This window comes from Bacillus sp. 2205SS5-2 (assembly GCF_037024155.1).
Classification (GTDB): Bacteria; Bacillota; Bacilli; order Bacillales; family Bacillaceae_K; genus Bacillus_CI.
In genome coordinates, this window is record NZ_JAYKTS010000003.1 from 1 (window position 1) to 115343 (window position 115343).

Consider the following 115343-nt stretch of genomic DNA (forward strand, 5'->3'; position numbering starts at 1 on the left):
GCATTAGCGAAGAGGTCACACCCGTTCCCATACCGAACACGGAAGTTAAGCTCTTCTGCGCCGATGGTAGTTGGGGGTTTCCCCCTGTGAGAGTAGGACGTCGCCATGCATTATTAAAAAACAGCCTGAGGGCTGTTTTTTTGTGTTGAACTTGAATTTGAATTTGAACTAAATGAAACCAGATTCTATTCATGAACGGGAGTGAGAGTGGGGAGAAGCAAGGAGATCAAGGAAGTGAGTGAGAGAAGTCCGGATCGTACAACGTACGTGAGGATCTGAACGAGCGAAGCTGACGAAGAGATCCGCCGCTTATCGCCGCTCGAACCAGCGCCGATGGAAGTTGGGGTGACCCTGTGAGAGTAGGACGTCGCCATGCATTATTAAAAAACAGCCTGAGGGCTGTTTTTTTGTTTTGAATTTGAACTAAATGAAACTAGATTCTATTCATGAACGGGAGTGAGAGTGGGGAGAAGCAAGGAGATCAAGGAAGTGAGGGAGTGAAGCCCGGAGCGTACAACGTACGTGAGGATCTGAACAAGTAAAGCTGACGAAGAGATCCGCCGCTTATCGCCGCTCGAACCAGTGCAGATGGAAGAAGAGTAACATACGGTTCCCCATTATGCTGTGAAAATAAAGCTGCAAAGCTGTACTATTCCATAAAATCATAGACCATCTCTTCATTATCGATTTTGAAATATTTAGGAATGTACATAATTAATCCTCCGCTACAAAATTAGCTTTCCTGATGATATCATTCGTTTTAGTAGATAATCTTAGTTTTCACAAAAAATTGCTGTTCAAACAATCCGCAATAAAACTGCTAATAATCCTATATATTTCTGCTAATATAGTAAGCTGCAAAGCCGATGGTGAGAGGATATTATCTACGGACTATAATGGTGAGAATTATTTTTCAATGAATGACCGGGTAGATATCATAGAAATAAATGGCTCAATTAATATTTATATTAATCATAGAAGCAATGAAAAACATGAATGGAATCTGGAAAATGTAGTGGGAGAAATAAAAAACAGGCAAACGAGAATACTGAATTTGAAGAGTGGACATCTACAAATTTACCGATTGGAATGGAAATTCAAGATATATAGGAAAATGCGTTTGAAACGAATGGGATAATCTGCGTGGAAGTTGTCAATAACGAACTCATTTCATACAGGTATCTGATGGAAGATTGAAATACTATTCTTTTCCTAACACTCTAGTGGTTGTTTTTGAAAAAGCAGATATTAATCAAGCGGATAGGATTCAGGGGTAACCCTAGTTAAAAACCAAAAAATGCATTAAAGTAAGTGTATGTATTCCTTGAGATTGTTCGTGTTGTCGGATTGATATAGGGATTTTTTCAATATGTTTTAGCACAAGTCCATTCAACAGGATGTGGATGGTCTTCGGATTATCTATACGTATCATTCTATAGTAATGATAATATTAAGAGCTTTTCGAATTCCATTTTTCACTCGGAAGCAACAAATTATGAGAAAAAAGCTTTGGTACACAGTATAAAAGGCTCAGAATTAATCTGAGCCTTCCCGTTATTTTCCAGCTAGAGCCCTTAAGCCTTTATAAATGAGATAAAGGGAAAAAATTAATATAGCAAAAATCCCGATTATAGTAGTAACTGGCTCGATACTTTCTAGAAATGTCCCTTCAAGCGGAATTTCTAATAAGGCAAAACCGGCTAAAATACAAGCTAATAATAAAAAATAAGGTCGATCCATTCTGTTCCTCCTCCTCTCCGTAAAGTATATGTGCAAATGTAGAGGAAGATGATTCCGAGAATGCAATAGAGAATAATTGTTCTATGAAAAAAAAGCTTATTTTGTGTTCACCACCATGAAATCAAGAATTTTAATATTTCAAGCTTTGAAATATTTGTTAGTAAAGTGTTAAAAGAAACCTTAAATATTTCTTGGATATTCATTACATTCTAACTAGAAAAGTAGGGATCTATATGATTATACCGAAACAGATTTTTAGTACGTGGAAAAAGTTTGATGGATTCCCCATGGAGACATTGACAAAGGCGTGGTTTTATCAAAAAGGAACCGTGAAGAAGCAAAAAGATGTTAGGTTGATGAGAGAGCACCGAGAGCGATACGGAATTTCAGGTAATTGCTTTGACCTTACGCTATGGTTGCTGGATGAGTTTAAACGAGATGGTATCAAAGCGTATCCGATTGGTCAGCATTTGGGTACGGAGCATGCTCATGTCGCGGTGGTAGCTTTAGATGAAGATGGCAAACGGTATCTATGTGATCTAGGAGATCAGTGGTTACAACCAATTTTAGTGGATGAAGACCGCCAAGAACTCTATAGTGGCTTTTTCCCAGCAGCAAATGTTCAGGTGCAACTAGAAGGCAAAGGGAATCTGAACATTTTTTATCATCGACCGAACGGGAAAATGTCCTCACAACAATTTCAATTAGAGCCTATTGAAATGACGGAATTTATGAAGGCAGCTGAGTTTTCACAAAATTTGATTAAGTCTAAACCTTTATTGGAGTGTAGGGTAGCTTATCAATTGGAGATAGCTCATTGGGAATTTTATAACTGGGAGAGCTTTCTTAGTACTACTGAGGGGATTGTAAAAGAGCCAAATTTAGCAAGTGTTGAGGAGTGGGTAGAGAAAATCCATCAACAGACAGGGTACGACAAGTACTTTTTATTGGTTGCTCTAGAACAATACATTGGAGAAAACCATCCTAGCCCTTTCAGATGAAGAAAGGGTTGCATTCACGAGAGAAAAGGTCCATCAGAATTGGGGATTTTTTCTCTCGATACATAAGAAAATCAGCTTTTAGCTAATTGACCTCGGTTGTTTCTGGCTGATATCCTAATAAATCTCCAGGCTAGCAGTCTAGAGCTGTGCAGATGACCTCTAGAGTAAATAGACGTACGGATTTGACCTTGCTGTTTTTTTAAAATGGCTGTTTTCGCACCAGTATATAAACGGTGATATAGCCTTGCTTCGGGCATCATTTCGTCTATTTTTGATGGAAATCAACAGTGAAATGGGCGATTTAATCAACAATCAGATGATTTAGCCACAATGTATACGAAAAGAGCCTTTAAAAAAGGCAGATTGGCTAAAGTAATCCCGACCCGATTTGATAGTTCTGTGACGCTCATTTTTCTTTTGGCTAGCATAACATCTACATTGATGATTATGGGCATGATCTCACCTCAAACTGTCAAATCGTTTTCAGATTTTATTTCGTTCGCTGTCTTTAAGAGTTCTTGGAGTATGGCTGAAAAAACGGCTATGACTAAAGAAGCAAAAATAATAGAAAATCCAATAATGGCAATACCAGGATGTAATGCGTCTTGGAATCCTAGGAATAAAAGTCCAAAAATATATAAACCCATGATAACATAGGTGTAATTTTGGAATATTTCCAAAGAACTTCCAGCGACTTCTGGAAAAGCAGTTCTTCTTTCAATAGTACGTAAAAGCGTAAAGGCTTCAACTAGGGAAAGGAAAAAGGGGAGAGATGTCACATAAATCCCGACCAACACAGGGTATTTTAAATAACGATATTCCGGATTGACCTTAGTAGCGCTATGTGCAAGCTGAGGCAGCCAAAAAATGCAGGAAAGTAGAATGAATAATCCAATTAAAAGGATGGAGAATTTTAAAAACAAGGTAGTTCTTTGTTTCATATTGCACCTCCCATCACTATGATAACAATAGTGTATAAGAAAATTTATTGTTTAGCAATAAAAAAATATTGTTTTTAAATAAAAGTAAGTCTGTGAATAAATCTCGAATCTATAGAAAAATAGTGATACTGCGGTTATAGAAAGGAGTAAAATCATTTAGTAGTATGACTTCGTGCTCATTTCCCAATAAGAAATTTTTCAATTCTAGATAAAATGAAAAAAAGAGCAAGAAAAAAACCTCCCTGTATTTTTTCTTTATGTGTTAGGAGTAACAAGGCTTACAAAAAAAGCGATAGACAAAGGAGTTGGCAGAATTCATGATAGAAAAATTACGAGTGGGTTTATTTTCGGACGAAGATGTGTTGCGAAAGGTAACTCTAATGATGTTAGACAATGTGTTAAATGTACCAAATTCGCTGGTGATTGAGTTACTGAAGGAAGCAGTCAACTATTCTCATAAGCGACCGGAAATATTAATATCCCTTTCTTCAAGAAGCATTCCTTGTGAAGGTTTAATGCCATTAGTAGAAATCCTTCAACATGAATCAAGTGAGGATGTAAGGGAGATTGCCTTGAATTTACTTCGAAATGTGGAGCCTGAGTTGTTGGTGAAAAATGAAAAACTTGTAGCACCATTTTTGACGGATGGGGAGCAATCTTTTTATCGTTTGCTTGCGAATGGGCATAAAAAAGACGTATGGAGCGAGTTTGAACAGACCCTCGTTGGACTAATGCAGCAAGAAGTGGGTTATGAACGGGCAGAGAGGTTAGCAAAGGTGCTCGCGACTAAGGGATGGATTGATGATTTTGTGATTGATTCCGTTATGAATGATGATTTAAATGAAGGATCAATTTCGTACGAAGGACTCATCATGATTTTTCTCATTGGTATATTGAAAAAAAATAAGTATTTACCAATCTTAGCGAACCTTCTATATACAGAGGATGATCTTATTTTAGGCTTTGTGGAGGAGGCTTTAAAAAGATTTCAGAGCGAGGAAATGGTGGAGGTCGTGACCCCGTATTTACTTGATAGGGACACGTCTCTTTTTGCGGCGGGGATTGTTGGTTCAGTGAAGAGTTCATACGCAAGAGAACAATTACAGATGGCGTATCACAAGGTGGATGACGGGGATGAGAAGGCGATCTTAATTGATGCCCTTTGTTGTCAATTAGATGTGGAGGCTCTACCGGAAATTCAAGATTATCTACAGAGAGGTTTTGTCTCGGGATTGATAGATACGACGGAGGCAACCTATGGCTATTTTCGATTGCTTGGGTTGAATCATGCGCATCTCCAGGATTGGAAGGCATCCTTACAATCCTAAAACTAAAGCTAATACCTTATTTATTGTTGCTAGCTCAAATTATTTTTGGTTAAATTATTCATTTTTGTAACTATCCACCGGCATCGAATCTGTATTCCAAAAGGGCTTTCGTTTTTCGAAGTGTTTGTGGCTATTGAAACAAAAAATAGATGGTTTCAATTATTTTTATCAGTCGTACCATTTTATGATGCGAAAAGATGCCCGAAGTATTTCTTCCTCATGAAATAAGGACTAATTCGAAAGCCAATAATCTTTAAAAAATAGCCTTTTGCAAGAAGGCATGAAATTTTAAATAGTTTCTTTGTCGGGGTGATTCCAATCTTATTGAGGAGGTTCATTGGTCGTTACCTTTTCACCCTATTGAAACAAAAAATAGAGGAATCAATTGGAGGGGAGGAGAAAAAATAAATATAAGTAAATTCCTTTAACAATTAAGGGGAACTCTAGTAGAATAGAGGCTTTACAGCATATAAGATTTAAGGGGGACTTTTTTTGTTGGATAATAGCTTGTTGATGATGGCGATTATTTTTACTATTAATATTGTGTATGTGTCTTTTTTCACGATTAGAATGATTCTAACATTAAAAGGATATCGCTACATTGCGGCTTTTGTAAGCATGATTGAAGTGGTTATTTATGTCGTTGGATTAGGGCTTGTATTAGATAACTTAAATCAAATACAAAATTTAGTGGCGTATGCATTAGGCTATGGCTTAGGAGTTATTGTTGGAATGAAGATTGAAGAGAAGTTAGCTTTAGGGTATATTACCGTTAACGTTATTACAACAGAGCATGAACTAGATTTGCCAAAGAAACTCAGAGATCTTGGGTATGGTGTGACGAATTGGTCAGCGAATGGTCTCGATGGAAATCGAATGGCGATGCAAATCTTAACACCGAGAAAGTATGAATTAAAGCTAAATCAAACGATTAAAGAGCTAGATTCGAAGGCATTCATCATCTCCTATGAACCGAAAACGATTCACGGGGGATTTTTAGTTAAATCTGTTCGAAAAGGGAAGTTGTTACAATGAGTAAAAAACGATTTGAAGTACAGGAAAAGGAAAGTATTGAAGAGTGCTTAGCACGAATGAAGCAGGAAGGATATTCTCCGGTAAAACGTATTGAAAAGCCTCTTTTTAAAGAAGTAGTGAGAGAAGGTCGGAAAGACTATGAGCCGGTTGCTGCGCAAATAGTCTTTGAAGGTAAACGATTAGAAGATTAAAACCGAACAATAGGAATATTTATTAATAAAACGTTCGAATATTAGTTGACTTTGATTTCGCCCTCTTGTTATGATAATGAAGGAAAACAAACAATTACATCCCCTCGTATATCCACGGGAATATGGCCCGTAAGTCTCTACCCAGTCACCGTAAATGATTGGCCTATGAGGGAAAGTAGTCATTCTGGTTGAACATTAAAGGGCGAGTTCTGCCTGCTTTTTCTCACCCCAGATGAACCTGCTTTCTCTCTACAGAGACAGGTTCATTTGGGGTATTTTATGTTCATAAAAGAATAAGAGGTTCCTAGCCTTAAGCAAAGCGGTAGGAGGAGAAGAGACATGGCAGTGGTTGGAATTATTATGGGAAGTACATCCGATTGGGAGACGATGAAACATAGTTGTGATCTTTTAGATGAGCTGGAAGTTTCGTATGAAAAAAAAGTTGTCTCCGCTCATCGAACACCAGATGAAATGTTTCAATATGCTGAAAAAGCGAGAGCTAGGGGAATCAAAGTGATTATTGCAGGGGCAGGAGGAGCCGCACATTTACCGGGTATGGTTGCTGCCAAGACGACACTCCCTGTAATTGGTGTTCCTGTTCAGTCGAAGGCACTCAACGGACTGGATTCACTTCTTTCGATTGTACAAATGCCTGGTGGAGTCCCTGTGGCGACGGTGGCCATTGGAAAAGCCGGGGCAGTAAATGCAGGTCTGCTTGCTGGCCAAATATTATCGATTGAAGATAAAGAGGTTGAAAAACGACTTCAAATGCGACGAGATGACATGGCTGAAAACGTCAGAGAAAGTAGTGATGAGCTTGTCTAGATCATGGATTGCGCCAGGGAGTACGATTGGTATTATAGGCGGTGGGCAATTGGGGCGAATGATGGCGTTGGCGGCGAAGGAAGCGGGATTTAACGTGATTGTTCTGGATCCAACGAAAAATTCATCATGTGGCCAAGTAGCTGATAATGAGATTGTGGCAGCCTTTGATGATCGTGATGCACTAGCTCAACTAGCAGCTCGTTGTGACGTGGTTACATATGAATTTGAGAATATTGATTATGATGCGTTGTGTTGGTTAGAGTCAGTTGCCCATGTACCTCAAGGTGCAGAGCTAATTCAAATCACGCAAGATCGTATATTAGAAAAACAAGCGCTTATGAGGGCAGGAGTAAGCGTGGCATCATTTGCGAAGATAAGGAAAGAGCATGACCTTTATGAACAGATTGAAAGGATCGGTTACCCTGCCGTTTTAAAAACAACACGAGGTGGATATGACGGAAAAGGTCAAATCATCCTTCGTGAAGAAAAAGATTTACAATCAGCGATGAAAGTATTAAGAAGCGGAGACTGTGTGTTGGAAGAGTGGATTTCTTTTGAAAAAGAGATTTCTGTCGTATTAACGAGGAATTCGGATGGAGAACTTACTATGTTTCCCGTCGCCGAAAACATTCACCGACAAAATATTCTCCATGAAAGCATAGTACCGGCAAGAATTTCACATGCTACAACGTCAGAGGCTTATAAGTTAGCTCGAAAAATAGCAGAGCATCTCGGGCTCATTGGTACATTGGCGGTGGAGATGTTTGTGAATGAGGATGGCTCCATCTACGTGAACGAGTTAGCTCCAAGACCTCATAACTCCGGCCATTACACGATTGAAGCGTGTGAAACTTCACAATTTGCACAACATATAAGAGCGATCTGTAACTGGCCCTTAAAATCGACCGCCTTAGTAAAGCCGGCGATTATGGTAAATATTTTAGGAGAGCATGTCTCAGCTTTAATGAAAGAAATTCCTTTAAGATCAGATTGGTCAATTCATTTATATGGAAAAGATGAGGCAAAAGAAAAGCGCAAAATGGGGCATGTGACGATTTTGACAAACGAACTAGAACATACATTAGACGAGATAAACAAGAGTAGGGTGTTTACATCCTTCCAAGAATCGGAGGCATAAGAAATGATTGATCGTTATACACGCCCGGAGATGGGGAATATTTGGACTGAAGAAAATCGGTTTCAAGCGTGGTTGGAAGTGGAAATTTTAGCGTGTGAAGCATGGGCTGAGTTAGGTGATATTCCTCGTGAGGATGTGGAGAAGCTTAGACAAAATGCAGGATTCGATGTTGCGCGTATTAAAGAAATTGAAGAAGAAACACGTCATGACGTCGTTGCGTTTACCCGTGCCGTGTCGGAAACATTAGGTGAGGAGAAGAAATGGGTCCACTACGGGTTAACGTCAACCGATGTAGTGGATACAGCACTTTCATATATTTTAAAGCAAGCAAATGAAATTTTGCTTTCCGATCTAGAACGTTTTGTTGAGATATTAAAAGAAAAAGCCATGGAGCATAAGCAAACGGTGATGATGGGCCGTACTCATGGAGTTCATGCTGAGCCAACGACGTTTGGATTAAAAATGGCCCTGTGGTATGAAGAGATGAAACGGAATTTAGAGCGCTTTAAGTTAGCGGCTGCAGACGTGGAATTCGGGAAACTTTCTGGTGCAGTTGGGACCTATGCAAATATTGATCCATTTGTTGAGAAGTATGTGTGTGAAAAATTAGGGTTAACCCCTGCGCCAGTCTCGACTCAAACGCTTCAGCGGGATCGACATGCCCACTATATGAGCAGTATCGCCCTCATAGGCACGTCAATTGAAAAGATGGCAGTAGAAATTCGTGGCTTACAAAAAAGCGAGACGAGAGAAGTGGAAGAATTTTTTGCGAAAGGGCAAAAGGGCTCGTCTGCAATGCCTCATAAACGCAATCCGATTGGGTCAGAAAATATGACCGGATTGGCACGCTTGCTGCGTGGGTATATGCAAACGGCTTTTGAAAATGTACCCCTTTGGCATGAACGTGATATCTCGCATTCTTCTGCTGAGCGTGTCATCCTGCCAGATGCCACGATTACCTTAAATTATATGTTGAATCGTTTCGGCAATATCGTGAAGAACTTAACAGTGTTCCCAGAAAACATGAAACGAAATATGAACGCAACGCTCGGTCTTATTTATTCTCAGCGCGTTTTGCTTACGCTGATTGATAAAGGAATGACAAGAGAAGATGCCTACGATCGAGTGCAACCATGCGCAATGGAAGCATGGGAGACACAGGTTCCCTTCCGAACGCTGATCGAGCGTGATGAACTTATTGCAGCAAAACTTTCATCTGATGAAATTGAAGCTTGCTTTGATTATCGCCACCACCTTAAGCATGTAGATACCATTTTTGCCCGCATTGGTTTAGAGAGATAATCGTTCTTCGACAGTGTGAAAAAGGTAAAGGAGTGAAGACCCTTTACCTTTTTTTGAAAGCACTTTTCGTAAAACTGTTTTCGCACCAGTCTATAAACGGTGATATACCTTTGTTTCGAGCATCATTTCTTCTATTTTCGGTGGAAATCAACAGTGAAATGGGCGAATTAATCAAAAATCAGTTGAAATAGCCACAATGTAAACAAAAAGAGCCAAAGAATGGAGATCATGTATTTCCATTCATTCAGTCAAGGAAAAGACGAAAAGGTGAGCCGAAGCCCATTTAGGTCAAGGTATATGTTCAAATGAGAAAAGTAACTATTCTTGAAAAAATATAGAATAAAAATTGCTACTATTCACATATTGGAGGGTTTTATTTGGGGAAACGCGAGTTATTATATGAAGGAAAAGCGAAAAAAATCTACGCAACAGCAGAGAAAAACACTGTTTGGATTCAATATAAGGACAGTGCGACCGCTTTTAATGGAGAAAAGAAAGCGGAAATTGAAGGGAAGGCTGCTCTGAATAATAAGATTACAAGCTTGATTTTTGCTAAACTCGCTTCTGAAGGCATATCATCACATTTTCTTCAGACCCTGTCTGAAACAGAGCAGTTAGTTAAAAAAGTAGACATTATTCCACTAGAAGTCGTGATTAGAAATATCGTTGCCGGAAGTTTGTCTAAACGAATTGGGGTAGCTGAAGGAACACGTTTAAAACGGCCGATAGTGGAATTTTATTATAAAGATGACGAGTTAGGCGATCCGCTGTTGACTGATGAGCATATTGAGGTATTGGAGCTTGCGACCGTGGAGGAAAGAAGAGGATTAAGAGAGAAAGCCCTACAAATTAATAGTGTTCTTCAGCCATTTTTCCTTACTATTGGCATCGAACTAGTAGACTTTAAGCTTGAATTTGGAAAAGACGAGAACCATCAAATTTTATTAGCGGATGAGATCTCTCCTGATACGTGCAGGCTATGGGATCTTCATACGAAAGAAAAGCTAGATAAAGATGTTTTTCGTAGAAATATAGGTGATATAACCGACGCGTATTCAACGATTTTAACGAGATTAGGAGGAGAATAGATATGGTGAATGTGAAAATTTACGTGACATTAAAGCAAAGTGTTTTAGACCCTCAAGGTGAAGCCGTGAAAAATGCCCTTCATAGCATGAACTACGCTGAGGTAGAGGATGTACGAATCGGAAAGTACATGGAATTGGTCTTAGCGGATACGGATGATGTTGAACAAAAAATCATGGAAATGTGTGAGCGTTTACTATCGAATCCGGTTATTGAAGATTACTCGTTTGAAATTGAGGAGCGTGTCGCCCAATGAAGTTCGCTGTGATTGTCTTTCCAGGGTCCAATTGCGATGTCGATATGTTTCATGCGATTCAAGATGCATTAGGCGAAGAGGTAGAATATGTATGGCATCATACAGAGAACTTGCAAGATTATGACGGAATCTTGCTACCCGGTGGATTCTCATATGGTGATTATTTACGGTCGGGTGCGATTGCTCGTTTTTCCAATGTGATGAAGGAAGTGGTAGCTGCAGCAGAAGCTGGAAAACCTGTGCTCGGTATTTGCAATGGATTTCAAATTTTGCTAGAAGCTGGTTTGTTACCTGGAGCGATGAGACGCAATGAAAAGTTGAAATTCATTTGTAAAACGGTGCCACTTAGAGTCGAAAACTGCGACACGATGTTTACCGCTGCTTACGAGGCGAATGAAGTGATCCATATCCCAATCGCACATGGTGAGGGAAATTATTATTGTGATCGGGAGACATTACACTCGTTAAAGAAAAACAAGCAAATTCTATTCACTTATGACGACAATAATCCAAATGGATCAGTGGACAATATTGCAGGCATTACGAATGAAAAGGGTAATGTATTAGGGATGATGCCTCATCCCGAGCGAGCGGTCGAGGCTGTACTTGGAAGTCAGGACGGGTTAAAAATATTCCAATCAATTGTACGACACTGGAGGGAATCACATGTCATTAATGCTTGAACCAACGACGGATATGATCAAAGAGAAGCAGTTGTATAAAGAAATGGGATTGACGGAAGAAGAGTTTGTTAAAGTCGAGACGATTCTCGGTCGAACACCGAATTATACAGAAACTGGTTTATTTTCAGTGATGTGGTCGGAGCATTGCTCATATAAGAACTCAAAGCCTGTCCTCAGCAAGTTTCCAACCACTGGGGAGAACGTCCTACAAGGACCAGGAGAGGGAGCGGGCATCGTTGACATTGGAGATCAGCAAGCAGTTGTATTTAAAATTGAAAGCCATAATCACCCTTCTGCGATTGAACCTTATCAAGGAGCGGCAACAGGTGTCGGTGGAATTATACGTGATGTATTTTCAATGGGAGCAAGACCAGTCGCGCTCCTCAACTCTTTACGCTTTGGAGAATTGGCTTCTCCTCGTGTTCGGTATCTTTTTGAAGAAGTAGTAGCTGGCATTGCTGGTTACGGGAACTGTATCGGTATTCCAACGGTTGGGGGTGAAGTTCAATTTGATGCATGCTACGATGGTAATCCTTTAGTGAATGCAATGTGCGTCGGACTGATTCATCATGAGGACATCAAAAAAGGTCAAGCCCATGGAGTAGGTAATACAGTCATGTATGTTGGAGCAAAAACAGGACGGGACGGAATTCACGGGGCAACTTTTGCGTCCGAGGAGCTAAGTGAAGCATCAGAAGAAAAGCGTCCAGCCGTTCAAGTAGGGGATCCGTTCATGGAGAAACTGCTGCTAGAAGCATGCCTTGAACTTGTGAAAATGGAGGCCTTAATTGGAATCCAAGATATGGGAGCGGCGGGCTTAACCTCTTCATCCGCAGAGATGGCTAGTAAAGCAGGATCAGGAATTGAAATGAATTTAGATTCAGTGCCACAGCGAGAACGGGACATGTCGGCGTATGAAATGATGCTAAGTGAATCCCAAGAGCGGATGCTTATTGTAGTGAAAAAAGGAAGAGAACAGGAAATCATCGACTTATTTTCAAAATATGAGTTAGAGGCGGTTTCGATTGGAAAGGTAACTAATGATCGAACACTACGACTGCTTCATCGTGGCGAACTAGTTGCCGAAGTACCTGTGGATGCATTAGCTGAAGATGCGCCAGTTTATCACAAACCATCGAAAGTGCCGGCTTATTTCGCAGAATTTCAACAAATGGATAACGAAATTCCGAGAGTAGCAGATTACAAGGAAACGTTGCTGTCTTTATTGAAACAACCAACGATTGCTAGCAAAGAATGGGTGTACTCGCAATACGATCATCAAGTCCGTACAAATACGGTTGTGAGTCCCGGAAGTGATGCGGCGGTAGTGCGAATACGTGGGACAAAGAAAGCTCTTGCAATGACGACAGATTGTAATTCTCGCTATCTTTATCTAGATCCAGAAATGGGTGGTAAAATTGCTGTTGCTGAGGCAGCTCGAAATATTGTCTGTTCGGGGGGAGCTCCTCTTGCAATCACTGATTGCCTGAATTTCGGAAATCCAGAAAAACCAGAAATTTTCTGGCAACTAGAAAAATCTGTAGACGGAATGAGCGAAGCCTGCCGTGTTTTGGGTGCTCCAGTTATTGGAGGGAATGTATCACTCTATAATGAAACGAATGGGACAGCGGTTTATCCAACTCCTGTTGTTGGCATGGTTGGGCTGATTGAGGATGTTGACCATATAACTACACAAAGTTTTAAAGAAAGCGGAAATAAAATCTATGTGCTTGGTGAAGCAAAAGCAGAGTTTGGCGGAAGCGAACTCCAAAAATTAGTTACAGGAAAGATATCAGGCAAAGCGCCTGCCTTGGATTTAACGATCGAGAAAAAAAGACAGAATATGATCTTAACAGCCATTCAGGCTGGAGTTGTGGCTTCCGCTCATGATGTTGCAGAAGGCGGTTTGGCCGTAGCGATAGCGGAAAGCTGTTTTAACACGAAAGGACTAGGTGCCAAGGTTGAACTCGAAGACTCTGTCACGGAATTATTTAGTGAAACACAGTCTCGCTATCTCTTATCGGTAAAAGAAGCTGATGTGCACAAGTTTGAGCAAATCATCCCAGAAGCCATTAACATCGGCGAAGTCTCGAGTGATGGCGAGCTTTGCATGATGAATCAGAAACACGTTCTGTTATCAGCATCCATCTGTGAACTAGAAGAAGCTTGGAAAGGAGCGATTCCATGCTTGCTGAACTCAAAGGATTAAATGAAGAATGTGGGATTTTTGGTATTTGGGGAAGGGAGGATGCTGCCCAAATTACGTACTACGGCTTACATAGCCTTCAGCATCGAGGGCAAGAAGGGACAGGAATTGTCGTAAGTGATGGAAATTCTCTAAAGGGGATGAAAGGTGAAGGGCTTGTAACAGAAGTCTTTAGTGCAGATAAACTTGTTGAGTTAAAGGGAAAGGCTGCCATCGGTCATGTTCGGTATGCTACAGCGGGGGGGGGCGGCTATGAAAATGTTCAACCACTTTTATTCCACTCGCAGGAAGGAAGTTTAGCGCTTGCTCATAATGGCAACCTTGTGAACGCCAATGCTCTTAAGCATCAATTAGAGAGACAGGGAAGTATCTTTCAAACAAGCTCAGACACAGAAGTCTTGGCTCATTTAATTAAACGAAGTGGGTATGTAGATTTAAAAGATCGTGTCAAAAATGCGCTGTCCATGTTAAAGGGAGCATATGCCTTTTTACTGATGACAGAAACCGAATTAATGGTCGCACTTGATCCAAATGGTCTTCGTCCACTCTCGATTGCCAAATTAGGAGATTCGTATGTAGTGGCATCTGAAACCTGTGCATTTGATATTATAGGGGCTGAATTTATAAGAGATATTGAACCTGGAGAGTTAGTCACCTTAAGCGATGAAGGGATCACTACGGATACATTTTCTTACTCTGGAAATAAAGCGATTTGTACGATGGAGTATATTTATTTCTCAAGACCGGACAGCAATATCGGTGGAATCAACGTTCACAGTGCGAGAAAAACGCTTGGAAAAGAATTGGCCAAGGAGGCTCCTATTGAAGCGGATGTGGTGACAGGTGTTCCGGATTCGAGTATTTCTGCGGCAATCGGATATGCGGAGGACACGGGAATCCCTTATGAGATGGGGTTAATCAAAAATCGCTATGTCGGTCGCACATTTATTCAACCTTCACAATCACTTAGAGAGCAAGGAGTAAAAATGAAACTATCCCCTGTTCGAGGTGTGGTAGAAGGAAAACGTGTCGTTATGGTGGATGACTCTATCGTACGTGGGACGACGAGCAGACGTATTGTAAGCATGTTAAAGGAAGCTGGAGCAAGGGAAGTGCATGTAGTTATCAGCTCTCCTCCGATAAAAAACCCTTGTTACTATGGAATCGACACGTCTAGTCATGAGGAACTCATCGCCTCAAAGCATTCGGTGGAGGAAATTCGAAAATTGATTGGGGCAGACTCATTAACCTTTTTAAGCGTAGAAGGAACTGTGAGAGCGATTGGGCGAAAAGAAGAAGGTCCGAATTGTGGGCAATGTATGGCTTGTTTTACTGGTCAATATCCAACAGAAATTTATCCTTCAACGGTTCTGCCTCATGAAAAGGAATTAGCAAAATAATGTGAGCAACATGGCTAATGCTTTATTAGGTTTTAGATTTGGAAAGAGGAGCTAAGGCCATTTGCTGAAGTCTCTTTTCGTATTGCCAGTGATGTCGTTCCAAAAAACAAGAAAAGGTGTCCTTGAAACCTATCAGATAACCGGTATTTATGCTAGTGTGAAAACAGCCAAACCGAATATACGAATACTAGATGGGTTGAGTCAAGTTGAATATGGAGAGAAAACAAGAGGAGGCAAAAAGGTGACTAATTCCTATCAGAAAGCTGGAGTCAATATTGAAGCAGGCTATGAGTCTGTCAAGCGGATGAGTCAACATGTAAAACGCACAGAAAGACAGGGAGTTATGGGAGCTTTAGGCGGTTTTGGAGGATTATTTGATCTTTCTTCTCTAGGGTTGAGCGAGCCAGTCCTCGTTTCTGGAACAGATGGTGTGGGAACAAAACTAAAACTCGCATTTATGTTGGACCGTCACGATACAATTGGTATTGATTGTGTTGCGATGTGTGTGAATGACATCGTCGTACAAGGAGCTGAACCGCTTTTTTTTCTAGATTATATTGCTTGTGGAAAAGCAGTTCCAGAGAAAATTGAGAACCTTGTGAAAGGCGTGGCTGACGGGTGTCAACAAGCTGGTTGTGCACTGATTGGAGGAGAGACTGCGGAAATGCCGGGTCTTTATGAAGAGAATGAGTATGATATTGCGGGCTTCAGTGTAGGTGCTTGTGAGAAAAAAGAACTCATCACAGGTAAAGCCATCCAAAGAGGGGATGTATTGATCGGGCTGTCTTCTAGTGGTCTACATAGTAATGGGTACTCACTAGTTCGTAAAATTCTCTTCGAAGATCACTCCTATTCACCGAAAGAGAATATTGCAGAGTTAGGAAACGAGTTAGGAGATGTGCTTTTAACGCCGACTAAAATCTATGCAACCTCCGTGTTGGCAGCAAAAAAAATCTTCTCCATTCATGGAATGGCTCATATTACAGGTGGAGGGTTTATCGAAAACCTACCTCGTATGCTCCCGAAAGGACTGGGGGTTGAGATAGTGGATGGATCGTGGGAAGTTCCAGCTATTTTTCCTTTTCTCCAAAAACTTGGAAACTTGACCAAGGAAGAGATGTATAACGTGTTTAATATGGGGATTGGTTTTGTATTAGCTGTACCAGCTGAAGAGGCGGAACATTTAGTTGAATTCTTTGCTGGACGAGGAGAAAATGCCACGATTATTGGAAAAGTCAACGAATCTGAAGGGGTAATCTTTTGCGGTCAATAGAAGCAAACGGTATTATGAAAAGAAAAGAGCGGAGGCTAATGATGAAAAAAATTGCCGTATTCGCCTCAGGAAACGGAAGTAATTTTCAAGCTTTAATAGATGCTGAACAAGCGGGTAATCTTCATGCAAGTGTGGAATTATTAGTCTGCGATAATCCTAATGCTTTTGTGATTAGACGTGCCCAAGCTGCTGGAATACCGATCTACAGCTTTGTACCTAAGAGTTTTTCATCGAAAGAAACGTTTGAAAAAGAGATATTAAGAGAATTAGAGAAAAGAGAAATAGAATTTATCGTTTTGGCAGGGTATATGCGTATGGTGGGAAAAACACTTCTTCAACATTTTGAAGATAAAATTGTGAATATTCATCCGTCGCTTTTGCCTGCCTTCCCTGGAAAGGATGCAGTAGGTCAAGCGTTGAAGGTAGGAGTGAAAATCATCGGTGTGACCATTCATTTTGTAGATGAAGGAATGGATACAGGCAAGATTGTCGCACAAGAAGGAATCCCTGTGTCACCGATGGATACGAGAGAAAGTCTTGAAGAGAAAATTCATGAGGTCGAACACTGGCTTTATCCGAGAACGTTAAATCAATTATTTCATCAATTCACTGAAATGAAGTAAATAGCTGCTGTGAGAAAGGGGAAATCAATTTTGAAAAGACGTGCATTAATAAGTGTTTCAGACAAAAGTGGCATCGTGGAGTTTGCTCGTTCCCTAAAAGAGCTTGGGTTTGAAATCATTTCGACCGGAGGGACAAAGACCGTTTTAATGGATAGTGGGATCGAGGTGATGGGGGTCGACGAGGTGACCGACTTCCCTGAAATTTTAGAAGGACGAGTGAAAACTCTTCATCCTCATATACATGGAGGGCTGTTAGCGAAGCGAGAGGATGAATCCCACCTCCAACAACTAAAGGAGCATGGTATTTCCCCTATTGATATTGTATGTGTCAATTTATATCCGTTTCAACAAACGATTGCGAAGCCTTTTGTAACAGAAGAAGAAGCGATTGAGAATATTGATATTGGTGGTCCGACCATGCTTCGTTCAGCGGCAAAGAATTTCAAAAATGTCACTGTTTTAGTAGATTCCTTGGATTATAATGTAGTCATTGAGGAGATGAGGGATCAGGGGGAAGTAAGCCGCGCGACACGTTGTAAGCTTGCTGCAAAAGTGTTCCGCCATACAGCAGCCTATGATACATATATTGCCGAGTATATGACCAAATATTCAAATGAAGAACAGCCAGAGCAGATGACGTTTACGTTTGAACGAAAGCAGTCACTAAGGTATGGAGAAAACCCACATCAACAAGCCACCTTCTATCGTTCTCCGCTTGGATCTGAGTTTTCAATTGCAAGCGCGCGACAGCATCACGGAAAAGAGCTCTCGTACAACAATATTCATGATGCAGATGCGGCTTTACAAATTGTGAAAGAATTTTCAGAGCCTGCAGCAGTTGCTGTGAAACATATGAATCCTTGTGGAGTGGGTGTAGGAGAAAATATTTCAGAAGCGTTTGAGAGAGCGTTTGAAGCAGATTCAACGTCTATTTTTGGTGGAATTGTTGCTTTGAATCGAGCAGTTGATCTAGAAACAGCGAAAAAGCTCCACGAAATCTTCTTAGAAATTGTCATTGCACCAGCTTTTACCGATGAGGCGCAAGAAATCTTAACCGGGAAGAAAAACATTCGACTTCTTACCGTTTCCTTTGATCGTAAATCTAATAATGAGAAAATGCTAACATCGGTTGAAGGAGGTCTTCTCGTTCAAAATCTTGATTTATTTTCTCTAGAAGATGGCGATGTAAAAGTAGCGACTGAACGTGAACCAACTGAGGAAGAATGGAATGCCCTTAAACTAGGGTGGAAAGTCGTTAAGCATGTAAAGTCAAATGCCATTGTGCTCTGTCAGGACAATATGACTGTTGGGGTGGGAGCTGGCCAAATGAACCGAGTGGGAGCAGCGAACATTGCCGTTGCCCAAGCAGGAGAAAAAGCCAAAGGATCCATCATGGCTTCAGATGCATTCTTCCCAATGGACGACACAGTAGAAGCAGCAGCAAAAGCAGGCATAACAGCCATCATCCAACCCGGAGGATCCATCCGGGACGAAGATTCCATCAAAAAAGCAAACGAACACGGAATCACGATGGTCATGACAGGAATAAGACACTTTAAACACTAAAAGAAAAGCGGAAGTGGCTGATCAGGGACGGCAGGCATCTGGCAGAACACGAAGTGAAGCCTGCTTCACGTAGTGGGCTGACAAATGCCCGAGTCCCTAGCCACTGCAGCTGGACAAAGAAAAGCGGAAGTGGCTGATCAGGGACGGCATTAGCCTGGTTCCTCAAGCTATAACGACTAACTGCGCGAATTCATGTAGAAAGGCTGTTTTCGCAAAGTTTGTTGCTTTTCGCACTAGTCTATAAACGGTGATTTAGCTTTGTTTCGGGCATCATTTCGTCTATTATTGATGGAAATAACAATGAAATGGGCGATTTAATCAAAAATCAGGTGATTTAGCCACAATGTATACGAAAAGAGCCTTTAGAAAAGAGCCACAAACATAAAGCTGCTTTAGATACAAAAAATAAGATAAATCCGGGTTAACTTCAGCCCATAAGAAAGGTGGGGAAAGGATGAATATACTAGTTATTGGCCGAGGTGGCAGGGAGCATGCCGTCTGCCAGAAACTTTCCGAAAGTGAAAGTGTCAACCGTGTATTTTGTGCCCCAGGTAGTGAGGCGATGAGGCAAGCTGCACAACCAGTTCCGATTGATGAAATGAATTTTTCTGAACTAGTGAAATTTGTGAGAAGAGAGAACGTGGACCTGACCATTGTCGGACCGGAGAATCCCTTACTTGCTGGGATTGTAGATTATTTTCAAGAGCAAAATTTAGCGATTTTTGGTCCTACTCAAGCAGCCGCAGAAATAGAAGGAAGCAAGGCATTTGCTAAGAATTTAATGAAGAAATATGATATCCCAACTGCTCAATACGAAACGTTTACAGATTTAGACAAAGCGAAACGATATATTGAGAAGCAAGGTTTACCCATCGTGATAAAAGCAGATGGCTTAGCAGCAGGAAAAGGCGTTGTGATTCCGACAACATTGGCCGAAGCATTCTCGACTCTTGAAGAAATGCTGGTGAATCAACGGTTTGGCGAAGCATCAAGCAAGGTTGTTATCGAGGAATTTCTAAAAGGAGAAGAATTCTCTTTTATGTCACTCGTTAACGGTGAAAAAGTATACCCGATGGCGATTGCCCAAGATCATAAACGCGCATTTGATGGTGATCAAGGTCCAAATACAGGTGGAATGGGGGCATATTCGCCTGTTCCCCATATAACGGATGAGGTATTAAAAACAGCATTAGATCGCATAGTGAAGCCTGTTGCTGAGGCGTTGGTAAAAGAAAAACGTTTATTTAGCGGCGTTTTATACGCAGGTCTTATATTGACAGAACAAGGTCCGAAGGTGATTGAGTTCAATGCTCGATTTGGTGACCCGGAAACACAAGTCGTTCTGCCACGCCTGAAAAATGATCTAGGTTCTGTTTTTTGCTCTGTACTAACAGAAGAGGATGTTACCCTAGAATGGGAGCCACAAGCTGTGCTAGGTGTAGTTCTCGCTTCAAAAGGGTATCCAAATGAGTATGCAACAGGCATAGAAGTGGAAGGTCTTCGTGAGTTGTCGAAAGAAACGCTAGTGTTTCATGCAGGAACAAAAATAGAAAAAGATAAAATCCTCTCAAATGGAGGGAGGGTTTTGTTAGTAGGGGTAAAAGCGGATAGCATTCAGCTAGCTTATACGAAGGTATATAAAGAATTAATGAAGCTATCAATAGATCCATTTTTTTATCGTAGTGATATTGGAAAACGAGCCATTACGGGCGACGTTTCTTCGTTTTTCGAACATACACAAATAAAATAGCGACAATACCACCTATCAAGGCTGCCAAAACAAATGTCATATCGGTTATGTACTCTAAGAACATTTTGTTCCCTCCATTCAGATTAGGGAGTCCGTTTCATTGGACTCCCTTGTTTAGATTACGCTGTTTTCGCAAAAATCATTTGGTTAAGAAGGATTGTAAGGAAGATCTGGAAAATCCTCTTTATCTGATTCTTCCTTATCCCCCTCGGACATCTTACTACTAAAAGCATGAATCATCTCCCCGATATCAACATCTTTCTGCTCCATCGTGGAGGCACTTTTCTCAAACAGCGCTGTCAGAGGACAATATCGTAATATACCTTCTCCGATTTTCATCCCAGCGACCATAGCAACGAGGAGATACGACTCTCTCCATGGCTTTTTAGACAATTTTGCGGTCGACCAGGCAAGAATGGTAAAACCAGTCGTGATTCGAATTAATGCGTTAATGATCCCGATATTAGGAGAAACTTTCATAAAATAAACACTTCCTTATGCAGAATTTTTATACAATTTACATATTTACCTATTCTTAAAACTTGAAAATATGGTACGATAATAAAAATCAGAGTTAAAATTTAGAGGAGTGTTTGAGTTGGAACGACACTATCGTTGGAAAAGCAAACAAATACGTGAACATATAGAGATTTTACAAGGGAAGCTATCGCCTACGACGATCCTGAAAAATGCTTGTTATCTCCATGGTAGCTTGAAAAAATGGGTTCAAGGGAATATTTGGATTTATCAAGATCGTATAGTTTATTGTGGTGAAGCGATGCCTCTCATGTCAGAGAAAAGTGAAGTTATCGAATGCAAGGACTACTTTCTTGTCCCAGGTTACATTGAACCGCATGTACACCCATTTCAGTTATATAATCCCCATTCTTTTGCGAACTATGCATCCTTATCCGGAACAACAACCATTATTAATGACAATTTAATGCTCTCTTTATTATTAGGTAAAAAGAAAGCGTTTTCTTTATTAGAAGAGTTGAAACAATCTCCGGTTTCAATGTACTGGTGGAGTCGTTTTGATTCACAAACGGAATTGTTAGAAGAAGAAAAAGTATTTTCAAATGAGGAAGTGAAAGGGTGGCTTGAGCATCCAGATGTATTACAAGGAGGAGAACTCACAGCTTGGCCGAAGCTAATGGCTGGCGATGATATGTTACTTCATTGGATGCAGGAAACGAAAAAGCTGGGGAAAAAGATGGAGAGCCATCTTCCAGGGGCGTCAGATGCAACATTAGCCAAAATGAAACTATTTGGAGCAGATGGCGATCATGAAGCTATGACTGGAGAAGACGTGTATAAACGATTATTGCATGGTTATCAAGTGACGCTACGCCATTCGTCGATTCGGCCAGACTTACCCAAGCTATTGAAAGAGATATTGGAATTGGATATTACTTCTTATGATAGCTTTATGCTCACAAGTGACGGATCTACACCGTCTTTTTACGAACAAGGGGTTTTAGATTGGCTTCTCAAAATGACGATTGATGCTGGGATTCCAGAAATAGAAGCTTATCAGATGGTAACATATAATGTGGCGAAATATTACGGAATCGACCATCTTCACGGAATGATTAGTACAGGTAAAATTGCGAATATCAACTTCTTAGAATCTCCTTCTAATCCTACTCCCATTGCCGTTATGGGAAAAGGGAAGTGGATAAAACACTTGAATGGTGAAACGTATAAGGTGCCTGTTCCAAAATGGAAGGAATATTTACCGCCATTAACTCTTCCATGGGATTTGACTGATGAAGAACTTCAATTTTCGATGCCTTTTGGAATTGAAATGGTGAATGATGTTATAACAAAACCGTATACGGTGTCGATTGACTGCGCGTTCGAGTCGCTATCGACTGATCATGATGAGAGCTTTTTATTGCTGTTAGATCGTCATGGAAAATGGCGAATTAGCACCTTAATAAAAGGATTTTCTCATTCTGTTAGCGGATTTGCCTCTTCATTTTCCAATACAGGAGATATAATCGTGATTGGGAAAAGTAAAAACGATATGAAAAAAGCATTTGCTAGAATGAAGGCGATCGGTGGAGGGATGGTTCTTGTTGAGAACGGCGAATTAGTTCATGAAATTCCCCTGATTTTGAGTGGTATAATGTATGATGGCGAAATGAGTGAGTTGATAGAGCTTGAAAGCACGTTGAAAGAGGAATTAAGCCGACGGGGTTATGCTTTTGCTGATCCGGTGTATACATTGTTGTTTTTGTCATCGACACATTTGCCCTATATTCGGGTAACCCAAAAGGGGCTTTACGATGTGATGAAAAAAAGTGTACTTTTTCCCTCAATCATGAGATAGACTATAAAAACAGCTTTGAAAAGTAGGTGTGACCAATATGCGGAAAAAAGCAGCGGTGTTTATAGGTGTGATCATGTTCCTAACTGCTTGTGGAGACAACGAGACAACCATGCCGCAAGAAGTAGGGAAAGTAGAAGAAATATCGGAACAAAACACCAGCATCACGAAGAATGATGTAGAAGAAAAGGAAACGGTAAGTTATACCTATCCTTTAACGGGAGTAAAAACAGAAACTCCATCATCAAATAGAGCCATAACAGTTACGGTTAATAATCATCCGAAAGCAAGGCCGCAATCTGGATTGTCTCAAGCAGATGTAATTTATGAATTGTTAGCAGAAGGGGAAATTACTAGATTATTAGCAGTATACCAAAGCAACTACCCTACTGTAGTTGGACCTGTACGGAGTGCACGCGGTTATTTTATTGATATTGCTAATAGTTATCAGAGCATCTATATTGCTCATGGATATTCGCCAGAAGCGCAAGAAATGTTATTCGGAGGCGAAATTGATCACCTTAACGGAATCCAGTATGATGGGTCTTTGTTTCATCGTGCAGAATCTCGTGTAGCCCCTCATAACTCATATATTACTTTTAAAAATATTATGCAGGGCGCAAATAAACTAGGCTACAATATGGAAGGTGCACCAGCAAGTTATGCGTTTTTTTCAAACGATGAGGAGACAAAAACGGGAAATGTTTCTTCTTTTACGGTAAACTATTATCACAATCCATCATATACTGCTACCTATCAATATGAATCTGGGAAGTATGAACGATCGGTTAAAGGAGAGAAGACCTTTGACCTTGAAAGCAATTCCGAGGTGAAATTAAGCAATGTATTAGTTGTTGAAGTGCCTCACAAGATCATAGATTCTGTAGGTAGACGCGAGTTAAACCTTACAGGAGGAGGAAAAGCCTTACTTTTTCAAAATAGCCAAAAACTAGAAGTTACATGGAAGTATGAAAATGGACAAATTGTACCGTATAATGGAGAAGAGCAAGCAAAACTAGTTCCAGGAAAAACATGGATATCCATTATTCCGACCAATCCGGGCATATCAGAAATGGTTTCTTATTAAGGAACTGTTCTTAGCTGTAAATTTGTTTCATCTAATCGCAAAAGGAGTCTAAACAATGCAAATTGATAAACTAAGAGGGAAAGAACTCGATCAATTATTTCTATCGATCTTATCTCTCAAAAACCTAGAGGAAAGCTATCTTTTCTTCGATGACCTATGTACTGTGAATGAAATACAATCATTAGCACAAAGGCTTGAAGTGGCACGTATGCTTCGAGAAGGCAAAACGTATCATAAAATAGAAACAGAGACAGGGGCAAGCACAGCCACTATTTCTCGTGTAAAGCGCTGTTTAAATTACGGTAATGATGCCTATGAAATGGCATTAGACCGCATTAAGAAAGAAGATTAAACAAAAAATCCATCTTTTATCAGGTGGATTTTTTTTGTTGATTAATCAAATAAGGACCTTTTCGTTTACCATGAAATATCGATGGAATCCTCCACTTTAGCAGTGCTTTTTATCACAAATTGATGAAAAAATGCCCCGAAACGAAGCTATATCAACGTGTATAGACTGATTCGAAAAGCAATAAACTTTGTGAAAACAGCTTTTTAAAAGGAGATAGGCTTAAGTGGACCAGAATCAGGGAGCTAACGAATAGACCACTAATAAAAGGATGAAGCTGTGCACAAATTCCATCTATAAATACAAGGAGGAGAATGGAAAGGGGAATCCTAAAGTTAGATAAGGTAGTGCAGATGATATGGTTTTTGGTGCTTTGTTTTTTCATTTTTCACCCTCCTTCGAATAATAAAGTTTTGAATCTATGCCGAGAAGAGGCCGTTTAATATCAAAAAAATATTCTTGTTGAAAAGTCCTGCTTTTTCCAAATTACGATAACAAACAATGGGTAAATATTGGGGGGTGAACTTCAATGCTTTTCTTTTAGCTCACTTTGTCACATGCTATAATGGAGAAATGGACAAGTGAATGGAGGGTACAAGATGTATGATGTACGTATGTGGCGTCATGTATATAAATTAGATCCAAATAAACCGATTTCTGATAAGAACTTAGAAAAAATTTGTGAATCGGGAACAGATGCGATATTAGTGGGAGGAACAGACGGAGTTACTCTCGATCTTGTGCTAGATTTAATGGCAAGAATTCGTCGGTTCACCGTACCTTGTATATTAGAAGTATCTAACTTAGAATCACTAACACCAGGATTTGATTTGTATTTTATTCCGACTGTGCTAAATAGTAACAGTTCCCAATGGCTAACCGGCTTACATCATGAAGCGGTAAAAGAGTACGGTGATATCATGAACTGGGATGAAATCCTCATCGAGGGCTACTGTATCTTAAATTCCGAATGTAAAGCAGCTTTGTTAACAGATGCAAATGCCGATATTGAGACCGAAGATGTGGTCGCATATGCAAGAATGGCAGAAAAAATGTTTCATTTGCCCATTTTTTACTTAGAATATAGTGGTCAATACGGTGATTCTAGTCTAGTAAAGAAAGTAAGTAGTGTATTAGAAGAAACAACGTTATTCTACGGTGGCGGCATTCAGTCTGCAGAGCAAGCCGCAGAGATGGCAGGCGTATCGGATGTCGTTGTCGTGGGAAATGTGATATATGATAATTTAAAGGAAGCTTTAAAAACGGTAGAAGCCGTCAAACAAACAACAAGATAAGTTTTTTAAAAAGGAAAAAACGTGTGAATTTTAACAATGGTTTTGGTGTTTAGCTTCAGCTGGTTGTGCTTATGCGTGTCGCCGACAGTCGGGCGCTTTTCGCTTTTATTCGTGAAATACGATATAATAAGAACAAACGTTCTAAAGATGGTGGTGGAAACGAGATGCAATATTTATCTGAGAAATTATTAACCGGGATGAATCCTCCGCAAAAAGAAGCTGTACAAGCAACAGATGGTCCACTTCTTATCATGGCAGGAGCTGGATCGGGAAAAACACGTGTGTTAACTCATCGCATTGCGTATTTAATGGTGGAAAAGCGAGTTAGTCCTTACAATATATTAGCGATTACATTTACGAATAAGGCCGCTCGTGAAATGAAAGAACGTGTGAACAGAATACTAGGTGGAGCTGGAGAAGACGTGTGGATTTCGACCTTTCACTCCATGTGTGTGCGTATCTTACGTCGCGACATTGATCGAATAGGTTTTAGTAGAAATTTTACGATTTTAGATTCGTCTGATCAGCAGTCCGTGGTGAAATCGATTTTAAAAGAGAAGAACATTGACCCGAAGAAATTTGATCCGCGCGCCCTACTGGGGATGATTTCATCTGCTAAAAATGAACTAATGAAAGCAGAAGAATATAGCAAACAAGCTGGTAGCTATTTTGATCAAGTAGCGAGCGATGTGTATACAGAGTACGAGAAGCGCCTAAAGAAAAATCAGGCATTGGATTTTGATGACCTAATTATGACGACGATTAACTTATTTCAACGAGTTCCAGAGGTGCTGGAATTTTACCAACGTAAATTTCAATACATTCATGTTGATGAGTATCAAGATACAAACCGGGCACAATATATGCTCGTAAAATTATTGGCGTCTCGTTTTCAGAATCTCTGTGTGGTTGGGGACTCAGATCAATCAATTTATCGGTGGCGCGGTGCGGATATTGCCAATATTTTATCCTTTGAAAAAGATTACCCGAGAGCGCGTTCGATTTTCCTTGAACAAAACTATCGGTCGACAAAACGGATTTTGCTTGCCGCAAATAATGTAATTGAGAAAAACCTAAACCGTAAGCCGAAAAACTTATGGACTGAAAATACAGAAGGTGAAAAAATTGCCTATTTCCGTGCGGATAATCAGCAAAGTGAAGCTCAGTTTGTTGCAGGGAAAATTAAAGAATTGGTTGATGGAGGTAAACGGAAGTATTCTCAATTTGCGATTTTGTACCGGACCAATGCTCAGTCAAGGGTAATGGAGGAAGTACTATTAAAGTCAAATATTGAGTATACAATTGTCGGTGGAACCAAGTTCTACGATCGTAAAGAAATTAAAGATATTTTAGCTTATTTACGATTAGTTTCGAATCCAGATGATGATATTAGCTTACAACGAATCATTAATGTCCCTAAAAGGGGGATTGGATCGGGCTCCATAGACAAAATTGCTCGGTATGCACAAACAAATGACTTATCCATGTTTCAAGCATTGGCTGAGGCTGACTTCATTGGATTAAGTCCAAAAATTACGAGTGGTGTTCTTCAATTTAGAGAGTTGATTCATAAGTACACGCAAATGCAGGAATACTTGTCGGTAACGGAGCTTGTTGAAGAAGTGCTCGAAAAAGCTGGTTATCGAGAAATGTTAAAAGCAGAAAAATCAATTGAATCACAAAGTCGTTTAGAAAATATCGACGAGTTTTTATCTGTTACCAAAAGCTTTGAAGAGAGTAGTGAGGATAAGAGTCTGGTAGCCTTTTTAACGGATTTAGCTTTAGTTGCCGATATTGATTCGCTAGATAAAGAAGAGAAAGTCCAAGATGCAGTTGTCTTGATGACTCTCCACTCTGCAAAGGGTCTAGAGTTTCCAGTTGTCTTCTTAATGGGAATGGAAGAAGGAGTATTCCCTCACAGCCGGTCCCTGATGGAAGAAGATGAGATGGAAGAAGAGAGACGTTTAGCTTATGTAGGAATTACACGGGCAGAAGAAGAGCTTTTTATTACGAATGCTCAGATGCGAACTCTATACGGCCGAACGAATATGAATCCTGTTTCACGATTTATAAGTGAAATCCCAAGCGATTTACTTGAAGAGGTAGGCAAAGAGAAGCCTATCTCAGGTGGTTCTCTTTTCCAAGGAAGAGCGAATCAGCCTCGCAGGCAGCCGGTGAGCCGCCCGGTACAAAACACAACAGGTGGAGAAAAAGTCGGTTGGCAAGTGGGCGATAAAGCTGAGCATAAAAAATGGGGAACGGGAACGGTCGTTAGTGTGAAAGGCCAGGGTGATTCTATGGAATTAGATATCGCTTTTCCAAGTCCTGTAGGCATCAAGCGATTGCTGGCGAAATTCGCTCCGGTTCAAAAAGTATAAGAAGGAGCTGTTTTAAGTGGACCATCAAACAGCAGAATTACGTGCAAAAAAGTTACAAGAGTTATTAAATCACTATAATTATGAATATCATGTAAAAGATACTCCTTCAGTGGACGACCAAGAATATGATCAATTATTGAAAGAACTAGTGTCAATTGAAGAAACATATCCAGATTTACTTACTTCAGATTCCCCAACACAGCGTGTAGGGGGAGCTGTTTTAGAAGGATTTCAAAAAGTGGAACACCGCACGCCGATGCTTAGTCTTGGCAATGCATTTAATGAAGAAGATTTACGGGATTTTGATCGCAAGGTGCGAGAGAATGTTGGGGAAGATTTTCGCTACGTCTGTGAGCTGAAAATCGACGGCCTCGCCGTCTCCCTCCGGTATGAAAATGGTTATTTTGTACAAGGAGCTACACGTGGAGACGGCTCGGTCGGTGAAGACATTACCGCTAACTTGAGAACAATTCGCTCTATTCCTTTACGAATAGAAGAACCGCTCACAATGGAAGTGCGCGGAGAAGCGTTTATGCCAAAGAAATCCTTTGATAATGTGAATAAACTTAAGAATGAGAATGGAGAAGAGCCATTTGCTAACCCGCGTAATGCTGCAGCTGGATCTCTTCGTCAATTAGATCCTAAGATTGCAGCTTCTCGTAACTTAGATGTCTTTCTTTATAGTATCGCAGATTCAGGAGAAACCGGAATAACAAGTCATAGTGAAGCCTTGAATCTACTAGATGAATTCTCCTTTAAAACCAATAAAGAGCGTCAAATAAGTGAAGATATAGACGAAGTCATTCAATATGTGTCACAGTGGGAAGAAAAAAGACCACATTTAGCGTATGATATTGACGGAATCGTCATCAAAGTGGATTCTCTCGCTCAGCAAGAAGAGTTGGGCTTTACGGCGAAAAGTCCGCGCTGGGCCGTTGCGTTTAAATTTCCGGCGGAAGAGGTTATCACGGTATTACGGGATATCGAGCTAAGTGTCGGAAGGACAGGTGCGATAACCCCAACAGCAATTTTGGATCCTGTAAAGGTAGCGGGAACTACTGTTTCACGTGCTTCCCTTCATAATGAGGATTTAATTCGAGAGAAGGATATTCGCATTGGTGACCATGTTGTGGTAAAAAAAGCAGGCGATATCATTCCTGAAGTTGTCAATGTCCTCTTGGATCGACGCTCAGGAGAGGAACAAGAGTACCATATGCCTACTCATTGCCCTGAGTGCGAAAGTGAGCTCGTGCGAATAGAAGAAGAGGTCGCACTTCGGTGCATTAATCCAAAATGTCCAGCGCAAATTCGTGAGGGACTCATTCATTTTGTTTCACGTAATGCTATGAATATCGATGGGCTTGGAGAAAAAGTGATTAGTCAGCTTTTTCATGAAAACTTAATCGTCGATGTCGCAGATTTGTATTCAATAACGAAAGAACAACTAGTTGCACTTGAGCGAATAGGTGAGAAATCAGCTGAAAATTTAATTCAAGCCATTCAGACAACGAAAGAAAATTCGTTAGAGAAACTACTATTTGGCTTGGGAATACGCCATGTAGGTGCTAAAGCAGCAAAAACACTCGCTCAGCATTTTGAAACTATGGAAAAATTACAAGGTTCTACCCTTGAAGAACTAATCACTATCAATGAGATTGGAAATAAAATGGCGGATAGCATAGTCACGTATTTTGAGAAAGAGGAAGCACAAGAACTTATTAGAGAACTAGAGGAAGCGGGCGTGAATTTGACCTATAAAGGTCCAAAGCTTGTATCGGTAGAGGATATTGATTCCTTGTTCGCTGGTAAAGTCATCGTGCTAACGGGAAAACTTGAAAAACTATCACGAAGTGAAGCAAAAGAAAAAATCGAGAGCTTAGGTGGAAAAGTAACGGGAAGCGTCAGCAAAAAAACAGATCTTCTCATCGCAGGTGCAGACGCTGGCTCTAAGTTATCTAAAGCAAGAGAGCTCGGTCTAGAGGTTTGGGATGAAGAGAAGCTTGTCGAAGAACTTAGCAAGTAAGAGGTGTACACAGATGAAAAAATGGTTATTCGTGTCCTTAACAATGGTGCTCATCATGAGCGGTTGTGCTCCAGCATTTCAAAAGGAAGAAAAAGTTGTGGAAGAAAATGAAAACAAACAAGGTCAAACGGGGATCATCCCTTCTTTTCAAGTGTCAGAAGACTATTACAAAGTTCTTCTCCCATTTGAAGAAAGTGCCGCAAGGGGAAATGTCGTCACAAATATTAACACCCGCTATGATGTGGTTGAATTCGAAACGGGGTTGATGCGCCTAGCTCAATCCAAATTCTCCCCTGAAAAATATGTGTTTCGTGAGGGGCAAAAGCTAGATGGAGAAACAATCAAAGCATGGCTTAGTCGAGAGTATACAGAAGAGCAGATGGAAGAGTATAAGATGGATAAAGAAGACAATCTTGGCTTGAATCCGGTGCTTTCGGAAGCTGAGATAAAGGAAAAAGGGTTTGTCCAAGCACATGAGGATAATCCTTTGTATATCGCTCATGTTCTAGAGCATGATTATTTCGTGAAATCAGAAGAAAATGCAGTGAAGCTCGCTGGAATGACCATCGGAATAGCCTTGAACTCCGTTTATTATTACAGAGAAACGAAAGCAGACGGTACATTTTATGTCAAAGAGCATAAGGTAGATAAAGCTGATCGCGTCAAATACGGGGAAAAAGTCGCACAAGAAATTGTCAATAGACTAAGGGCAGATGAAGAAATAAGCGACATTCCTATTATGGTTACACTATTTGACCAACAAAAGAAATCAGCGGTCATTCCAGGTAATTTTATTTCGTCCACTTTTATAGACAAAGGTAAAACGAATATTTCTAGTTGGCAAGATATTAATGAGAAATATTATCTTTTCCCATCAAACGATGCCGAGGAAGACCATCGTGACGATTGGCAGTATTTCCAAAACTTTAAAGACGACGTGGAAGCCTATTTTCCAAACTTTAATGGTGTGATTGGAACGGGTTTTTATCGAGGGGATCAATTATCGGACTTGAAGATAGAAATTCCGATTCAGTTTTACGGAAAAGCTGAAACCATTGGTTTCGCTCAATATTTAAAGGGATTAATTATTGATCATTTCCCTTCCTATTTGTCGCTACAAATATCCGTTACGTCAGTTGATGGTCCTGAAATTTTATTTGTTCGTGATGCAGGCAAAGAAGAACCTTTTGTTCATATATATGAGTAGTAAAATCAAGTCCTTTTATAGGGCTTTTTTTGTTTTGCAGGAATTCTAGATTCGGGGGATCCTAGTTATAAGGTCGATACAGGCTAGGGGGTTGCGTCATTCGACTTTCGCCTCAGAATGGGCACCTTCCACTATAAATATGTTATTATTTACATAAAATGGAAATAGGTTGGTAAATTTATTAAATTCTGTGTTCGAGCTCTTCTTAGTACTATTGGGATTATTTTGATTAGTGGACTGCCGTCATTATTTGATGGAATGAAGTTAAAATATTATCGGTTATTTGCATCAGATTTTTCACATAAGTAAGCAGCTATTTCATCTTTCGGAGCTGCAGTATGAAGTTGATAGGAATATTACTTTTCAAATAATGATTTTATGGATTTATAAAAAAACGAATCTCATGATTTTTGCCTTTGTGTCTACTGGGTCCGATCGAGCAGCTTTTTGAGAGTTTTTCTGTAATTCCGATAACCATCTTCACCTACTTTTTACATTTCTAACAGCATAAGAACAAAAAGCGACAGTATCAGGGGGTAATTCAATGGATACAGTATAAATTAGAAGGTATCCCCACTTAGGTATCAACTGAGGAATTTTAGTCGGTTCTAAAAGGCTTGAAAGCTTAAAACTGAATTTAAAAGTCAATAGACCCAAAAGATGAAAGGAAACAATATTTTATGAATTCTCTTTAAAATTGTAGTTTTGATAAATTTAATTTTATGAATTTTTGTGTATAGATATTATCTAGATGTTTCCATAAACAGTTTATATTCAAAAATAACGAATTTTTATTCATTTTAAAAAATAAAAACGAAAATTCAATCTGTTCAGATAATTTATATGTGTTACGGTTATTAGGTGCTAATAAGCTGTTTCGAAACATGCAAAGTGTGTATATATTTTTCACTAGATATGAATATGAATTTTTTTTCAATATGCATGCATAGGTTCGCTACCTTTTATCCTTTACAAGAATCATAGAAAGTCTGCTTTGATTCATTCTAAACAACATACTACTAAAAAAGGAGAATGCCACATTTCATGGATACTGCTACTTTAATAACATTTATTGTGTATTTAATTGCTATGCTTGCAATCGGGGTTATTTCGTACCGGTTAACAAGTAATTTATCAGATTATGTATTAGGAGGAAGGAGTCTTGGACCAGGGGTTGCTGCTTTAAGTGCAGGAGCGTCGGATATGAGTTCTTGGCTACTATTAGGGTTACCAGGCCTTGCGTATGCAACTGGATTAGATGCTATCTGGTTATGTGCTGGTCTAATTGTCGGTGCTTACCTCAATTGGAAGTTTGTTGCCTCAAGGTTACGTTCGTATACAGAAGTTGCGAATGATTCCATTACGGTTCCTGATTTTCTTGAGAATCGCTTCAAAGATTCTTCTAGAGTGCTACGTATTGTGTCTGCACTAGTTATTCTTATTTTCTTCACATTTTATGTTTCTTCTGGTTTAGTTGGAGGGGCATTATTATTCCAAGAAACTTTCAATATGACGTATAATATGGCTCTTTTTATTGGTGCGGTCGTGATTATATCTTATACGTTTTTAGGTGGGTTCTTAGCTGTAAGTTGGACCGATTTCTTTCAAGGGTTATTAATGTTTGGTGCTCTTGTGATCATTCCAATTGTAGCGATTTATGAACTAGGTGGGATTGGAAGTACGCTTGATCAAGTACGTTCAATTGATCCTTCTCTCTTAGATCCGGTTGACTCGGTAACCACATTAGGAGTAATTTCACTTTTAGCGTGGGGATTAGGATATTTTGGACAGCCTCATATCATCACCCGATTTATGGCAATTCGTTCAACCCAAGAAGTGCCAAAAGCCCGTTTTTACGGGATGACTTGGATGATTATTTCAGTAATTGGAGCCATTGTTGTCGGAATCACAGGTGTTCCTTACTTTGCTGATGACCCGTTGATTGTTGGAGAAATCAATCAGTCAGAAAAAGTATTTATTTATTTTGCCGATGTCCTTTTTAATCCGTGGGTATCAGGCATCTTATTAGCTGCCATCCTCTCAGCTATTATGAGTACGATTGATTCACAATTACTTGTATCTTCTAGTGCTCTTGCTGAAGATTTTTATAAAGCATTATTTAGAAAAAATGCTTCTGATAAAGAATTAGTGTGGGTAGGACGTGCGGGTGTTATTGTCATATCTGTGATTGCGATCACACTTGCGTATATTGGAAACAAATCTAGCGGCGGGTCAATTCTAAACTTAGTTAGTTATGCTTGGGGTGGCTTTGGTGCTGCCTTTGGCCCGGTTATACTATTCGCTCTCTATTGGAAGAGAATGAATGGACTAGGAGCATTAGCTGGTATTATTACAGGGGCTGTAACCGTTGTGGTTTGGAAGCAATTAACGGAGATTGAGTTCATTAAGTTCGATTTATATGAAATCGTACCTGGATTTATATTAGCATCGATTGCAATTGTGGTGTTCAGCTATATCGGAAACCATCCGCGCAAAGCAATTATAGCAGAATTTGATGAAGCTATTGAAAATGACAATGAAACATCAATCACATAAAGACCCGCTTTAGACTATAAATATACGGTCTGGGCAATTTAACTGGGTAACCCCTATGGCGATTTCGCCATAGGGGGTTTTTATTTTAAGCGGGTTTGAAAAACATGTCGAATAAAAATTCTGAAAAATTAGGCATAAGGTGTTTCCTTTTCGGAATCACTGTTATATAATACAAATATAAAAATAAAACTGTATTATAACAAAGTAGAGCAGAGTAATAATAGAAATGAAAAAGCTAAAAAGGATGTGGGAACTGCGAATGACAACACAAACGGCAGGTATTAAAGTGAACGGAAGGATGGAAGAAGGTTTTCAAGAGATTTTAACGCCGGAAGCTCTACAGTTTATTGAGCAACTTGAAAGGAGATTCGGTGTTCATCGATTAGATCTTTTACAAGCAAGACGGGAAAAACAGGAAAAGTTGAATCAAGGAGAGCAATTTACGTTTCTTTCTGAATCGGAACATATAAGAAGATGCGACTGGACGATTGCTCCTCTCCCTGAAGCATTACAAGATCGAAGAGTTGAAATTACTGGCCCTGTCGATAGGAAAATGGTGATTAATGCACTAAATTCGGGTGCGAAAAGTTTTATGGCCTGTTTTGAAGACGCGACTTCTCCCACTTGGGAAAATGTGATAGAAGGTCAAATAAATATGAGAGACGCAGTTTGTGGTTCGATCTCATTTGGGGGGCAAAATGGGAAAAACTATGTGTTAAACAAAGAAACGGCCATTATAAACGTTAGACCAAGGGGCTTGCATTTAGAAGAGAAACAAATTACTTTAGACGGTCACTCGATTTCTGCTAGTTTCGTAGACTTTGGTTTATTTTTCTTCCATAATGCTGCCCGTTTAGTTCAGGAAGACCGAGGTCCTTATTTTTACTTACCTAAACTAGAAAGTCACTTAGAGGCTCGCTTATGGAATGATGTATTCGTATATGCTCAGAAATATATTGGGATTCCGAGAGGGACCATTAAAGCAACGGTCTTAATTGAAACTCTGCCTGCTGTATTTGAAATGGATGAAATTTTATTTGAGCTTCGAGAGCATTCGGCAGGATTAAACTGTGGACGTTGGGATTATATTTTTAGTTATATAAAAAAGCTGCGTGAAAAAGAGGATGTTATCTTGCCAGATCGTTCACAAGTGACAATGACTGTTCCTTTTATGAGAAAGTATTCGCTATTGACGATTCAAACATGTCATAAACGGTTAGCACCAGCAATGGGTGGAATGGCCGCGCAAATTCCAGTGAAGAACGATGAAAAAAAGAATGAAGAAGCGTATAACAAGGTACGGGCAGATAAAGAGCGCGAAGCAAAAGATGGTCATGACGGTACATGGGTGGCTCACCCAGGATTAGTTCCCGTCGCTTATGAGGCTTTTAATCGTGAAATGAGTGAACCAAATCAGATTCGAACTAAAAAACAAGAACAAGTGAAGGTGACAGCAGAAGAGCTTGTGGATGTACCACAAGGAACAATCACGGAAGAAGGCGTTCGCTTAAATATTAATGTAGGAATTCAGTATATTGCTTCATGGTTAAGCGGAAGAGGCGCTGCGCCTATCAATAATTTAATGGAAGATGCTGCAACAGCCGAGATTTCTCGTGCACAGTTATGGCAGTGGTTACGCCATCCAAAAGGTGTGTTAGAGGATGGTCGCAAGGTTTCATTGGAGCTGTACGATGAATTGCAACAGGAAGAACTAGAAAATATCCAGAAGGAAGTTGGTCAAGAGATTTATAAAAATGGTAGGTATGAGCAAGCGGTTGAATTATTTGACTCGCTCATCAAGGAAGATAAATTTGTCGATTTCTTAACTATTCCAGGTTATAAACTTCTGCAGTAAACAGACAGATTTCACCCAATAAGGTAAGAGGTGATGCTAACTTCGAAGAGAAAGCGAAAACCTGAAAAAAAGCATTCCAATTCTGGGATTTGTAGAGTGGGAGTAACAACATCAGTATTTAATTGAGTCTAAAAAATATAGAAAACTAATTGGAGGAATGAAAATGAGTAAACAAAATCGAGTCGACATGTTGAGAGAGAACTGGGAAATGGATCAACGCTGGGATGGTATTACACGCACATATGAAGCGGAAGAAGTGATTAAACTTCGCGGTTCAATTGATATTGAGTACACGCTAGCTCGTCGTGGAGCTGAGAAATTATGGAATCTACTTCGTGAAGAAAATTACATTAATGCGCTTGGAGCTTTAACAGGAAATCAAGCCGTTCAGCAAGTAAAAGCAGGATTAAAAGCCATCTATTTAAGTGGTTGGCAAGTAGCGGCAGATGCGAATCTTTCAGGACATATGTATCCCGATCAAAGTTTATATCCAGCCAACTCAGTTCCACATGTAGTTAAGCGTATCAACCAAGCTCTTCAGCGGGCGGATCAAGTTCAATTCGTGGAAGGTGATGATGAACTGGATTACTTTGTACCGATTGTTGCCGATGCAGAGGCAGGATTTGGAGGACAATTAAATGTGTTTGAATTAATGAAAGGCATGATTGAATCAGGAGCAGCAGCTGTACATTTTGAGGACCAACTATCTTCTGAAAAAAAATGTGGTCATTTGGGAGGAAAAGTATTATTACCGACCCAAACGGCAGTTCGTAATTTAATTTCGGCTCGTTTAGCGGCAGACGTGATGGGCGTACCGACCTTAATTGTTGCCCGGACTGATGCCAATGCAGCTGATTTAATTACTAGTGATGTTGATCCAGTCGATGCGGAGTTTATTACTGGTGAGCGTACGCCTGAAGGATTTTTCAGAACGAGAGCAGGCCTTAATCAAGCAATTGCGCGAGGATTAGCGTATGCTCCGTATGCTGATTTAGTTTGGTGTGAAACGTCTGAACCGAGTCTTGAGGAAGCCCGTCGCTTTGCCGAAGCGATTCATGAAAAGTTCCCAGGTAAATTATTAGCCTATAATTGCTCTCCATCCTTTAACTGGAAGAGAAAATTAGATGATGAAACCATCGCTAAATTCCAAGTGGAGCTTGGAGAAATGGGGTATAAGTTCCAATTCGTTACACTAGCAGGCTTCCATGCTTTAAATCACTCTATGTTTGAGCTGGCAAGAGGCTATAAAGAGCGAGGGATGGCTGCCTACTCTGAGTTACAAGAAGCTGAATTTGGCATTGAAAAATACGGTTACACAGCGACTCGTCATCAGCGTGAAGTAGGGACAGGATATTTTGATCAAGTGTCACTCGCCATCACAGGTGGAAATTCTTCTACTACAGCATTAAAAGGATCTACTGAAGAAGAACAATTTACAAGCACAAAATAATCGTAAATTGGTAAGTAGTTATATAAATTAAACCCACTGGCTTTTGCCAGTGGGTTTAATTTATATGACTAGCAAATAGTAAACCGTAGGCTCCTTTCGTATACATTGTTGTATATGAAATTTTGTATTGATCTCGATCGAAAGTAGGCTGAAAGATACACCAAAACCTATCTTTTCCGGATTATATACTGCAGTTTTAGCAATATTCATTGCTAAAACTCCGTAATCAAACGATTGAATAAAGCGACTAAAGCAAGTGATATCAAGGGATACAGAAGTTCAATCAAACGTTTGATTGAAAAAAAGGGGATCGTGAGCTGGGAAAAGGAGAAAAAGCAGAGAAAAAAACCAATCAAACGATTGAATAAAGGGTGTGAAGCAAGTGATACCAAGGGATACAGAAGTTCAATCAAACGTTTGATTGAAAAAAGGAGATCGTGAACTGGGAATAGGAGAAAAAGCAGAGAAAAAAACCAATCAAACGATTGAACAAAGGGACTAAAGCAAGTCATATCAATGGATACAGAAGTTCAATCAAACGTTTGATTGAAAAAAGGGGATCGTGAGCTGAGAAAAGGGAAAAAGCAGAAAAAAACCAATCAAACGATTGAATAAAGGGTGTGAAGCAAGTGATACCAAAAGATACAGAAGTTCAATCAAACGTTTGATTGAAAAAAAGGGGATCGTGAACTGGGAATAGGAGAAAAAGCAGAGAAAAAAAACAATCAAACGATTGAACAAAGGGACTAAAGCAAGTGATATCAAGGGATACAGAAGTTCAATCAAACGTTTGATTGAAGAAAAGGAGATCGTGAGCTGAGAAAAGAAAAAAAGTAGTGAGAAAAACCAATCAAACGATTGAATAAAGGGTGTGAAGCAAGTGATACCAAAGGATACCGAAGTTCAATCAAACGTTTGATTGAAAAAAAGAGATCGTGAGCTGGGAAAAGAAAAAAAGTAGTGAGAAAAACCAATCAAACGATTGAATAAAGGGTGTGAATCAAGTGATACCAAAAGATACAGAAGTTCAATCAAACGTTTGATTGAAAAAAGGGGATCGTGAGCTGAGAAAAGGGAAAAAGCAGAAAAAAACCAATCAAACGATTGAATAAAGGGTGTGAAGCAAGTGATACCAAAATATACAGAAGTTCAATCAAACGTTTGATTGAAAAAAGGGGATCGTGAACTGGGAATAGGAGAAAAAGCAGAGAAAAAAACCAATCAAACGATTGAACAAAGGGACTAAAGCAAGTGATATCAAGGGATACAGAAGTTCAATCAAACGTTTGATTGACATTTGATAGTACTCTTTCTTGTTGCCAACTATCTGAATAGATCCGAAGCAAGGTTATGCTACCTTTTTATGAATGTAAGCATTTGTGCTCCGTCACTCACAAGCAATGAAGGTGCTTGATTGAGATCGAAATTTTAAAGTAGGAAAGCCAAGTATTTTCGTATAAAAGATAAAAAGTAATAGATGAGAGGTATTTTCCATTGGAAAACCCTAGGTCCCATTAAATTCAATTTACATTTTTGATTCTTTTTCATACAGTAGTAGAGAAGAAGTACCAAGGTTAGAATAGGGTAAAAGGAGGTTTTCTGATGTCGAAGAAAACGGTCGACGATTATTTACAGGACGGGATTTATGGAGCAAAAGAAATCAACCCAGATGAACGGAGAAGGTATTTGGGAACGTTGCGTGAAAGAGTGGTTATTGCGCTCACTCAAAGTCAGGTGCGTAGAAGTGGAGTATATCCAGAGGTGGAAGACCTTATGAAGCAGAATGCAGGAGCTCATCTCTATCTCAATGGAAATATGAACTACTCGTATTTGTCGGATTATATTAAGAAATCGAATAAGCACAGCATTCAATACACAATGGTGACAAATAAGGAATATAACAGTGAGTATGGACTTGTATTTGCGCATGATTTCGCCATTGATAAGGAGGACATTTTTTTATCAGATACACCAAAATCAGTATCTGCTCCTAAAAATCAAAAAAAAATGTCCTTATTTAAAAAGCTTTTTAAAAAATCAAACGAGTAACCCTTTAACTTAGAATTTAATATGATTGTACAAATGTTCGTCCAGAAGGGTGAAGTGCGTAATGCTTTAAAAACAATATTTCCCGCGTTATGTAGAAGGTATCTCGGGTGAACTGAAAGAAGGGGACTGTATCCTTATAGGTACAGTTTTTTCTAATAGGTATTTTCGCAAAGTTTGTGGCTTTTTTACCGGGCAGCATTTCGTCTATTTTTGATGGGAATTAGTAGTGAAATGAAGGACTTAACCAAAAATCATATGAAATAGACACAATGCATACGAAATGAGCCTTCCTAAAACAATTGAAGGGAAAGTAATTCCTTAATATGATTCCATCGTGAGTTCTATTAGAACGGGATATTACGAAGCAACATGAAGCATTTGAAGAAGTGCGGGAATAGAGTGGATATTTTTATGTTTTTTGAAAGCTCAAGTAAGATTCAGGGAAAAAGGTAGATGTGAATGTCCTCATTTTTATAGAATTTATGGTAAGGGTTGCTCACTGGCGGTAGTCCTTTTTGTATTCACCCACCCTTCTTATATCTTTAAAAAAATATCCCATTTTTTTAAAAGGTGAATATAATCATGGATCGATTAGCCCAGAAAGGACAGGGGCATAGTTATTAAGATTATTATATTTGTCCGAAAGATCAAATTTCTGAGAACTCACCTTTTATGATGAATGAAACGTCATATTAAGATAGATAAAAGTAAGTCAGAGCCCATAAAAACTGGCTCATACCGTTATTGATAAGGAGGTTCTATAGTAAGTAAGCGTACTTCCAAGCGATTTTTCGTAAAATGTTGTCAGTTTCTATCGAGGTTTGATAAGATGTGTTTAACATTGAGAGAGTTCCAACCATTTGGAGGTGAAGGAAATGACGAGAATATCAAAAGATGAAGTAAGACATGTAGCTAACTTAGCTCGACTAGCTGTGTCTGAAGAAGAAGTAGAGAAATTCACACAACAATTAGATTCAATTATTAGCTTTGCCGAACAATTAAATGAACTTGATACGAGTAATGTGGAGCCAACATCTCATGTGATTCCTTTGAAAAATGTCTTCCGTAAAGATCAGTCTGTGAAAGGACTTGCTCGTGAAGAAGTGTTAAAGAATGCGCCGAAGCATAAGGACGGCCATATTGTTGTACCATCGATTATGGATTAAGGGGGAAGTATTGTGTCATTATTTGATCATAAATTGTCTGAGCTTCAGCAATTATTACATAAAAAAGAACTTACAGTGACCGATTTAGTTGATCATTCATTCAAACGCATCAGTGCAGTCGATGACAAAGTGAAGGCATTTGTCACTTTAAACGAAGAAAAAGCACGTGATCTCGCCAAAAAGCAAGATGAAAAACTGGGAACAGAGGAAGGGAAAGGGTTACTGTTTGGAATGCCGATTGGCCTAAAGGATAATATCGTGACCAAAGGTCTTCGCACAACCTGCTCCAGTAAAATGCTTGAAAATTTTGACCCAATTTATGATGCAACCGTAGTGAAGAAGCTTCAATATGCTGAATCTATTACTATTGGGAAGCTCAATATGGATGAATTTGCAATGGGATCATCAACTGAAAACTCAGCTCTCCAAAAAACTCGTAACCCATGGAACTTAGAGACTGTATCAGGTGGTTCTTCTGGTGGATCGGCTGCAGCTGTAGCGGCGGGTGAAGTCCCGTTCGCCTTGGGATCAGATACAGGTGGATCAATTCGGCAACCTGCTGCCTTCACTGGGACGGTCGGTTTGAAGCCAACCTATGGTCGAGTATCTCGCTTCGGTTTGGTTGCTTTCGCTTCCTCGTTAGATCAAATCGGTCCAATCACTCAAAATGTGGAGGATAATGCCTATTTAATGCAAGCTATCGCGGGCTATGATGAGCAAGACTCTACATCAGCCAATCTGGAGACGCCAAACTTTTTAGAGGCATTAACAGGCGATATTAAAGGGATGAAAATTGCCGTGCCAAAGGAGTATTTGGGCGAAGGTGTTGGAGAAGAAGCTCGCCAATCAGTGTTAGCGTCATTAGAGGTGCTTGAAAGGTTAGGAGCGACTTGGGAAGAAGTTTCGCTTCCGCATAGTAAATATGGTGTAGCCGCGTACTATTTATTGTCTTCGTCTGAAGCATCAGCAAATCTTGCCCGCTTTGACGGTGTTCGTTACGGGTATCGCACCGAAAATCCGGAAAGCTTAATTGATCTTTATAAAAAATCACGTGCGGAAGGATTTGGTGATGAAGTCAAACGTCGAATTATGCTTGGAACGTTTGCTTTAAGCTCAGGTTATTATGAGGCTTACTACAAAAAAGCTCAACAAGTTCGCACGCTAATTATGAAGGATTTTGAAGATGTATTTGCGAAATACGATGTCATTATCGGACCTACTACACCAACACCAGCTTTTAAAATCGGCGAAAAGATAGCAGATCCACTTACGATGTATGCGAATGACATCTTGACAATTCCGGTGAATTTAGCAGGCGTTCCAGCCATTTCTGTTCCATGTGGCTTTTCTTCAATAGGCCTACCACTGGGTTTACAAGTGATTGGCAAGCATTTTGATGAAAGCTCGCTTTATAGAGTGGCTCATGTGTTTGAGCAAGCAACCGATTTCCATAAAAAAAGACCAGCGCTATAAGGGGGGAACAGAATGAAATTTGAAACGGTTATTGGACTCGAAGTTCATGTAGAGTTAAAGACAAATAGCAAAATTTTCTCATCTGCACCTAATCACTTTGGTGCGGAACCTAATACGAATACCAATGTTATCGATTTAGGGTATCCAGGAGTTCTTCCTGTGATAAATAAAACTGCTGTTGAATTTGGGATGAAAGCTGCGATGGCGCTTAATTGTGAAATCGCTGATGTGACTAAATTCGATCGGAAAAACTATTTTTATCCGGATAACCCGAAAGCCTATCAAATCTCTCAATTCGATAAACCTATCGGCGAAAACGGGTGGATCGATATCGAAGTGAATGGTGAGAAAAAACGCATAGGGATTACTCGTCTTCATTTAGAGGAAGATGCAGGTAAACTAACTCATACAGCAGACGGCTCGCTTTGTGACTACAATCGTCAAGGAACACCACTCGTAGAAATTGTGTCAGAACCTGATATTCGTACTCCAGAGGAAGCTTATGCTTACTTAGAGAAACTAAAAGCCATTGTGCAATATACTGGCGTATCCGATTGCAAAATGGAAGAGGGATCCCTTCGATGTGATGCGAATATTTCACTTCGACCTGTAGGACAAGCGGAATTGGGAACGAAAACAGAATTGAAAAATTTAAACTCATTTAACTTTGTAAAAAAGGGATTGGAATACGAAGAGAAGCGGCAAGAAGAAGTCCTCATAGCTGGTGGAGAAATTGAACAAGAAACCCGTCGCTTTGACGAGGCGAATGGCAAGACACTTTTAATGCGTGTAAAAGAAGGATCAGATGATTACCGTTATTTCCCTGAGCCTGATTTAGTGGATATTTATATTGATGCAGAATGGAAAGAGCGGATTCGTGCGGAAATTCCTGAACTTCCAGATCAACGACAAAAACGATATGCAGAGAAGCTGGGATTACCTCAACATGATGCTAAAGTTTTGACTATGACCATTGAAATGGCGGATTTCTTTGAAGCAACGGTTGATGCAGGAGCAGAAGCAAAACTTGCATCAAACTGGTTAATGGGAGAGGTGTCTGCTTACTTAAATGCTGAACAAAAAGAGTTATCGGCTGTTGCACTAACTCCTGAGAGTCTTGCTGGTATGATTTCATTAATCGAATCTGGCGTAATTTCTTCTAAAATTGCGAAAACCGTTTTCAAAGAACTAGTTGAAAAAGGCGGTGACGCAGAAGTCATTGTTAAGGAGAAGGGACTTGTTCAAATCTCTGACGAGGGCGAATTACTGAAAATCATTACAGAAATACTTAATCAAAATGAACAATCAATTGAAGATTATAAAAATGGAAAGAAAAAAGCAGTCGGTTTTCTTGTCGGTCAAATGATGAAAGCTACAAAAGGACAAGGAAACCCACAAATAATTAATACGTTATTGCTGCAAGAACTAAATAAACGATAGAGAATACCACATTCAAACAAAAGGAACTTCCCCATGGGGAAGTTCCTTTTGTTTGAATGGAGGCTCTCTTTTCGCCATTCATAGTGATTAGTCAAATGAGGTTTGTATAGGAAGGGTAAAGGTCTAGTTTCCTACTTCAATAGTCTTGATAAAATATTCAGCTTCATGCAGAGGAATGGGTAGTTCATCCTGTTTTTAATAAAAGAGTGAATGAAAACTAGCAATATACTAAAAACTGTATTATATTATGTATTGTTAATGTTCTGAATATTAACAAAATTAAGAAAAGGAAGTGTTTCTATTTGAAAAAGCAGTTACTAGTATTAGGGTTAGCAGCTGGATTAGCCGCAAGTCCGATGGTCTCATCAACGGCATTTGGGGCAGCGAATGTTAAAGAGAAGATTAATTGGAGCCAAAAGAACGGGACGCCTGAATTTATCGCAGGTAAATTAACAAAGGCTTCTAGCAAAAAAGCTGAAGATGTCGTGTTTGGTTATTTTAATGAGAATAGTAGTAAGTTCAAATTTGCAGGAGATGCGAAAACCTCTTTTGTAGTGAAAGAAAAGAAAGAGGATAACTTAGGATATACATACCTCCGCCTTCAACAGGTGCATAAAGGTACGCCTGTATACGGAGCCGTTGTGACAGCCCATGTGGATTCAAAAGGTGTGTTGACCGCCATTTCAGGTGCTGCACAACCGAACTTAGCAAGTAAATCCAGCTTAAAAGAAGGAAATAAACTAAAAAAACAAGAGGCCGTTTTTTTAGCTGAACAAGATCTTGCTCAATCATTGGAAGAAAAACCAGAATATGAGTACACCCCGAATTCAGATTTAGTTGTGTTTGTCGATGGAGATCAAGCACACTATGCCTATAAAGTTAATCTTAATTTCTTATACCCTGAACCTGGGAATTGGAACTACTTTATCGATGCATCCACAGGAAAGGTATTGAATAAGATAAATGAAATCGCAGATGGAAAAGGAAATGGAGGAAAGCCTGGGGGAGGTTCTACTAGTGGAACGAATGCAGTTGGAACTGGTCTGGGTGTGTTAGGAGATCAAAAATCTCTCAACACCTACTTATCTTCATCAACCTATTATCTACAAGATAATACCAGAGGAGGTGGAGTGTTCACATACGACGCTAAAAACCGCAATCGACTTCCTGGCAGCTTATGGGGAGATGCAGACAATCTATTAAATGCCTCCTATGACGGAGCGGCAGTAGATGCTCATCACTATGCTGGTGTAACGTATGATTATTATTTAGATGTGTTTAACCGAAATAGTTATGATGGATTGGGAGCTCCACTGAAATCAACGGTACATTACAGTCGAAGCTATAACAATGCTTTCTGGAACGGTCAGCAAATGGTATATGGTGATGGTGATGGGACCACTTTTGTAGAACTTTCTGGGTCACTAGATGTAGTTGCACACGAATTAACACACGCGGTAACAGATACAACTGCAGATCTAGTGTACCAAAATGAGTCGGGTGCAATCAACGAAGCAATGTCTGATATTTTTGGAACATTAGTTGAATTTCATGCTAATAATAATCCAGATTGGGAATTGGGTGAGGACATCTATACACCAGGAGTGGCAAATGATGCTCTTCGATCCTTAAGTAATCCAAGCAAATATAATGACCCAGATCATTATTCGGTTCGTTACACGGGAACAGGGGATAACGGGGGCGTCCATATTAATAGTGGCATAGTGAATAAAGCAGCCTACCTTTTAAGTGAAGGTGGTAAGCATTACGGTGTGACAGTAAATGGGATTGGAAGGGACAAGATTGGTGACACATTCTACCGAGCTTTGACTCAATACTTAACACCTAATTCCACGTTTAGTCAATTACGGTCAGCTACGATTCAAAGCGCAACAGACTTATACGGTGCAAGTAGTGCAGAAGTGAACAGTGTCAATCAAGCATTTGATGCAGTGGGAATCTACTAATCTAGTAAAGATCATGGTCAGCTGACCATGGTCTTTTTTTTGATGTAAGCACATAGAAATAATAAATGTTTTAGCAAGGCTGTTTTCGTAAAGATTGTGGTTTTTCGAATTAGTCCTTATTTAGTGATAAAGAATGACTTCGGGCATCTTTTCTCATTATTTTTTTACTCGAACTGAGGAAAGAAAGGTGTGTTTCCATCCATTTTTATATGCTAAATCAACAAAATATTCAAAAAAATCCTTTAGCTAAGCTCTTTTCGCAACTTTGTTATTCCTACCACAAAGAAAAAAAGGCAGATAGTTTTTTCTTAATTCTTATTTTTAATTTAGAAATGAAAAAGTTATTCGATAAGGAAGGACCTTTCTATGAAAAAAGGAATATGTAAGTATATCTAAATTATTTAGCATTTCCCAAATAAATCAGTCTAAAACCATTACTGGGATTAAAACGACTTTTATTCATGGTCGTCGTCATAGAGTTTTCGTATACATTATTACTATTTCATCTAAAACAGGCGAAGAGATGTCCCGAAATAAAGCTATATCAACGTTTATTGACGGGTACAAATAGCAACAAACCTTGCGGAAATTGCCCTAGGAAAAGAGCATGAAGTTAGACAATGAAAGAATGATGCTCCTATTCGAAAAGTAACATTTGTTGGGAAAACAGCCTTTAAAAATCCTGAAGAATCGTACATCTTAAATGTTTTTCTAAAAGAAAAAGGATTTTACTCTTAAATCGTTAATTACTTTAATAGGAGAGAATGTGAGAGGTGAGTGTATGACAAAGGAAGAGTATCTACAAAGATTGGAGTTAGCTTTATTTGATCTACCAACAGAGCGTCAAAAAGAAATAATGGACCACTACAACCGAAGGATCGAACTGGGGTTTTCTTATGAAAAGGAAGTAGAGGAAATGATGGAATACTTAGGTACTCCTGAAGAAGTGGCGGCGAAGATTTGGGTAGAAGAAAAAGAAAAGAAAGCACCCAAAGAAACTCCGTCAAAACCACTACCACCACCTTCTTCGGGTTCTAAGGGTACAAAAATCATGTTGATTCTATTGCTAATCCTATTTAATTTAATTTTTGTTTTAGGTCCTGCCATTGGAATCGGAGCGACAATTCTAGGGTTTTGTGTATCAGCGATTGCTTTAATCGTTTCTGGTGTTCTCGTATTGATAGTAGATCCTTTAAGTATTCTGTTCGGCTTTGATGTAGAATTTCAAGGCTTAACCGGCTGGCCACGGGGGTTAGGCCTTCTATTTACGAGTATGACGACTGTTGGGTTTGGACTGGTTTTAGGTGCTGTCAGTACTGTTTTTGCTAAAGGATATGTTTGGCTATTTAAAAAATATGGATATTGGATGGGAAAGGTCGTAAGGGGTGATTAATATGATAAAAAAAATGGCACTAACAGGAGTAATATTGCTCTTAATCGGCATCACAGGTGGAGCTGTTTTATTTTTTAGTACAGGTGGTTTCAAGGTTGGGAGAACAACAGTATCTATTAATGAATCATTTTCTATAGGAGATGTAGAGGAACTCTCAGTTCGTTCCACCACAATCGATATTCAGTACAAAATGAATGAGAAAAATGAGATTGTCGTTAGTCTAGAAGGAGATGCGACTGAAAATGTTGAAGTAGAAATTAAAGATAAGAAGTATGGGCAAAGTTTAGAGATTGAAATAGTTGAAAAGCAAAAATCTCTCGTTAGCTTTTTCCGTTCAGCAAACGTGCAAGCAACTGTTTATATCCCTGAAGACGGGATAAAAAAATTGATGCTTCAATCCACGACAGGAAATCTTGTAATAGAAGATTTTGACGGGGAATCATTTCGTTATCACACGACCACAGGGAATGTCAGAATGAATCAGTTTAATGGGAAAGTCGTAGAAGGTAAAACCACTACGGGGAATATGACAGGAAAAGAGCTCGATGCCAATCTTGAACTAACCTCAACAACAGGAGATATTGAAATCCAAGGAAAACTGAAGGAAGATATTGAATTGAAAACAACAACTGGCAATATTCTTATAGATGTGGAAACTGTACCAAAGGAATATGCCATTTCCTTCGACACTTCCACAGGAGACTTTATTGTCGATTGGCCAGAATTACAAGTGAAAAACGATGGGGATTATTCTCATACAACTGGCAATGGACCTAAAGTGAAAGTCAAAACGACAACAGGAGATGTTAACCTTATTTCAAGCCCAGACTAACAGAATAATTAGCCGGTTTATGAAAAGTCCTCACTTGTACTCGGGAATTCTTTTTAAGAGAAGGCTGTTTTCGCAAAGATTGCGGCTTTTCGAATAAAAAGGAATCCCTTGACTTGTATGATTTCGTGCTCTTTTCCTAATGAAAAATATTTCATTTCTAGATAAAAAAGAAGAAATCAATCGAAAAAAACCTACTGCCTGTTTTTTTCTTTGTGTCAAGAGTAGCAATGTATACGAAAAGAGCCTTAAAGAAATTACTTGAACAGGCAATTTAGGGAGAGAAGTAAAGTGGATAAAAGATAGACTGTTGAGTGTGAAGGAATAGGCTGCCTATTCTTTTTTTTAATAAATCTATCTTGATGAATACTTGGATAAATAGCATTCGAAAACAGTTAAAGTAAAAAACAATTTGAATTAAATTAGTCAAAATGGTCTTTACAATAGACTGTTTTCGAAAGGGAGGTCGGCATCTTGGATAAAGTATATTTTTTTCATCATTGGTCTGATTGTTAACGAACTAATTTTTTTCATACTCAGACGAAACAATACATTATGGTTTGAAACCTTAAATCAAGTCAGGAAATGCTACTTTGTCCGCCGATTTCACTTTAAACATTAGGATACTTGCTGGTTAGCGCTCCTTCGAACAGAAGATAACTTATTGTTTGATTTTTTGGTGGGCTTACCGAAATAATTAGTTCCAACAACGCCAATAATGATCACAATAGATCCTATGATATGATAGAAATGAAGTTCTTCCTGCAAAAAAATGACTCCAGCAATAATTGTAATGAGTGTGGCAAGATTGCTAAATACACTCATTTTTGATGCTTCTATTTTAGATAAGACATAATTTGAGAGATAGGAAGTAACGAGTGAAGATAAAATACCTAAGTACGCTATGGAGAGAATAAACTCCAGGTGCATAAAAGGGTGGAAAAATTGTTTAGTTGTACCGTTGAGCATATGATTACTAACAGCCATTCCATTGAACATTAGAAACCCAATTAAAGTCATAATATAAGTTAATTTTAATAGTGAAAAGCGTTGGGTTAACTTTCTAGCAAATACCTGATACATTGAGGATGCTATAGCTGATAGTAAAATGAATCCACTTCCAATTAAATTTGTTATTTCTGCTTCCACTCCCTTCATAAACAACAAGTAGATTACTCCAGATACCGATAAACTAATGAAGATGAGCTGAATGGGGGTGGATCTCTCCTTCAGAAATACTCCCGCAAGCACTAAAGTAAAGATAGGCACAGTTGCTTGAATAACTCCTGCTTCTGAAGAGGAGGTATGAACCAGTCCAAACACCTGCAATGAAAAAAATAACAATGGATAAAATATGGCAAGTGGTAGGATTTGAAAGAGATCTCGGAGATTGAAAGTTAAATTAACATTATGAAATTTCATTAAAAGGGTTGCACCAATTAATGCAATCGTAAATCGATGTGCGAGCGTATCCAATGGACTGGCAACGGTTAAGGTTATTTTGACAAACATGAACGAAAGTCCAATAATGAATGCATACATACATGCTGCGATATATGTTTTGGGTTTATTAGTCATAAAACCTATCCTCTCTAATTTGTATCCGGCCGGTAAAACTATTGTATTAAAAGATTACTATTATATAGTTAGAAAAAATAAGTATCTGTACCGATACAGATATGTTAGGGGGTACTTATGCTCAAATATGAATCGATAGGCGAGGATCTTCGTTATCAAATTACAATAGGAGACCTAAAATCGGGTGCAAAGTTGCCCTCTATCCGCAATCTTGCACAATCCTATTCTTGTAGTAAAAGTACCATACTAACCGCACTAAAGAATTTAGAAGACCAGCATTTGATCTATTCCATGCCTAAAAGTGGGTATTATGTTGTAGACAATCAAGCTCCACATAAACCATCCACCCCTGATTCCATCGACTTTGCAACGTCGTCACCAACGTGGCACGCTTTTCCTTATAATGATTTTTTACACTGCGTCAATAAAGCAATCGATACCTATCAAGAAGATTTGTTTCGATATGGTACGCCCAGAGGGCTGTCCTCATTATTGACAGAGTCAAAAAAATTGCTAGAGAAGTATCAAGTATTTACAAACATAGACAATATTTTTATTACTGCCGGTGTTCAACGTGCCCTTTCGTTACTAAGCGTTATGCCGTTTCCAAATAACCGAACAACCATCCTTGTAGAACAACCAAGCTATCACCTATATATGGACTTTTTAAAAACGTACCAACTACAAGCTGTTGGGATTAAACGCACGACAAAAGGCATCGATTTAGAAGAGTTAGAACGGATTTTTCGTCAGGGGATAATTAAGTTTTTTTATACAATGCCTCGATTTCATAATCCTTTAGGAACGTCTTATAGTAAGAAAGAAAAGGAATCTATTCTCCAACTTGCCCATAAATATGATGTGTACATTGTAGAGGATGATTATTTAGCGGATTTTGAACAAAATCCAAAAATCGATCCACTATTTACGAAGGATGTAAATGCACGGGTTATTTATGTGAAAAGTTTCTCTAAGATAATGTTTCCTGGTTTGCGGATTGGGCTCGCGGTCCTGCCAAATGCATTGAAAAGAAGTTTTCAACAATTTATTAACACTACCGATATTGATAGTTCGATGATTTCACAGGCAGCATTAGAGATTTATTTGAAAAGCGGTATGTTTGAACGATACCGAGCACAAGTCAGTCAAATCTATACTGCTAGAGCAAAAATCCTTCAACGCTCTCTCGAAACGCATTTACCAATGTATGAAAAGCCCACAGAAGTTACCATGAACAGCCATATTCTTTTGCCTAAACAGGTCGATATGAAAAAGCTCATTCATTATTTAACACAAAAGCGTATTTTATTAGAATCTATTGATGGAAATTATTTAGAGGGATTTTATCGAGAACGACTCTTAAAGCTACATATTTCAAATGTAAAAGTGGATAAAATTGAAGTTGGTATAAAAGAGATTTCCAGGGGTTTGGAAAATGTTAATAACTACTTTAGATAGGTCTCCTATCGTAATTTATGTTGCTATTGAATTCATAAGGAGCACATGCTTAATCAGAGCAAAGAATTGAGGGGTTCAATCAAACGTTTGATTATATGCAATACTGTATGAAAAGCATTGAAATAATAGATATTAAAATGATTAGATTAGATTTCTGAGGCTCCCCTCTTGGTAATTTCCCGTTGAATTAGGTATTCTTGAGTTAGATAACTAGGAGGAATGTAGATGAATTTAATACGGTGGTTCGAAAAAGGAATGAGTTTTGCTGATTATAAATCTTCTATGAATGTGCATCACGAAAACCTTCAAAATATTTACGAGAGCTTTCGACTTCCTCACATGGATATTCCATTTTTAAAGAAACTAAAAAATAAGAACCTAAAAGTAATTGTATTGACGGAGGATTGGTGTGGGGATGCAATGCTTAATATTCCAATATTAATGAAGGTTGCGGAAGAAGCAGGAATCGAATCCTCTTTTTTACAACGAGATTCGCACTTGGAATTGATGGATCAATATTTAACAAACGGTGTTTCACGAGCAATTCCAATTTTTATTTTTTTCAATGAGGCAGGAAAAGAAAAATTGGTATGGGGACCACGTGCACCTAAAGTGCAAAAACTGGTCGAGGATGAACGTGCCAAGCTTCCACCAAAAGAAGAGGAATCTTTCATGGGAAAACAGAAAGAGATGATTACGAATCTCACGAGTGCCTATATCCATGATCTTGACTTACGAGAAGAAGTTTATAACAGTTTAAAAACATCCTTGTACCATCAATTTTTAGTCTAAAATGAATTTCCAGTCACTTCCTATTCACGGAATACCGTTATTGTTGTTAAAATGGTATAGAAGTGAGGAGGAAGAATATGATACACCTTAAGACAAACGACATTGTGAAAGAAACTCTTGATAAATTTCCTCATAAAGTAAATGTTAAGCTAGGAAGTATTTTAAAAGAGCGAGGCATGACTCAAGGAGATCTCCACCGATTAACCGGACTCCGAGTGGCAACAATCAATGAACTAGTTCATTTTAAGAAAAACTCTTTAACGGTTGCTCATATTGTTTCGATTATGGTTGCTCTTCGTTTATATGATCTACGTGAATTAGTGGAGATTGAATTTGATGAAGAGATTGTAGATTATTTCCAAAAAGAAAAAAACATTATGGTCGACGGGTATACACCGGACTTACAAAATGTTTCGACCAGTAATGTAGCAAGAATAAATGAGAAGAAAGTTTCAGCTCATTCTTAATTAAAGGCTCTTTTCGTATACATTGTGGCTATATCATTTGATTTTTGACTAAACCCTCCATTTCATTGTTGATTTCTATTAAAAACAGACGAATCCAGCTCCAGCTGCAGTGGCTAGGGACTCGGGCATTTGTCAGCCCACTGCGTGAATCGGGATTCACTACGTGTACTGTCAGATGCCTGCCGTCCCTGGGCAGCCACTTCCGCTTTTCGTGATCCAGCTGCAGTGGCTAGGGACTCGGGCATTTGTCAGCCCACTACGTGAAGCAGGCTTCACTGCGTGTCCTGCCAGATGCCTGCCGTCCCTGGGCAGCCACTTCCGCTTTTCGTAATTGATGCCCGAAACAAAGTTATATCACAGATGATTAACTGATACGAAAAGCCACAATCTTTGCGAAAACAGCCTAATTAAAACAGCTTAGTTGCTGTTTTTTTGTTTTTTGAAGGAAGTGTAGTTAAAATCATCATCTTTCTAATATAGTTGGCAGGAGTTGAGATAGAGATATCGAAATAGTTAATGAATAGGTTTTCATTTTTGTGAAATAGGGTAAATTCATTAGGAATTTTCAAATAAATAATTGGAGGAAAGGGTGACTAATACATGAAAATAGATTTCGGGAAAGTAGCCCAACCGTATTTAAAGTCACGCGATGATATTCCGAATAATTTTTTTGAGAGTTTAGCTCTCAGAGGAATACAGTTTAAAGGTAAGCGGATAGCGGATATAGGCGCAGGAACAGGAGTACTTACGCGAAAGATCCATAAAAGAGGAGGCGAAGTAGTCGGTATTGAGCCTTCGACCTTAATTGATGTCGCACAGCAACTGAATGAGAAATATTTGACATCGGTTCCCTATCGCAAGGAATATGCTGAACAAACATCCCTTCAAGATCAAGAGTGTGATCTTGTCACCGTCTTTCGAGCATGGCACTGGTTTGATCGTGAAAAAACGATTAAAGAAGTGGATCGAATCTTGAAAAATCATGGTGTGATGATAGTAGGAGACTCAGGATTTTCACTGACTCATCCACTCGTTCAAGAAACTTTATCGTTTTTGCAAAAAAGAAGTACTGTTAAAGCGCCAGGTTCTAAGGCCGAAAGTAAACAAAGAATTAATGGTTTTCCTGTAGAGTGGTTTACTGAGTGGGAAGACGGGGGCTTTGATATCATCGAAATGTACAAGAAACAGTATGAGGTTTCATTTACCATTGACCAATGGTGTGACCGAATTGAGTCGATTTCTTGGCTTGCAGAGGAGAAGGCGGATCGCCGTCAAGAAGTAATGAATGAATTGAAAGAGCATCTTATTCATACATATGCGATGCAGGAGCTCGTCACTATTCCACATACCTACCAATTAGTCATCTTGAAGAAGTTGAAAAAATAGGTTGTGGAGGAGCTAGTGGATAGATATGTGAACCATTTGTATTTGCAGAAAGAACCGCCTGGCGGTAATTATTTACAGCGTTTAATTCAACATCATCTTCTTCGTATTCCTTATGAAACTATTAGCAAGTTTCATTATTTTGTACATGGTCCACAACCTATCCCGGCGTTTAGTGAGTTCATGGATAACTTGGAACATCAACATTGGGGAGGAACATGCTTTACACTCAATATTAACTTTGCAAGATTACTCAATGAGCTTGGTTTTCAGACGAATTATGTGCGTGTCAATCCAGGACATCTGGGGCTGATGGTGACTCTTGAAGGAAGACGGTACTACGTAGATGTTGGTTATGGCTCGCCAATAATGAAGCCGGTTGTTTTAGATCAAAAAAAATTCCAAGTTTTACATGGCTTTGGAGAAGAAATCACCTTCACTCAAAAGGATTATGATGTTTTTGAAATTGATCGTCGGAGTAACGGCAAGTCTTTTGTGAAGAAAAGAATTGAATGGAAGCCGTTAACTGAAGCCGAAATTTCAACTGATATCGATCAATCATATGAAGATTCAGCTGACAATCAGAATATGCGACGAATTACGGCTGTCAAATTTCAAGGTAACACCTGTTACTATTTAAAGAATGAATCGTTAAAGGTGATGACTTACCGCAACATAAGAGAATACCAAATGCGAAGCTATCCTAAGTGGCGAGATGCAGTTCAAAAGGTTTATGGTTTTCAGGATGAAGCTTTAGAAGCAGCTGTAAAGTTTCTGCAAGATCGAGACGTTACTATCTTCAAGTAATGCTAATATATGTAAGCCCTGCATCTGCAGGGTTTTTGTTGTGTGATCCCTCAAAAAATTTAACTCGAGAAAGTTTAGCGGCAGCACAATGCACTCTGCTTTTCGTAGCCCAGCGGCAGCACTACCTGCTACCGATTTTGTGCATTGAATAGGTTTTGGCGGGTAGAGAGAAGATAGAGAAATTGTGCTAGAAATTCAGAGTGAAAAGGTGTATGATACTTTTTTGAGAAACTAAAGTAAGACAAATATTGCGAAGCTTCTTGTTGTTACGTTATGATGTTAAAAGATGGAATTATGGTTTGGAATTCTGATGAGTAGGATGATGAGGTTATGAAAAGAGCAAGAATAATATACAATCCGACCTCTGGACGAGAGCTTTTTAAAAAGCATCTTCCAGAGGTGTTAATGAAATTAGAACAAGCTGGTTATGAAACAAGCTGTCATGCGACCACATCTGAAGGAGATGCGACGAAGGCAGCTCAAGTTGCGGTGGAGCGGAAGTATGATTTAGTCGTTGCAGCCGGAGGAGATGGCACGTTAAATGAGGTCGTGAATGGTCTTGCGGATCAAGACTATCGGCCGAAGCTTGGAATTATCCCAATGGGCACGACCAATGACTTTGCCCGTGCAGTTCATTTACCTAAAGATATTGAAAAAGCGGTGGATATTATCATAAAGGGTGATACGATCCCGGTTGATATTGGCCGAATGAATGAAAAATATTTTATTAATATCGCAGGTGGAGGACGTTTAACTGAATTAACCTATGAAGTGCCAAGTAAGCTGAAAACGATGCTGGGTCAACTGGCATATTATTTAAAAGGAATTGAAATGCTCCCTTCTTTACGTCCTTCCAAAGTGTCGATAGAGTATGATGGCAAGCTGTTTGAAGGAGAAGTTCAGCTCTTTTTAATCGGCTTAACCAATTCAGTCGGTGGATTTGAACGCTTAGCACCAGATGCCTCTATTAATGATGGCCTATTTACACTGTTAATTTTAAAAAAATGTAATCTTGCTGAGTTTATTCGTATTGCCTCACTCGCCATACGGGGGGAGCATCTGAGTGATCCTAATGTGATTTATTGTAAAGCGAACCGAGTGAAGGTTTATGCGGAAGAAAAAGTACAACTGAATTTGGACGGTGAATTTGGCGGCTTATTGCCAGCTGAATTTGAGAACCTCTATCGTCATTTAGAAGTGTTTGTTCCACTTGATAATATTCGGAAAGAAGACCGTGTAGATGATCAACGACTTGAAGTAGCAAAGAATACTGACTGTTAACAGTAATCTCCTAGACATCTTTTGTTTGGGAGTTTTTTCTAGGTTTTTTTTTCAACAATATCTATACCCTTTAAAGTATCGATTTGGATGCATCTTTTCGCTTTTTTTGAACCAAATTACTGAAAAAGTAAAAGTTTCATCGAATAGTAAATAAAAAGGCTGTTTTCGCAAAGTTTGTTGCTTTTCAAACCAGTCAATAAAAGGCGATATAGCTTTGTTTCGGTGCATCTATGGGTCTATTTTGAATGGGAATCATCCCGAAAATGGAGAATTCCATCTTTAGTTAGACTAAAGAGCCACAATGTATATGAAAAGTCTCGTACCTAAAAAGGAGGAGAGGTTATGCTGGTATTTTCTACGATCAATCTCGAAATGCATAAGAAAGAGGTTCTTTCATTTCCAAGAGAAACGTTTTGGGTGAGCATTGGACCGCAGAGGAATGACTGGAATGAAGCAGACTATTTTACATGTTGTTTTATCCTCTACTCCGAAGGCAAGAGATCATAAGACAAGCCGTCCAAAAGAAGCTTTCAATCGGCTTGTCTACCGTTGTGACCGATTATGGACTCCTTTTGCTATTCTCGTTCTCGTGCCGATCTTACATTCCAGTTCTTTTCAATTTCTACCGCCATCTCCCAGACGAAATTTTCGTTTTGAAGTTCAATTTCTCCAATAATAATAGAGCCTAATCTCCCGTTAATTGTAGTAAAATTTAAGGGTATTTTAGTGGTCTCAACAGAAATTAACTTCACCTCAATTTGAGTATAGGTACGCTCTTGCTGGTTGTGGTCAAAGATGGCATCATGCTGCTCCTGCATAAATGAATCATACGCTTGCCGGTCTTCCCAAAGTCCTAATATATACGCTTCTTCACGAGTAAAACTCCAACCTCCACACTGAAAAATAAAGCCTGAAACCTGGGCAAGAGACTTCCACTGTTGTTGAGCAGTAGAAAAAGTCGATTGGTTGGCAGTTGGCACCACGCAGCGAATGAATTTGATTAACACCTTTATCACCTTCTCGTTCTTGAATATAGCCAGAATGGATAAATGCAATATGCCTTACCCTATCTAGAACCTTGTTTCCCATAGTATAAGCGGTTGTGATACAATCAGGAAAGCAAAAAATGAACGTAAAGGAAGTAGATTTATGAGCAAACAACTCCCTGTAAAGAAAAATGATTATATTGACGCAACGTTTGTAGATTTAACTCATGATGGAAATGGTGTGACAAAAGTAGACGGCTACCCTATATTTGTCCCGAATGCGCTACCTGGAGAAAAAGGGAAAGTGAAAATTATCAAAACTAGCAAAAATTTCGGTCTTGGACGCTTGCTGGAGATCAATCAAGAAAGCCCTTTTCGCCAAGAACCGCCCTGCCCCATCTACCGAGAATGTGGCGGTTGTCAAATTCAGCATATGAATTATGAAGGTCAGCTATTAGCAAAAGAAAAGCATGTGCGTGATGTGATGCAGCGAATTGGTAAACTAAAAGAGGTTACGATCCATCCGACGCTAGGCATGGACGAACCGTGGCGATATCGCAATAAATCACAAGTACCAGTTGGATTACAAAATGGTGAGGTTGTTGCTGGTTTTTACGCGAAACGTAGTCATGAGATTGTTGATATGCCTTATTGCATCATTCAGGATAAGCGAAATGATGAGGTCGTTTCACTCGTGAAGGACCTTTGCGAAAAATATGGTATTCTTCCATATGATGAGGAAAAACATCGTGGTTCTCTCCGTCATGTGATGGTTCGGTCAGGCTTTCGAACTGATGAAGTCATGATTGTGTTTATCACAAGAACAGCAAAATTAGCCAACAAACAACAATTAATTGAGGAAATTCAAGCCCAAATTCCGGGAGTAAAGTCGATAGTTCAAAATATTAACAGCAAACGTACGAATGTGATTTTCGGAAGTGAAACAAATGTTCTGTGGGGAGAAGAAGTCATTTATGATTCCATTGGTGATGTGAAGTTTGCGATTTCAGCTCGTTCGTTTTATCAAGTAAATCCTGAACAAACGAAGGTTTTATATGATAAAGCATTAGAATACGCCGCCCTCAAGGGGGATGAGACGGTTATTGATGCATACTGTGGAATCGGAACGATCTCCTTATTCCTCGCTCAAAAAGCGAAGAAAGTGTATGGAGTTGAAATTGTACCAGAGGCGATTGAAGATGCCAAACGAAATGCTGCTATAAATAAAATGGATAATGTTGAATTTAACGTAGGTGCCTCTGAAGAAGTGATTCCGAAATGGTACGAAGCGGGCATTGAAGCAGATGTGTTAGTCGTTGATCCGCCGCGAAAAGGCTGTGATGAACACTTGCTAGAGACGATTTTAACGATGAAGCCAAAGAAGGTTGTGTATGTGTCGTGCAATCCTGCGACGTTAGCAAGAGACCTTCGTGTATTAGAGGATGGCGGCTATCGAACAATTGAAATACAGCCGGTCGACATGTTCCCGCAAACGATGCATTGTGAAGCGGTCGCGATGATTGAGTATCAAAATGAATAGAAAAAAGAGCCTCTACTAATCTTAAAGTAGAGGCTTTTTTTAGAAGGCTCTTTTCGTATACATTGTTGCTCTTGACACAAAGAAAAAACAGGCAGTAGGGTTTTTCGATTGATTTCTTCCTTTTTATCTAGAAATGAAGAATTTTTCATTAGGAAAGGCTGTTTTCGCAAAGATTGTTGCTTTTCGAAAACAGCCTTTTAGAAGAAATAGGACGAAAGGGAGGTGAGTTGAATTTACTTAGATGGTTTTAAAATCGTCCGCTGTAGGGGAACTCCACTCATACTAACATTTCTTTCGTAAAACAAAAACTGACGACCGTCAATAAGGAATCGTCCATTTCCTTCATAGTGTACTTTTTTTCCTTGGGCTTTAAGTTTTTCTTGTATAGCGTTTATATAGTTGTTTTGATCAAAAAAACGCTCGTCAAAATCAAAAAAAAGATAATCCTTTCGGTAACCCATTAACCAATTGAATAAAAATAGGATACCTACCATAGTCGCAACTAGTGTAAGTGCAGTAACAGTGATTTCCAAAGTAATCCCTCTTTTCAATGGATATATTTGCTTGTATTACTATACGAATGACCTGAGTGAATTGTTTCAAATTGTTTGGAATTTATGGCTGATTTTTTTGGGGGGGATTACCTGTATGACATTTGTCATGTTTTGTCCATGACACCTATGCCTACACAAAAAATTATCCTTAAGATAATATTGAAATTACTAAGGGTTCTTTCATATGCATTGTTGCTGTTGAATCTATAATTTTGAGGAAACACCCATTTTTGCAGAGATTGCATTTAAATGAATATGAAAAGATGATCCGAAGCCAAGCTATATTCTATTTTATAGACTGGTACAAAAAGCAACAAACTTTGTGAAAACAACCTTACTAAAAGAAGAAGGGAAAAAATCCGATGACCAAACCTAATTTCAAAGCATTACGGAAACAGATTGCCCCTTATGAAGCACCAAATTTGAAAAAGAGCATTTGGCAAATGGTGAATACATTTATCCCATTTTTCGCCTTGTGGTTTCTTGCCTATCAAAGTCTATCGATCTCCTTTGCGCTTACGTTAGTGATTAGCGTAGTTGCAGCTGGATTTTTAGTTAGAATTTTTATCATTTTTCATGATTGCTGTCATTACTCATTCTTTAAAAATCGAAAAGCTAATAAGATTCTTGGTACCATTACCGGCGTGATGACGATGTTTCCATTTAGTCAGTGGCAACATGATCATTCTGTCCATCATGCGACAAGCTCAAATTTAGACAAGCGTGGAATCGGCGACATTTGGATGTTGACGGTCGATGAATATCTAGCATTATCTAAGATGCAGAAAATCGGATATCGCTTGTATCGAAATCCGATTGTGATGTTCGGTTTAGGTCCGATATATGTGTTCCTGATTAAAAATCGATTTAATCGTAAAGAGGCTAGATCGGATGAACGCTTGAATACCTACCTTGCAAATATTCTCATTATTGGTCTTGTTGCAGTTTTAGGTTGGACACTTGGCTGGGCGCCATTCTTAATCGTACAAGGAACAATATTCTTTCTTTCGGGTGTAGGTGGAATTTGGTTGTTTTACGTACAACACACATTCGAAGATTCGTATTTTGAAGAAAATGAACATTGGGAGTATGTATTAGCAGCCGTTGAAGGAAGTTCATTCTACAAGCTTCCTAAAGTCCTGCAATTTTTAACAGGGAATATTGGCTATCACCATGTCCATCATTTAAGTCCAAGAGTTCCGAATTACATGCTGGAAGAGGCTCATAATAATATTGATATTTTACAAAAAGTACCAACTATAACGTTGGCGACAAGTTTAAAGTCACTTAAATTCCGTTTATGGGATGAAGATAGTAAAAACTTTATTGGATATAGAGGAATTAAGACAGTAGTAAAAGAAAAAGAAAAGAAAGAGGCTTTGTCCCAAGTGAAGCTCATACAAAGAAAGAAACCTGTGATAAGATAGCAGATAGGTCACTGATTAGGATAAAAGGAGTGCTATTATGCTCAAAAGTTTAATGATACTTCAGAAGTTCCAGAAAGCCTCTGGAACTTCTCCCTACATTTGGAGCATTGTCAGCATTCTGCCATTTTATTATATCTTTCAATCATCATCCAAAATTGAAATTATCGTAGGGCTACTGCTTACAACGATCTTTTTTATTTCGTTACGATTCGCGTTTGTTTCAACAGAATGGCCAATTTATATGTGGACGTCGATTATGATAGGTGTTTCAATTGCGCTAACGATACTGTTTCAATTTGTGTATTTTTCCTTTTTTATTGCCTACTTTAATGGTCATATCAAAAATCGCGCCGGATTTTTGACCATTTATATTATCCATTTAGTAGCTTCGACGGTCTCCATAAATTACAATATTGTTGTTCTTCAGGATGCGTTATTTTTTAAACAATTACCGATTATTATCATTATTTATATTGGAGTTATTCTTTTGCCGTTCAATATTTATAATCGTAAAAAACAAGATCAATTAGAAGAACAGCTTGAAGATGCGAATAAACGAATTTCAGAACTAGTTAAACAAGAAGAACGACAACGAATTGCACGAGATCTTCATGATACGTTGGGACAAAAGCTCTCACTTATTGGATTAAAAAGCGATTTAGCTAGGAAGTTAATATACAAAGATCCCGAACAAGCGAAGGATGAGTTAAAGGACGTTCAACAAACGGCTAGAACGGCCTTAAATGAAGTGAGAAAAATGGTTTCACAGATGAGAGGAATCAGAATTAAAGAAGAAATCGCTCATATAGAACAATTCTTAAAAGCAGCTCAAATTGAATTCAAATATAAGCGGGACTCCCTCTATAATGTCTCTTTATTTGTTGAAAATATTTTAAGTTTATGCATGAAGGAAACGGTGACAAATGTTGTGAAGCACAGTCAGGCGACAACATGCGAAATTACCATCGAGCAATCATGGAATGAAATATGCATTGTTGTTAAAGACAATGGTATCGGTATTAATGAGGATGAAGATGTTGGAAAAGGCAGTGGCCTTTTAGGGATTAAAGAGAGATTGGAATTTGTTAACGGGAGCCTTAACATCAACGCAATTGAAGGAACAACGATCATCATGAGGGTGCCAACCGTAGTCAAAGGGACGGATAAGGAGGGTCAAATATGATTTCAATCGTCATTGCGGAAGATCAGGGGATGTTGTTGGGCGCCTTAGGGTCACTACTTAACTTAGAAGAGGATATGGAGGTAGTGGGAAAAGCTAGGGATGGTAAAGAAGCCATCTCACTGGTCCATCGACTAAATCCTGATGTTTGTATAATGGACATCGAAATGCCCGAAAAAAGCGGACTAGAGGCAGCAGAAGAATTAAAAAGTTTAGACAGCAAAGTTATTATTTTAACAACTTTTGCTCGAACGGGCTATTTTCAACGGGCTCTAAAGGCAGGAGTGAGTGGTTATTTATTAAAGGATAGTCCAAGTGAGGAGCTAGCTAGCTCAATTCGCAGTGTGATGGCCGGTAAACGGATTTATGCACCTGAACTGATGGATGATGTGTACAGTGATGAAAACCCGTTAACGGATCGCGAAAAAGAAGTGTTAGAACTCGTTGCCGATGGGAAAAACACAAAGGAAATCGCTGAAGAGTTGCGCATAAAAACAGGGACGGTTCGCAATTATATTTCAACTATTTTAGATAAACTAGAAGTAACTAATCGTATAGAAGCCATTAAGCAATTTAAAGAAAAAGGCTGGTTTCGCTAAGAGATAGGTGAGGATGTATACCTATCTCTTTTTAATGTTCGGATAAATGGAATCTGATTTTAAGCGGTGACTTTTTTAAGGAACTATTTGAAAAATCAGATGTCATTCCAATTATATTTGTCCCTTTTAGTGTGGTAAATCAATTTCATAATACCTTCATGTAGCCTTATCTCATCAACCAATGGTTTGAAGTGATAGGGTTGTTTAATGTAATGATGAAATGGACTAAGGTAAAGCCATTTCACAGAAAAGGTATTCATTTTTTGTTCTTTGCTTGATTTATGGGTTTTTCAACAAGCTTGGAAAAAAGCAATTCTATTCTTTTTCTAGTGGGTAGGAATCAGTAGATTACCCCCCTTTTTCTGAAAAACTGGTGGATAAGGCAAGCGACTGTAAAAGACTGTTCTTCAAGAATGAAATGTCCACCGCAAAGCAGGTTGATTTCTACATTGCACAGCTCCTTCTGAAAGGCATATGCGCCAGCTAAAGTGAAAATAAAATCATTTATTCCCCAAACGATGAGCGTATGTGGTTGGTACTGCCGAAGATACTGCTGCCAATGAGGATATTGTTCGATATTTTTTCGGTAATCATAGGCGTATTCTAATTGAACTTGGTCATTTCCAGGTCGATTTAGAAAAAATTGATCCATTGAATAGGAATCAGGACTGATGTGGTTAGGGTAACGGGCTCCTTCTAAGTATTGCCTTATGGTGAAATTAAATGTTAAGAAATACCCGAGTGCTTCTTCTGTTTGTGGGTTACGGTCCTTCCATAAGGATTTAAACACGTCGAAGGGAGGTCCTAAGCCTACTTCATGAGCCACCGCGTTTTGAATGACGAGCCCGAGGATTTTTTGAGGGCTTCTGACCGCAATCCGAAAACCAATCGGACCTCCATAATCTTGAACATAGAGGAAAAATTGTGTGATGCCAAGCTCGCTGACTAATTGTTCGATAATAAGGGATGTAGCGTGAAAAGAATAGGTATAGGTTTTAGGTGAGGGCATAGCACTATTGCCATATCCGGGATAATCAGGTGCAATAACATGGAATTGTTTAGAAAGAAGGGGAATTAAGTTTCTGAACATATGGGATGAGCTTGGAAATCCATGCAGAAGAACAATAGTAGGATTATTTCTACAGCCAGCCTCTCGGTAAAAGATGGACAAACCTGCAATCTGCTTTTTTTGATAACGGATGATGTTAAACACCACGCTTCCCTTTTAAGTTAAGAGCTTTTCAACTACAAAGTGACAGCAGAATATTAAATGGCTGAATACATTTGTCATTCCTCTTTCAATAAGGTTGTTTTCGCAAAGATGTTGGTTTTTGTATCAGCAAAAATTCCTTGATATGACTACACTACGGGTCATCTTTTCGTATCAATAGGTAGCTGAGATTAGAAAAAGTACGATTTTTTATACAGAATTTCATCATAGAGCAACAATCAATACGAAAAGAGTCTTCATTAAGAAAGCGAGATCAATTGATAAGTATGAAAAGTGATTAATCAACACAAGCTTTTCCTTGGTACATCTACCTATATATTTATATGAGGATTCAAGGATCAATAGTATACATTAAGTAGGAAAGGGCGTGATCAAGTGGAATGGACTGTGAGGGGAGGGGCAAAATAAACATGGCCCTCTAAATAGAAGGCCATTCGAAATGCAATATTCTAATGTACTTCCTTTTCCAATTCTTCTTGATAGGCAATAAATTTGGCTTCGATCTCGTTCCATTCTTCATCAGATTCAATTTCATCGAAAACAAGAGTGCCGTCTTCTTCTTCAGTATAGCGGAAGGCTGTAATCGAAATATCTTCACGTTCTTCTTCTAATTCTTCCGATAAACCAACCACTAAATAATTGAGATTGTTCATTGTAAATGTGTAGAGAACATCAAAGGATTCTTCTCCTAATAAAAGCTGTTCACCAATTTCTACGGCCATTTGTCATCTCTCCAATCTGAGTATTTTTCCAGTCTAGCGTAAGTGCAAAAGCTTCTCTAATAGTGTGTCCATTTATGGTAATCTTATCATCAGGCTGTTTTCGCAAGGTTTGTGGCTTTTCGAATCAGTTGATCATCTATGATATAGCTTTGTTTCGGGCATCATTTCGTCTATTTTTGATGGAATTCAACAGTGAAATGGAAGATTTAATCAAAAATATAATGAAATAGCCACAATGTATACGAAAAGAGCCTATAATAAAGATAGGATTGAACGTTGATTATAACATACTGAAGTTGAAATGAAACAATGCTGGACTTTTAATAGTAGAGTCTTGCGTTTTTAAAGAAGGCTGTTTTCGCAAAGATTGTGGCTTTTCGTATCCATTAACAATCTGTGATATAGCTTGTTTCGGGCATCATTTCGTCTGTTTTTGATCGAAATCAACAGGGAAATGGAGGATTTATTAAAAAATCAGAAGAAATAGCCACAATATATACGAAAAGAGCCTTAAAGAAAGAGAGATCCAAATTATGTGGTTTCGATTTTTCTTATTCCGTAATCGGGCTAGATTGTTGGGCAACCAATATGTCGAAGTAAACACAGAGAGCGATACAGTGAGTTTGATGACCTTGGAAAGTAGAGCGTGGCCATCAAGAGAGCGAAGAATCACCGTTAATGTCCTTGGAATGAGAAGCGCGGTACATCAATACTGTTCAGCAGGAAAATTCAAACGGAGGATAGACATAAATTGTTTAGTGTCATTCTTCAACTATAAAGGTATTTATACTTCAAAAAACACTTCGTGAAGTTGGATTAGGATTAAATGTTATTATAAGTGCCAATGTGGCTAGAAGAAGTAAAAGCTAGGGGAATCCTTCGTTAATTACATCGTTCTAATTATGAGTCAATATATTTTGGAAGGGAGCTCTATGACAACCTATATTTCTTTACTCCGTGGAATCAATGTAAGTGGCAAAAATAAAATCAAAATGGTGGATTTGAAAAAATGTTACGAATCATTAGGTTTAAGAGATGTTCGCACATATATCCAAAGTGGTAATGTCTTATTTACATCCGATCATAAAAAGCAAACTGAAGTAGCTACTTTGATTGAAAGAGGGATCGAGGAAACCTTTGATCTAGCCGTTTCCGTTCTGACTCGTAGCAAAAAAGAATGGACGAGTATGGTGGAGGAAAGACCTTTTTCCATTGAGGATCCTGCTAAAATGCACGTCACCTTTTTGGCGGAGCCAGCGAATAGGTATATTGAAGAGCCTATTAGGAATAAAAAAAGCGAGTCTGAGGATTTCTCTATTTCGCAAAAGGAAGTTTATTTACTTTGTCCCGACGGCTACGGGAAAACAAAGCTGACAAATACATTCATTGAAAAGTCAGCCGGTGTAAAAGCCACTACAAGAAATTGGAAGACGGTCATGAAATTGGCGGAGATGATGACAGATTTGTAAAGGTTCCTGACTGGGAGAGTCTCCTCCGGCTAACGAGAAAATAAAAAGAATGAAACAAATGATATTTCTAAGCAATTCATTGGTTTATATAACTGAGAGGAAGAAACTTGGTAAAAGCTGGAGTTTCCTCTAAAAGAGTTCAGTTCAGATTCGTCTACATATGAATCCCAATTCCCCAATTTCATTTGCTGAATTGGGTTTTTTTAGTTGAGTAAAAACATCAGTTGGATATTTATTTTATTTGGAATGTGTATCAGAAAAAGAAATTTTTTTCGGTCTATTATTCATGTTAAACAACACTTAATAGGAAAGATCTTCTCAAATAAATGAAAAAAAGGAAGAGAAGGCTAATTTTACAATGGGTTCGACTATCCGTATGGGCAGTTGAGACACATCCTTAAGAGAGATTTTAGAAATTGATTACTCAGTGGACTTTCCATTTTAGATTTCTTCAAGAATTCAGAACTTCCCACTCATTTCCCCAGTCTGTCATCGCATTGAAAATGGGACGAAGTGACTCCCCTTTTTCAGTAAGAGAATACTCAACATGAGGGGGGATTTCAGAATAAGAGATTCGATTAATAATACCCTCTTTCTCTAACTCTTTTAAGCGTAAAGATAGAGTTCTTGGGCTGATACCATTTAAAGAGCGAAGTAATTCTCCAAATCGCCTAGGTCCGATGATTAAGTCCCTTAAAATGAGGAACGTCCACTTCGGTCCAATGATATTCATGATTTTTTCGATAGGACATTTGACTAAAAAATGATCCTGTTTACCGTCCATTTCTTAACCCCCACTATTATTTTTGATAGTAACTATAAAAAATATCCGTACTATTATTGATATTGTACATCATTTATTATAGTTATAGATTTAACTTTAGTAAAAAATGGGAGAGTGAAAAAATGAGAGCGATTGTCTTTGGTGGTACTGGATTTATTGGTAGTCATGTAGTGGAGCAATTACATTTAGCTGGTCATCAGGTCACAGTGGCTGTTCGTGGAACAAGTGATATCAGCTTTTTGAAAAGTTTAGGAATCAATGCTAAAACGGTGGATTTCACAAATTTCACAGCTATTCGAAAAGTGTTAAGTGAAAATGAGATTGTTTATAATTGCTTAGCGTCAGGTTCTCAGGATATCTCACAAAGAAACTCAGAAGCTTTAGTTGAAATCACATTAACAAAAAGACTTATTGAAGCGGCGATTTTAGAAGGAATATCACGTTTTATTCAATTAAGTACAATTGTCATTTATGACTTTAAATCGAATGATTCCATAGATGAAAAGTACATTTCCCATCCTGAATATGATATTCAAAAAATCAATTTAGAAAGGGAAAAGATAGTAAGAGAAGCAGGTGAAAGGAACCAAATAGAGACCATTATTCTTCGTCCAGCAAGTACAATAGGTAGTAGAGATGCTAAATCTTTTTTTTCTATATTATTTATGGCACATTTAAGCGACCAATTTCCAATTGTCGGAAACGGGGAAAAAAAAGTCTCAATCATCGATACAAGAGATATTGGAAGAGCTATGGAATGGTTAGGGACATACGAAAAGCCAAAGGAAGATAATGGAGTTTATTTATTAAAAGGATTCGATACTACTTGGTATGGATTAAAAACAGAAATAGACTGGGCATTAGAAAGAGAGGCAAAAACCATCCAGTTACCGACAATTGAAAAGTCTCTTATGATTGATAATTTTATGGTCAATAGAATCTGGAATGATGAAAAAATAAAAAGCTTAGGGTTCAATACAAAATATTCATTATCGGAAGCTGTGGAAACAGCTGTGAATGATTTACGTACAAGAAAGTAAAGCATTTATAGATTTTCGATTGAGGAAGTGCTGATAAAAAGAGTTCCTTTTGGTCAGTCTGCTTGTTAATGCAAGTGTTACTTTCCGGATAAAAGATAATGGATTGTTTTAGGAATCATCGTGAACCTTTGGCAAGGGAGGTGGACAGTACCTTCCTGCAAAAGGAGAAGATGAACATTCCGAAAAAAATCAATTTACCACAATAACTCCTTTTCAATCTGGCGTCACATAATCTGTACTGAGAGGAATGACTGTTATTCGCATCTTTAAAATAAACAATTACTACTACTGCTCATGCCTAACGCATACTAGTGATTGAGGAGTATTCATAAGGTCCTCGACCAAGACAGAACGAGGGAGTGAATGACTTGAACAAGACAACCTCACAGTACACTCAAAACCATCACTTACGCAAAAAGAAACCCAATTTTCTCATTCTTATGGTCGATCAAGAGCGATACCCAGCTATATATGAAGATAATGAGCTTCAAATCTGGCGAAAAGAAAACTTGGTGACACAAGAGTTGCTAAAAAAAAATGGATTTGAGTTTAAAAGCCATTATGCAGGAAGTACCGCCTGCTCGCCTAGTCGTGCTACATTGTATACTGGACAATACCCCTTGCTACATGGCGTCACGCAAACAAGTGGTGTCGCCAAATCGGCGTTTGATCCCGATCTTTTTTGGTTGGATCCGAATACGGTTCCGACGATGGGGGATTATTTTAGGACGGAAGGGTATCGGACCTTTTGGAAGGGAAAATGGCATGCTTCAGATGAAGACATTTTGATTCCAGGAACAAAGGACGCCTTCCCGAGTTATACTTCTACAGGTGTTCCAGATCATGACAAGGTCGATCTATATCTTCGTGCCAATCGGTTAGACCCGTTTGGATTCTCAGGCTGGGTTGGCCCTGAGCCACATGGCTCTGCTGCCCGAAATTCAGGCTCGTCCGCTGCAATCGGCTTAAGTGGACGAGATGAAATTTATGCAGAGGAAACCGTAGAATTACTTCATTCTCTTGAAAAAGAAGCAAAAGAGGGGGAAAACACGCCTTGGTTTGTAATGTGCTCCTTCGTCAATCCTCATGATATTGCTTTGTTTGGAACCTTTACAGAACTAAGTCCACTTTACGATTTTAAAATTGACCCTACACTCCCATTCATACAGCGACCTCCAACGGCGAATGAGTCATTAAAAACGAAACCAACAGCCCAAGAAAACTATCGAATTGCGTATCAACATGCACTGCAGCCATTACGAGACACTTTATTTTATCGGCAGTTGTATTATTCGTTGCAAAAGCAAGCGGATCAAGAGATGCACAAGGTTTTCCAGGCGCTACAAAAATCCAGTTTCTACGAGGAAACCATAGTTGTGTTTTTATCTGATCATGGGGAGTTGTTAGGTGCACACGGAGGATTATTTCAGAAATGGTATAACACATACGAGGAATCAATTCATGTCCCTTTGATTATTCATAACCCAAAACTATTTTCCGAAGATCAGTGTACAGAAATGATAACAAGTCATGTCGATGTATTACCGACATTATTAGGGCTTGCCCAGATAAAACCACAAGAGGCTAGGTTAAAGCTCCAGAAGAACCATACCGAGGTACATCCATTAGTGGGGCGAAATCTTACCCCCTTATTAGCAGGAGAAACCACCTTCTTCAGAGCGGATGAACCCATTTATTTCATGAGTGATGATGATATCACTAGAGGACCAAATCAAGTCAGTGCGACAGGAAAGCCGTATAAATCAGTTGTCGAACCCAATCATATCGAAGCCATAATCACGAAGCTTTCAACTGGAAAAGAAGGTGAGCAGGAGATTTGGAAGCTTTCACGCTACTTTGACAATCCGCAGTTTTGGAGTAACCCAGGCTGTGAGGATGTGACCACTAATCAAGTCTCACAAACGAACACTTCAGTCAATACAGATTGCTCTCTTTGTGTTACAACCACAAAAAATTGTCCTGTACCAGATGAGTATGAGCTCTATAACTTGACTCTAGATCCTTTAGAAGAAAAGAATTTAGCCTTTTCTACCTATGAAACACCAGAGTCCATCGCTGTTAAAAACCTATTGCTTTCCGCGCTTGAAGAACAATGTCGCCAAAAGCGATTAGCACCAACGAGTGGGGAAGTTCCCGGCATGCCATCATGTAATTGTAAATCTTAGATTCCAGAATAAAGGGATTTTTTAAGTTTATTCTTGTGGGAATGGCACATGAAAATAGGAAAGTAAAAAAAGGATTATGCCTATCGAGAGTATATACGCTCGTAGGGGATGCTTTTGGTGCAACGCAATAATGGAGAACATGGTAAGATCAAATAAAAACGAATCCCAAAAATTCCAGCCGTTTTTATATGAAATTCTACCAAATAGATGTAAAATCCATTCAAACACAATATACAAGAATGACCAACCGAATATATACAAGAACTGATGAACCTTCTTCGTAGGGAAATGAGAGAGAAAGAGGTATACAGTTAAGGGCATTGTTATCAGTGCATAGACTATAACCGTGATGTCATGCCCATATAGAAAATCAGGATGAAATTTCCATAAAGAAAAATCCTTTACCATAAACTCATATAGAAGACCACCTGTCGTAATAAAAAACATACTTGCGTGATATTCTCTCCAATTATTCCAGTTGCCCCATCTATAGCAAGAAAGGACAACGATTATCGCAATAGCTAAATGCATATTCTCTCCGCCTTTAATCATGAAGTCATGGGGAATTTCTTAAGCTTACTTCTTATTATGACGATAAATCGTTGAAATATTATTTTTTCATAAGCACCATCCCCTCAAGTGTGTTCTTGGGGGGATGGTGCTTATTTTACAGAATAAGAAAGCATGGACTTTGGCAGTTAGATAAGTTCTTAGCTCCAGGTGCAATCGGTTCGAGGTCATAAGTCGGTTGGTGGGGGCGTAAGAATTCCTTACTCACTGAGCGTCCTTCCGTCTCCTATTTCATAAATAGCACCTTGTATCTCATAGATGAAATTTTTGTTTGTAAGGTTGAGTGATTGAGCAATTTCATTTGGAAAGTGGATAGAAATCACTATATGGCAAACCATATAACTTGAGAAATGAAAGCACATCATTGATGATAGTAGAGGTTAAATCTTAACATTGGGGTTGTTTTCACAGAGGTTTTTTCAATTTCCGTTAATGATTGATGAAGTACTTCATTGTGGTATCGATATCGTTCAAAAGAAGATTAAAGATGCTCTAAGTCGATCTTTTAGTGGAATATTTACTGTTGCGAAAATTGCCAGGGTTAAAAAAGTTGGAGGAATATCATGGAATCAAAAATTAAAACAAAACCTATAATTATTACATTTATGATTGGGGCGTTTTTTGCGATATTAAATGAAACCTTACTAAATATTGCGCTAACCGAATTGATGAATGTGTTCAACATTGATGCGCCGACCGTCCAATGGCTGGCCACCGGATTTATGCTTGTGATGGGTGTGCTAATGCCGATATCAGCATTATTGATTCAATGGTTTACAACGAGACAGATGTTCATCGGTGTCATGTCGATTTTCTTACTGGGGACCATTATTGCTGCGACCGCGATCAGTTTTCCGATGTTGCTAACCGGGAGGATGATTCAAGCGGTGGGGACGGGATTATTGATCCCTGTTATCTTTAATGCAATCCTTTTGCTTTATCGACCTGAGGTTCGGGGTAAAATCATGGGGACATTCGGACTTGTAATCATGTTTGCTCCCGCCATCGGACCGACGTTATCAGGAATCATCGTTGATTTCTTAGGCTGGCGTTGGTTATTCATCACTGTTATTCCTTTTGCTGTTTTTTCGATTTTATTTGCGGCGAAATATTTGCAAAATGTTGGAGAAGTGACACGTCCAAAGGTAGACCTTTTTTCGATATTGTTATCGACGATTGCCATAGGTGGAATCGTGTATGGGTTTAGTAGTATTGGCGAGCAAACAGAAGGATTATCGCTGACTATTATCGCCATTCTTGTCATTAGTTTTATTAGCTTAATCGTTTTCGTTTTACGACAACTAAAATTGGAAGAACCACTATTAGATGTACGGGTGTTTAAATATAAAAGTTATACGCGCGGGATTAGTGTGTTCGTCATTGTCATTATGGCAATGTTCGCTTCTGAAATCGTGATGCCGATGTATTTACAAGGCCCACTTGGCTATTCCGCAAAAATAGCAGGATTATTGCTATTACCAGGTGCACTATTAAATGGTCTTATGTCTCCTATCATGGGGAATTTATTTGATAAGTACGGGCCGAGAAAACTGATTATCCCAGGCACGATTGTACTCGTTGTTGTGATGATCTTTTTTAGCAATATTACCCCCAAAATCCCGATTTGGTCGTTTGTGCTGGCCTATGTGGCTCTGATGTTGTCGATCTCAGCCATTATGATGCCTGCTCAAACGAATGCGCTCAATGAATTGCCTAAGCATTTATACCCGCATGGAACTGCCATCGCAAATACTTTACAACCAGTAGGTGGGGCACTTGGTGTATCCATTTTTGTAAGTATTTTAACCCGAAGTCAGACCAGTTACCTCGACGCTCAAAGTGGACCGATGACCGAACAAATCATGAATGACTCGATGACAAGAGGCGTTCACCATGCCTATTGGTTTGCTTTGGCTTTGTGTGTGTTAGCATTTGGGATTGCGTTGTTTATCAGAAAGGCAATTGCTCCTGATTTTGATGAAGGAGAAAATAGTGCATAAACAGGAAGATGTGCATAAAAAGAAAAAGTCGTGCGTAAACCATTAAAAGTCGTGCACAAACTCCAAAAAGTTGTGCGCAAAGGATTGAAAGTGGTGCATAAACAGGAGGATGTGCATAAAAAGAAAAAGTTGTGCATAACGAAGCTATCTCACCGTTTATAGACTGATTCGAAAAAGAAACAAACTTTGCGTAAAAAGTCTAAACAAAAAAATGGTGTATCAAGAGTGCTTGATACACCATTTTTTGAGGGTTTACGGGAGTGAAAGGGCTGAGGGAAAACTTCCTCTGACCTTGTTATTTTACGAGCAGGTATTCATCCATTATATTTGTGATAATTTTCTTAACGGGCATTATTTCTTTGATTTCATCTACTTTTGCACCTGCAAAGACTAAGCCGCTCTCTACATCTCCTCCAACTGATCTTAGTAAGGAATCGAGTGTACAAAAGCGATAAGAACAATTTCTTAAACAGTTATAGCATTTATCAATTTTAACTTTTTTATCATCACTGATTAAATCGGTAAATTTATTTTTAATTGCTCTGCCGTGTAAGCCCACACTTGTTTTGACCATGGTGATGTCTTCTTTATTGGCCGCGATGTATTTCTGTTTAAAAGACATTGGTGCGTCACATTCTTCACTTGCCACAAAACGAGTTCCCATTTGCACACCGGCAGCTCCCATACTAAGAGCTTTCGCCACATCTTCTCCTGTCGAAATTCCGCCTGCTGCAATGACTGGGATCTTCACAGCTTCAACTACCTCAGGGAGAATATCAAATAATGGTCGCTCTGTACCAAGATGTCCACCTGCTTCATTTCCTTCCACTACAACCGCTGATGCACCTAATCTTTCTGAAAGTTTGGCTAGTTTAGCGGATGAAACAATTGAAAGGACCGGAATCCCATATTCTTTTCCCCAATTGTACATATCTCTAGAAATGCCAGCTCCGGAAATAATGAAATCTACTTTTTCTTCCATAGCAGCTTTCATTTTTTCGGAAAAGTCATTCATAGCAAATAACACGTTTACACCTATGAAGCCCATACCATTCGTAAGCTCTCTAGCTTTTCGAATGTGATTTCGTAATTCTTCTATTGAAATTCCGGTTCCAGAAATAATTCCAACCCCACCAGCATTGGCAACCGCCGATGCAAGCTTACTTAAAGAGATACCAACGCCCATTCCGCCCTGCATGATGGGAAACTTCGGTTTAACATGTGCAAATTGTAATTTTGGTAATTTCAAAGGAATACCTCATCTCATCTAATATTTGGAGTGCTAATCAAAATTTATCACAAAGTAATAGGACTAGATATAACATTTCTCACAGAAATACAGGTAGGTGTTAGTACTAGGTATAAACTAAAGGCGAGGAGTGCTTTGTTGCGGGATTTCCCTTAGAAAATCCATGATTTTTACTTTGCGAAATCATTTGTGACAATCTAGACAAATTTTGGGAAACAAACACAGATGGAAACGGACAGGCATCTTTAGACTTTATAAGGTATGATTATAAAGAGAGAAACTGACTTATACATATTCACTCACAAAACAATAAATATGGAGGCTTGTCATGATAAATGATGCAATGGTTGACGTCCGAGGACTCGTGAAACGCTATGACTCCTTTGTAGCAGTTAACGGCGTTAATTTTCAAGTGAAAAAAGGAGAAATATTCGGGTTGCTTGGACCTAATGGTGCGGGGAAAACGACCACAATTGAAATGCTGGTCGGACTACGTAAGCCAGATGAAGGAACGGCCATACTAGCAGGCTATGATGTTCGTAAAGAAGTCAATCAAGTCAAAGAGGTTATTGGTGTACAGCTGCAGTCAACGTCACTATTCGAATTATTAAAGGTTGAGGAGATTCTCTATTTATATGCGAGCTTTTATCCAAGCCATGTGGATATTGATGAATTAATTGAGGATATGCTGTTAACAGAAAAGAGAAAGGACCGGGTGAAAGGACTTTCTGGCGGACAAAAGCAGCGACTAGCGATTGCCCTTGCTTTGATTCATGACCCAAATATTGTATTTCTAGATGAACCAACGACAGGGCTTGATCCACAGGCGAGGAGAACATTATGGGATATTGTTCTTCGGTTAAAGGAACGGGGAAAAACGGTTCTCCTCTCCACACACTATATGGATGAAGCTCATGTGCTTTGTGACCGCATTGGCATTATGGATCAGGGAGAATTGATTGCCCTCGACACACCTTCAAACTTAGTGAAAAAACTACAATCAACTAGCACAGTGGAATTTCACTTAAACAATCCTCCTGAACAAAAGTGGTTCATGAAGATGGACGGGGTCAAAGAAGTGTCTATTAAGCATACCTTTGTGCAACTGTATACGGATGACCTGCAGCTTGCCTTAACCTCACTTATTCAAGGCTGTACAGAGCATAGCTTGAAAATTGAAGACTTACAAACTCGTTTAGCGACACTAGAAGATGTGTTTATCCATATGACAGGAAGGAGTATTAGAGAATCATGAGAGCATATTGGCAGTTAACTATTGCACAATTACGGATTTTTGGCAGAAATAAACAAGTATTATTTTTCACCTTACTCTTTCCCATCATTTTGATGCTCGCTCTAGGCTCTTTTGCCGGAGGAGGAAATTCACTCTCTTTAAATGTGGGATTGGTTGACTTTGATCAATCTGATGCTTCTAAGGATTTAGAAGAGTTGTTTGTCACAAACGAAGGAATTGAGATGAACGATTATGAAACGGTAGAAGACGGCAAAGCTGCTGTTAAAAATGGAGATATTCAGCTTCTTGTTGAAATTCCAATTGGGTATGAAGCTAACTTTGAGAATGAAGAGCAAGCCTTCTCACTTCCTGTTTACTATAATGAGAAGAACTTGGCGACTGCTGAACTCGGCTTGACCGTCTTAAATGGAATCATTGATCAATATAGTAAAGATCTTGTCGATTACAAACCGTTAGTTACGATTGAAAAGTTTGGAATCGAAGCGCTCAATATTCGCTATGTTGATTTCCTTGTTCCAGGGATCGTGGCGATGATGATTATGAGTAATAATATGAACGGCGTAGCTGGTCAAATTTCTGCCTGGCGCGAACGAGGCATTCTAAGGAGAATGCAAGGAACGAGATTAAAAGCTTCGACCTTTATCGCAGCGCAAATAACTGCGCGATTATTACTAAATGGAACCCAAGCGTTGCTAGTCGTCTTAATTGCGAATTTCGTCTTTAATATTGAAGTAGTTGGTTCGTGGTTTGCATTGATTTTCTTTATTATTCTTGGAACTCTTGCGTTTATGTCGCTTGGTTTTATCATTGCCGGGATAGCAAAGAACCCAGAAAGTGCCGGTCCGATTGCTGGATTTGTCACATTTCCGATGTTGTTTCTTGGTGGGGTATTCTTCCCAATTAGTAATATGCCAGATATCATTCAACCAATTGTCAAGATTCTCCCGATTGCACATCTGAGTTCTGCTTTAAGAGAAACGATGAATTTAGGAACATCATTCTTTGAATTGGGGGCAGAAACGTTGATTTTAGGTGCATGGTTAATTGGAGGATTTGCGCTTGCTAGTTATGTATTTAAGTGGGAGTAGGGACAGGGGAAACCTTGTCTCTTTTTCTATTGAAAAATTATCCAGTTCTAGATGGAAAGTAAGAACTCAATCGAGAAAACCTTATTGCGTGTTTTTACTTAGTACCAATAGCTACGAAAAAAACGAAGAGAGGGCGATGTTTATTTTTTTATTTTCAGGAAGGCGACATCATGGAATGATGGACATGGGTGGTTAGTGATATATCCTAAAAGTCAGTGATAAATCTTGAAAATTCACTACGCTGTCAAAATCAATAAAAGGAAAAATCTACGGAATACAAAGCCACTACGAGGACAGGTTTTATGTCCTAATTTGCCTCTGTCCTACAAAATTATCCAGACGATGATAGCTTATCAAACCACTAAACGTATTACATAGCAGATACTGAAAAAGGGGGGACAAATTTGAAAGTGACAGAAGATAATATTGTCCAACAAATCAAACATAAAAACGAAGAAAGTATCACATTTATTCTTCAAACCTATGGAGGCTTGCTCAATGGGATTATTCGAAAGTATATTTCTTGCAAGCAGGATAGAGAAGAATGCTTAGAGGATGTTTTGATCTCGATCTGGTTCCATATTGATTCGTTTGATCCAGATAAAAATAGCTTCAAACAATGGGGGGCAGCTATCGCCAAGTATCGAGCCATAGATTACTTGCGAAAAGCGGAGAAAGCAAGGAAGCATATGAGTTCATTTGGACTGGGGGGGGAATTTTCCACACATCGAAACGAGATGCCATATGATCTAGATCGTGCCTTACAAGAGCTTTCAAATATGGAAAGACAAATTTTTCGGAAATATTACATGGAAGGGGTACCTTCAAAAGAAATTGCAACGGAATTTCAAGCGAAAGAGTCGTGGGTTCACAATAAGTTGTCACGAGGAAGGAAGAAATTAAAAAAATTATTACTGAAAAATGAGGTGTAGAAAATGACTATCTATAGAGATCTTAATGATGTAAAGATAGATCTAAATGATTTTGAAGAACTACCTCTAACAGACTTGGAACAAATAAGGATTATTTATCGAACGAAAAAAAACATTTCATCTAACAAACGAAAGAAAAAATGGCCTGGCATAGCTATGGCAGCTGTGGGAATTTGTATATTAACTATTACACTAGTCTTAAATGATTCCATAACGGCAAATATGCCATTTGTTGGGGAGAAGATTGAAAAATATATCAATCAAATTGAAGAATTGGATTTTGCCCCGTACAAAACGAGTGTTGGTGAAACGGAAGAGAATGAACTGGGGGTGTTAACATTAAATGAAGTCATGATGGATGATCAACAATTATTCTTAAGCGCAACATTTGAGCCAGCGAAAGGCGTCGAATTTGACTATCAAACAACTCTAAAGCCTCAGGTAAAAATTAATGGCGAGGTAAATACCGTTACAACAGGTAGCCAGTCAATAGAGTTAAATGATTCAATGTATACGATTTACAATGATATCCAGTTAAGCCAGCCGGTGGTTGAAGAGTTGCTTCACATTGAAATTATCTATGACACTATTAATTTCGATACGATAATTGAATCCCCCTGGACTTTTGAGGTAGAAGCTTCACAAAGTCTATTATTAGCGGAGAAAAAAGTTTATGAGCTCAATCAATTGATTTTATTGGGTGACGATGAGAGTGTACGAGTTGAAAGGATAATATCAACCCCTATTTCTACAACGATTTATTTTGATTTAACCCAATCGAGTAGGGAAGACATCCGATTTACGATTCAAACAGTGGATGGAGAGACTGCAGCAACCTATCATTCGAGTTACACCTCAACTGAAAAGGGAGAGACCTCTGAAATTCGTTTCAACGGATTTACGTTAGAAAACATACCGTATTATGTCGTACCAGTTGATTCTGAAGGAAAGTCCTTGAGTGAGGAAAGTATTTTCATTGAGTAAAAGAGACATAGGGAAATCGAGACCCCTGAAAAGGAAGTGATTACTGAAAGCACAATCAAACCTCTATACTAGAAGAAGTTATCCACTTATTGGATAACTTTTTTTCTTTTCAGTGCTCTCGGTAAGGACGCGATCCCTCATTTTCCCTACTGACGTATGATCTCCTTTTTAGTAAACTTAAAGTAGAAAAATGTCCGTTATTTAGGAGGGCTATTTAATGAGGGGCTTTGTTAGTCAGGAGCTACTAAAATTCAGTAAAAAAACAATCGCAATTGAAGAACTAGAGAAGCTGCTTGCAAATCGAGGACTGTCTTATCAAGATTTTGCTAATCTTATTCTTTCTTTTGAAGAGGAAGGGATTTTAGAGATGGTAAAAGCGAAAGGTAGGAATATTCGTACGCCATCTCTAGCTTATTCGTATAGAATTCAAAAACAGCGGTTAAAAAGAGAGTATCATGAAGAATTGATAAAATGTCGTCTCACGCTACATCCGTCCATCCATTTAGATGTATATTTTGGGTTAGATCCGTTGCAATGGAAAAATGATTTGCCTTATTTACTAAGGATTCATCAATTTCTGGAGTCATTTGGTTTTCCTGAATATGAAGTACCGGCACCAGAGCGCAGTGTGGAACTGGTTGGTGATGAAAAATGGATAACAGAGGAAAAGGGAAAAGAGCTACTTGAACGAGTGGAGTTATGGTCAGCGATGAAGATTATCCCTGTTTCCGACCCGCTCATGATGGCGGTCAATCCGGCTGTTTTAGCAAACGAGAAGCAAAATCATTTAATCGTGGAAAACAAAACGACGTTTCAAGCATTGGTCGATGCCTTACCCGAAACGGAATTTTCATCGTTGATCTATGGAAGTGGCAATAAAATTATTAAAAGCATTGAGCAATTCCCTCGACAGCTTCCAGTCCTGCATGCTGACCATCGCTATTATTATTTTGGAGATATTGATCGTTCAGGTATCTTTATTTGGCATCGATTAAATGAAAAGGTGCGTGTTCAGTTAGCAATGCCTTTTTATCAAGCTTGCATGGACAAGTCACCCTTAGAAGGGAAAACTTATCAGCGTATCGATTACACCTCAATTGAAGCGTTCTTAGGTCATTTTTCAACGGATGAAAAAGACAGACTTCAGTCCGTGTTGGATCGTGGTCAATATTATCCGCAGGAGGTTTTGCGGACGAGAGAGTTACAGGATATTTGGAGGCAGTCAGTATGGAATTGAATGAGATTTCAGATATTACAGCTGGATATAGAGAACGAATGCGGCGCCTAGCATTATTTGATCCGCTTTATGAGCTCGACCGGAAAAAGGTGAAGGATCAACAGAATCAACCGATAGATATGAAAGGACTTGGCTTACTATCCCTTTTGTTTTTCTTTGAGCAAAAAGTAATGAGAAATCATAAGACCGGAAAGAAGCAGCTAGCTCAGTTTTTGCAAAGTGTCACGCATCGCCAATATACATTAGACGGAAGGGAGTGTGAAGAGCTTGCTTCGATGATTATTCTGACGTTTAGACCGGCCACTGGGAAAAAAAGAGCCTACACTTATCATGACTGGGAAACGTTGCAGGAAGACCAGCTTGAGTATTCGTTGCTGAAAGCGAAGAGCTTTGATTCGAAGACGAACACGCAATTCTACACCTTGGATGAAGATGGACTTGAACTGGTGTTTGCAACGAAGGAATTTTATAGTGAGTTTCAGTTATCAATCAATCAGCTAATGCTGAGAAAACAATTAGAAAAGGGAGAGTTTCGCGGAGCGTTGCGTCAAATAAATGAAATGCGCATAGACGTAGAATCATTGAATGAACGCATCATCAAACTTCGTCATGAGATTCAACGTAGTATCGTGTCCGAAGAAACCTTTGAGCGGTATAAGCAGTTATTGGGGGATATTCATGCTCGTCTTGAACGAGAAAATGACGAATTTTCGGAGTTAAGGCAATTTGTGAAAGAAACAAAGGATCGCCTCTACGAAAAGGATTATCATCAAAAAGAGACCAAAACCTACGGCTACATACTGGAAATTACAAATCAATTAGAGGAGGTTCATTATGAGCATTCGCGGCTCTTAGATCAAAGCATTGAGTTGAAGAATCATACGTTAAAGGCTGCTCAGGAGTCGCTATACTATACAGGGATTGATGCGTTTAACTTTGATCAAGATATCAATTCAAGGGTTATCGGCACCCCTCTTCCACTAGAGGCAATGAAAGGGCTACTCCATCCTTTTTTAGCCATTCATCAAGAGCAGAGCTGGTCGCCACTTACCGTTTTTGGGGAGCAAAATATTCGTGAAGACCGAGAAGATCGTGTGGATTATGGTTTTATGGAGATCGGCGAACAAAAAGAAAATGATTATCAGGAACGATTACGGAGGAATTATGGCTACGTAATGAATATTTCCTTACAGGCTTTACAGAATGGACATGCAGAGCTCAAGGGAGTCATTGAGTATATTCGAGAAAATGGCCAAGAAGAGCTTCTTAACCAACGCTTTTTCTACGATTTTTGGATGATACTTCATCAACGTTCGCCCATTATCTCGGGTCAAATGGAAACCGTGAACGAAGAGCAAAGTACTAGTCTAGATGACGCTCTCGCACAGTTAGAAAATTCAACCCTCATCATTCACGAACGTAAAGAACTGATACATGTATCGAAGCGTTTTTCCATTCAAAACATGGATTTGCGCATCGAGGAGGAGTACAAAGATGAATTATAGTGAAAGCAAAGTCATGCAAGCATTTGAATTATATACAATCTTAGCTCGCGAAGGGCAGGCAGGTGTGGAATCTGTATCATTATATATTGCGGATGATTCCGTGCGCGGCTTAGTGGACGGATTTGCTCATCACGTCGATTGTGTCATTATTTTGGCTGGTGAAAGGGTGTATATGATTCCCAAAACAAAGCTATCCCCTTTTCATGTGAACAATGAATATATTAAGCGAACCTATTTAAAGTCGGGAGCGACAAATGCGGATATTTATTTGCTGTATTTTACAACCATTATCCTATTTGGTGCATTTTATGATAGCTATCAAACGCTCGAACCGACGAGAGAATTCCTTTCATTAGATGACTGGGCGTTACTAGTCAATGAACGAATGAGTGTACTGATGGAGCATGATGAGGAGCAGCTTCGAGCGAAGGAGCAGGAGTTTTCTTACAATTGGACGCAAATCATTGAAAAATGGGAAGACATGAATGACATAAAGGAAAGTGCTAAAAAACAAAGCGGAAATACGATTAGTCGTCTCAGCTTTATGGATACTGCAAAACGTTTTTTACTCGATCAGGAATTGATAGAAGAAATCGGAAATAATGAAGTGACTTTAACGGAAAAAGCGAAAACAATTGTGCAGCGCTTTTTTATGGAAGTTGAATACAACAAAGGAATTCTTGAATTTATTTACCAATGGGAGGAGGAAGAGCATGCCATCAATTAGTAAAATTCGTTTTACCAATGTTGTGTATGAAGAGGGAATGAAGCGCTATAATGATGAGATTTTTAACTTTGATGGCTATAACGGAGCCATTTTATTAGAAAATGGCGGAGGAAAGACCGTGTTCATCCAGACCGCTCTCCAAGCCATTATTCCTCATACGAATCTATCTGACCGGAAAATAAAGCAGACTCTTCAGCTTGATAATTATCCGGCGCATATCGCAATCGAGTGGATTTTATCAGAACAGCCCCGCCGTTATGTCGTCACATGCGTTAGCTTGTTTTTAACCAAGGATGGATTAGGATCATATCGCTATGTATACTCTTATCAGCATGGTGACCGTCATGGAATCGATGATATTCCCTTTGTGCGAAAAGATTCGAATCGCCCAGCAGATCGCGGTGAAATCTCAGATTATTATCAACAAATGGCTCAGCAGCAGATGAATGCGCAAACCTTCTCCACCATTAAAGCATTCCAACGTCATATTGAAGAGCAGTATCATATTATTGCGAATGAATGGGAAAATATCGTCAAAATTAATAGCGCTGAAGGTGGAGTAGAGGCCTTCTTTGACGATTGTAAGCAAACGAATCAGTTGCTTGATCGTTTATTGATTCCGACGGTAGAAGGTGCGATTACGGGCCACGAAGAGAATTCCTTCGCGGACACATTCGAAAAGCATCGCTCTAGCTTTAAACTTTATAAAGAACTGAAAGAGCAGATTGAAGAAAACAGAGCTATCGAGGCAGAATTAAACGGCTATGTTGGAACCTTTGCACGTTTATATGAGATGCAACAAGAGTATGAGCAAAAGAAACAATATGCCAAAGCAGTACTCAATCTTATCCATAACCAGGAGCAGGAAAATAAATCGTCACTTAAGGTTATGGAAGTAAAGTTTGCGGAGTGGGAAACCCAGAATAGGCTTCATGAGAAGAAAGTCCTTTCGTTAAAAATTCAACAGGAGCAATCGAAACTGGATGAATTATTGGCCCGGTTTCATGAGTATGAACAAGCTCTAGAGATTGGAAAGGAAGAGTTCGTCCAAGCAAAGAAACATTTTTATTCATTAAAGCTAGCTGAGTTAAAGAGGCAGCATAAGGAAGAGCAAGAACGACTACAGTCCTTAAATGAAAAGCAAGAGACGCTGGATGAAGAAGAGGATATTGAGGAAATTAAAGACAAGATTGTCGCTAATAGTGAAGAATTGATGGGGTATTTTGTTTCACAATTAGAAGAGAGCCAAAAACGGCAACAGGAGTTGAAAATCCAACAACAGCCTCTGCAAGAAGAAATTCAGCAGCTCGAAATCCAACAGAACAAGGAAGATGAACAACTACTACAGGCAAGAAATGCTTTCAGTCAAAATAAAGGAAAACTTGATCAAATTACTGAGCAAATGACGAAAGTAAAGAATCGAATTTTAGCGAATCCAGAGCAAGAATCAGTTAAAGAAAGTGTTGGTCAATGGGAGAAGCGGTTAGTTTTTTTAGATGATCGAATTGTGCAGTTGAAGAATCACAATAAGCAATTAAGCAAAATGATCTTGCAAACGAAAGAAAAGTTAGTAGAGATAACCAAAAGGAAAGAGAGTGGTGAGCATGCACAAATTAAGCTAGTGTCAGAAATCCAACATGTGGACAGTCAGCATGCCCAGGTGAAATCGTCACTAGGTCAATTACGTGCTCCATGGGCGATGATTGATTCCCTTTACTTAAAACAAGACTCCCTTACTCAACAGATATATGATCAAATTCAGCGCTTCTATAAGGAAACGGATGAGCGTTTGTACAAAGAACGACTCGCCCATCGGTTTATGGATGACTATGAAGGGCAGGATATGTTTTTTGCTGATTCATATGTAGAGAAACAACTAAAGCAATGGAGTAATCAGTTTCATTTAATCGAAACGGGCGTGCAGTTTATTCAATCCTTGGGAGATACGGTTACAGAACAGGCAAAAGCTTATCCATTATGGCCAGTTACTTTGATTACCACCGAGGGAGACAAAGAAGGGATTAGGAAAAAACTGCAACACCTGAATCAACAGCTTCAATTTCCGGTTGTCGTCATTACGATTGAACAAGCACGTAAGATTGTGCAAGGAGAAACCGTCGATACGTATCCGGTTGTTCCCGGTCATTGGCCGCAAAACCAACAAGAAGATCGGTTTGCTGAATGGAAGCAAACAATGAAGGACAGAGCCGAGGAAGCAACCAGGGCAAGAAAAGAAATAGAAGCGAAAGCAAACGTATGGAAATCTGCAGCAGAAAAGTTAGCTAGTTTCCTACAAGCTTATCCTTTTGAAGACTATCAAGCTCAGAAGGAGAGGTTAAGTGAACTTGATCAGCAAATCCAGAAAGCGAGAACAGAACAAAAAGAACTTCAAAAAAACATAGAAGAGTGGGAGAATCAGACTTCTACCCAACAGGAACGTATTGAGCAGGATACCAATGAGTACAACGGTTTAGAAGTGAAGGTTGATAAGGCACGTGACTATCTTCAACAAGAAAAAGAGACAAATGAACTCAAAAAATCGCAAGAACAACTTTCAAAGCAAATCAGTGAGTATGATCGCCGCCGTTATAGAATTCAAGGACAAATCGAGAGACTAACAGAAGAAAAGGATCAGCTTTATGAACAAGAAAGGAAGGCTGCTTACTCGGATTCGTTATTGATGGATGAATCACTTTATCTGGAAGTGAAAAGCTATCGACCTACGTTTACCAATCGGTCCAAATCCATTTTGACAGATATACGACAGGAACTACAATTAGATCTAAGAAAGCTATCAACTACAAGAAATGAGATTCAACTCCAGCTTACCCATACGATGAAAGAGATAAAGCGATTGTCAGATGGAGTGGAGGAGTTGCTCTTAGATCATGGACCTTTAGATGAGGGAGTAAACTTCCCGGTAAATGGTAAGGAGTTAATAGCTGATCTTCGTGAAAAAATGAAAGATTTAGAGAAGACTCTAGAAAGCGCATCGATTAAGTTTGGGAAAGCGAATGAGAATAAAATTAAACAGGAAAGTGTTGTCGAAGTAGCACTTAAGCAATTTATTCAGGCATTTCCGAACGAGCAGCCTGAGCGTTTTACTACATCCCTAAAAGAAGCAAAAGTAGACCTAAATGAAGAAATGCAACGCTTGAAAGAGAAACGAGCGTACCTTCAACGAGAACAACACCGGATCGACCAAGAGCTAGCGTCTATTTCTAAAGCGTACCATGAGCTAGACCGGTTTGACGAAGCCCATCATTTTTCAGGACCATCTATTCATGCCACTACATTAGGAGAAGGTGAAATTCAGACGTTTACTTATGGGCGAATTGAATTTGTGAAAAACGTGACGAATGAGTTAAAGCGAGGAAAGGAAAAAGTAGCAAACGAATTGATTCTTGTTGGAAAAGCTAAGGAATCATTCAAATCCTTTTGCAAACTAAAAATCACAAATGTCAAAATGCGTGAAATGGCTCGTCAAGGAATTGAAAATAAACAGACTTATCAAGAAGTCGTTGAATTTCATACTCATATGAAAAAACGAATTCAAACGGTGATTAAGTACAATGAAGAAAGTATGATCAATCATGATAAAGAGTTAGAGCAGTTTGTGACACATATTAATAGCCATTTGGGCACAATCGCCGATGAACTAGCGCTAATTCCGAAAAAAACTAAGGTCAAAGTAGAAGAAAAATGGAAAGAAATCTATAAGTTTTCCATTCCAGAGTGGACCGAGGAAGAAGGCAAAGCTCGCATCCGTAAGCATGTCGAATGGATTATGGGACAGCTAGAATCCGAGCGGTTCTTAACTAGCGAGGGGCAAGAGGATTACGGAAAAGTACGGAAAGAAATTGAAACATGGACACACTCCAAGCAGCTTTTACGAGTAGTAATGAACCAAGAAATGATCAAAGTGACTTGTCGAAAAGTGACCAACGACAACCAAGTCACCACTAGATCTTACTCCTGGGAGCAATCCAATGTATGGTCAGGGGGAGAGAAATGGAGTAAAAACATGACCCTCTTCTTAGGCATCCTTAACTATGTAGCTGAAAAACAAAAGCATATCGAAGCGAATATGAAACGTCATCGCGTCGTTATTATGGATAATCCATTCGGCAAAGCATCAAGTGATCACGTTCTCAACCCTGTCTTCTTTATTGCCGAACAACTTGGCTTCCAAATTATCGCCTTGACGGCTCATGCGGAAGGAAAGTTCTTACGAGATTACTTCCCAGTAATTTATAGCTGCCGCTTACGAAAAGCAGCTGATTCGACCAAGCAGATTATGACCAAAGTCAAACAGCTACATCAAGCCTACTTCAAGGATCACGAACCCCAAGCTTTGGAGAGACTAGGGGAAGTCGAGCAAATGGAATTGTTTTAATAGGTCCCCCGTCCCTATGTCAGTATAGTAAATGGATTCAACCACTCTTTCCATACAGGATCAAATTAGTCTTTAATCCTGTATGGAATTTTATTTGGAGCAATGCGAGTTGAATGGTTTGGGACATGAAACCTGTCACACAGAAAGGAGAATGATATGAAAGATATTCTCGTTAAATATATGAAGCGATTTATGAATCTAAGTGATAAGGAACTCGAAATAATGACGGCGGATGTACCTGTAAAAACATTCCCAAAAGGGACCGTCTTATTACATCAAGGGGAGATTCCTAGTAAATGTTACTTTGTTTTAACAGGCTGTGTTCGACAATATGCTGTTGATGAAAATGGTAAGGAGAATACATCCTATTTTTATACGGAAGAGCACAGTGTGACGATTTTCACTCAGCACTCGACAGATCCAACATCCAGATACTCCTTAAGCTGTCTTGAAGAGTGTATTTTAGTTGTAGGCGACCTATTGATTGAGCAGGAAATGTACGATACGCATCCGGATCTTGCGACGATGACACGTAGGATGATGGAAGGAGAAGTCGGCCAAATGCAAGCGGATTTTGCTGACTTCATCTCCTCGACGCCTGAACAAAGATTTCAAGCATTACAGATTAAAAGGCCGGAACTAATTGACCGAGTACCACAGCATCAGCTCGCCAGTTATTTAGGAATGACCCCTGAGTCCTTAAGCCGTATTAAAAAGCGAGTAGAACGAAGGCGGGATTAGCCAGGCGTTTCTATTTTTCTTCCTTTGAACAGCAACCACATTCCAAAACCAAGCTCACCTGCCATCATCGGTACACTCAAAACTATTTCAAGGCCATCGGTTACATGATCCCAAAGTGGAAAAAAACGATGCAAAATATGGATTAGCAGATAGCTTGCCCCCGCAATTACCAGCAGAATACTAATGAAATTTGGAATAGGAATTGCTCGCCTTCCTATTGCTCCAATGACTAAAAGATGTGCACCAAATACGATTAATCCGATCGACCAAATCGATTCAAAAGCCAAGATAGAACTCGTAACTTCTGAAACTAGTTGAGCGTCTGAAGTTAGGTCAAAAGATATCTTCCCCTGTACGAGGTTATGAGCGATCACTAACCGAGAGACAGCTGCAGCAAGGATGCCTGTATAGACAAGACGGAGTATTCCAGCTAAGAGTGAATAGCCTGGATGGTAAGGCTTTAAGAACATATAGAATGCCCATGAAACGAGAAGATCTGTTAGAATAATTACTCCCCATCCAATAAGCTCGAATCGAAATAAGGGAAGCGAAGTTTGAATATTTTTGAATGTGACGGCAGGATCTTCAACAACTAATGAAGTGTGAACATATCCGTAGGAGAAAATTGCGGCGATGGTCATGATGAGTAAAGAGATAGCTGCAACCATGGCTGAAGAATGCTGGCTATTTGTAGAGTTAATTTCTGTTGTCATAATGAACCCCCTTTCGTGCTTATTAGTAGTGTATATCAAAAGTAAAGGGAATTCATTGACTTAAATCAATAGGTAATGGTTGTTGTTGAGATACTTGTTTTTAGAAGGCTGTTTTTGCAAAGATTGTGGCTTTTCGTATCAGTTAATCATCTGTAATATAGCTTTGTTTCGGGCATCATTTCGTCTGTTTTTGATAGAAATCAACAATGAAATGGAGGATTTAATCAAAAATTAGATGAAATAGCCACAATGTATACGAAAAGAGCCTTTAGAAAGGCTGTTTTCGCAAAGTTTGTTGCTTTTCGTACCAGTCTATAAACGTTGATATAGCTTTGTTTCGGGCATCATTTCGTCTATTTTTAATGAAAATCAACAGTGAAATGGGCTATTTAATCAAAAATTAGATGAAATAGCCACAATGTATACGAAAAGAGCCTTTAGAAAAGAATGAATAAATAGCCAATTCCATTTGAGAATATTGTATTATTAGAATAGTTTAAATTAAGATAGGTGATACGGATGTCTGTTCGGAATGTTGAAAGAGTCATTAATAAGAGTGTTGTTACACTCTGTATTCTTCTACTTGTTATTTTGTTTAGTCCCGAGGTATCACAGGCAAAAGAAACACAAAAAGGGATCAAGTTAGGTCTTCATTATGAAGTACTAGTCGATCCCACGAATGACATAACGATTGAAGATTTGCTGACAGGGAAATATGATGAAAATTTTGTTCCTAGTGAATCTGAATATCAATATTTTGGTTATACATTTGACACGATTTAGTTAAGGTTGAATCTAGTAGACTTTCAAGCTCAGATCAATATTGATGATGTATTATGGTATGAATTCGCTGATAAAATAGAGTCGGTGGATGCGTTTTTTGTAAAGAGCAATCAAAGCTTTGAGGAACATAACGGAGGAATTAATGCCTTACGAACGAGGGACGTTCCTTATCGTTCGATTCTTTTTAAATTAGAGGATCCCGAAATTGAGAAGATTTACATAAGATTAGAAGCAAGTCAAATTCCCATCATGCAAAACTCAAATCTTTACAGCACGGAAAGTTTGCTTAATAGAATTATTCACTATAAATTCAACACGGGGATATTCTATGGCTTCATGATTTCGCTTGCCTTCTACAATCTCTTTTTATTTTTCATTTTAAGAGAAAGGGCGTATTTATTCTACGTTTTATACATTTTTTCGTTTATTTTCCTACAAATAGCCATGAATGGACTCGATATAGAGTATTTTGGAAAAATTTTTCCTGCTGTGTTTATTGTTGATTTTCTGGACTATGCTGCACTGCTTACCTGTGTATGTATGATTTTATTTAGTAAAGCTTTTCTTCAATTAGCTGTTTATTTACCCATATTAAATAAGGTTCTATCACTCTTAATGTATACCACTGTGTTAACGATATTGCTGTTCTCATTTATCCCAGATCAACTGACAAATACATTAGGTCCGTTACTTGCCGTAATAATCACGAGCATATTATGGTTAGCTGGATTGCGGGTAATGCTTCGAGGCCATAAAAGTGCGAGGTACTATTTAATTGGCTGGAGTATCCTGCTAATATCCATCACGATTCAAGCGTTTTCTTTCTTAGGGATCTTCCCAAACCATCCTTTAATTTATGAAGTGATTCCGCAGACGGCTGCCGCATTAGAAGCACTTTTCCTATCTATTGCCCTAGCGGATCGAATTAAGATATTGAAAGAAGAAAAACAAGAGGCGCAAGAGGCACTCAATCATAAATTAGAGGAGTTGGTAGCACTTCGTACAACAGAATTAGATAGTGCAATGAAACAGCTTGAAAGTCTTTCGAACATAGACCAGCTCACGAAAGTGTATAATCGAAGAAAACTAGATCAAGTGATTGATTTAGAAATTAGCAAGAGGAAAAAAGATGATACAAATTTGTCCATTATTCTACTCGATATTGACTATTTTAAGAAGATAAATGATGAATATGGCCATCAAATCGGTGATCAGGTTCTAGTGAAAGTAGCAGAGGGGGTCGGCTCATTGCTTCATAGGGATATGACTTTTGGACGATGGGGTGGAGAGGAATTTTTGATTATCTGCCCGAACCTTTCACTAATCCAAGCGAAAAGTTATGCAGAACAAATTCGTTCTACAATAGAATCTATGAACCTCTCGATAGACTATCACCTAACTTGTAGTTTAGGGGTCACGTTCTATGAGAGCGGAGAATCTTGGGGTACGTTGATGTCAAGAACGGATAAAGCCTTATATAAAGCGAAGCACCTGGGTCGTAATCGAGTCGAAGTGGCCTGAGATGGACAAGGGGACTGCGCATACTACGTCCTGAATCAGCAGTTAAAGTTATTGAATAGGAGGATTAGAATGTCAGAATTCACAAAAGCTACTAAATGTAATATTAGAACCGCAACGATCGACGATGCAGAAGTTGTACTAGATATACAGATTTCGGTCTTTTCTGAAGGCGATTATTTTATTTCAGAATCTGAAGAGTTTTCTAAAACCCCGGCAGAACAAAGAGAATGGATACAGGGCTTACTAGAGAATGAAAAGAATACCTTACTTGTAGCTGAAGTAAACGGTGAGGTTGTTGGGTGGGTTGTTTTTATTTCACAAGATAGAAAGAGAACAGCTCATACAGGATCATTTGGGATCATGATTAGTAAAAAATACAGAGGAATAGGGGTGGGGAAACGCCTCCTTACAGCCTTATTGGATTGGGCTGAGAAAAATCCTCTAATTGAAAAGGTAAGCTTGGGGGTGTTTTCAACAAATGATAGAGCCATTTCCATGTACCGAAAAATGGGATTCACTGAAGAAGGTAGAAAAATAAAAGAATTTAAGATGAAAGAAAACGTATATGTTGATGACATTCTTATGTACAAATTAGTTTAACTTAGACGAGGTGCCTGTCCCCTGTCCCAATGGATAGCAGGGAGGACTCAAATAAAGAGTTCTCCCCTACTAACACGTTTTGGTTTTTGAGCTAGGAATTTAATCAATTTCAACAATAATAGGGGCATTAGATCAATAATTACAGAACCAACTGCTCAGTCAGAGATGATGATAGACTGATAGTTAGTAATTATAATAGGATTTTACTGCCGTTCGGTAATACTTTTCGCCATTTTTTGTTGTACCTATAATTTCGTACGTGACATTAGAGGTAGTGGACTCCATAACATTGTTAAAGTCGACACTATGCTCCATTTCTCTTTTGGTTTGATTTGGTTTTTTATTTTTGATTTTTTTATCAATTTTGATTTTTTTGGATGACGAATCTTTTTGTTTGGTGAAATTCTTCGTATCTTTTGCTTTTCTTTCTAGTTCTGACCACGTCATATTGAGGGATTTTGATCCTTGAAAATTTGTAACAATAAAGTAAGCATCTTCCTTCTTACTTTCCATTGAAATTTTCCATTTTCCTGCTTCAGGTTTGTTTATTTTAAAGGTTTGAATAAATGCATCTTTAAAATAGTCTTTATCCACATAATTAGTGTACTGTTTGGAGCTTTGTGAATATTGTTTCCCTTTTGGCGAGGTAAGGGTTAAATTGACATCACTGCCACTAGTCATCACCTGGAATACGACTTGATGATTTCCTGATTCAACCGGAATCATTTCGGTCACTGCTATATTTGAAGCTAAGCTATCCCCTCTTAATAACTGTTCTGGTATGTAATTGGAATCTACTGATTCTGATGAGAAGCTTGTAGGTGAAAAGGATGTGGCGCTTCCGCTAAGTATTGCATCAATCTGCTTAAAAGAACTTGAACCAGTACGAATATTATCGTGATTTATATTATCACCACCCGAATAGAAATGCTTACCATAGGGGAGCTGTGTACTCCAAACCGGAACGAGTCCATCATTATCGCCTCCGAGGTATAAGCCTCCAAACCAAAGAGCAGAGAATAACGGTCCCCATCCTGTACCAGAAGCAGTGTAATAATTATTTTTGAATGCGTTTTCATTATTATCGATAAGAGAACGGAATTTTTCCATTTCCCCTGTTTGCATAGAATAGGTTCCATCATCCGTACGTTCAATTAGCTCAGCTAACCAGCCAGCATACCAACTGTAGGCTAAATCAGCTAATGGAGAGCCAGAGTGTGGAGTTGAGAGGGTAATGACGTCGTCAACGAATGGCCATGCTCCATAATGAACCAAGGCAGCCTGGGTATCGACTCCACCTTTACTGTGAGCAACAATCGTCACTTTTTCACCAAAATAGTCATAAATCTCTTCTAACATGTTAGCCAGCATTTTTCCATTATGCCACATATCTGCTGCATCTCCGCCAGTTGAATCCTCTAATTGTACAAAGGCTGTGCGATACCCATTTAAATAGGCATGTTGATACATATCATTTTTCCCGTAGTATACCGTTTCTTTCCACCATTCCTTAGCATTTCCGTGAAGTCCTTGTACGAAGACAATAGGGGATTTATTAGGATTAACGTTGTTAGGAATCGCACCTACGAACCAAGTTCCTGGTGTATCTGTAACTCCTGCTGGACTTGGAACACTAGCATTCGCATTTTCACTTGCTATCATACTCGAAGGTAATAATAAAAAGACAAGCAGAAAGAGAGATGAAACTAGCTTTAGTTTTTTCATTTACACAGCTCCTTTTGAATATTAATTCTTCATAGTGAATTATATATTATTTTTACTGAATTTTTAAAAAATAATAGAATAATTGTTAAAGTTAATAGAATAGTCCTATAATTGTAAAAGTATGTTGGTACATAAAGTTGATGTGGGATGATAAGATTTAAATATATGTTTATCATTTGAAAATTTTTAGGTGTCTGATGTGAAATTAATTCATAGAATAAGTTAAAATCTAAGGTGCTATCCTGATATAAAGATTAATGGGAGATGTAACTATCCTTTCGAAAGTAGCAAAATCTAAAAGAATATATTTGTAGCCAATGGGAAAGAAGCTAACTAAGTAAAGTCAAGCAATGAGGAGTTGAAAGAAGAAAAAAATCGGTTCAGCTAGAATGTCAACTTGTTAGACTACACCATATTTTATGACAGAAAAAAATAGAATGATATAAAAGGAGATCTTATGGAAAAACTAATTAAAGAAGTCATCAAATTCAGAGATGAGCGCGGGTGGAATCATCACAACCGTGAAAAAGACTTGGCGGTTTCGATCGTCCTGGAAGCGAGTGAGTTGCTGGAGAACTTTCAGTGGAAAGCAAGCGAAGAAGCAACAGAAGCAAATCGTCAAAACATCAAAGAAGAGATGGCTGACGTTTTCATATATTTAGTGCAGCTTGCGGATTCAATGGATATTGATTTGGAAGAAGAGGTATATAAAAAGCTTGAGAAGAATGCTCTAAAATATCCAGTTGAATCCTGAAGTCTTTTTAAAGGCTCGGTTCGTAAATTTTGTTGCTCCTTGCACAAAATCATATATGTCATGGATTTTATTCCTATCCAAAAGCCACAATCTTTGAGAAAACAACCTTGTATAAAAAGAGACACTAGGAACAAACGACTTTATTTCTCCCACTTTCTTTCGCTTCATAAAGTGCATCATCTGCCCTTTTGAGAAGATCCTTACTGTTCTCAAAAGGAAGGTATTGGGTCACTCCAAAGCTGCAGGCGAGTGGACTGTTTATACAAAAGTGATGGGCGTAGATAGTGGCTCTCAAATGCTCACAGATGCGTTTTGTAGCTAATTTATCTTGATTAAGACAAATGAGCAGAAATTCCTCTCCGCCCCATCTCCCAAAATGATTTCCTTCACTTAGAGAAGCATTTACTAATGTGGCAAGTTCTTGTAATACTTTATCTCCGCTATCATGACCGTAAGTATCATTTACTTTTTAAAAAAAATCAACGTCAAATAGGGCCACAGATAGAGGAGTTGCAGAGAGTGTAGATGCTGCTATTCCTTCTTGAAGAAGCTCATCCATTCTTCGTCGATTTGGAAGTGCGGTCAAATAGTCCGTGTTTGCAATGTGATGAGCAGTCTCTGCTTGAAGGTAGAATTCAATAATTTTTTGTAAATAGAAAAGGGAAAAGATATACACTAAATTGGAAATATAATATTGAATAAGGGTATCAAGCGTATCAACACTTAACTGCATACTGAAAAATACATGATAAATTCCAGGAAGTAACGTTAATACATAAAGAAGTAACGAAAGGTTAAGTGCTTTTTGTCCCCTAAAAGTAAAGAAAAATAAAATATAAATTAATGCCATCCAATGTGTTACGGTTCCAATATATTCATACCGACCGAGGTCAAACAGAATGGAATCATAGATTCTTAGTAGGTAGATAAAGGAACTGATACCTACTGCTGCTAACTCCGTGAAACGAAGTGAATTTCTGTGAAACAAGAGGACTAAATAGATTATTGAAAGTCCAACACATAATGTGATAAATGTAATGCCATTAAGGATATCAAGTGTTCCTTTCATGAAGAGGAGCAGCAAAATACCGGAATAGGCAATAATTAATATAGGCAGCAAATGAAGATAAGTCTTTTCTTTCAACTGGCTGAAACGGCTGTCTTCGTAAAAAAGTTGGTTCTTCATGTCTCATCATTCCTCATCAATCAAATGGGAAATTCTGGTTATCTTTTTTATTATATCATGAATTACGACTAAATAATTTCGATATAATATTAATTTCTCATAAACAATCTGAATTATTAGTCTTTTGGTGTGGTTGTGATCTAAAGAGCTTGGGTGCCATATCTAGAATTAACAGAGGTCCATTCAGTAGTCTGAACAACTTGTTAATTTCTACTAACTCCGATTTTATTCCATATTAGGTATTCGTCCTTTATACTAGGAGAGGATGTAGTATAATAAGTGATTAGTTTATTCATTAATAGTTATATATAGCCTTAAGCATAGGTAAGAAGGAGGAGCAAGAATTGACGAAAGTTAAAGGTGAAACAATGATTGCTGATATCGAGCAATTTGATAGTAAAGGTTCAGGAATCGCTATAAATTGGCGCGAAAATGAACATGGTAATCCAAAAAAATTAAAACTTACGATTCCGCAAACATTACTAGGAGAAAAAGTGCGTGTAACAGTCGACCAGCCGGAACGGAGAAGAAGAAAGGCCATGCCGGACGAAATACTAGAAGCACATCCGGAAAGAACAGATGCACCGTGCCCGCATTTTGAACGTTGCGGAGGATGTGTCTGGCAGCACTGGGAGTATTCAGGTCAGTTAAGTCAAAAGACTGAGCATGTGAAGCAGGCAATTAAAGCACAAGGTTTTGATCCAAATCTCGTTGAAAATACGATAGGGATGGATGAACCTTGGCGCTATCGTAATAAAATGGAATTTACCTTTTCTCCAGATGGGTCACTTGGGTTGCATGAGCAGGGGAATTTCCGCAAGATTATTTCATTGGAAACATGTTTAATCGCAAGTGAAGAAATGGTCGCTGCTGCGATGGAAGTAGCAGACTGGGTAAAAGATCATGAATTAAAAGGGTACAACAAAGATCTACATGAAGGATTGCTACGCCACTTAATGGTTCGACAATCATTTGCGACAGGAGAACTCATGTTAGCTTTGTTTGCGACAGAGGCACCTGAGGACCATCAAACAGCGGTAGCTGATTTGGTGCATCGTATCGGCGAAAAATTCCCAAGTGTAAAAAGTTTGTTATGGCTCGAGAACACGAATTGGGCCGATCGCACCCAATCAGAAAAAAATCATCTTCTAGCCGGACGCGATTTTATTTATGATGAAATGGATGGCTATCGATTCCGTCTTTGGTTTGATACGTTCTTCCAAACGAACCCGACACAAGCACAGAAATTGGTCGACTTAGCGATTGAAATGGGTCAACCAAAGAAAACAGAAAAAATGATTGATCTTTTCTGTGGAGTTGGGACGTTCTCCCTACCATTCGCTAGCAAAGTAGGCGAGCTTGCCGGAATTGAAATAGTTGAGAGCTCGATTGAATCAGCTAAACGTAATGCAAAAGATAATGGAATAGAGAATACCACCTTCTTGGCGAAGGATGCACGAAAAGGAATTGACGAAATGCTGGAGAGCTTCGGTCGTCCAGAGTTATTACTCCTTGATCCACCCCGTTCAGGTGCAGGTGGGAAGGTTATGAGACGAATTGGACGTTCCCAACCCGAGCGAATTGTGTATGTATCGTGTAATCCGGATACATTTGCTACAGATATTAAGGAGCTTGAAGCATTTGGCTATTCTTTACAAGGAGTTCAGCCAGTGGATCTGTTCCCTCATACGGTACATGTTGAGTGTGTTGCCAGTTTAGTATTGAAATAGGAGGCTGTTTTCGCACCAGTCTATAGACGGTCATATAACTGTGTTTCGGAGCATCTTTTCGTCTTTTTTTGATGGGTATTAACAGTAAAATGGAGGGTTCAATCTAACATTAGACTAAATAGGAACAATGTATACAAAAGGAGCATAACAGTAAGAGGATTGGAAAGGGCTCTGAAGAAATTGACAAGAGAAAGAGGAATCCCGAAATCTGCTACAAAGAGTTTTCGGGATTCCTTTTTTCTGTCTATCAGTGAATAAATTGGTCTCATTCAGATCGAGCGAACCTAACCAGTCACTGCTCCTCTTTAAGGCTAATGGTAGCCCTATAGCTCCCAAGTAAAATAATGAAGATGAATATGTAGAGAAAAGCGGACCTACCTTGAATATATACATCGCTGTCAATGCGCGTCGAGAGGTAAATGCCTATGAACACAAAACTATCATAGGCATAAAACCTACCCTTGATTATTTGGCTTCTATAGCGCATAACAAGAATGTCTGAAATTGTAAAAGTAATGAGGGAAATTCTTAAATACAACTGAGGTTCATAGAAAAAGAGGCTGATGAACAGACAGAGTGCTGCAATAAAATTGATAAGGCTAGACCATTTGATGTCAGACATAATTTCGAGACTCTTTTTTTGAATATTCATATTTTACTATTTTGTCATGTGGTTTGTAGGGAGAATTTTGCACATTATTTTTCTTCGTAAACACAACTAAGGCACAAGAAGCATTGGACAGTTTGTTGTGCCTTTTGCGTGAGAAGCTTCCAATAAGTGTTCTTTTTTTATACCTTAGTCTGCTTCAACTTTACTGCTGTTCCGTATACAAGTAACTCAGACGCACCTTGCATTATTTGTGATGTGACAAAACGAATATTTACAATTCCGTCTGCTTCAATTTCCTTTGCTTCTTCGACCATCAGATGCATGGCTCTTTTACGAGCATCAGTTAGCATCTCAGAGTATTCCTTGATTTCTCCACCGAATAATGTTCGAAAAGCGGCTGTAATATCCTTCCCAATATGCTTGGCTTGAACGATATTGCCTCGAACTACTCCGAGCATTTCCTCAATCTCATAACCAACAATTTCTTCAGTATTTACTATAATCATTGTTTTCTTCCTCCTTTTTCTCTTTTAAGCGGTCTCGATAAACGCCGATGATCAAAATCAATGAACCGATAAATCCAATAAGGATCGCGGCAACGATGCCGTAATACGCTTTATCGACAAAAGCTTCAGCTTGAATGAACGAAATCAGAGCTAAGTATGAAAGAGTTAACAAAATTAAGGCAAGGATAATTAAGGAAACACCTATTCGTATCACAATTGAATTCCTCCTTTTCTGACAAAGAATATTTTGTTCAATTTATGTTGCACTAGTCGCTTTAAGTCCTCATAATTTATTGAAATATTGATTTGAGAAAAGCCGTCCATTTCTTTTGACGAAAAAAACACAAGGTCACAGTTTTTACAATTCAATAAGGTGGTTTTCGCAAGGTCTGTACAATAGTTTTGTTTCGGGGCACTTTATCACCTGTTTTTCATGGAAATCAACAGCAATATAGAGGCTGCAGTCTAAAGTTAGTTGAAATAGCTTCAATGTATACAAAAAGAACCTTCAATACTGAAAAGCTAGAGGTGCTAAAAACCCAATAATCTTCTTCAACTTTTCCTTCATGCTCAGGGAATGTGACAGGATGTGAATCGGTGCAACTGAAAGAATGATCGAGAAATTTTAAACGTGTTTCCTGCTCGTTTTAGTCATTAGTATAAAGCAGAGCATCTTGGTATGTAGGACTTCACTTATTTGAAAAATCTTATTGAAATTCATTCATTGCCTGAAACCATAATTGATATTTTCGACAAGGTGTGCTGATTTTCCTTCCTCTACGGATAGTTGATATATATGAATTTACGAGATTCTTCGAGGTCATCTAAAAGTTAGTGAAGAAAAAGGAATCGTCTCCAAAAGTTAAGCAGAGTGGTTAAACCCAATCATCATGGGCTGTTAGTACTAGACTTATCTGAAGTAAGTATTGCGACGGTTGCTTCACGATTTTCCTTACTGAGATATGCTCGCTCTTTTAGTAAACTTATAGTAGAAGAATGCCAGGTACTAAGTGGGGCTCAGATGAGGGGTTTTGTGAGTCATGAGCTACTAAAGTTCAGTAAAAAAACAATTGCAATCGAAGAGACAGAGGTATTGTTAGCGAGTTTGCCTCTCTGGTTCTTTTTTGAAGAAGAGGGGATTATAAAAGGGACAGGGCCTCGTCCTTCCTTCAGTAAAGTATCCTCTGATGTTTCAATATCTAGGAGTGGGATTATCCAATTTTATATGCTGCATCAATACTTAATTGATTTTCATCCATTTATTAGGACACTCTATGACTAGGAGTGATAATGTATGGGAATGAGGTTTTTATTATTATTAGTATTTTTGATTATTTCCTTTTCAACAAGGGTTGATGCGGAAATTCCTCTTAAAGCTGCATTTATCCGCGATCATCAGTTATGGATGGTAGAAGGTGAGGTGGAAATTCAATTAACCACAGGAAGGGATGTGTATTCTCCCAAGTGGTCTAAGGATGGTCGATTTATTGCGTATTTGGACCGTGATCAACAGCAAGGAAAAAACTATTTATATCTTTACGATACGGAAAAAAAGGAAAGCTACCAGCCGTATAAAACCATTGAAACGAGAAATTATAAATGGTCGCCAACTACCAATCAATTAGCGTACAATGCGGGTGGTGTTCTGAACGTGACAAAAACAAAAAATGGACGACCAGAAGGATTTGAAAATGTGTCTCTCGGAGTGAGTGATTTTACTTGGTTTCCGAATGGAAAAGCGTTTATCGTCTCCTCGCATTCGAACTTACTTCCATCTGGATGGGAACCAGTTCATCTATTCACTGTTCCAGTAGATGCAAAACTCGATTTGAATAAAATCCAACCTTTTTTCACGATTCCAACGAATACGACCAACTTGTTTGCTATTAATGCCCAATATTTTAAATGGAGTTCGGACGGAAAATGGGTTAGTTTCTTAGCTACTCCTACTGCTTCGTTGTCTAATGATAGTAATACGCTTTGTGTTCTATCATCAGAAGGAAAGAATTTTCAAGTGTTAGGAAAAATGCTCTGGTTTAAAGATTGGATGAAATGGGCCCCAACCAAAAATCAATTAGCCTTTATTGCGGGAGAAGGTCGATTTTTTGTGGAAAATAAAAAAACAACGATTGCAGATATTCCGACTATGAACACCCGCAAGGAATATACTCCAAAAGGGTATGTAGATCTCGATTTAGTGTGGTTTTCTCCAGATGAAGTGATTGTCGCGCGGGCAAAAGAAAATAAAGAGTGGAAAGAAGGGGGAGTTCCGACGATGTTCACGAGGCTTTACCTTATTAATCTAAAATCAGGAGACCAAAGACAGATTACCTTTCCAGATAACAAAATGGTCGATGATACCCCGCAAGTAGTGGGAGGGGGCTATATTACTTGGTTTCGAAAGAAGGGAAGGGAAAGACAGGGAGATGTTTTGTATAAAAAGAAGGTTAATGCTTCTGAGGAGATGTGGATAAAAAAGGTAGACTCTGCTCCGGTATTTTACATCGGTAGGTAAGATAATCACTATTTTCCTTTGTTAATAACCATTCTTTTCTACTTTCCTATAGCGACAAGGTAGGAGACGGGCGAGGCTGGTACCTTGTCCCTATTTCAGTATAGTTAAAATATCTAGGGATGGGTTATTTTGAGCCTTGAGAAGAAGGGAGTCCACGAACTATATTCCTTTAGTTCCTAACTAAGGGATTCCTATTTCTTGAGCAATAAAAAATTTCACCATAGCGGATCCCTGCTAAAAATCGAAAAGACCCAACGAGTGTTTGTCTGCTCATTGGGTCTTTTTGAAAGCTCGAGGTCTTAAGTGAAACTTCCGATTAACAGCTATAAGAATGGTTACTTAATTATCATGTTGTTTGCCCTTGAATCAATTGAACGTCCACGACTGTATTGTTGATTGAATCGTGGTCCTTAAGTTCAACCATATTGATTATGGTTGAACTTAATACTTTCCCTAGCCGATCAACAGGTTGGGCAATTGTTGTCAGTCTAGGAGTTTGGAGTATTCGAGTGAAACTATGATAGTCATAGCCAATTATTTTCAATTGTTCAGGAATGTTTATGCCGTTTTCTAATGCGTAAAGATAGAGGCTGTAGGCGAGGAAGTCGTTACTGCAGAAGACCCCATCGAAATCCGCGAGCACTTCGGACACATCATTTTTAATGAAATTTTTAAAATACTCAAAGGTTAAGTTATCATCCGAGCCCTCAATGACTTGATGAGGAAGTTGGTGTTTCATACAAGTTAACCTGAAAGCATCAGTACGACGGTTGGCTAATAAATCTAGTTTTAAAGGACCTGATATATGTAATAGCTTTTTACACCCGGATTGAATTAAATGTTCCGTAGCCATTTCGCCACCTCGAAAATTGTCTGAAGCAACATAAGGAAATTGACTCGAAATAATCCGGTCAAAGGTGACGATTGGGAAATTCGCCTTTTTATATTCTTCTACATCTAATGTGTGACTACAGATGATTAGGCCATCCACTCTGTTTTCTTTCAGCATCGTCAAATAATTTGCTTCTTTCTCAGGTTGGTCGAGTGAATTGCAAATAAGAACTTTATAATTTTTTGTATTTGCGTACACCTCAATATGCTTAATTAATTCAGAGAAAAATGGATGATTGGAGTCTGGAACGATGATAGCTAGTATATAGGATTGACTCTTTTGAAGGGCTCGGGCGATTTGATTAGGTGAGTAATTTGTAGCAGCCATCGCGTCCTTAACCCTTTGCCTCGTTTCTTTGCTAATATACCCCCTATTATTTAATACTCGTGACACCGTAGTAACAGATACACCAGCACGGATTGCAACATCTTTAATATTTACCACTTTACAGTACTCCTTTCTTAACAGCTCTTATCGTATAAATTGTTGCTATTTCATTTGCCTGACGCCGCAGGGCAGCCGCTTTCGCATTTCGTGATCCAGCTGCAGTGGCTTGCGGCTCGGGGTCAAATGAATAACCCTCCAGTGATGCAGGCATCACCTCCGAGTTCTTCATTTGCCTGACGCCGCAGGGCAGCCACTTTCGCATTTTGTGATCCAGCTGCAGTGGCTAGGGACTCGGGCATTTGTCAGCCCACTACGTGAAGCAGGCTTCACTGCGTGTACTGCCAGATGCCTGCCGTCCCTGGGCAGCCACTTCCGCTTTTCGTGATCCAGCTGCAGTGGCTAGAGTGGCTAGCAGCTATGGGACAAATAACATCCAACTCCAAAGGTCAGGACCTTTTCCGTTGGATAACATTTGCCCGCCGCTGCTGGGCAGCCACTTTCGCTTTTCGGATGCTATTTCATTGATAATAAACCGATACGAAAGCAACATACTTTGCGAAAACAGCCTTCTTAAATGAATGAGTCATGAAAGTTTAACAGTATCGTTATTATAGCTCATATAGTTATATTCTTTTTAATCATTCGGTTTATATATAATTTATGGTAACCTTACCATATAATTTTTATTTATAAAATGGAAATTATAAGGAGAAAATAAGTATATTTTTGCTGATGATACCGAATATTTTTGAATTTTCTTGTTATTTTCCTTACTATTTATAAATGAAATATTATTTTTATGAAAACGTTTGACACACATGTTGCACCATAGTAATATTCGACGTGTAAGCGATTGATAAATCCTTATATTATATTGGGGGATGAAGTGAGATGCTTAATTTTGATAAAAAAATAGAGTTTACGCCCAAAACGAATGACGTCTTTACTGTCGGTGAGCTTTTAGTTGATATGATATCAGAAGAGTATGATGAAAATTTTGAGTGTACGAACTATAAAAAGTTTTTTGGTGGTTCTCCGTCAAATATTGCTATGAATGTGAAAAAATTAGGAGCCAAGTCTCTTGTTGCTTCTGCTGTAGGAAAAGATGGATTAGGAGAATTTTTAATCAATCACTTACGTAGTGCCAACATCGATACGCGAGGTGTTCAGCAGGTGGATTATGCAACAAGCATGGTGTTGGTCACAAAGAGTCAGAATAGCCCCGTTCCCATCTTTTATCGAGAAGCCGATTATCACTTGGCATACAACTCAGGACTGGAAGAAGACTTAAAGCGCTCTAAAATTATTCACTTTTCTTGTTGGCCACTATCGAGGAGGCCTGCTCGTGAAACGATGGAAAGAGTTTTGGAAGTAGCTAGGAAAAATAATATCCTCCTTTGCTTTGACCCTAATTATCATCCGATGACCTGGGAAAAGGGAGAAGATGGAATAGAATATATTAAATCAATCATCAGCAAGGTTGATATTGTAAAGCCTTCTGAAGATGATGCGGAAAGAATATTTGGAAAAGATACCCATAAAAATCAAATAGAAAAATTTTTAAAGTTAGGTGTGAAGTTAGTCATCCTTACTTTAGGAAGAAAAGGTGCAATCGTTTCAAATGGAAGAGAGACGCTGAGATTTAACACACTAGCTACTGAGGTAGTCGATACGACAGGTGCTGGCGATGCTTTTTGGTCAGGTTTTTATTCAGCATTGATTAGAGGATATACGATAAAAGAAGCCTTGAATTTAGGTTTTGCTGTAAGTGCCTATAAATTGAAATTCACCGGTGCAGTCGTGGATTTGCCAAAGCTTGAAGAACTAAAACAACTATATCGTATCTAGGAGGTATAAAAAGAGATGACAGTCAAAAATCAAGTACAACTCATTACGTATCCCGATTCAATGGGCGGAGATTTGAAGACTCTTAATCAAGTACTTTTGCAGCATTTTTCTGATATTTTCAAAGGCGGCGTACATATTTTACCCCCTTTTCCTTCATCAGGAGATCGAGGATTTGCCCCATTAACGTATTTAGAAATTGAACCGAATTTCGGTACTTGGGAAGATATTAGGAAGATCGGTGAAAACTTTGATATATTGGTCGATTTGATGGTCAATCATATTTCCAGAAAATCTCCTTATTTTCAAGATTTCTTGCAAAAAGGGAGAAAATCGGAGTATGCAGATTTGTTTATCACCTTAGATAAAATATGGGACGACGGTGAACCAATTCAAACGGATATTGACAAGATGTTCTTACGCAGGTCGTTACCATACTCTACTTTTACAATAGAGGAAACGGGGGAAGAAGAACGGGTCTGGACAACATTTGGAAAAACGGATCCTTCCGAGCAAATTGATTTTGATATCAATTCAGAGAAGGTAAGAGGGTTGTTCACAGACTTTTTTGTGAATTTCAAAGAGCAAAACGTAAAGATAGTGAGATTAGATGCATTAGGATATGTGATTAAAAAACTTGGGACGAGCTGCTTTTTCGTTGAACCTGATGTATATGAATTCCTCGATTGGATTATGGAACTTGCCAACTCATTAGACATTGAATTGCTTCCTGAAGTACATTCTCATTATTCAATCCAATACAAGTTGGCAGAGCATGGTTGTTGGATTTATGATTTTATCTTACCTTATAGAATACTAGATACTTTGCTCAATCAATCGAGTGAAGCCCTTTGTGACTATTTAAAGGATCGACCAGAAAAGCAGTTTACGATGCTAGACTGTCATGATGGGATTCCTGTAAAGCCGGATTTAGATGATCTGATCAACACAAAAGAAGCAAGAAAAGTAGTAGACGTCTGTGAAGAGAGAGGTTCAAATCTTAGTCTGATTTTATCGGAGGATCATAAAGCTGATGATGGATTTGATGTTCATCAAATTCGATGCTCTTACTACTCTGTGCTCAATTGTGATGATGATGCTTACCTAGCAGCCAGAGCGATTCAATTCTTTTCACCAGGAGTTCCGCAAGTGTATTATGTCGGGTTGCTTGCAGGAGAAAATGACGTTGGCAAGATAAAAGAAACTGGTGATGGTCGTGAAATTAACCGCCACAACTTCAGTCTCGAAGAAATCGAACAAGCGCTCGGAAAAGAAGTTGTTCAAAGACTTTTAAAACTAATCAAATTTAGAAATGAGTACGAAGCCTTTAATGGCGATTTCAAAGTCTTAGATTCAGCAAAGGATGAAGTCCGCCTTTCGTGGCATAAGAATGAGAAAAGCTGTATGTTGTACATTGATTTAAAAACGAAAAAGTCAGTCATTGATTATATTGACGAGAATGGGAAGAGTAGTAAGTATTTTGTGTAGGGGGGGCAGGTACCCCGTCCCTATTTCATAATAAAAACGTCTAATGCTTTAAGGATCTAAGACTGGTGTATTTTAAGCGGCGGGAAACAGGAAGCTTGCCAAGTGTATTCCCGTAGACTCCAGCTCACGATTTTCTTCTTCCTAGGCAATCAGGAATTTTTCCATAGCGAGTCCTTGATACACAGCTAAAAGACCCAACGAGCATTTGTTAGCTCATTGGGCTTTTTTTACATAAAACTTACGATTATCTCTTGCGAATATAAACTCTTTTCAGCGGGTAGAAACACATCCATTAACATCCTGCATATGATAATTTCGTGTAAAGCCGTGAAAGGAATGAAAAAAATGTATAACCCCCCTAATGATCATTCAAATCAATACTATGTTCATCAAACAGTAAATTCACCAGATCAGTTGACGAGAAATAACGAAGGAAATCACCAACAGGAAATCGAAGTCCTGCAAAATAGTATAAATGGAAAGGTTACAGCCTTCGATCTTTATCACAGATTGGCCAAAGTGGCACCGGTTCATCACAAAAAAGAGATTTTTCAAATGGCAGAAGACGACCAACGGCATTGGTGGCAATTATCCCAGTTGTACACCTCGCTTACAGGAAGCCAGCCAGCCTATCAAGCCGAGCGCGTACCTTTTCAGTCTTACCAAGAGGGGTTGGAAAGGGGATATGAAACAAGAATAGCCGGGTATGAACAGCTCAGAATCGGTTCTCTACAGACAAGGAATTCATCTGTGTATGATGTTCTCGTGCATGCTTGTAAGGATGAATGGAAGCATGCGAAACGATTAAATGAGTTAGGGTGGGATGCTCCAGACAGAATGGACTACGGACCTAACCCATTTACAGTGAATATTGACGATGCTACAGTTCAGAATAATACGTTTCGCACCGCTATATGGACTGGAAAACACTTGCAGGTTACCTTAATGAGCATTTTACCTGGAGAAGATATTGGGTTAGAAATCCATCCTGAGCTCGACCAGTTCCTTCGTCTTGAACAAGGGAAAGGGGTCGTTCGAATGGGGGATGAGCAAGATCAATTAAACTATGAGAGGGAAGTAGAGGAAGACTTTGCGATCGTCATCCCAGCGGGCAAGTGGCATAATCTGATTAACACGGGGACAATCCCGATTAAGTTGTACTCGATCTATGCTCCACCTCAGCACCCTCGTGGTACGGTGCATGTGACAAAAGCAGATGCGTTGGCTGCTGAAGCGTGATATGGCCGTTCTTTTGATGAGAGTTGAATACTTAAGGCTGTTTTCGCAAAGGTTGTGGCTTTTCGTAGCAGTTTATTATCTATGATATAGCTTTGATTCGGGCATCATTTCGTCTGTTTTTGATAGAAATCAACAGTGAAAAGGAGGATTTAGTCAAAAATCAGATGAAATAGCCACAATGTATACGAAAAGAGCCATACTTAATAATAGAATAGCTGTCAATTCCTTACTTTATCGCAATCGACACCATTGGAGTTTTGATTTAACCCTTTAAGCCAAATTAGTAATTTAGCGTAAGGGGTAATTTTTTATGTAAGTAACTTTTGTGTTTCCATTTATTATTGAATCGAAATGGGCTCAAGTACTAACTTATATAAATTTTTTATCGATAGTATCCATTTCCGACAAAAGTCTCCATATAAAAATCATAGGACTTGAATTTAATATATGGATGGAGAACGCTCGAAAGAAACATAGTGAAGGGTTAGTGTTTCATCATCTTGAGGGCAATATCCTTTTTTAGAAATTTTTACGAAAAAATGGAATAACGTGGTTACGAGGATGTTGCGTTTAAGAATGGCAATACATAGGGTTAATTGGAAAGCTTCAGAAGAATTTGAGGTGTTTCAGTGGAAAGTGGACGGATACTCAATTTCAAAAATTCAACGTTGGAATAAACGGATGTGAGAAGTAGGAGCTGTGGATGGAAATTCAAGGTTAGCCTCAAGGTAAAATTTGTTCAAAAACAACCTGACAGCAAGGCAGATACCATTTTTCCTTCTCTACGTGAATCGGATATGAACTCACTTCGATTGAGACATGCAAACAAGCAAGAGAAAGAAGAGAAAAAAAGAAAAATAATAACAATATGCAGGGATTTAAACTTCAACTGTTCACTACCCACTTTTTTAGAAACCACATCCAAGAATCCATAAATTGATCTGAAAAAGATAGGTTGTTTTCGCAAAAAATTATGGCTTTCCGAATAGGCATAAAATTTTTGGGTTGTATAACTTTTTGCTCTTTTCGTAACCTCTGCTCCTACGGGGATAGAGGGTTAGACACCTCATCTCTATTTCAGTATCGTAACGTGCTGTCATTTTGTTCCTTCTTGTTTGGTAACCTTTTCTATATGTATTTATCTAAAATTTAAAGACAAATTGCTAACTAGTACCCAATACTATCTGTCGGTAAATGAAAACGGTGGATTGGTAGCGGGGGAGAAATGGTTTCCTATTATTTCCTCCAACTCTCACAACAAAAGAATGGGAATAGACAAGACAAGAGGCTGCTTGTAAATCCAAACGAAAGATGCCTGATATTCAGTTCTAGTTTTTTGTCAATAGCACAGGGGTCCCTCCGTCACTCTAAACTGAGTTGCGGAGATGATATCAAAAAAGTAGTAAGTGACTGGCTACTTCTTCATTACTGTTTTGATGTAAGAGTGCATAATGAAATCTTAATCTGGGATGTTTGTATATATTAAAAAATATATTGAAAGTGCTTTCACAAAGTGGTATATTTATCTTGTAATTATTTACGTAAACGTTTACTGAAATAGGTGATGTAGGTTTGAGTTATACAATCAAAGATGTGGCTAAACATGCCAATTGTTCAATTGCTACGGTTTCTCGAGTAATAAATAACCAAGGTGGATATTCAGAAAAGACAAAGAAAAAGATTCTGGATGTTATTGAGGAGTTAGGATATCAGCCGAATGCAGTAGCAAGAGGCCTGATAAATAAACGAACTCAGACGATTGGAGTACTTGTGCCTGATTTATCGAGTATGTTGTCCTCTGAAATTTTGAGTGGTATTGAAAGCGTTGCACATAAGGAGAATTTAAGCGTATTTATCTCTCACACCAATACACATGGAAAGCGGACATCAAAGTATTTGAAACTGCTGAATGAAAAGCGGATTGATGGTCTAATTTTTACTAGTGAGTATTTAAAGGATGAGTATCTTAAAGAAATGAAAAAGATGGATATTCCGATTGTCCTCGTTTCTACTGAGAGCTTCAAGGATTCGATTCCTTATGTTAAAGTGGATGATCGTCGCGCTGCCTATAGTGCGACAAATTACTTGATTGAAAATGGACATCAGGATATTGTGATGATAAGCGGTCCTTATGCCGATCCCATTGCAGGTAGACCAAGGGTAGAGGGATTTAAAGAAGCCTTAGATGAGCATTCAATTCCAGTTGATGAAGCTAATATTTTCTGCACTGATGGATTTTTATTTGAAGATGGCAAAAAAGCATTTGAAGAGTTATTTAATCAGAACTTAAATGCTACAGCTATTTTCGCAGCAAGTGACGAATTGGCAGTGGGTGTGATCTCTGCAGCGTATGAGCGAGGATTAACAGTACCGGATGACTTCTCAATTATTGGCTACGACAATACAAAAACAGCGATAATGAGCAATCCGCCCTTAACAACGGTATCCCAGCCACTGTTTAGAATGGGACAAACCTCATGTGAAATGCTTCTGCAAATGCTAAAAGATGAGGCAACCGTAGAAAGTAGAATAATGGTTCATGAGATAATCGAAAGAAAAACAGTAAAAAAAATATAAATTTTTTTAAGGGTGTACGTAAACGTTTTCGTAAATATGTGATTTTTATCATAGATTTAGTGATCAAACATGCTAATAATAAGTAATAATAGTGTGTTATATATATTAAAATTTTAAGTAAACGTTTAACTAGGAGGAATAAAAATGAAGAAAATGTTAACAGGTGTCGCCACAGTTACGTTAAGTGTAGCATTGCTAGTAGGATGTAGTGGTGGAGAAGATGATGGGAGAACGAAGCTAGAATTATTCTCAAATAAATCGGAGAGTATTGATACTTATGAAGCACTAATCGAAAAATTTGAAGAGCAAAATCCTGAAATAAATATTGAATTAAATACGCCACCAGAAGCAGAAACTGTGCTGAAAACAAGGTTAACTAAAAATGATATGCCAGATTTATTATCTATCGGTGGAAACGCGACATATGGAGAACTCGCTCGAGCGGGCGTTCTAAACGATTTCTCTGATTCTGAATATATCGATAAGATTCAACCAGCTTACCTCGAGATGGTAGGAAATTTAGTGGGGGATGAGAAAGAGGGGCAATACGGCCTTCCCTACGCAACAAATGTAAATACCGTTATCTATAATAAAGATAAATTTGCTGAATTAGGATTAGAAGTACCCACAACTTGGGACGAGTTTAAAGCTTCACTAGAAACCATTGAAGAAGCTGGTGAAACACCAATTTACTTAACATTAAAGGATGCTTGGACTGGAATGATTCCTTGGAATTCAATTGCAGCGAACATTCAACCAGAAGATTTTGCAGCGAAAATGAACTCAGGGGAAACTAGCTTCAAAGAAAGTTATCCAGACGTTGCTGAGAAAATGCTAACCCTACTTGAATTTGGTCATGGAGATAACTTTGGAGTTGCATATGGTGATGGGAATACAGCATTTGCTAAGGGTGAGAGTGTCTATTACCTTCAAGGAAATTGGGCTATTCCAGAAATAAAAAATGCAAACGCAGATATTGATTTAGGGGTGTTTGCCCTTCCTGTAACAAATGATTCGAAGCAGAATAAATTAGTGTCTGGTGTGGATGTTCTTTTAACGATGAGTGAAGATACAAAGCATTCTGAAGAAGCGATAAAATTTATTGAATTCATGATAGAAGAAGAAAACGCTGAAAAATATATTAATGATCAAAAATCATTTTCAGCTCTCGAAGGAGTTTACCAGGAGGATCCAACAATGGAAGGAATTAAAGTGAATTTTGAGGAAGGACGTTTAACTAGTTTCCCAGACCACTACTATCCAACAGGTATGCAAGCGGCCAATTTAATTCAAGAATTCTTAATCGATCAAAAAACAGACACTTTCCTGGAGAAAATCGACAAAGAGTGGGAAAAGGTTCAAAACCGTTAATTTGGTCTACATTCATGATGGAATAAGGCAGATATTTACGATGCCTTATTCCATATAATCAAAGGAGTGCGAGCGATGCATACAAGAAAAAGAGCTTATATCTTAATGACAATTCCCGCCCTAATCCTCTTTTTCACTTTTCATACTTACCCTGCTTTACAAGGTGTCTTCTATAGCTTTACAGACTGGCGAGGATATGGTGATTGGAATTTTGTGGGCCTGAAAAACTATCTGAATGTATTTAAGGATGAGCGTGCAATTGAAGCCTATTTATTCACATTTAAGTTTGCGATTGTATCGACCATTTTAGTAAATGTTTTTAGTTTATTGGTTGCCATGGGACTAAATTCTCGAATCAAATTTCGAAAAACGTTAAGAGCTGTGTACTTTTTACCAAACATTTTAAGTATCTTAATTGTCGGTTATATTTTTAACTTTATCTTTGCTCACTTTCTACCGGATATTGCAGATGCTTTAGGGATTGAGTTTTTAACAAAGAATATTTTAGGAAATCCTGATTTAGCATGGATTGGAGTAGTGATTGTTGCTGTTTGGCAGGCAGTAGCCTTTAACACAATTCTATATTTAGCCGGACTTGTGACAATATCAGATGATGTGTACGAAGCAGCAAGTATTGATGGAGCGAATTTTTGGCAGAAATTTTGGAAGATTACCTTTCCGCTAATCGCACCTTTCTTCACGATTAATATGGTACTCGCAATGAAGAATTTCTTAATGGTATTCGACCATATTATTTCTTTAACAGGTGGAGGTCCAGGTAGAGCCACTGAATCTATTTCAATACTAATCTACAGAGGTGGATTTGAAGGTGGAGAATTTGCCTATCAATCAGCCAATGCAGTTGTGTATTTTATCATCATTGTAGCCATTTCTGTATTCCAAATTAGAATACTCCAAAAGAGAGAGGTGGATATGTAATGGTAGGGAAAAAGGCGAATTGGATCGTCACGATCTTACTAATAATAGGGACTCTTCTTATATTATTTCCGTTGTATTTAACCATTACGATTGCCCTGAAAACACCTAAGGAATTGGCTGAATCCTTTATTGCTTTCCCGAAAGAATTCCGTTTTCAGAATTTCGCAGATGCTATTGAAATGACCGGATTTTTTAGTGCTTTAGGAAACAGCTTATTTATAACAGTGTTTGTTGTAGCATTAACATTATTAACAAATTCAATGGTTGCCTATGCGATTGCTCGAAACATGCATAAGAAAGCATACAAACTTTTATTTTATTACTTTGTAAGTGCGATGTTCGTTCCTTTTCCGATTATCATGTTACCAATTGTGAAGCAAACGAGCTCATGGGGTTTAGATAATCTTGTAGGCTTAATATTATTATACATAGTGTATGGGCTGGCCTTTAATGTCTTTATCTATGTAGGATACATTAAATCCATTCCGAAGGAGCTAGAAGAAGCTGCAATTATGGATGGAGCGAGCACTTGGAAAGTATTCTGGAAGGTAATCTTTCCGTTATTAAGCCCAATGAATGCAACAGTGGGGATTTTAACTACATTGTGGGCATGGAATGATTTTATGTTGCCATTAGTCATTTTAAGTGACCAAAGTATGGCGACATTACCGCTAGTTCAATTCATTTTCCAATCCCAATTTAGTACGGATTATAATCTGGCATTTGCTTCATATTTGATGGCATTGTCTCCGATGATTATTGTATATATCTTTGCACAAAAATGGATTATTAGTGGCGTAGCGAAAGGTGCTATCAAGTAGAAATTAAAGGATGAACTCGCAATGGTCGGTTAAAATATGAACATAACGAATGAAAAACTCTCTAGGAATCGAGGTATTTGAAATGGAACAAAAATGGTGGCAGACCGCTGTAATCTATCAAATCTATCCAAGGAGTTTCCAGGATAGTAACGGAGACGGAATTGGAGATATCAAGGGGATTATTAGCCGACTAGGCTATCTTGAAAAGCTAGGAATCAATTCCATATGGCTTAGCCCGGTCTATAAATCGCCGAATGATGATAATGGATATGATATTAGTGATTATGAAGATATCATGGATGAATTCGGTACTATGGATGATATGGAAGCGTTAATTGAAGAAGCGAAAAAACGGGATATTAAGATTGTTATGGATTTGGTCGTTAACCATACTTCAGATGAACATAAATGGTTTATGGAAGCAAGAAAAGGAAAAGACAACGAGTACAGAGATTATTATATTTGGAGAGATCCGGTAAATGGAAAAGCCCCTAATGGGTTGCCATCAACATTTAGTGGATCGGCTTGGGAATACGATGAAGCAAGTGGGCAGTATTATCTTCATTTATTTAGTAAAAAACAGCCAGATTTAAATTGGGAAAATAAAAAGGTTCGCGAAGAAATTTGGGATATGATGAACTTCTGGTTAGATAAAGGTATCGGTGGATTTAGAATGGATGTCATCGATCTAGTTGGGAAAATCCCTGACGAAGAGATTACGGGAAATGGACCAAAGCTGCATGAGTACCTTCAAGAAATGAATGCAGAAACATTCGGTAACCATGATGTGCTAACCGTGGGTGAAACATGGGGGGCCACTCCTGAGATTGCCAAGCTGTATTCGGATCCTGCTCGTAAAGAATTATCAATGGTGTTTCAGTTTGAGCATGTAGGTCTAGATCAGCAGCCAGGAAAAGAAAAATGGGATCTAAAAGTGCTAGAAATCAATGAATTAAAGGAAGTACTGACAAAATGGCAAACATCCCTAGATAATCGAGGGTGGAATAGCTTATTTTGGAATAATCATGACCTTCCTCGAATCGTATCCCGTTGGGGAAATGATTCAGACTTTCGAGTTGAAAGTGCAAAAATGTTTGCGATTCTCCTTCATTTAATGAAAGGAACGCCGTATATTTATCAAGGCGAAGAAATTGGGATGACCAATTGTCCTATTTCTAGTATTGATGAGGTAGAAGATATTGAGAGTGTTAACATGTATCATGAGCGATTAGCAGAAGGATACCCTGTAGAAGACATCATTCATTCGATCAATGTAAAAGGTCGAGACAACGCTCGTACTCCTATGCAATGGGATGATACGGAATATGGTGGTTTTACTTCTGGAACACCTTGGCTACATGTGAATGAAAACTATAAAGACATTAACGTGAAAACTAGTTTGGGAGATCCAAATTCTATCTTCTATACCTACCAAAAGTTGATTCAGTTGCGTAAAGATAACCAAATAATCGTGTGGGGATCCTTTGAACTTGTAACAGAAACACCTAAACAAGTTTTTGCCTATTATCGAACATATAATCAGGAAAAGTGGCTGATCGTAACTAATTTTAGTGAAGATGTACATGAGATCAGTCTCCCTGAAATAGGCGTAAAAGATGAGATTATTGTGCAAAATTATCAGAGAAGCTCAGTGGATTTTGAGAGTGTAACCTTAAGTCCTTATGAAGCATTTGCTGTAAAACTATAGGTATACTGAATATTTACAAGCTTGATCATACAGATAGCCTGTCTCCTCTCATACTCATTCATTAGTGTGAGGGGGATAGGCTTTTTTCTTAATATTTCAGAAATAGTTACTAAGCTCCACCTATTCCTCATGTGAAAAAACACATACCTCCCTCCTTGATTAAAAACAATATTTCCTGACCATTCTAGTAACATAGCATATTTTTGTACTTCAAGATAAAATAGATACATGGAGAAATTACATTCGCTAAAGAGCATTTATTTACCGAGAAAAACAAGAACGGAGGAGAATGATGGTTAGTACATCAGCTAGGATGGAAGCGAAAAGCCTGTTCACTTCAGCCAATTACAGGAAAGGGAATAACTACTATAGACAAGGACGGGTAAAGGAGATAGTTTACAATCAAATTCGGGAAGCTTGGTACGCTAAAGTAAGGGGAACGAGACAATATCAGGTTATCATTTCCGAAAATGAGAAGGGTTTTGAATTTGAGTGTAACTGTCCTGCCTTTGACCGCTACGATCAAGAATGTAAGCATGTAGTCGCAGCATTTCTCGAATTACAAGAAAAGGAATCTAAGAGTGTGAGTATCCCTAGTACTAGAGAACAAAAGAAAATAGCAGAAGACGAATCAACTAAGCAAATGGGAGTGAAACAATCTCCTATATTAAAAAACCTGACGAATCAGTTTATCCATAGATTTGCAGAATATCAGGAGGAGACTATTTCTTCAGCGGATCTCTTTGAAAAAAAACTATTGCAAGTAGAGTGGAGCTGTCAAAAGAATACGCATTATATTCATAGTAAACAATTTCTATCCATCGAAATGAAGGTGGGACATAAGCGAACCTATGTAGTAAAAAATATTAAAGAGTTCCTTGCGGCGATCAAACAGAAAATCCAGTATCCTTTTACAAAAAATTTCACCTATGATCCTACCGAATTTTCATTCACGAAAGAGGATCAAGACATGATTGATTTGCTACAAGAGTCAATCAAATTTGAAGAGATGTATCATCATATGCAATCTTCCTATTATTCGACTAATTACTCTGTCGAAGGGCGTTCAATGAAAATCGCTCCCCTTATTGCGGATCAATTATTGGAAAAACTAGCCGAAAGACAAGTGCAATTTCAAAATGATCGAGACTTTTTTCAAAAATTAAATTTCTATCCAGATGAGTATCCGTTTACAATGCTACTAGAAAAAGGAAATCGATATAGAAATACATTTCAACTGAATATAGGAGATTTTTTGGACGTTGAATATCTTGAGCTATATGGCTATGCTGTCAAGAAGAATGATCTTTATAAACTTTCAGCCACTCAACAAACCTTGTTCCAAGAGTTGATGAAGATCATCCAGTATTCAAATAATCCAGTAATTCCGATTAGTCATGATCAAATTGAGCCGATGCTGTCGTATGTTGCCCCAATTATTAATGAGGTTGGGGAGCTTAAGATTGCTGATAGTATTTCAAGCAAAATTTTGAATAAACCGTTACATGCGAAAATGTATGTTGATTTCATCGATGATGTTTTGAAGGTGGACTTGGACTATCAATATGGTGAAGTTACGATAAATCCTTTTCAACACGGAGTTATGAAGTCAGCGGACGCCCCGATAATAATGAGAGATACCGAGACGGAAAACGTCATTATGAATATCATTGAATCGAGCTCTCTGAAATCCAATGGACAGTTAATCTACTTAGAAGGCGAGGAGGATATTTTTTCATTTTTATATAGCATTCTTCCTAAGTTAGAAGACAAAGTAGATATATTCTTAACGGAGAAAGTGAAATCATTTCTTCTGCCAAAACAGCAGTCACCTGTTACAAATATTGATGTAGACTCCTCAGGAAATTGGTTGGACGTCCGTTTCACGATGGAAGGCATAGAGCAAGAGGATATTCGCAGCATCCTTAGTGATGTGGTGGAGAAAAAGAAATATTATCGATTACCGAGCGGAGTATTTGTTTCACTTGAATCAGAAGAGTTCCAAAAGATCCACCATCTGTTTGATGAATTCAATCTAAAGCCATCGCAACTAAACCAAGCTTCCTTGCGACTTCCGCTCTATAGAGGAATGCAACTAGGGGAAATGGTCGATAGAGGGAGTCAGGCCAAATTTGGAAAACAGTTTCGTCAGCTTCTTAAGCGGATGAAAAACCCTGAAGAGTTGGACTTTGACGTTCCTGACACCCTGCGAGCAGAGCTTCGAGATTATCAGAACTATGGATTTCAATGGTTAAGTACGCTTCATTACTATCGATTAGGGGGAATACTCGCAGATGATATGGGCTTAGGAAAAACCTTGCAAAGCATCGCCCTCCTTTTAGCAGAGAAAGAGAGGAGTGAAGATAGCAAGCCTGCTCTGATTATCGCACCTGCCTCGCTCGTCTATAATTGGAAAAATGAACTAGAGAAATTTTCTCCAACCCTACGTTCTGAAGTGATGATTGGCTCACCGCAAGAACGGATGGAAAAGCTGAATGCTTCGAATCAGGCGGATGTTTGGATTACCTCCTATCCAACCTTGCGACAAGATATTGAAGAATACGGAAAGCATGAGTTTCAGACATTAATTTTAGATGAGGCGCAGGCAGTCAAAAATTATGCAACGAAAACAGCCAAGGCCGTCAGAGAAATAAAAGCGGGCACACGTTTTGCTTTAAGTGGAACACCCATTGAAAATTCGGTGGATGAGCTGTGGTCGATAATGCAGACAATCATTCCAGATTTCTTCCCAAATCAAAAGGCGTTTCGCCAGTTACCACCAGAAAAGCTTGCCAAAATGATTCATCCCTTCTTATTGCGGCGCATGAAAAAAGATGTCTTAACTGAATTGCCCGATAAAATCGAGTCTGTCCAAGTTTCTGAGCTCTCCAAAAAGCAAAAGGAGCTGTATCTTGCCTATTTAAATAAAATCAAAACAGAAACACAGGATGCTATTCAAGGAGAAGGGTTTCAAAAAAGTCGGATAAAAATCCTTGCCGGTTTAACAAGACTTCGGCAATTATGTTGTCATCCTTCCTTGTTTTTAGAAGATTATCATGGCGGTTCGGGGAAGCTACAGCAGCTTATTGAGGTGGTAGAAAATGCAAGAGAAAACGGAAGGAGAATGCTGATTTTCTCTCAATTCACCAGTATGCTGAGCTTAATTCGCAATTCGTTAGAAGAAGTTGGATTATCCTGTTTTTATCTAGATGGACAAACGCCTTCAAAGGAGCGAGTTCAATTGGTTGATCGCTTTAACGAGGGGGAAGCTGATATTTTCTTGATTTCCTTGAAGGCAGGAAATACAGGTTTGAATTTAACCGGAGCGGATACGGTTATCTTATATGATCTATGGTGGAATCCAGCGGTTGAAGAACAGGCAGCAGGGCGTGCCCATCGAATGGGGCAGAAGAATGTTGTCCAAGTCATCCGATTAATCACCCAGGGCACAATTGAAGAAAAAATATATGAACTGCAGCAAACCAAAAAGGAATTAATCGAATCCGTCATTGACCAAGGCGATCAGACTAAAACGCGCTTAACCGAAGCGGATATTAAAGAGATATTGGAATTATAAGAAAAGCTAGTGGGGAAATGCACAACTTTTTGGGTTTGTGCACAACTTAAGGGAAATGCACGACTTTCAAGAGTTTGTGCACAACTTAAGGGAAATGCACAACTTTCAAGAGTTTGCGCCCGACTTTTCGGGTATGCACCATTTTCAAAGGAATATACACATGTACCGATATCTTCTCCAACTCCTATGTTAATGTCACCTTACGCTAGGAAACCAATATATATCTTCAATAGGCGTTTGAGATTAAAATAGAATTGTCAGTTTGCTATATAAGGTATAATAAAATAATATCGTAGGGCAGACAGGATTAAACGGACAGCGACAAAGATTGTTACGGTTTGACAGCCGTCTTGCGCCAGGTGCCATTGACTTGTCGCTGAAAAAGAGCTCCTTGCGTATTTTGAACATCAATTGGAGTGGACAGTAGTGACAGAGCAGAAAAATGAAATGAAATCTTTTTTGTACAATTATACATGGGAAGAAAATGAAGCTTCT

General features: G+C 38.7%; 94 protein-coding genes, 1 rRNA gene, 3 pseudogenes and 1 riboswitch (1 of these 99 running past the window's edge). Of the genes and pseudogenes, 75 read left to right on the forward strand and 23 right to left on the reverse strand.

Annotated elements, in window-relative coordinates; translation table 11 throughout:
• Positions 1-109: ribosomal RNA gene (gene rrf, locus U8D43_RS02505) — 5S ribosomal RNA — on the forward strand; the annotation flags it as partial.
• 453 nt (positions 110-562) lie between these two features.
• Here the strand turns inward: rrf and U8D43_RS02510 are convergent.
• Together U8D43_RS02510 and U8D43_RS02515 are read right to left on the reverse strand one after the other, a co-directional pair.
• Positions 563-712: pseudogene (locus U8D43_RS02510) on the reverse strand (FMN-binding negative transcriptional regulator); the annotation flags it as partial.
• Positions 713-1554: 842 nt separating this feature from the next.
• Positions 1555-1740 carry a hypothetical protein gene (locus tag U8D43_RS02515; RefSeq protein ID WP_335869397.1) on the reverse strand — a complete coding sequence of 62 codons (186 nt, stop codon included), beginning with the start codon at positions 1738-1740 and terminating at the stop codon, positions 1555-1557.
• 233 nt (positions 1741-1973) lie between these two features.
• On the opposite strand from U8D43_RS02515, the gene U8D43_RS02520 reads away from it, so the two are divergent.
• On the forward strand, positions 1974-2741 hold the full coding sequence (locus tag U8D43_RS02520) for a hypothetical protein (protein ID WP_335869398.1): 768 nt from the start codon (positions 1974-1976) through the stop codon (positions 2739-2741).
• Positions 2742-3088: 347 nt separating this feature from the next.
• On the opposite strand, the pseudogene U8D43_RS02525 reads toward U8D43_RS02520, so the two are convergent.
• Positions 3089-3196 (reverse strand): annotated as a pseudogene (locus tag U8D43_RS02525) (helix-turn-helix domain-containing protein); the annotation flags it as partial.
• A gap of 9 nt (positions 3197-3205) precedes the next feature.
• Positions 3206-3682 carry a DUF2975 domain-containing protein gene (locus U8D43_RS02530; protein ID WP_335869399.1) on the reverse strand — a complete coding sequence of 159 codons (477 nt, stop codon included), beginning with the start codon at positions 3680-3682 and terminating at the stop codon, positions 3206-3208.
• A 317-nt stretch (positions 3683-3999) separates the two neighbouring features.
• Between U8D43_RS02530 and U8D43_RS02535 the strand changes: the two genes are divergently transcribed.
• From U8D43_RS02535 to purD, 15 genes are all read left to right on the forward strand, one after another.
• Positions 4000-5010 carry a hypothetical protein gene (locus U8D43_RS02535; RefSeq protein WP_335869400.1) on the forward strand — a complete coding sequence of 337 codons (1011 nt, stop codon included), beginning with the start codon at positions 4000-4002 and terminating at the stop codon, positions 5008-5010.
• A gap of 513 nt (positions 5011-5523) precedes the next feature.
• Positions 5524-6045, forward strand: coding sequence for a DUF2179 domain-containing protein (locus U8D43_RS02540; protein ID WP_442893546.1), 522 nt, complete (start codon positions 5524-5526; stop codon positions 6043-6045).
• On the forward strand, positions 6042-6236 hold the full coding sequence (locus tag U8D43_RS02545; RefSeq protein WP_335869402.1) for an NETI motif-containing protein: 195 nt from the start codon (positions 6042-6044) through the stop codon (positions 6234-6236). Before U8D43_RS02540 ends, U8D43_RS02545 begins: the two co-directional genes overlap by 4 nt.
• A gap of 84 nt (positions 6237-6320) precedes the next feature.
• A riboswitch (purine riboswitch) is annotated at positions 6321-6422 on the forward strand.
• 153 nt (positions 6423-6575) lie between these two features.
• Entirely contained in the window at positions 6576-7061 is a 486-nt protein-coding gene (gene purE / locus U8D43_RS02550; RefSeq protein WP_335869403.1) for a 5-(carboxyamino)imidazole ribonucleotide mutase, read from the forward strand.
• Complete coding sequence (gene purK / locus U8D43_RS02555; RefSeq protein ID WP_335869404.1) at positions 7048-8199, forward strand: 5-(carboxyamino)imidazole ribonucleotide synthase; 1152 nt, start codon at positions 7048-7050, stop codon at positions 8197-8199. Before purE ends, purK begins: the two co-directional genes overlap by 14 nt.
• Positions 8200-8202: 3 nt before the next feature.
• Complete coding sequence (gene purB / locus U8D43_RS02560) at positions 8203-9501, forward strand: adenylosuccinate lyase (RefSeq protein WP_335869405.1); 1299 nt, start codon at positions 8203-8205, stop codon at positions 9499-9501.
• A gap of 377 nt (positions 9502-9878) precedes the next feature.
• Positions 9879-10589 carry a phosphoribosylaminoimidazolesuccinocarboxamide synthase gene (purC, locus tag U8D43_RS02565; RefSeq protein ID WP_335869406.1) on the forward strand — a complete coding sequence of 237 codons (711 nt, stop codon included), beginning with the start codon at positions 9879-9881 and terminating at the stop codon, positions 10587-10589.
• Positions 10590-10591: 2 nt separating this feature from the next.
• Complete coding sequence (gene purS / locus U8D43_RS02570) at positions 10592-10843, forward strand: phosphoribosylformylglycinamidine synthase subunit PurS (RefSeq protein ID WP_335869407.1); 252 nt, start codon at positions 10592-10594, stop codon at positions 10841-10843.
• A complete protein-coding gene (gene purQ / locus U8D43_RS02575; protein WP_335869408.1) occupies positions 10840-11526 on the forward strand; it encodes a phosphoribosylformylglycinamidine synthase subunit PurQ in 687 nt (228 codons plus the stop codon). Before purS ends, purQ begins: the two co-directional genes overlap by 4 nt.
• Entirely contained in the window at positions 11510-13735 is a 2226-nt protein-coding gene (gene purL / locus U8D43_RS02580) for a phosphoribosylformylglycinamidine synthase subunit PurL (RefSeq protein ID WP_335869409.1), read from the forward strand. The genes purQ and purL overlap by 17 nt, the downstream gene beginning before the upstream one ends.
• Positions 13711-15132, forward strand: a complete 1422-nt coding sequence (gene purF / locus U8D43_RS02585; RefSeq protein ID WP_335869410.1) for an amidophosphoribosyltransferase — start codon at positions 13711-13713, stop codon at positions 15130-15132. The genes purL and purF overlap by 25 nt, the downstream gene beginning before the upstream one ends.
• Positions 15133-15373: 241 nt before the next feature.
• Positions 15374-16405, forward strand: a complete 1032-nt coding sequence (gene purM / locus U8D43_RS02590) for a phosphoribosylformylglycinamidine cyclo-ligase (protein WP_335869611.1) — start codon at positions 15374-15376, stop codon at positions 16403-16405.
• Positions 16406-16446: 41 nt separating this feature from the next.
• Positions 16447-17028: a phosphoribosylglycinamide formyltransferase gene (gene purN, locus U8D43_RS02595; RefSeq protein ID WP_335869411.1), complete on the forward strand. Its 582-nt coding sequence runs from the start codon at positions 16447-16449 to the stop codon at positions 17026-17028.
• Between the two features lie 30 nt (positions 17029-17058).
• Positions 17059-18594 carry a bifunctional phosphoribosylaminoimidazolecarboxamide formyltransferase/IMP cyclohydrolase gene (gene purH / locus U8D43_RS02600; protein WP_335869412.1) on the forward strand — a complete coding sequence of 512 codons (1536 nt, stop codon included), beginning with the start codon at positions 17059-17061 and terminating at the stop codon, positions 18592-18594.
• A 454-nt stretch (positions 18595-19048) separates the two neighbouring features.
• Complete coding sequence (gene purD / locus U8D43_RS02605) at positions 19049-20344, forward strand: phosphoribosylamine--glycine ligase (protein WP_335869413.1); 1296 nt, start codon at positions 19049-19051, stop codon at positions 20342-20344.
• Here purD and U8D43_RS02610 read toward each other — a convergent pair.
• Both U8D43_RS02610 and U8D43_RS02615 read right to left on the reverse strand, forming a co-directional pair.
• The gene (locus U8D43_RS02610) at positions 20298-20408 is read right to left on the reverse strand and encodes an EYxxD motif small membrane protein (RefSeq protein WP_335869414.1); all 111 of its coding nucleotides are present in this window, start codon (positions 20406-20408) and stop codon (positions 20298-20300) included. The genes purD and U8D43_RS02610 overlap by 47 nt on opposite strands.
• Before the next feature lie 83 nt (positions 20409-20491).
• Positions 20492-20824: a YgaP family membrane protein gene (locus tag U8D43_RS02615; protein ID WP_335869415.1), complete on the reverse strand. Its 333-nt coding sequence runs from the start codon at positions 20822-20824 to the stop codon at positions 20492-20494.
• 118 nt (positions 20825-20942) lie between these two features.
• Between U8D43_RS02615 and U8D43_RS02620 the strand changes: the two genes are divergently transcribed.
• From U8D43_RS02620 to U8D43_RS02700, 17 genes are all read left to right on the forward strand, one after another.
• Entirely contained in the window at positions 20943-22679 is a 1737-nt protein-coding gene (locus U8D43_RS02620) for an adenine deaminase C-terminal domain-containing protein (protein WP_335869416.1), read from the forward strand.
• Between the two features lie 37 nt (positions 22680-22716).
• The gene (locus tag U8D43_RS02625; protein WP_335869417.1) at positions 22717-23763 is read left to right on the forward strand and encodes a DUF3048 domain-containing protein; all 1047 of its coding nucleotides are present in this window, start codon (positions 22717-22719) and stop codon (positions 23761-23763) included.
• Between the two features lie 55 nt (positions 23764-23818).
• On the forward strand, positions 23819-24115 hold the full coding sequence (locus U8D43_RS02630) for a YerC/YecD family TrpR-related protein (protein WP_335869418.1): 297 nt from the start codon (positions 23819-23821) through the stop codon (positions 24113-24115).
• A gap of 596 nt (positions 24116-24711) precedes the next feature.
• Positions 24712-25407 (forward strand): heptaprenylglyceryl phosphate synthase, encoded by a 696-nt coding sequence (pcrB, locus tag U8D43_RS02635; protein ID WP_335869420.1) that lies wholly within the window; start codon positions 24712-24714, stop codon positions 25405-25407.
• 164 nt (positions 25408-25571) lie between these two features.
• Positions 25572-27785, forward strand: coding sequence for a DNA helicase PcrA (gene pcrA, locus U8D43_RS02640; RefSeq protein WP_335869612.1), 2214 nt, complete (start codon positions 25572-25574; stop codon positions 27783-27785).
• Between the two features lie 16 nt (positions 27786-27801).
• On the forward strand, positions 27802-29808 hold the full coding sequence (ligA, locus tag U8D43_RS02645; RefSeq protein ID WP_335869421.1) for an NAD-dependent DNA ligase LigA: 2007 nt from the start codon (positions 27802-27804) through the stop codon (positions 29806-29808).
• 13 nt (positions 29809-29821) lie between these two features.
• On the forward strand, positions 29822-31015 hold the full coding sequence (locus U8D43_RS02650) for a CamS family sex pheromone protein (RefSeq protein WP_335869422.1): 1194 nt from the start codon (positions 29822-29824) through the stop codon (positions 31013-31015).
• A gap of 1044 nt (positions 31016-32059) precedes the next feature.
• Positions 32060-33571, forward strand: a complete 1512-nt coding sequence (putP, locus tag U8D43_RS02655) for a sodium/proline symporter PutP (RefSeq protein ID WP_335869423.1) — start codon at positions 32060-32062, stop codon at positions 33569-33571.
• 259 nt (positions 33572-33830) lie between these two features.
• Positions 33831-35426 (forward strand): malate synthase A, encoded by a 1596-nt coding sequence (gene aceB, locus U8D43_RS02660; protein ID WP_335869424.1) that lies wholly within the window; start codon positions 33831-33833, stop codon positions 35424-35426.
• A gap of 163 nt (positions 35427-35589) precedes the next feature.
• Positions 35590-36876: an isocitrate lyase gene (gene aceA / locus U8D43_RS02665; protein ID WP_335869425.1), complete on the forward strand. Its 1287-nt coding sequence runs from the start codon at positions 35590-35592 to the stop codon at positions 36874-36876.
• 1602 nt (positions 36877-38478) lie between these two features.
• A complete protein-coding gene (locus U8D43_RS02670) occupies positions 38479-38925 on the forward strand; it encodes a YueI family protein (RefSeq protein WP_335869426.1) in 447 nt (148 codons plus the stop codon).
• A gap of 875 nt (positions 38926-39800) precedes the next feature.
• On the forward strand, positions 39801-40091 hold the full coding sequence (gene gatC, locus U8D43_RS02675; protein WP_335869427.1) for an Asp-tRNA(Asn)/Glu-tRNA(Gln) amidotransferase subunit GatC: 291 nt from the start codon (positions 39801-39803) through the stop codon (positions 40089-40091).
• 12 nt (positions 40092-40103) lie between these two features.
• On the forward strand, positions 40104-41564 hold the full coding sequence (gene gatA, locus U8D43_RS02680) for an Asp-tRNA(Asn)/Glu-tRNA(Gln) amidotransferase subunit GatA (RefSeq protein ID WP_335869428.1): 1461 nt from the start codon (positions 40104-40106) through the stop codon (positions 41562-41564).
• A gap of 12 nt (positions 41565-41576) precedes the next feature.
• Positions 41577-43004 (forward strand): Asp-tRNA(Asn)/Glu-tRNA(Gln) amidotransferase subunit GatB, encoded by a 1428-nt coding sequence (gatB, locus tag U8D43_RS02685; protein ID WP_335869429.1) that lies wholly within the window; start codon positions 41577-41579, stop codon positions 43002-43004.
• 302 nt (positions 43005-43306) lie between these two features.
• Entirely contained in the window at positions 43307-44971 is a 1665-nt protein-coding gene (locus U8D43_RS02690) for a M4 family metallopeptidase (RefSeq protein ID WP_335869430.1), read from the forward strand.
• Between the two features lie 781 nt (positions 44972-45752).
• Positions 45753-46364, forward strand: a complete 612-nt coding sequence (locus U8D43_RS02695; protein WP_335869431.1) for a DUF1700 domain-containing protein — start codon at positions 45753-45755, stop codon at positions 46362-46364.
• Position 46365: 1 nt separating this feature from the next.
• Complete coding sequence (locus U8D43_RS02700) at positions 46366-47196, forward strand: DUF4097 family beta strand repeat-containing protein (RefSeq protein ID WP_335869432.1); 831 nt, start codon at positions 46366-46368, stop codon at positions 47194-47196.
• Positions 47197-47811: 615 nt separating this feature from the next.
• Here the strand turns inward: U8D43_RS02700 and U8D43_RS02705 are convergent.
• Positions 47812-48771, reverse strand: a complete 960-nt coding sequence (locus U8D43_RS02705; protein ID WP_335869433.1) for a DMT family transporter — start codon at positions 48769-48771, stop codon at positions 47812-47814.
• Between the two features lie 117 nt (positions 48772-48888).
• Between U8D43_RS02705 and U8D43_RS02710 the strand changes: the two genes are divergently transcribed.
• The 3 genes from U8D43_RS02710 to U8D43_RS02720 all read left to right on the forward strand — a co-directional run bounded on the left by U8D43_RS02710 (position 48889) and on the right by U8D43_RS02720 (position 51488).
• Positions 48889-50229 (forward strand): aminotransferase-like domain-containing protein, encoded by a 1341-nt coding sequence (locus U8D43_RS02710; RefSeq protein WP_335869434.1) that lies wholly within the window; start codon positions 48889-48891, stop codon positions 50227-50229.
• A 225-nt stretch (positions 50230-50454) separates the two neighbouring features.
• Positions 50455-51021 carry a thioredoxin family protein gene (locus U8D43_RS02715; RefSeq protein WP_335869435.1) on the forward strand — a complete coding sequence of 189 codons (567 nt, stop codon included), beginning with the start codon at positions 50455-50457 and terminating at the stop codon, positions 51019-51021.
• Between the two features lie 77 nt (positions 51022-51098).
• The gene (locus U8D43_RS02720) at positions 51099-51488 is read left to right on the forward strand and encodes a helix-turn-helix domain-containing protein (protein WP_335869436.1); all 390 of its coding nucleotides are present in this window, start codon (positions 51099-51101) and stop codon (positions 51486-51488) included.
• Positions 51489-51601: 113 nt separating this feature from the next.
• Here U8D43_RS02720 and U8D43_RS02725 read toward each other — a convergent pair whose 3' ends face one another.
• Positions 51602-51733, reverse strand: coding sequence for a hypothetical protein (locus U8D43_RS02725; RefSeq protein WP_335869437.1), 132 nt, complete (start codon positions 51731-51733; stop codon positions 51602-51604).
• Positions 51734-52088: 355 nt separating this feature from the next.
• Between U8D43_RS02725 and U8D43_RS02730 the strand changes: the two genes are divergently transcribed.
• The 4 genes from U8D43_RS02730 to U8D43_RS02745 all read left to right on the forward strand — a co-directional run bounded on the left by U8D43_RS02730 (position 52089) and on the right by U8D43_RS02745 (position 55466).
• Entirely contained in the window at positions 52089-52874 is a 786-nt protein-coding gene (locus U8D43_RS02730) for a class I SAM-dependent methyltransferase (protein WP_335869438.1), read from the forward strand.
• Between the two features lie 15 nt (positions 52875-52889).
• On the forward strand, positions 52890-53678 hold the full coding sequence (locus U8D43_RS02735) for an arylamine N-acetyltransferase (RefSeq protein ID WP_335869439.1): 789 nt from the start codon (positions 52890-52892) through the stop codon (positions 53676-53678).
• Positions 53679-54008: 330 nt separating this feature from the next.
• Positions 54009-54959 carry a diacylglycerol kinase gene (locus U8D43_RS02740; RefSeq protein WP_335869440.1) on the forward strand — a complete coding sequence of 317 codons (951 nt, stop codon included), beginning with the start codon at positions 54009-54011 and terminating at the stop codon, positions 54957-54959.
• Between the two features lie 342 nt (positions 54960-55301).
• Positions 55302-55466: a hypothetical protein gene (locus U8D43_RS02745; RefSeq protein ID WP_335869441.1), complete on the forward strand. Its 165-nt coding sequence runs from the start codon at positions 55302-55304 to the stop codon at positions 55464-55466.
• A 68-nt stretch (positions 55467-55534) separates the two neighbouring features.
• Here U8D43_RS02745 and U8D43_RS02750 read toward each other — a convergent pair whose 3' ends face one another.
• Positions 55535-55966, reverse strand: a complete 432-nt coding sequence (locus U8D43_RS02750) for a DUF4937 domain-containing protein (RefSeq protein ID WP_335869442.1) — start codon at positions 55964-55966, stop codon at positions 55535-55537.
• A gap of 142 nt (positions 55967-56108) precedes the next feature.
• On the opposite strand from U8D43_RS02750, the gene rlmD (U8D43_RS02755) reads away from it, so the two are divergent.
• Positions 56109-57485 (forward strand): 23S rRNA (uracil(1939)-C(5))-methyltransferase RlmD, encoded by a 1377-nt coding sequence (rlmD, locus tag U8D43_RS02755; RefSeq protein ID WP_335869443.1) that lies wholly within the window; start codon positions 56109-56111, stop codon positions 57483-57485.
• A 233-nt stretch (positions 57486-57718) separates the two neighbouring features.
• Here the strand turns inward: rlmD (U8D43_RS02755) and U8D43_RS02760 are convergent, their stop codons facing one another.
• On the reverse strand, positions 57719-58018 hold the full coding sequence (locus U8D43_RS02760) for a hypothetical protein (RefSeq protein WP_335869444.1): 300 nt from the start codon (positions 58016-58018) through the stop codon (positions 57719-57721).
• 383 nt (positions 58019-58401) lie between these two features.
• Between U8D43_RS02760 and desA the strand changes: the two genes are divergently transcribed.
• From desA to U8D43_RS02775, 3 genes are read left to right on the forward strand one after another with little or no spacing between them, the layout of a single operon-like run.
• Positions 58402-59466 (forward strand): Delta(5) desaturase DesA, encoded by a 1065-nt coding sequence (gene desA / locus U8D43_RS02765; RefSeq protein ID WP_335869445.1) that lies wholly within the window; start codon positions 58402-58404, stop codon positions 59464-59466.
• Positions 59467-59503: 37 nt separating this feature from the next.
• The gene (locus U8D43_RS02770) at positions 59504-60649 is read left to right on the forward strand and encodes a sensor histidine kinase (protein WP_335869446.1); all 1146 of its coding nucleotides are present in this window, start codon (positions 59504-59506) and stop codon (positions 60647-60649) included.
• Entirely contained in the window at positions 60646-61245 is a 600-nt protein-coding gene (locus U8D43_RS02775) for a response regulator (RefSeq protein ID WP_335869447.1), read from the forward strand. Before U8D43_RS02770 ends, U8D43_RS02775 begins: the two co-directional genes overlap by 4 nt.
• 340 nt (positions 61246-61585) lie before the next feature.
• Here the strand turns inward: U8D43_RS02775 and U8D43_RS02780 are convergent, their stop codons facing one another.
• Together U8D43_RS02780 and U8D43_RS02785 are read right to left on the reverse strand one after the other, a co-directional pair.
• Positions 61586-62458 (reverse strand): alpha/beta fold hydrolase, encoded by an 873-nt coding sequence (locus U8D43_RS02780; RefSeq protein ID WP_335869448.1) that lies wholly within the window; start codon positions 62456-62458, stop codon positions 61586-61588.
• A 467-nt stretch (positions 62459-62925) separates the two neighbouring features.
• Positions 62926-63198, reverse strand: coding sequence for a DUF1292 domain-containing protein (locus tag U8D43_RS02785; protein ID WP_335869449.1), 273 nt, complete (start codon positions 63196-63198; stop codon positions 62926-62928).
• A 932-nt stretch (positions 63199-64130) separates the two neighbouring features.
• On the opposite strand from U8D43_RS02785, the gene U8D43_RS02790 reads away from it, so the two are divergent.
• Positions 64131-64667, forward strand: coding sequence for a DUF1697 domain-containing protein (locus U8D43_RS02790; protein WP_335869450.1), 537 nt, complete (start codon positions 64131-64133; stop codon positions 64665-64667).
• A gap of 451 nt (positions 64668-65118) precedes the next feature.
• Here the strand turns inward: U8D43_RS02790 and U8D43_RS02795 are convergent, their stop codons facing one another.
• The gene (locus tag U8D43_RS02795) at positions 65119-65451 is read right to left on the reverse strand and encodes a winged helix-turn-helix transcriptional regulator (RefSeq protein WP_335869451.1); all 333 of its coding nucleotides are present in this window, start codon (positions 65449-65451) and stop codon (positions 65119-65121) included.
• Between the two features lie 122 nt (positions 65452-65573).
• Between U8D43_RS02795 and U8D43_RS02800 the strand changes: the two genes are divergently transcribed.
• Together U8D43_RS02800 and U8D43_RS02805 are read left to right on the forward strand one after the other, a co-directional pair.
• Positions 65574-66491, forward strand: a complete 918-nt coding sequence (locus U8D43_RS02800) for an NAD-dependent epimerase/dehydratase family protein (RefSeq protein ID WP_335869452.1) — start codon at positions 65574-65576, stop codon at positions 66489-66491.
• Positions 66492-66859: 368 nt separating this feature from the next.
• Complete coding sequence (locus U8D43_RS02805) at positions 66860-68677, forward strand: sulfatase family protein (RefSeq protein ID WP_335869453.1); 1818 nt, start codon at positions 66860-66862, stop codon at positions 68675-68677.
• Positions 68678-68704: 27 nt separating this feature from the next.
• Here U8D43_RS02805 and U8D43_RS02810 read toward each other — a convergent pair whose 3' ends face one another.
• A complete protein-coding gene (locus U8D43_RS02810; protein ID WP_335869454.1) occupies positions 68705-69208 on the reverse strand; it encodes a CBO0543 family protein in 504 nt (167 codons plus the stop codon).
• A 602-nt stretch (positions 69209-69810) separates the two neighbouring features.
• Here U8D43_RS02810 and U8D43_RS02815 point away from each other — a divergent pair.
• Positions 69811-71247 carry an MDR family MFS transporter gene (locus U8D43_RS02815; protein ID WP_335869455.1) on the forward strand — a complete coding sequence of 479 codons (1437 nt, stop codon included), beginning with the start codon at positions 69811-69813 and terminating at the stop codon, positions 71245-71247.
• 295 nt (positions 71248-71542) lie between these two features.
• Here U8D43_RS02815 and U8D43_RS02820 read toward each other — a convergent pair whose 3' ends face one another.
• A complete protein-coding gene (locus tag U8D43_RS02820; RefSeq protein WP_335869456.1) occupies positions 71543-72496 on the reverse strand; it encodes an NAD(P)H-dependent flavin oxidoreductase in 954 nt (317 codons plus the stop codon).
• A 328-nt stretch (positions 72497-72824) separates the two neighbouring features.
• Here U8D43_RS02820 and U8D43_RS02825 point away from each other — a divergent pair, with 328 nt between their 5' ends.
• From U8D43_RS02825 to U8D43_RS02865, 9 genes are all read left to right on the forward strand, one after another.
• Positions 72825-73751: an ABC transporter ATP-binding protein gene (locus U8D43_RS02825; protein WP_335869457.1), complete on the forward strand. Its 927-nt coding sequence runs from the start codon at positions 72825-72827 to the stop codon at positions 73749-73751.
• On the forward strand, positions 73748-74839 hold the full coding sequence (locus tag U8D43_RS02830; RefSeq protein ID WP_335869458.1) for an ABC transporter permease: 1092 nt from the start codon (positions 73748-73750) through the stop codon (positions 74837-74839). Before U8D43_RS02825 ends, U8D43_RS02830 begins: the two co-directional genes overlap by 4 nt.
• Positions 74840-75243: 404 nt before the next feature.
• Positions 75244-75771 carry a sigma-70 family RNA polymerase sigma factor gene (locus U8D43_RS02835; RefSeq protein ID WP_335869459.1) on the forward strand — a complete coding sequence of 176 codons (528 nt, stop codon included), beginning with the start codon at positions 75244-75246 and terminating at the stop codon, positions 75769-75771.
• A gap of 3 nt (positions 75772-75774) precedes the next feature.
• Positions 75775-76755, forward strand: coding sequence for a DUF4179 domain-containing protein (locus U8D43_RS02840; RefSeq protein ID WP_335869460.1), 981 nt, complete (start codon positions 75775-75777; stop codon positions 76753-76755).
• 217 nt (positions 76756-76972) lie between these two features.
• Positions 76973-77992, forward strand: coding sequence for a Wadjet anti-phage system protein JetD domain-containing protein (locus U8D43_RS02845; RefSeq protein WP_335869461.1), 1020 nt, complete (start codon positions 76973-76975; stop codon positions 77990-77992).
• The gene (locus U8D43_RS02850) at positions 77983-79497 is read left to right on the forward strand and encodes a replicative DNA helicase (protein ID WP_335869462.1); all 1515 of its coding nucleotides are present in this window, start codon (positions 77983-77985) and stop codon (positions 79495-79497) included. Before U8D43_RS02845 ends, U8D43_RS02850 begins: the two co-directional genes overlap by 10 nt.
• Positions 79487-80224: a DUF6063 family protein gene (locus U8D43_RS02855; RefSeq protein ID WP_335869463.1), complete on the forward strand. Its 738-nt coding sequence runs from the start codon at positions 79487-79489 to the stop codon at positions 80222-80224. The genes U8D43_RS02850 and U8D43_RS02855 overlap by 11 nt, the downstream gene beginning before the upstream one ends.
• Positions 80211-84620 (forward strand): coiled-coil domain-containing protein, encoded by a 4410-nt coding sequence (locus U8D43_RS02860; RefSeq protein ID WP_335869465.1) that lies wholly within the window; start codon positions 80211-80213, stop codon positions 84618-84620. The genes U8D43_RS02855 and U8D43_RS02860 overlap by 14 nt, the downstream gene beginning before the upstream one ends.
• 156 nt (positions 84621-84776) lie before the next feature.
• Complete coding sequence (locus tag U8D43_RS02865) at positions 84777-85361, forward strand: Crp/Fnr family transcriptional regulator (protein WP_335869466.1); 585 nt, start codon at positions 84777-84779, stop codon at positions 85359-85361.
• Here the strand turns inward: U8D43_RS02865 and U8D43_RS02870 are convergent.
• Entirely contained in the window at positions 85358-86074 is a 717-nt protein-coding gene (locus U8D43_RS02870) for a DUF4386 domain-containing protein (RefSeq protein WP_335869467.1), read from the reverse strand. The genes U8D43_RS02865 and U8D43_RS02870 overlap by 4 nt on opposite strands.
• A gap of 519 nt (positions 86075-86593) precedes the next feature.
• On the opposite strand from U8D43_RS02870, the gene U8D43_RS02875 reads away from it, so the two are divergent.
• From U8D43_RS02875 to U8D43_RS02885, 3 genes are all read left to right on the forward strand, one after another.
• A complete protein-coding gene (locus U8D43_RS02875) occupies positions 86594-86857 on the forward strand; it encodes a hypothetical protein (protein ID WP_335869468.1) in 264 nt (87 codons plus the stop codon).
• Between the two features lie 6 nt (positions 86858-86863).
• Positions 86864-88378 carry a sensor domain-containing diguanylate cyclase gene (locus U8D43_RS02880; protein ID WP_335869469.1) on the forward strand — a complete coding sequence of 505 codons (1515 nt, stop codon included), beginning with the start codon at positions 86864-86866 and terminating at the stop codon, positions 88376-88378.
• 69 nt (positions 88379-88447) lie between these two features.
• Positions 88448-88978, forward strand: a complete 531-nt coding sequence (locus tag U8D43_RS02885) for a GNAT family N-acetyltransferase (protein ID WP_335869470.1) — start codon at positions 88448-88450, stop codon at positions 88976-88978.
• A 183-nt stretch (positions 88979-89161) separates the two neighbouring features.
• On the opposite strand, the gene U8D43_RS02890 is transcribed toward U8D43_RS02885, so the two are convergent.
• Positions 89162-90703: an esterase/lipase family protein gene (locus U8D43_RS02890; protein ID WP_335869471.1), complete on the reverse strand. Its 1542-nt coding sequence runs from the start codon at positions 90701-90703 to the stop codon at positions 89162-89164.
• 457 nt (positions 90704-91160) lie between these two features.
• Between U8D43_RS02890 and U8D43_RS02895 the strand changes: the two genes are divergently transcribed.
• Complete coding sequence (locus U8D43_RS02895; RefSeq protein WP_335869472.1) at positions 91161-91457, forward strand: nucleotide pyrophosphohydrolase; 297 nt, start codon at positions 91161-91163, stop codon at positions 91455-91457.
• A 124-nt stretch (positions 91458-91581) separates the two neighbouring features.
• Here the strand turns inward: U8D43_RS02895 and U8D43_RS20875 are convergent.
• A pseudogene (locus tag U8D43_RS20875) lies at positions 91582-91914 on the reverse strand (GGDEF domain-containing protein); the annotation flags it as partial.
• 12 nt (positions 91915-91926) lie between these two features.
• Entirely contained in the window at positions 91927-92643 is a 717-nt protein-coding gene (locus U8D43_RS02900; RefSeq protein WP_335869473.1) for a GGDEF domain-containing protein, read from the reverse strand.
• Between the two features lie 368 nt (positions 92644-93011).
• On the opposite strand from U8D43_RS02900, the gene rlmD (U8D43_RS02905) reads away from it, so the two are divergent.
• Positions 93012-94373, forward strand: a complete 1362-nt coding sequence (gene rlmD / locus U8D43_RS02905; protein WP_442893547.1) for a 23S rRNA (uracil(1939)-C(5))-methyltransferase RlmD — start codon at positions 93012-93014, stop codon at positions 94371-94373.
• 789 nt (positions 94374-95162) lie between these two features.
• Here rlmD (U8D43_RS02905) and U8D43_RS02910 read toward each other — a convergent pair.
• Together U8D43_RS02910 and U8D43_RS02915 are read right to left on the reverse strand one after the other, a co-directional pair.
• Positions 95163-95489 carry a YbjQ family protein gene (locus tag U8D43_RS02910; protein ID WP_335869475.1) on the reverse strand — a complete coding sequence of 109 codons (327 nt, stop codon included), beginning with the start codon at positions 95487-95489 and terminating at the stop codon, positions 95163-95165.
• Complete coding sequence (locus U8D43_RS02915; protein WP_335869476.1) at positions 95470-95703, reverse strand: hypothetical protein; 234 nt, start codon at positions 95701-95703, stop codon at positions 95470-95472. Before U8D43_RS02915 ends, U8D43_RS02910 begins: the two co-directional genes overlap by 20 nt.
• Before the next feature lie 657 nt (positions 95704-96360).
• Here U8D43_RS02915 and U8D43_RS02920 point away from each other — a divergent pair.
• Together U8D43_RS02920 and U8D43_RS02925 are read left to right on the forward strand one after the other, a co-directional pair.
• Positions 96361-96771 carry a hypothetical protein gene (locus U8D43_RS02920; RefSeq protein ID WP_335869477.1) on the forward strand — a complete coding sequence of 137 codons (411 nt, stop codon included), beginning with the start codon at positions 96361-96363 and terminating at the stop codon, positions 96769-96771.
• A gap of 12 nt (positions 96772-96783) precedes the next feature.
• The gene (locus U8D43_RS02925) at positions 96784-98004 is read left to right on the forward strand and encodes a translocation protein TolB (RefSeq protein WP_335869478.1); all 1221 of its coding nucleotides are present in this window, start codon (positions 96784-96786) and stop codon (positions 98002-98004) included.
• Positions 98005-98350: 346 nt separating this feature from the next.
• Here the strand turns inward: U8D43_RS02925 and U8D43_RS02930 are convergent, their stop codons facing one another.
• Both U8D43_RS02930 and U8D43_RS02935 read right to left on the reverse strand, forming a co-directional pair.
• Entirely contained in the window at positions 98351-99340 is a 990-nt protein-coding gene (locus tag U8D43_RS02930) for a LacI family DNA-binding transcriptional regulator (RefSeq protein WP_335869479.1), read from the reverse strand.
• Position 99341: 1 nt separating this feature from the next.
• Positions 99342-99512: a hypothetical protein gene (locus U8D43_RS02935; RefSeq protein ID WP_335869480.1), complete on the reverse strand. Its 171-nt coding sequence runs from the start codon at positions 99510-99512 to the stop codon at positions 99342-99344.
• Positions 99513-100174: 662 nt separating this feature from the next.
• Between U8D43_RS02935 and U8D43_RS02940 the strand changes: the two genes are divergently transcribed.
• The 10 genes from U8D43_RS02940 to U8D43_RS02985 form a co-directional block, all read left to right on the forward strand.
• On the forward strand, positions 100175-101131 hold the full coding sequence (locus tag U8D43_RS02940) for a carbohydrate kinase family protein (RefSeq protein ID WP_335869481.1): 957 nt from the start codon (positions 100175-100177) through the stop codon (positions 101129-101131).
• A 15-nt stretch (positions 101132-101146) separates the two neighbouring features.
• Positions 101147-102616, forward strand: a complete 1470-nt coding sequence (gene gtfA / locus U8D43_RS02945; RefSeq protein ID WP_335869482.1) for a sucrose phosphorylase — start codon at positions 101147-101149, stop codon at positions 102614-102616.
• Between the two features lie 345 nt (positions 102617-102961).
• Positions 102962-103855, forward strand: coding sequence for a cupin domain-containing protein (locus tag U8D43_RS02950; protein WP_335869483.1), 894 nt, complete (start codon positions 102962-102964; stop codon positions 103853-103855).
• 1572 nt (positions 103856-105427) lie between these two features.
• Positions 105428-106432: a LacI family DNA-binding transcriptional regulator gene (locus tag U8D43_RS02955; RefSeq protein WP_335869485.1), complete on the forward strand. Its 1005-nt coding sequence runs from the start codon at positions 105428-105430 to the stop codon at positions 106430-106432.
• A 144-nt stretch (positions 106433-106576) separates the two neighbouring features.
• Positions 106577-107803, forward strand: coding sequence for an ABC transporter substrate-binding protein (locus U8D43_RS02960; protein ID WP_335869486.1), 1227 nt, complete (start codon positions 106577-106579; stop codon positions 107801-107803).
• A gap of 75 nt (positions 107804-107878) precedes the next feature.
• On the forward strand, positions 107879-108742 hold the full coding sequence (locus U8D43_RS02965) for a carbohydrate ABC transporter permease (protein ID WP_335869487.1): 864 nt from the start codon (positions 107879-107881) through the stop codon (positions 108740-108742).
• Positions 108742-109563: a carbohydrate ABC transporter permease gene (locus U8D43_RS02970; RefSeq protein ID WP_335869488.1), complete on the forward strand. Its 822-nt coding sequence runs from the start codon at positions 108742-108744 to the stop codon at positions 109561-109563. Before U8D43_RS02965 ends, U8D43_RS02970 begins: the two co-directional genes overlap by 1 nt.
• Before the next feature lie 82 nt (positions 109564-109645).
• On the forward strand, positions 109646-111271 hold the full coding sequence (locus U8D43_RS02975) for a glycoside hydrolase family 13 protein (protein WP_335869489.1): 1626 nt from the start codon (positions 109646-109648) through the stop codon (positions 111269-111271).
• A gap of 292 nt (positions 111272-111563) precedes the next feature.
• On the forward strand, positions 111564-114848 hold the full coding sequence (locus U8D43_RS02980) for an SNF2 helicase associated domain-containing protein (protein ID WP_335869490.1): 3285 nt from the start codon (positions 111564-111566) through the stop codon (positions 114846-114848).
• Positions 114849-115295: 447 nt separating this feature from the next.
• Positions 115296-115343, forward strand: partial view of a TRM11 family SAM-dependent methyltransferase gene (locus U8D43_RS02985; RefSeq protein ID WP_335869613.1) — the start only. 888 nt of this gene lie beyond the right edge of the window; only the first 48 of its 936 coding nucleotides appear in the window; its start codon is at positions 115296-115298; its stop codon lies beyond the right edge, outside the window.

Excerpts from the sequence above, each read along its gene's own strand:
- U8D43_RS02515 (WP_335869397.1), bottom strand. The coding sequence starts at position 1,740 with ATGGATCGACCTTATTTTTTATTATTAGCTTGTATTTTAGCCGGTTTT.
- U8D43_RS02520 (WP_335869398.1), top strand. The coding sequence starts at position 1,974 with ATGATTATACCGAAACAGATTTTTAGTACGTGGAAAAAGTTTGATGGA.
- U8D43_RS02530 (WP_335869399.1), bottom strand. The coding sequence starts at position 3,682 with ATGAAACAAAGAACTACCTTGTTTTTAAAATTCTCCATCCTTTTAATT.
- U8D43_RS02535 (WP_335869400.1), top strand. The coding sequence starts at position 4,000 with ATGATAGAAAAATTACGAGTGGGTTTATTTTCGGACGAAGATGTGTTG.
- U8D43_RS02540 (WP_442893546.1), top strand. The coding sequence starts at position 5,524 with ATGATGGCGATTATTTTTACTATTAATATTGTGTATGTGTCTTTTTTC.
- U8D43_RS02545 (WP_335869402.1), top strand. The coding sequence starts at position 6,042 with ATGAGTAAAAAACGATTTGAAGTACAGGAAAAGGAAAGTATTGAAGAG.
- purE (WP_335869403.1), top strand. The coding sequence starts at position 6,576 with ATGGCAGTGGTTGGAATTATTATGGGAAGTACATCCGATTGGGAGACG.
- purK (WP_335869404.1), top strand. The coding sequence starts at position 7,048 with ATGAGCTTGTCTAGATCATGGATTGCGCCAGGGAGTACGATTGGTATT.
- purB (WP_335869405.1), top strand. The coding sequence starts at position 8,203 with ATGATTGATCGTTATACACGCCCGGAGATGGGGAATATTTGGACTGAA.
- purS (WP_335869407.1), top strand. The coding sequence starts at position 10,592 with ATGGTGAATGTGAAAATTTACGTGACATTAAAGCAAAGTGTTTTAGAC.
- purQ (WP_335869408.1), top strand. The coding sequence starts at position 10,840 with ATGAAGTTCGCTGTGATTGTCTTTCCAGGGTCCAATTGCGATGTCGAT.
- purL (WP_335869409.1), top strand. The coding sequence starts at position 11,510 with ATGTCATTAATGCTTGAACCAACGACGGATATGATCAAAGAGAAGCAG.
- purF (WP_335869410.1), top strand. The coding sequence starts at position 13,711 with ATGCTTGCTGAACTCAAAGGATTAAATGAAGAATGTGGGATTTTTGGT.
- purN (WP_335869411.1), top strand. The coding sequence starts at position 16,447 with ATGAAAAAAATTGCCGTATTCGCCTCAGGAAACGGAAGTAATTTTCAA.
- purD (WP_335869413.1), top strand. The coding sequence starts at position 19,049 with ATGAATATACTAGTTATTGGCCGAGGTGGCAGGGAGCATGCCGTCTGC.
- U8D43_RS02610 (WP_335869414.1), bottom strand. The coding sequence starts at position 20,408 with ATGTTCTTAGAGTACATAACCGATATGACATTTGTTTTGGCAGCCTTG.
- U8D43_RS02615 (WP_335869415.1), bottom strand. The coding sequence starts at position 20,824 with ATGAAAGTTTCTCCTAATATCGGGATCATTAACGCATTAATTCGAATC.
- U8D43_RS02625 (WP_335869417.1), top strand. The coding sequence starts at position 22,717 with ATGCGGAAAAAAGCAGCGGTGTTTATAGGTGTGATCATGTTCCTAACT.
- U8D43_RS02630 (WP_335869418.1), top strand. The coding sequence starts at position 23,819 with ATGCAAATTGATAAACTAAGAGGGAAAGAACTCGATCAATTATTTCTA.
- pcrB (WP_335869420.1), top strand. The coding sequence starts at position 24,712 with ATGTATGATGTACGTATGTGGCGTCATGTATATAAATTAGATCCAAAT.
- pcrA (WP_335869612.1), top strand. The coding sequence starts at position 25,572 with ATGCAATATTTATCTGAGAAATTATTAACCGGGATGAATCCTCCGCAA.
- U8D43_RS02650 (WP_335869422.1), top strand. The coding sequence starts at position 29,822 with ATGAAAAAATGGTTATTCGTGTCCTTAACAATGGTGCTCATCATGAGC.
- putP (WP_335869423.1), top strand. The coding sequence starts at position 32,060 with ATGGATACTGCTACTTTAATAACATTTATTGTGTATTTAATTGCTATG.
- aceB (WP_335869424.1), top strand. The coding sequence starts at position 33,831 with ATGACAACACAAACGGCAGGTATTAAAGTGAACGGAAGGATGGAAGAA.
- aceA (WP_335869425.1), top strand. The coding sequence starts at position 35,590 with ATGAGTAAACAAAATCGAGTCGACATGTTGAGAGAGAACTGGGAAATG.
- U8D43_RS02670 (WP_335869426.1), top strand. The coding sequence starts at position 38,479 with ATGTCGAAGAAAACGGTCGACGATTATTTACAGGACGGGATTTATGGA.
- gatC (WP_335869427.1), top strand. The coding sequence starts at position 39,801 with ATGACGAGAATATCAAAAGATGAAGTAAGACATGTAGCTAACTTAGCT.
- gatB (WP_335869429.1), top strand. The coding sequence starts at position 41,577 with ATGAAATTTGAAACGGTTATTGGACTCGAAGTTCATGTAGAGTTAAAG.
- U8D43_RS02695 (WP_335869431.1), top strand. The coding sequence starts at position 45,753 with ATGACAAAGGAAGAGTATCTACAAAGATTGGAGTTAGCTTTATTTGAT.
- U8D43_RS02700 (WP_335869432.1), top strand. The coding sequence starts at position 46,366 with ATGATAAAAAAAATGGCACTAACAGGAGTAATATTGCTCTTAATCGGC.
- U8D43_RS02705 (WP_335869433.1), bottom strand. The coding sequence starts at position 48,771 with ATGACTAATAAACCCAAAACATATATCGCAGCATGTATGTATGCATTC.
- U8D43_RS02710 (WP_335869434.1), top strand. The coding sequence starts at position 48,889 with ATGCTCAAATATGAATCGATAGGCGAGGATCTTCGTTATCAAATTACA.
- U8D43_RS02715 (WP_335869435.1), top strand. The coding sequence starts at position 50,455 with ATGAATTTAATACGGTGGTTCGAAAAAGGAATGAGTTTTGCTGATTAT.
- U8D43_RS02720 (WP_335869436.1), top strand. The coding sequence starts at position 51,099 with ATGATACACCTTAAGACAAACGACATTGTGAAAGAAACTCTTGATAAA.
- U8D43_RS02725 (WP_335869437.1), bottom strand. The coding sequence starts at position 51,733 with ATGCCCGAGTCCCTAGCCACTGCAGCTGGATCACGAAAAGCGGAAGTG.
- U8D43_RS02730 (WP_335869438.1), top strand. The coding sequence starts at position 52,089 with ATGAAAATAGATTTCGGGAAAGTAGCCCAACCGTATTTAAAGTCACGC.
- U8D43_RS02740 (WP_335869440.1), top strand. The coding sequence starts at position 54,009 with ATGAAAAGAGCAAGAATAATATACAATCCGACCTCTGGACGAGAGCTT.
- U8D43_RS02745 (WP_335869441.1), top strand. The coding sequence starts at position 55,302 with ATGCTGGTATTTTCTACGATCAATCTCGAAATGCATAAGAAAGAGGTT.
- rlmD (WP_335869443.1), top strand. The coding sequence starts at position 56,109 with ATGAGCAAACAACTCCCTGTAAAGAAAAATGATTATATTGACGCAACG.
- desA (WP_335869445.1), top strand. The coding sequence starts at position 58,402 with ATGACCAAACCTAATTTCAAAGCATTACGGAAACAGATTGCCCCTTAT.
- U8D43_RS02770 (WP_335869446.1), top strand. The coding sequence starts at position 59,504 with ATGCTCAAAAGTTTAATGATACTTCAGAAGTTCCAGAAAGCCTCTGGA.
- U8D43_RS02775 (WP_335869447.1), top strand. The coding sequence starts at position 60,646 with ATGATTTCAATCGTCATTGCGGAAGATCAGGGGATGTTGTTGGGCGCC.
- U8D43_RS02785 (WP_335869449.1), bottom strand. The coding sequence starts at position 63,198 with ATGGCCGTAGAAATTGGTGAACAGCTTTTATTAGGAGAAGAATCCTTT.
- U8D43_RS02790 (WP_335869450.1), top strand. The coding sequence starts at position 64,131 with ATGACAACCTATATTTCTTTACTCCGTGGAATCAATGTAAGTGGCAAA.
- U8D43_RS02795 (WP_335869451.1), bottom strand. The coding sequence starts at position 65,451 with ATGGACGGTAAACAGGATCATTTTTTAGTCAAATGTCCTATCGAAAAA.
- U8D43_RS02800 (WP_335869452.1), top strand. The coding sequence starts at position 65,574 with ATGAGAGCGATTGTCTTTGGTGGTACTGGATTTATTGGTAGTCATGTA.
- U8D43_RS02810 (WP_335869454.1), bottom strand. The coding sequence starts at position 69,208 with ATGCATTTAGCTATTGCGATAATCGTTGTCCTTTCTTGCTATAGATGG.
- U8D43_RS02815 (WP_335869455.1), top strand. The coding sequence starts at position 69,811 with ATGGAATCAAAAATTAAAACAAAACCTATAATTATTACATTTATGATT.
- U8D43_RS02825 (WP_335869457.1), top strand. The coding sequence starts at position 72,825 with ATGATAAATGATGCAATGGTTGACGTCCGAGGACTCGTGAAACGCTAT.
- U8D43_RS02830 (WP_335869458.1), top strand. The coding sequence starts at position 73,748 with ATGAGAGCATATTGGCAGTTAACTATTGCACAATTACGGATTTTTGGC.
- U8D43_RS02840 (WP_335869460.1), top strand. The coding sequence starts at position 75,775 with ATGACTATCTATAGAGATCTTAATGATGTAAAGATAGATCTAAATGAT.
- U8D43_RS02845 (WP_335869461.1), top strand. The coding sequence starts at position 76,973 with ATGAGGGGCTTTGTTAGTCAGGAGCTACTAAAATTCAGTAAAAAAACA.
- U8D43_RS02850 (WP_335869462.1), top strand. The coding sequence starts at position 77,983 with ATGGAATTGAATGAGATTTCAGATATTACAGCTGGATATAGAGAACGA.
- U8D43_RS02855 (WP_335869463.1), top strand. The coding sequence starts at position 79,487 with ATGAATTATAGTGAAAGCAAAGTCATGCAAGCATTTGAATTATATACA.
- U8D43_RS02860 (WP_335869465.1), top strand. The coding sequence starts at position 80,211 with ATGCCATCAATTAGTAAAATTCGTTTTACCAATGTTGTGTATGAAGAG.
- U8D43_RS02865 (WP_335869466.1), top strand. The coding sequence starts at position 84,777 with ATGAAAGATATTCTCGTTAAATATATGAAGCGATTTATGAATCTAAGT.
- U8D43_RS02870 (WP_335869467.1), bottom strand. The coding sequence starts at position 86,074 with ATGACAACAGAAATTAACTCTACAAATAGCCAGCATTCTTCAGCCATG.
- U8D43_RS02875 (WP_335869468.1), top strand. The coding sequence starts at position 86,594 with ATGTCTGTTCGGAATGTTGAAAGAGTCATTAATAAGAGTGTTGTTACA.
- U8D43_RS02885 (WP_335869470.1), top strand. The coding sequence starts at position 88,448 with ATGTCAGAATTCACAAAAGCTACTAAATGTAATATTAGAACCGCAACG.
- U8D43_RS02890 (WP_335869471.1), bottom strand. The coding sequence starts at position 90,703 with ATGAAAAAACTAAAGCTAGTTTCATCTCTCTTTCTGCTTGTCTTTTTA.
- U8D43_RS02895 (WP_335869472.1), top strand. The coding sequence starts at position 91,161 with ATGGAAAAACTAATTAAAGAAGTCATCAAATTCAGAGATGAGCGCGGG.
- U8D43_RS02900 (WP_335869473.1), bottom strand. The coding sequence starts at position 92,643 with ATGAAGAACCAACTTTTTTACGAAGACAGCCGTTTCAGCCAGTTGAAA.
- rlmD (WP_442893547.1), top strand. The coding sequence starts at position 93,012 with ATGATTGCTGATATCGAGCAATTTGATAGTAAAGGTTCAGGAATCGCT.
- U8D43_RS02910 (WP_335869475.1), bottom strand. The coding sequence starts at position 95,489 with ATGATTATAGTAAATACTGAAGAAATTGTTGGTTATGAGATTGAGGAA.
- U8D43_RS02925 (WP_335869478.1), top strand. The coding sequence starts at position 96,784 with ATGGGAATGAGGTTTTTATTATTATTAGTATTTTTGATTATTTCCTTT.
- U8D43_RS02935 (WP_335869480.1), bottom strand. The coding sequence starts at position 99,512 with ATGAAGAACTCGGAGGTGATGCCTGCATCACTGGAGGGTTATTCATTT.
- U8D43_RS02940 (WP_335869481.1), top strand. The coding sequence starts at position 100,175 with ATGCTTAATTTTGATAAAAAAATAGAGTTTACGCCCAAAACGAATGAC.
- gtfA (WP_335869482.1), top strand. The coding sequence starts at position 101,147 with ATGACAGTCAAAAATCAAGTACAACTCATTACGTATCCCGATTCAATG.
- U8D43_RS02950 (WP_335869483.1), top strand. The coding sequence starts at position 102,962 with ATGTATAACCCCCCTAATGATCATTCAAATCAATACTATGTTCATCAA.
- U8D43_RS02960 (WP_335869486.1), top strand. The coding sequence starts at position 106,577 with ATGAAGAAAATGTTAACAGGTGTCGCCACAGTTACGTTAAGTGTAGCA.
- U8D43_RS02965 (WP_335869487.1), top strand. The coding sequence starts at position 107,879 with ATGCATACAAGAAAAAGAGCTTATATCTTAATGACAATTCCCGCCCTA.
- U8D43_RS02970 (WP_335869488.1), top strand. The coding sequence starts at position 108,742 with ATGGTAGGGAAAAAGGCGAATTGGATCGTCACGATCTTACTAATAATA.
- U8D43_RS02975 (WP_335869489.1), top strand. The coding sequence starts at position 109,646 with ATGGAACAAAAATGGTGGCAGACCGCTGTAATCTATCAAATCTATCCA.
- U8D43_RS02980 (WP_335869490.1), top strand. The coding sequence starts at position 111,564 with ATGGTTAGTACATCAGCTAGGATGGAAGCGAAAAGCCTGTTCACTTCA.